At 71.9% G+C, this 115,343-nt stretch carries 90 protein-coding genes, 1 tRNA gene and 4 pseudogenes (1 of these 95 running past the window's edge); 33 read left to right on the forward strand and 62 right to left on the reverse strand.

The genetic code is table 11. The features are described 5' to 3' along the window. On the reverse strand, nucleotides 1-8,087 hold an 8,087-nt coding region (locus tag ACFZDI_RS33880; RefSeq protein ID WP_391255987.1), incomplete at its 3' end, for an amino acid adenylation domain-containing protein. A 938-nt stretch (nucleotides 8,088-9,025) separates the two neighbouring features. Here ACFZDI_RS33880 and ACFZDI_RS33885 point away from each other — a divergent pair. Continuing rightward, nucleotides 9,026-9,892, forward strand: a complete 867-nt coding sequence (locus ACFZDI_RS33885) for a transcriptional regulator (protein WP_391255990.1) — start codon at nucleotides 9,026-9,028, stop codon at nucleotides 9,890-9,892. Nucleotides 9,893-9,999: 107 nt separating this feature from the next. On the opposite strand, the gene ACFZDI_RS33890 is transcribed toward ACFZDI_RS33885, so the two are convergent. From ACFZDI_RS33890 to ACFZDI_RS33930, 9 genes are all read right to left on the reverse strand, one after another. Next, nucleotides 10,000-10,314: a hypothetical protein gene (locus ACFZDI_RS33890; protein WP_391255993.1), complete on the reverse strand. Its 315-nt coding sequence runs from the start codon at nucleotides 10,312-10,314 to the stop codon at nucleotides 10,000-10,002. A gap of 621 nt (nucleotides 10,315-10,935) precedes the next feature. Then, a complete protein-coding gene (locus ACFZDI_RS33895) occupies nucleotides 10,936-11,889 on the reverse strand; it encodes a hypothetical protein (RefSeq protein ID WP_391255996.1) in 954 nt (317 codons plus the stop codon). A 182-nt stretch (nucleotides 11,890-12,071) separates the two neighbouring features. Then, a complete protein-coding gene (locus tag ACFZDI_RS33900) occupies nucleotides 12,072-12,875 on the reverse strand; it encodes an alpha/beta fold hydrolase (protein WP_234848026.1) in 804 nt (267 codons plus the stop codon). Between the two features lie 347 nt (nucleotides 12,876-13,222). Next, a complete protein-coding gene (gene dpgD / locus ACFZDI_RS33905) occupies nucleotides 13,223-14,029 on the reverse strand; it encodes an enoyl-CoA-hydratase DpgD (RefSeq protein ID WP_391255999.1) in 807 nt (268 codons plus the stop codon). Beyond that, entirely contained in the window at nucleotides 14,026-15,381 is a 1,356-nt protein-coding gene (gene dpgC / locus ACFZDI_RS33910) for a (3,5-dihydroxyphenyl)acetyl-CoA 1,2-dioxygenase DpgC (protein WP_391256002.1), read from the reverse strand. Before dpgC ends, dpgD begins: the two co-directional genes overlap by 4 nt. Beyond that, nucleotides 15,378-16,076: an enoyl-CoA-hydratase DpgB gene (gene dpgB / locus ACFZDI_RS33915; RefSeq protein ID WP_391256005.1), complete on the reverse strand. Its 699-nt coding sequence runs from the start codon at nucleotides 16,074-16,076 to the stop codon at nucleotides 15,378-15,380. The genes dpgC and dpgB overlap by 4 nt, the downstream gene beginning before the upstream one ends. A 23-nt stretch (nucleotides 16,077-16,099) precedes the next feature. Further along, nucleotides 16,100-17,251 (reverse strand): 3,5-dihydroxyphenylacetyl-CoA synthase DpgA, encoded by a 1,152-nt coding sequence (dpgA, locus tag ACFZDI_RS33920; protein WP_391256008.1) that lies wholly within the window; start codon nucleotides 17,249-17,251, stop codon nucleotides 16,100-16,102. A gap of 102 nt (nucleotides 17,252-17,353) precedes the next feature. Continuing rightward, the gene (locus ACFZDI_RS33925; protein WP_391256011.1) at nucleotides 17,354-18,661 is read right to left on the reverse strand and encodes an aminotransferase class I/II-fold pyridoxal phosphate-dependent enzyme; all 1,308 of its coding nucleotides are present in this window, start codon (nucleotides 18,659-18,661) and stop codon (nucleotides 17,354-17,356) included. A 2-nt stretch (nucleotides 18,662-18,663) separates the two neighbouring features. Continuing rightward, nucleotides 18,664-20,247: an MBL fold metallo-hydrolase gene (locus ACFZDI_RS33930; protein WP_391256014.1), complete on the reverse strand. Its 1,584-nt coding sequence runs from the start codon at nucleotides 20,245-20,247 to the stop codon at nucleotides 18,664-18,666. A gap of 302 nt (nucleotides 20,248-20,549) precedes the next feature. Here ACFZDI_RS33930 and ACFZDI_RS33935 point away from each other — a divergent pair, with 302 nt between their 5' ends. The 5 genes from ACFZDI_RS33935 to ACFZDI_RS33955 are packed head-to-tail and all read left to right on the forward strand — an operon-like array spanning nucleotide 20,550 to nucleotide 27,206. After that, nucleotides 20,550-21,653, forward strand: coding sequence for a hypothetical protein (locus ACFZDI_RS33935; protein ID WP_391256016.1), 1,104 nt, complete (start codon nucleotides 20,550-20,552; stop codon nucleotides 21,651-21,653). Beyond that, the gene (locus ACFZDI_RS33940; protein WP_391256019.1) at nucleotides 21,650-22,378 is read left to right on the forward strand and encodes a DUF6182 family protein; all 729 of its coding nucleotides are present in this window, start codon (nucleotides 21,650-21,652) and stop codon (nucleotides 22,376-22,378) included. The genes ACFZDI_RS33935 and ACFZDI_RS33940 overlap by 4 nt, the downstream gene beginning before the upstream one ends. A 1-nt stretch (nucleotide 22,379) precedes the next feature. Next, a complete protein-coding gene (locus ACFZDI_RS33945) occupies nucleotides 22,380-24,017 on the forward strand; it encodes a GH3 auxin-responsive promoter family protein (protein ID WP_391256022.1) in 1,638 nt (545 codons plus the stop codon). Next, nucleotides 24,014-26,386 (forward strand): hypothetical protein, encoded by a 2,373-nt coding sequence (locus ACFZDI_RS33950; protein WP_391256025.1) that lies wholly within the window; start codon nucleotides 24,014-24,016, stop codon nucleotides 26,384-26,386. The genes ACFZDI_RS33945 and ACFZDI_RS33950 overlap by 4 nt, the downstream gene beginning before the upstream one ends. A 1-nt stretch (nucleotide 26,387) precedes the next feature. Next, the gene (locus ACFZDI_RS33955) at nucleotides 26,388-27,206 is read left to right on the forward strand and encodes a hypothetical protein (RefSeq protein ID WP_391256028.1); all 819 of its coding nucleotides are present in this window, start codon (nucleotides 26,388-26,390) and stop codon (nucleotides 27,204-27,206) included. Nucleotides 27,207-27,407: 201 nt separating this feature from the next. Here ACFZDI_RS33955 and ACFZDI_RS33960 read toward each other — a convergent pair whose 3' ends face one another. The 7 genes from ACFZDI_RS33960 to ACFZDI_RS33990 form a co-directional block, all read right to left on the reverse strand. Further along, on the reverse strand, nucleotides 27,408-28,097 hold the full coding sequence (locus ACFZDI_RS33960; protein ID WP_391256030.1) for an FCD domain-containing protein: 690 nt from the start codon (nucleotides 28,095-28,097) through the stop codon (nucleotides 27,408-27,410). 40 nt (nucleotides 28,098-28,137) lie between these two features. Next, a complete protein-coding gene (locus ACFZDI_RS33965) occupies nucleotides 28,138-29,139 on the reverse strand; it encodes a proline racemase family protein (protein WP_391256033.1) in 1,002 nt (333 codons plus the stop codon). Nucleotides 29,140-29,144: 5 nt separating this feature from the next. After that, nucleotides 29,145-30,035 carry a dihydrodipicolinate synthase family protein gene (locus tag ACFZDI_RS33970; RefSeq protein WP_234848039.1) on the reverse strand — a complete coding sequence of 297 codons (891 nt, stop codon included), beginning with the start codon at nucleotides 30,033-30,035 and terminating at the stop codon, nucleotides 29,145-29,147. After that, on the reverse strand, nucleotides 30,032-31,396 hold the full coding sequence (locus tag ACFZDI_RS33975; RefSeq protein WP_391256037.1) for an FAD-dependent oxidoreductase: 1,365 nt from the start codon (nucleotides 31,394-31,396) through the stop codon (nucleotides 30,032-30,034). Before ACFZDI_RS33975 ends, ACFZDI_RS33970 begins: the two co-directional genes overlap by 4 nt. Then, nucleotides 31,386-31,700: a 2Fe-2S iron-sulfur cluster-binding protein gene (locus ACFZDI_RS33980; protein WP_391256039.1), complete on the reverse strand. Its 315-nt coding sequence runs from the start codon at nucleotides 31,698-31,700 to the stop codon at nucleotides 31,386-31,388. Before ACFZDI_RS33980 ends, ACFZDI_RS33975 begins: the two co-directional genes overlap by 11 nt. Next, nucleotides 31,697-32,851 (reverse strand): FAD-dependent oxidoreductase, encoded by a 1,155-nt coding sequence (locus tag ACFZDI_RS33985; protein ID WP_391256042.1) that lies wholly within the window; start codon nucleotides 32,849-32,851, stop codon nucleotides 31,697-31,699. Before ACFZDI_RS33985 ends, ACFZDI_RS33980 begins: the two co-directional genes overlap by 4 nt. 109 nt (nucleotides 32,852-32,960) lie before the next feature. Then, on the reverse strand, nucleotides 32,961-33,620 hold the full coding sequence (locus ACFZDI_RS33990) for a hypothetical protein (protein ID WP_391256044.1): 660 nt from the start codon (nucleotides 33,618-33,620) through the stop codon (nucleotides 32,961-32,963). Nucleotides 33,621-33,858: 238 nt separating this feature from the next. On the opposite strand from ACFZDI_RS33990, the gene ACFZDI_RS33995 reads away from it, so the two are divergent. From ACFZDI_RS33995 to ACFZDI_RS34005, 3 genes are all read left to right on the forward strand, one after another. Continuing rightward, complete coding sequence (locus tag ACFZDI_RS33995; protein ID WP_234848044.1) at nucleotides 33,859-34,518, forward strand: helix-turn-helix transcriptional regulator; 660 nt, start codon at nucleotides 33,859-33,861, stop codon at nucleotides 34,516-34,518. A gap of 32 nt (nucleotides 34,519-34,550) precedes the next feature. After that, entirely contained in the window at nucleotides 34,551-35,081 is a 531-nt protein-coding gene (locus tag ACFZDI_RS34000) for a toxin-antitoxin system, toxin component (protein ID WP_234848058.1), read from the forward strand. A gap of 172 nt (nucleotides 35,082-35,253) precedes the next feature. Further along, the gene (locus tag ACFZDI_RS34005; RefSeq protein ID WP_234848045.1) at nucleotides 35,254-35,478 is read left to right on the forward strand and encodes a hypothetical protein; all 225 of its coding nucleotides are present in this window, start codon (nucleotides 35,254-35,256) and stop codon (nucleotides 35,476-35,478) included. A 38-nt stretch (nucleotides 35,479-35,516) separates the two neighbouring features. On the opposite strand, the gene ACFZDI_RS34010 is transcribed toward ACFZDI_RS34005, so the two are convergent. Together ACFZDI_RS34010 and ACFZDI_RS34015 are read right to left on the reverse strand one after the other, a co-directional pair. Continuing rightward, a complete protein-coding gene (locus tag ACFZDI_RS34010; RefSeq protein ID WP_361120580.1) occupies nucleotides 35,517-36,176 on the reverse strand; it encodes a 4'-phosphopantetheinyl transferase superfamily protein in 660 nt (219 codons plus the stop codon). Next, on the reverse strand, nucleotides 36,173-37,033 hold the full coding sequence (locus ACFZDI_RS34015; RefSeq protein WP_234848047.1) for a metallophosphoesterase: 861 nt from the start codon (nucleotides 37,031-37,033) through the stop codon (nucleotides 36,173-36,175). Before ACFZDI_RS34015 ends, ACFZDI_RS34010 begins: the two co-directional genes overlap by 4 nt. Nucleotides 37,034-37,286: 253 nt before the next feature. Between ACFZDI_RS34015 and ACFZDI_RS34020 the strand changes: the two genes are divergently transcribed. Next, nucleotides 37,287-38,468, forward strand: coding sequence for an ATP-grasp domain-containing protein (locus ACFZDI_RS34020; protein ID WP_391256050.1), 1,182 nt, complete (start codon nucleotides 37,287-37,289; stop codon nucleotides 38,466-38,468). Here ACFZDI_RS34020 and ACFZDI_RS34025 read toward each other — a convergent pair. The 4 genes and pseudogenes from ACFZDI_RS34025 to ACFZDI_RS34040 all read right to left on the reverse strand — a co-directional run. Further along, nucleotides 38,405-38,608 (reverse strand): annotated as a pseudogene (locus ACFZDI_RS34025) (cupin domain-containing protein); the annotation flags it as partial. The gene ACFZDI_RS34020 and the pseudogene ACFZDI_RS34025 overlap by 64 nt on opposite strands. Before the next feature lie 3 nt (nucleotides 38,609-38,611). Next, nucleotides 38,612-41,653 carry a glycoside hydrolase family 38 C-terminal domain-containing protein gene (locus ACFZDI_RS34030; RefSeq protein WP_391256053.1) on the reverse strand — a complete coding sequence of 1,014 codons (3,042 nt, stop codon included), beginning with the start codon at nucleotides 41,651-41,653 and terminating at the stop codon, nucleotides 38,612-38,614. A gap of 71 nt (nucleotides 41,654-41,724) precedes the next feature. After that, nucleotides 41,725-43,065 (reverse strand): 6-phospho-beta-glucosidase, encoded by a 1,341-nt coding sequence (locus ACFZDI_RS34035; RefSeq protein WP_391256055.1) that lies wholly within the window; start codon nucleotides 43,063-43,065, stop codon nucleotides 41,725-41,727. Beyond that, nucleotides 43,062-43,826, reverse strand: a complete 765-nt coding sequence (locus tag ACFZDI_RS34040) for a DeoR/GlpR family DNA-binding transcription regulator (protein WP_234848059.1) — start codon at nucleotides 43,824-43,826, stop codon at nucleotides 43,062-43,064. Before ACFZDI_RS34040 ends, ACFZDI_RS34035 begins: the two co-directional genes overlap by 4 nt. Nucleotides 43,827-43,975: 149 nt before the next feature. Between ACFZDI_RS34040 and ACFZDI_RS34045 the strand changes: the two genes are divergently transcribed. The 3 genes and pseudogenes from ACFZDI_RS34045 to ACFZDI_RS34055 all read left to right on the forward strand — a co-directional run. Then, complete coding sequence (locus ACFZDI_RS34045) at nucleotides 43,976-44,827, forward strand: PfkB family carbohydrate kinase (RefSeq protein WP_391256058.1); 852 nt, start codon at nucleotides 43,976-43,978, stop codon at nucleotides 44,825-44,827. Nucleotides 44,828-44,993: 166 nt separating this feature from the next. Then, nucleotides 44,994-45,914 carry an alkaline phosphatase family protein gene (locus ACFZDI_RS34050; protein WP_391256403.1) on the forward strand — a complete coding sequence of 307 codons (921 nt, stop codon included), beginning with the start codon at nucleotides 44,994-44,996 and terminating at the stop codon, nucleotides 45,912-45,914. A 225-nt stretch (nucleotides 45,915-46,139) separates the two neighbouring features. Then, nucleotides 46,140-46,271: pseudogene (locus ACFZDI_RS34055) on the forward strand (IclR family transcriptional regulator); the annotation flags it as partial. Between the two features lie 27 nt (nucleotides 46,272-46,298). Here the strand turns inward: ACFZDI_RS34055 and ACFZDI_RS34060 are convergent. The 4 genes from ACFZDI_RS34060 to ACFZDI_RS34075 form a co-directional block, all read right to left on the reverse strand. Beyond that, nucleotides 46,299-47,153, reverse strand: a complete 855-nt coding sequence (locus ACFZDI_RS34060) for an oxygenase MpaB family protein (protein WP_391256060.1) — start codon at nucleotides 47,151-47,153, stop codon at nucleotides 46,299-46,301. Between the two features lie 129 nt (nucleotides 47,154-47,282). Then, complete coding sequence (locus ACFZDI_RS34065; protein ID WP_391256062.1) at nucleotides 47,283-48,164, reverse strand: short-chain dehydrogenase/reductase; 882 nt, start codon at nucleotides 48,162-48,164, stop codon at nucleotides 47,283-47,285. 47 nt (nucleotides 48,165-48,211) lie between these two features. Continuing rightward, nucleotides 48,212-49,831 carry an FAD-dependent oxidoreductase gene (locus tag ACFZDI_RS34070; RefSeq protein WP_391256065.1) on the reverse strand — a complete coding sequence of 540 codons (1,620 nt, stop codon included), beginning with the start codon at nucleotides 49,829-49,831 and terminating at the stop codon, nucleotides 48,212-48,214. Further along, entirely contained in the window at nucleotides 49,824-50,333 is a 510-nt protein-coding gene (locus ACFZDI_RS34075; protein ID WP_234848055.1) for an SRPBCC family protein, read from the reverse strand. The genes ACFZDI_RS34070 and ACFZDI_RS34075 overlap by 8 nt, the downstream gene beginning before the upstream one ends. Before the next feature lie 359 nt (nucleotides 50,334-50,692). Between ACFZDI_RS34075 and ACFZDI_RS34080 the strand changes: the two genes are divergently transcribed. Then, entirely contained in the window at nucleotides 50,693-52,087 is a 1,395-nt protein-coding gene (locus tag ACFZDI_RS34080; protein WP_391256067.1) for a carbohydrate-binding protein, read from the forward strand. Between the two features lie 49 nt (nucleotides 52,088-52,136). Here ACFZDI_RS34080 and ACFZDI_RS34085 read toward each other — a convergent pair whose 3' ends face one another. Continuing rightward, nucleotides 52,137-53,018 carry a helix-turn-helix domain-containing protein gene (locus ACFZDI_RS34085; RefSeq protein ID WP_391256069.1) on the reverse strand — a complete coding sequence of 294 codons (882 nt, stop codon included), beginning with the start codon at nucleotides 53,016-53,018 and terminating at the stop codon, nucleotides 52,137-52,139. A 157-nt stretch (nucleotides 53,019-53,175) separates the two neighbouring features. Here ACFZDI_RS34085 and tkt point away from each other — a divergent pair, with 157 nt between their 5' ends. The 8 genes from tkt to ACFZDI_RS34125 are packed head-to-tail and all read left to right on the forward strand — an operon-like array spanning nucleotide 53,176 to nucleotide 63,677. Continuing rightward, entirely contained in the window at nucleotides 53,176-55,251 is a 2,076-nt protein-coding gene (gene tkt / locus ACFZDI_RS34090; protein ID WP_391256072.1) for a transketolase, read from the forward strand. Between the two features lie 19 nt (nucleotides 55,252-55,270). Next, nucleotides 55,271-56,416: a transaldolase gene (tal, locus tag ACFZDI_RS34095; protein ID WP_391256075.1), complete on the forward strand. Its 1,146-nt coding sequence runs from the start codon at nucleotides 55,271-55,273 to the stop codon at nucleotides 56,414-56,416. Next, a complete protein-coding gene (gene zwf, locus ACFZDI_RS34100; RefSeq protein WP_234847244.1) occupies nucleotides 56,413-58,086 on the forward strand; it encodes a glucose-6-phosphate dehydrogenase in 1,674 nt (557 codons plus the stop codon). The genes tal and zwf overlap by 4 nt, the downstream gene beginning before the upstream one ends. After that, nucleotides 58,083-59,018, forward strand: a complete 936-nt coding sequence (opcA, locus tag ACFZDI_RS34105) for a glucose-6-phosphate dehydrogenase assembly protein OpcA (RefSeq protein WP_234847245.1) — start codon at nucleotides 58,083-58,085, stop codon at nucleotides 59,016-59,018. The genes zwf and opcA overlap by 4 nt, the downstream gene beginning before the upstream one ends. Next, the gene (gene pgi, locus ACFZDI_RS34110; RefSeq protein ID WP_391256078.1) at nucleotides 59,011-60,675 is read left to right on the forward strand and encodes a glucose-6-phosphate isomerase; all 1,665 of its coding nucleotides are present in this window, start codon (nucleotides 59,011-59,013) and stop codon (nucleotides 60,673-60,675) included. Before opcA ends, pgi begins: the two co-directional genes overlap by 8 nt. Before the next feature lies 1 nt (nucleotide 60,676). Next, on the forward strand, nucleotides 60,677-61,561 hold the full coding sequence (gene gnd, locus ACFZDI_RS34115; RefSeq protein ID WP_234847247.1) for a phosphogluconate dehydrogenase (NAD(+)-dependent, decarboxylating): 885 nt from the start codon (nucleotides 60,677-60,679) through the stop codon (nucleotides 61,559-61,561). 3 nt (nucleotides 61,562-61,564) lie between these two features. Continuing rightward, nucleotides 61,565-62,152, forward strand: coding sequence for a histidine phosphatase family protein (locus tag ACFZDI_RS34120; RefSeq protein WP_391256082.1), 588 nt, complete (start codon nucleotides 61,565-61,567; stop codon nucleotides 62,150-62,152). A gap of 58 nt (nucleotides 62,153-62,210) precedes the next feature. Further along, complete coding sequence (locus ACFZDI_RS34125; RefSeq protein ID WP_391256085.1) at nucleotides 62,211-63,677, forward strand: membrane-associated oxidoreductase; 1,467 nt, start codon at nucleotides 62,211-62,213, stop codon at nucleotides 63,675-63,677. Nucleotides 63,678-63,859: 182 nt separating this feature from the next. Here the strand turns inward: ACFZDI_RS34125 and ACFZDI_RS34130 are convergent. Continuing rightward, a pseudogene (locus tag ACFZDI_RS34130) lies at nucleotides 63,860-64,183 on the reverse strand (shikimate dehydrogenase); the annotation flags it as partial. 142 nt (nucleotides 64,184-64,325) lie between these two features. On the opposite strand from ACFZDI_RS34130, the gene ACFZDI_RS34135 reads away from it, so the two are divergent. Further along, nucleotides 64,326-64,991 carry a TetR family transcriptional regulator gene (locus ACFZDI_RS34135; protein WP_391256089.1) on the forward strand — a complete coding sequence of 222 codons (666 nt, stop codon included), beginning with the start codon at nucleotides 64,326-64,328 and terminating at the stop codon, nucleotides 64,989-64,991. A 367-nt stretch (nucleotides 64,992-65,358) separates the two neighbouring features. Then, on the forward strand, nucleotides 65,359-66,588 hold the full coding sequence (locus ACFZDI_RS34140) for a serine hydrolase (protein WP_391256092.1): 1,230 nt from the start codon (nucleotides 65,359-65,361) through the stop codon (nucleotides 66,586-66,588). Nucleotides 66,589-66,595: 7 nt separating this feature from the next. On the opposite strand, the gene ACFZDI_RS34145 is transcribed toward ACFZDI_RS34140, so the two are convergent. The 3 genes from ACFZDI_RS34145 to ribA form a co-directional block, all read right to left on the reverse strand. Further along, nucleotides 66,596-67,753, reverse strand: a complete 1,158-nt coding sequence (locus tag ACFZDI_RS34145) for a saccharopine dehydrogenase C-terminal domain-containing protein (RefSeq protein ID WP_391256094.1) — start codon at nucleotides 67,751-67,753, stop codon at nucleotides 66,596-66,598. Then, entirely contained in the window at nucleotides 67,743-68,804 is a 1,062-nt protein-coding gene (locus ACFZDI_RS34150; protein ID WP_391256097.1) for a saccharopine dehydrogenase, read from the reverse strand. The genes ACFZDI_RS34145 and ACFZDI_RS34150 overlap by 11 nt, the downstream gene beginning before the upstream one ends. A gap of 141 nt (nucleotides 68,805-68,945) precedes the next feature. Beyond that, entirely contained in the window at nucleotides 68,946-69,605 is a 660-nt protein-coding gene (ribA, locus tag ACFZDI_RS34155) for a GTP cyclohydrolase II (protein WP_391256100.1), read from the reverse strand. A 41-nt stretch (nucleotides 69,606-69,646) separates the two neighbouring features. On the opposite strand from ribA, the gene ACFZDI_RS34160 reads away from it, so the two are divergent. Then, the gene (locus tag ACFZDI_RS34160; RefSeq protein WP_391256102.1) at nucleotides 69,647-70,375 is read left to right on the forward strand and encodes a creatininase family protein; all 729 of its coding nucleotides are present in this window, start codon (nucleotides 69,647-69,649) and stop codon (nucleotides 70,373-70,375) included. Nucleotides 70,376-70,518: 143 nt separating this feature from the next. On the opposite strand, the pseudogene ACFZDI_RS34165 reads toward ACFZDI_RS34160, so the two are convergent. The 5 genes and pseudogenes from ACFZDI_RS34165 to ACFZDI_RS34185 form a co-directional block, all read right to left on the reverse strand. Beyond that, nucleotides 70,519-71,583, reverse strand: a pseudogene (locus tag ACFZDI_RS34165) (lysylphosphatidylglycerol synthase domain-containing protein); the annotation flags it as partial. After that, nucleotides 71,580-72,704: a class I SAM-dependent methyltransferase gene (locus tag ACFZDI_RS34170; protein ID WP_234847256.1), complete on the reverse strand. Its 1,125-nt coding sequence runs from the start codon at nucleotides 72,702-72,704 to the stop codon at nucleotides 71,580-71,582. The gene ACFZDI_RS34170 and the pseudogene ACFZDI_RS34165, both read right to left, overlap by 4 nt. Continuing rightward, nucleotides 72,701-73,906, reverse strand: coding sequence for a glycosyltransferase family 4 protein (locus ACFZDI_RS34175; protein ID WP_234847257.1), 1,206 nt, complete (start codon nucleotides 73,904-73,906; stop codon nucleotides 72,701-72,703). Before ACFZDI_RS34175 ends, ACFZDI_RS34170 begins: the two co-directional genes overlap by 4 nt. After that, a complete protein-coding gene (locus tag ACFZDI_RS34180) occupies nucleotides 73,903-74,301 on the reverse strand; it encodes a 6-carboxytetrahydropterin synthase (RefSeq protein WP_030843501.1) in 399 nt (132 codons plus the stop codon). The genes ACFZDI_RS34175 and ACFZDI_RS34180 overlap by 4 nt, the downstream gene beginning before the upstream one ends. A 159-nt stretch (nucleotides 74,302-74,460) precedes the next feature. Further along, nucleotides 74,461-75,453, reverse strand: a complete 993-nt coding sequence (locus tag ACFZDI_RS34185; RefSeq protein WP_234847258.1) for a zinc-binding alcohol dehydrogenase — start codon at nucleotides 75,451-75,453, stop codon at nucleotides 74,461-74,463. Between the two features lie 108 nt (nucleotides 75,454-75,561). Here ACFZDI_RS34185 and ACFZDI_RS34190 point away from each other — a divergent pair, with 108 nt between their 5' ends. Next, nucleotides 75,562-76,332: a CDP-alcohol phosphatidyltransferase family protein gene (locus ACFZDI_RS34190; protein WP_391256107.1), complete on the forward strand. Its 771-nt coding sequence runs from the start codon at nucleotides 75,562-75,564 to the stop codon at nucleotides 76,330-76,332. Nucleotides 76,333-76,344: 12 nt separating this feature from the next. On the opposite strand, the gene ACFZDI_RS34195 is transcribed toward ACFZDI_RS34190, so the two are convergent. Continuing rightward, complete coding sequence (locus ACFZDI_RS34195; protein ID WP_234847260.1) at nucleotides 76,345-76,725, reverse strand: helix-turn-helix domain-containing protein; 381 nt, start codon at nucleotides 76,723-76,725, stop codon at nucleotides 76,345-76,347. A 128-nt stretch (nucleotides 76,726-76,853) separates the two neighbouring features. On the opposite strand from ACFZDI_RS34195, the gene ACFZDI_RS34200 reads away from it, so the two are divergent. Further along, nucleotides 76,854-77,255 carry a RidA family protein gene (locus tag ACFZDI_RS34200; RefSeq protein WP_234847261.1) on the forward strand — a complete coding sequence of 134 codons (402 nt, stop codon included), beginning with the start codon at nucleotides 76,854-76,856 and terminating at the stop codon, nucleotides 77,253-77,255. A gap of 164 nt (nucleotides 77,256-77,419) precedes the next feature. Then, complete coding sequence (locus tag ACFZDI_RS34205) at nucleotides 77,420-78,379, forward strand: ATP-binding protein (RefSeq protein ID WP_234847262.1); 960 nt, start codon at nucleotides 77,420-77,422, stop codon at nucleotides 78,377-78,379. 103 nt (nucleotides 78,380-78,482) lie between these two features. On the opposite strand, the gene ACFZDI_RS34210 is transcribed toward ACFZDI_RS34205, so the two are convergent. Continuing rightward, the gene (locus ACFZDI_RS34210; RefSeq protein WP_308287412.1) at nucleotides 78,483-79,025 is read right to left on the reverse strand and encodes a hypothetical protein; all 543 of its coding nucleotides are present in this window, start codon (nucleotides 79,023-79,025) and stop codon (nucleotides 78,483-78,485) included. A 169-nt stretch (nucleotides 79,026-79,194) separates the two neighbouring features. On the opposite strand from ACFZDI_RS34210, the gene ACFZDI_RS34215 reads away from it, so the two are divergent. Beyond that, nucleotides 79,195-79,818: an HD domain-containing protein gene (locus tag ACFZDI_RS34215; RefSeq protein ID WP_391256112.1), complete on the forward strand. Its 624-nt coding sequence runs from the start codon at nucleotides 79,195-79,197 to the stop codon at nucleotides 79,816-79,818. Between the two features lie 344 nt (nucleotides 79,819-80,162). Next, nucleotides 80,163-80,834, forward strand: coding sequence for an SMI1/KNR4 family protein (locus ACFZDI_RS34220; RefSeq protein ID WP_391256115.1), 672 nt, complete (start codon nucleotides 80,163-80,165; stop codon nucleotides 80,832-80,834). 17 nt (nucleotides 80,835-80,851) lie between these two features. Here the strand turns inward: ACFZDI_RS34220 and ACFZDI_RS34225 are convergent, their stop codons facing one another. Genes ACFZDI_RS34225 through ACFZDI_RS34240 form a run of 4 tightly spaced genes read right to left on the reverse strand, consistent with a single transcriptional unit; the run spans nucleotide 80,852 to nucleotide 85,399 of the window. After that, nucleotides 80,852-82,210, reverse strand: coding sequence for a GH1 family beta-glucosidase (locus tag ACFZDI_RS34225; RefSeq protein ID WP_391256118.1), 1,359 nt, complete (start codon nucleotides 82,208-82,210; stop codon nucleotides 80,852-80,854). 29 nt (nucleotides 82,211-82,239) lie between these two features. Beyond that, the gene (locus tag ACFZDI_RS34230) at nucleotides 82,240-83,079 is read right to left on the reverse strand and encodes a carbohydrate ABC transporter permease (RefSeq protein WP_234847283.1); all 840 of its coding nucleotides are present in this window, start codon (nucleotides 83,077-83,079) and stop codon (nucleotides 82,240-82,242) included. A gap of 8 nt (nucleotides 83,080-83,087) precedes the next feature. After that, nucleotides 83,088-84,077 (reverse strand): ABC transporter permease subunit, encoded by a 990-nt coding sequence (locus ACFZDI_RS34235; protein ID WP_391256121.1) that lies wholly within the window; start codon nucleotides 84,075-84,077, stop codon nucleotides 83,088-83,090. Nucleotides 84,078-84,082: 5 nt separating this feature from the next. Beyond that, nucleotides 84,083-85,399, reverse strand: a complete 1,317-nt coding sequence (locus ACFZDI_RS34240; protein WP_234847268.1) for a sugar ABC transporter substrate-binding protein — start codon at nucleotides 85,397-85,399, stop codon at nucleotides 84,083-84,085. Between the two features lie 240 nt (nucleotides 85,400-85,639). Between ACFZDI_RS34240 and ACFZDI_RS34245 the strand changes: the two genes are divergently transcribed. After that, a complete protein-coding gene (locus tag ACFZDI_RS34245; RefSeq protein ID WP_391256126.1) occupies nucleotides 85,640-87,442 on the forward strand; it encodes a coagulation factor 5/8 type domain-containing protein in 1,803 nt (600 codons plus the stop codon). 66 nt (nucleotides 87,443-87,508) lie between these two features. Here the strand turns inward: ACFZDI_RS34245 and fusA are convergent, their stop codons facing one another. The 6 genes from fusA to ACFZDI_RS34275 form a co-directional block, all read right to left on the reverse strand. Further along, nucleotides 87,509-89,551 (reverse strand): elongation factor G, encoded by a 2,043-nt coding sequence (gene fusA / locus ACFZDI_RS34250; RefSeq protein WP_391256129.1) that lies wholly within the window; start codon nucleotides 89,549-89,551, stop codon nucleotides 87,509-87,511. A 581-nt stretch (nucleotides 89,552-90,132) separates the two neighbouring features. Further along, nucleotides 90,133-91,047, reverse strand: a complete 915-nt coding sequence (locus tag ACFZDI_RS34255; protein ID WP_234847271.1) for a YceI family protein — start codon at nucleotides 91,045-91,047, stop codon at nucleotides 90,133-90,135. A gap of 138 nt (nucleotides 91,048-91,185) precedes the next feature. Continuing rightward, nucleotides 91,186-92,028, reverse strand: a complete 843-nt coding sequence (locus tag ACFZDI_RS34260; RefSeq protein ID WP_391256131.1) for an NAD(P)H-binding protein — start codon at nucleotides 92,026-92,028, stop codon at nucleotides 91,186-91,188. A 105-nt stretch (nucleotides 92,029-92,133) separates the two neighbouring features. Then, nucleotides 92,134-93,210: an iron-containing alcohol dehydrogenase gene (locus ACFZDI_RS34265; protein ID WP_391256134.1), complete on the reverse strand. Its 1,077-nt coding sequence runs from the start codon at nucleotides 93,208-93,210 to the stop codon at nucleotides 92,134-92,136. Then, nucleotides 93,207-94,076 carry a dioxygenase gene (locus ACFZDI_RS34270; protein ID WP_391256137.1) on the reverse strand — a complete coding sequence of 290 codons (870 nt, stop codon included), beginning with the start codon at nucleotides 94,074-94,076 and terminating at the stop codon, nucleotides 93,207-93,209. The genes ACFZDI_RS34265 and ACFZDI_RS34270 overlap by 4 nt, the downstream gene beginning before the upstream one ends. A gap of 56 nt (nucleotides 94,077-94,132) precedes the next feature. After that, entirely contained in the window at nucleotides 94,133-95,929 is a 1,797-nt protein-coding gene (locus ACFZDI_RS34275; RefSeq protein WP_391256408.1) for an FAD-dependent monooxygenase, read from the reverse strand. Nucleotides 95,930-96,122: 193 nt separating this feature from the next. On the opposite strand from ACFZDI_RS34275, the gene ACFZDI_RS34280 reads away from it, so the two are divergent. After that, nucleotides 96,123-97,847, forward strand: coding sequence for a helix-turn-helix domain-containing protein (locus ACFZDI_RS34280; protein WP_391256140.1), 1,725 nt, complete (start codon nucleotides 96,123-96,125; stop codon nucleotides 97,845-97,847). Nucleotides 97,848-97,979: 132 nt separating this feature from the next. Here ACFZDI_RS34280 and ACFZDI_RS34285 read toward each other — a convergent pair. Beyond that, nucleotides 97,980-98,064 (reverse strand) — tRNA-Leu (locus ACFZDI_RS34285). 141 nt (nucleotides 98,065-98,205) lie between these two features. Between ACFZDI_RS34285 and ACFZDI_RS34290 the strand changes: the two genes are divergently transcribed. Beyond that, nucleotides 98,206-99,537 (forward strand): DUF2254 family protein, encoded by a 1,332-nt coding sequence (locus tag ACFZDI_RS34290; RefSeq protein WP_391256143.1) that lies wholly within the window; start codon nucleotides 98,206-98,208, stop codon nucleotides 99,535-99,537. Between the two features lie 215 nt (nucleotides 99,538-99,752). Here the strand turns inward: ACFZDI_RS34290 and ACFZDI_RS34295 are convergent, their stop codons facing one another. The 12 genes from ACFZDI_RS34295 to ACFZDI_RS34350 all read right to left on the reverse strand — a co-directional run. Then, entirely contained in the window at nucleotides 99,753-100,805 is a 1,053-nt protein-coding gene (locus ACFZDI_RS34295; RefSeq protein WP_391256146.1) for a TIM barrel protein, read from the reverse strand. Nucleotides 100,806-100,887: 82 nt separating this feature from the next. Continuing rightward, the gene (locus tag ACFZDI_RS34300) at nucleotides 100,888-102,396 is read right to left on the reverse strand and encodes an alkaline phosphatase family protein (protein ID WP_391256149.1); all 1,509 of its coding nucleotides are present in this window, start codon (nucleotides 102,394-102,396) and stop codon (nucleotides 100,888-100,890) included. Continuing rightward, complete coding sequence (gene eboE, locus ACFZDI_RS34305) at nucleotides 102,393-103,562, reverse strand: metabolite traffic protein EboE (RefSeq protein ID WP_391256152.1); 1,170 nt, start codon at nucleotides 103,560-103,562, stop codon at nucleotides 102,393-102,395. The genes ACFZDI_RS34300 and eboE overlap by 4 nt, the downstream gene beginning before the upstream one ends. A 3-nt stretch (nucleotides 103,563-103,565) precedes the next feature. Continuing rightward, a complete protein-coding gene (locus ACFZDI_RS34310; RefSeq protein WP_391256155.1) occupies nucleotides 103,566-104,477 on the reverse strand; it encodes a TatD family hydrolase in 912 nt (303 codons plus the stop codon). After that, complete coding sequence (locus ACFZDI_RS34315) at nucleotides 104,477-105,223, reverse strand: EboA domain-containing protein (protein WP_391256158.1); 747 nt, start codon at nucleotides 105,221-105,223, stop codon at nucleotides 104,477-104,479. The genes ACFZDI_RS34310 and ACFZDI_RS34315 overlap by 1 nt, the downstream gene beginning before the upstream one ends. Next, nucleotides 105,220-106,200 carry a sugar phosphate isomerase/epimerase family protein gene (locus tag ACFZDI_RS34320; protein ID WP_344369776.1) on the reverse strand — a complete coding sequence of 327 codons (981 nt, stop codon included), beginning with the start codon at nucleotides 106,198-106,200 and terminating at the stop codon, nucleotides 105,220-105,222. Before ACFZDI_RS34320 ends, ACFZDI_RS34315 begins: the two co-directional genes overlap by 4 nt. Further along, nucleotides 106,197-107,201 carry an SCO3242 family prenyltransferase gene (locus ACFZDI_RS34325; protein ID WP_391256411.1) on the reverse strand — a complete coding sequence of 335 codons (1,005 nt, stop codon included), beginning with the start codon at nucleotides 107,199-107,201 and terminating at the stop codon, nucleotides 106,197-106,199. Before ACFZDI_RS34325 ends, ACFZDI_RS34320 begins: the two co-directional genes overlap by 4 nt. Nucleotides 107,202-107,251: 50 nt before the next feature. Continuing rightward, on the reverse strand, nucleotides 107,252-108,436 hold the full coding sequence (locus ACFZDI_RS34330) for an inositol-3-phosphate synthase (protein WP_391256162.1): 1,185 nt from the start codon (nucleotides 108,434-108,436) through the stop codon (nucleotides 107,252-107,254). An 83-nt stretch (nucleotides 108,437-108,519) separates the two neighbouring features. Next, nucleotides 108,520-112,242: a ThuA domain-containing protein gene (locus ACFZDI_RS34335; RefSeq protein ID WP_391256165.1), complete on the reverse strand. Its 3,723-nt coding sequence runs from the start codon at nucleotides 112,240-112,242 to the stop codon at nucleotides 108,520-108,522. A 136-nt stretch (nucleotides 112,243-112,378) separates the two neighbouring features. Beyond that, the gene (locus ACFZDI_RS34340; protein WP_391256167.1) at nucleotides 112,379-113,377 is read right to left on the reverse strand and encodes a TIM barrel protein; all 999 of its coding nucleotides are present in this window, start codon (nucleotides 113,375-113,377) and stop codon (nucleotides 112,379-112,381) included. Between the two features lie 15 nt (nucleotides 113,378-113,392). Next, a complete protein-coding gene (locus ACFZDI_RS34345) occupies nucleotides 113,393-114,604 on the reverse strand; it encodes a Gfo/Idh/MocA family oxidoreductase (RefSeq protein ID WP_391256170.1) in 1,212 nt (403 codons plus the stop codon). 55 nt (nucleotides 114,605-114,659) lie between these two features. Beyond that, on the reverse strand, nucleotides 114,660-115,343 hold the 3' portion of the coding sequence (locus tag ACFZDI_RS34350; protein WP_391256172.1) for a substrate-binding domain-containing protein. The gene runs 363 nt beyond the window's last position; the window shows 684 of its 1,047 coding nt (coding positions 364-1,047); the start codon falls outside the window, past its right edge — the gene reads right to left on this strand; it ends in the stop codon at nucleotides 114,660-114,662.

A 115,343-nucleotide genomic window follows, 5' to 3' on the forward strand; every position in this document is an offset into this window, starting at 1 on the left:
GTCACCACCGGCCGGACATCACCCAGCACAAACTCCACCCGCTCCGCCGGATACTCCGGATCCACCGGCACATACGCCGCACCCGACTTCAACACCGCCAACACCGCAACCACCAACTCCACCGACCGCGGCAACACCAACGCCACAAACCGCTCCGGCCCCGCCCCCCGCTCCACCAACCACCACGCCAGACGATTCGCCCACGCATTCAACTCCCCATACGACAACGACCGCCCCTCACACACCACCGCCACCGCACCCGGATCACGCACCACCTGCGCCTCGAACAACTCCACCACCGACACACCCTCAACCCGCGGCACCTCCCCACCCACACCAGCCCACCCCAACACCAACCCACGCTCACCCTCACCAACAAACTCCACACCCCCCACCCGCACATCAGGATCCGCAACCAAACCCTCCAGCAAACGACCGAACCAACCCACCAAACGCTCAGCCGTCCCCGCATCAAACACATCAACGGCAGCGATCAGAACACCCCGCAAACCAGCCGGAGCGCCGTCGGCGTCGAATACCTCATTGGCCACGACATCCAGGTCGAACTTGGCCGTCGCCGCCCCGGGCGACCCCCCTGCCCCCATCCGACGGGTCGGCACTCCGGAGGTCTGCAATCCGGGCAGGTCGACGATCGCCTGGGTGTTGTTCTGCACGGTCAGCATCACCTGGAACAGCGGGTGCCGGGCCAATGACCGAGCCGGCGCCAGTTCCTCCACCAGCCGCTCGAACGGCACATCCTGATGCCCGAAACCGGCCAGGCTCGTCTCCCGGACCCGCTCCAGCACCTCACCGAACGTCGGATCACCCGACAGATCCGTGCGCACCACCAGCGTGTTCACGAAGAACCCGACGAGGTCGTCAAGCGCCTCGTCCGTGCGCCCGGCGACCGCCGAACCGATCGGGATGTCGGTGCCCGCACCCACCCGCGACAACGTCACCGCAAGGGCGGCCTGCAACACCATGAACACCGTTACGCCACGCTCACGCGCCACCTCACGCAACCGCGCATGCACCCCAGCCGGCACCTCCAGCCCGACCGCATGCCCCTCATGCGAGGCGACAGCCGGACGCGACCGGTCATAGGGCAACGCCAGCTCCTCCGGGGCGCCGGCCAGGGCCTCACGCCAGAACGCCACCTGACGCGACAACACACTCTCCGGATCCTCCTCGGACCCGAGCATCTCCCGCTGCCACAACGCATAGTCGGCGTACTGCACCGGCAACGGACCCCACTCAGGCGCCCGCCCCTCACACCGCGCCGCATAAGCAGACGTCAGATCCCGCTCCAGCGGAGCAGACGACCACCCATCACTGGCGATGTGATGCACCACAAGGCTCAGCACATGATCGTCCGAACCGACCCTGAACAGGCGTGCCTGGACGGGGATCTCCGCACTCAGGTCGAAGGCATACCGCGCCGCCTCCGCCACAGCCCCGTCGAGCTCCTCCGCACGCACATCGGTGACCGTCAGTGCGAAGCCGCTTTCCTCGACCGGCAGGATCCGCTGGTACGGCTCTCCGTCGGCCACCGCGAAGACCGTCCGCAGCACCTCATGCCGTTCCAGGACGTCGCGCAGCGCGTCTTCCAACGCGTGCTGGTCCAGCGCCCCCGTCAGCCGCACGCCGATCGGGATGTTGTACGTCGCGCTCGGCCCTTCCAACTGCCCTATGAACCACAGCCGACGCTGCGCGTAGGACAACGGCACTCGCTCCGGGCGCTCCCCCGCGACCAGAGCCGGACGCGCCCCGTCCGCCTGGCCCAGCCGTGCCGCAAGCCCGGCCGGAGTTGACGCCTCGAACAGCGTCCGCAGCGCCACCTCCACACCCAGCACCGCACGCACGCGACTCACCAGCCGCGTCGCCAGCAGCGAATGTCCACCCAGGGCGAAGAAGTCGTCGTCCACACCGATCGCGGGCAGGCCCAAGACTTGGGCGAAGGCCTGGCACAGGATCTCCTCCTGCACCGACATCGCACCGCGGCCCCCGCCACTCACATACTCCGGAGTGGGCAGGGCCTTGCGGTCCAGCTTGCCGTTCACCGTCAACGGCAACGCATCCAGGACCACGACCGCCGAGGGCACCATGTACTCCGGCAACCGCTCACCGGCGAAGGCCCGCAGCTCGGACTCCGACGCCTCCCCCACCACATACGCCACCAGGCGTTTGTCTCCGGGAACGTCTTCACGGGCGACCACCGCAGCCTGCGCCACCCCCGGATGCGCGGCCAGCACGGCCTGGACCTCACCCGGCTCGATCCGGAAACCACGGATCTTCACCTGCTCATCCGCACGCCCCGCGAACACCAGCCGGCCCTCGGCCGACCACCGCACCCGGTCACCCGTCCGATACATCCGCCCACCCGCCGCACCGAACGGACAGGCCACAAACCGCTCACCCGTCAGCCCCGGGCGCCCCACATACCCCCGCGCCACCTGCGCACCCGCCACATACAACTCCCCCACCACACCCACCGGCACCGGACGCAAACCCGCATCCAGCACATACACCCGCGAATGCGCAACCGGAGCACCCATCGACACCACCGGCCCCGACCCATCCACCTCCCCCGCCGTCACCATCACCGTCGTCTCCGTCGGACCATACGTATTCACCAACGTCCGACCCGCCGACCACACCCCCGCCAACCCCACCCCGATCGGCTCCGCCCCCACCACCAGCCTCGACACACCCGCAAACGCCCCCGGATCCAACACCCCCAACAACGACGGCACCACACTCGCCGCCACCACACCCCGCCGGCGCACCAACCCCGCCAACAACGACCCATCCGACCGCTCCGCCGCCGACGCCACCACCAACGTCCCACCCGACGACAACGTCACCGCAACATCCAAAACCGACGCATCAAAACTGAACGACGCGAACTGCAACACCCCCACACCCGGCCCCGCACCCAACACCGGACCCAACGCACCCACCAAATGCGCCAACCCACCCTGCGTAACCGCCACACCCTTCGGCCGCCCCGTCGAACCCGACGTATAAATCACATACGCCAAACTCTCGGCATGCAGCGCCACCCCGGATATTCCGTCTCCCGGCAAGCCGGCCCATTCCTCGACCACAGCCCGATCGGCCAAATCGACGCCCTCCGCCCCGGCCGCCGACAATGCCCCCACCAGGCCGCCCCGGCCCACCACAAGCTCAGCCCCGCTGTCCTCCACCATGAAGTGCAAACGCTCCGCCGGGTATTCGGGGTCCAGCGGCACATAGGCAGCCCCCGCCCGCCACACACCCACAAGCGCCACCACCATCTCCACACCCCGCGGCAGACACAGACCCACCACCGACTCCGCACCCACACCCCGCGCCCTCAACAACCCCGCAAACCGATCGGCCCACGCATCCAACTCCCCATACGACAACTCCACCCCCTCACACACCACCGCCACCGCACCCGGATCAACCACCGCCCACTCCGCAATCCGCCCAGGAACCAACCCCTCCACCACACCCGCACCCGCAGAAGTCGCATTCCACGCCTCGACCACCAACGCCCGCTCATCCGCACCCAGCACATCCACCGCACCCACCCGGGTGTCCGGCGCCCCCACCACCACCTCGACCACCCGCACCAACCACTCCGCGAACCGCTCAGCCGCCCCCACCCCGAACACATCCGCAGCCACGGTCACGACACCCCGCATACCGGCGGGAGCGCCCTCGGCGTCGAACACCTCGGAAGCAGTGACGTCCAGATCGAACTTGGCCGTGACCGTTCTGACGGACTCCGCCGGCCCAGTCGGCACTCCGGAGGTCTGCAATCCGGGCAGGTCGACGACCGCCTGGGCGTTGTTCTGCACGGTCAGCATCACCTGGAACAGCGGGTGCCGGGCCAATGACCGAGCCGGCGCCAGTTCCTCCACCAGCCGCTCGAACGGCACATCCTGATGCCCGAAACCGGCCAGGCTCGTCTCCCGGACCCGCTCCAGCACCTCACCGAACGTCGGATCACCCGACAGATCCGTGCGCACCACCAGCGTGTTCACGAAGAACCCGACGAGGTCGTCAAGCGCCTCGTCCGTACGGCCCGCGACCGCCGAACCGATCGGGATGTCGGTGCCCGCACCCACCCGCGACAATGTCACCGCAAGGGCGGCCTGCAACACCATGAACACCGTCACGCCACGCTCACGCGCCACCTCACGCAACCGCGCATGCACCCCAGCCGGCACCTCCAGCCCCACCGCATACCCCTCATGCGACGCAACCGCAGGACGCAGCCGGTCATACGGCAACGCCAACTCCTCCGGCACCCCGGCCAGCGCCTCACGCCAGAACCCCACCTGACGCGACAACACACTCTCCGGATCCTCCTCGGACCCGAACACCTCCCGCTGCCACAACACGTAATCCGCATACTGCACCGGCAACGGCGCCCACCCCGGCCCCCGCCCCTCACACCGCGCCCCGTACGCCACCGACACATCCCGTGCCAACGGCCCCATCGACCAGCCGTCACCCGCGATGTGATGCACCACCAGCACCAGCACATGCTCATCCGGGCCGACCTGGAACAACCGGGCCCGGACAGGGATCTCCTCCGCGAGGTCGAAGGCGTATCGTGCCGCCTCCGCCACAGCCCCGCCGAGCTCCTCCGCGCGCACATCGGTGACGGTCAGCGCGAAGCCGCTCTCCTCGACCGGCAGGATCCGCTGATAAGGCTCCCCGTCCACCACCGCGAAGACAGTGCGCAGCACCTCATGGCGCTCCAGCACGTCCCGCAGCGCACTCCCGAGCGCATCCCGATCCAGCGCCCCGGTCAGCCGCACCGCGATCGGCATGTTGTAGAGCGCGCTCGGACCTTCGAGCTGCGTCAAGAACCACAGCCGACGCTGCGCGTAGGACAACGGCACTCGCTCCGGGCGCTCCCCCGCGACCAGAGCCGGACGCGCCCCGTCCGCTTGGCCCAGCCGTGCCGCAAGCCCCGCAGGAGTGGACGCCTCGAACAGCGTCCGCAGCGCTACCTCTACGCCGAGCACCGCACGCACGCGACTCACCAGCCGCGTCGCCAGCAGCGAGTGACCACCGAGAGCGAAGAAGTCGTCGTCCACACCGACCGCGGGCAGGCCCAAGACTTGGGCGAAGGCCTGGCACAGGATCTCTTCCTGCACCGACATCGCACCGCGCCCCCCGCCACTCACATACTCCGGAGCGGGCAGGGCCTTGCGGTCCAGCTTGCCGTTCACCGTCAACGGCAACGTCTCCAGCGTCACCACCGCCGACGGCACCATGTACTCCGGCAACCGCTCCGCCGAGAAAGCGCGCACCTGCCGGGCCAGCCCTTCGGGCACCGTGCCCTCACCGGGAACCGGAACGACATACGCCACCAGGCGTTTGTCTCCGGGAACGTCTTCACGGGCGACCACCGCAGCCTGCGCCACCCCCGGATGCGCGGCCAGCACGGCCTGGACCTCACCCGGCTCGATCCGGAAACCACGGATCTTCACCTGCTCATCCGCACGCCCCGCGAACACCAGCCGGCCCTCGGCCGACCACCGCACCCGGTCACCCGTCCGATACATCCGCCCACCCGCCGCACCGAACGGACAGGCCACAAACCGCTCACCCGTCAGCCCCGGGCGCCCCACATACCCCCGCGCCACCTGCGCACCCGCCACATACAACTCCCCCACCACACCCACCGGCACCGGACGCAGACCCTCATCCAGCACATACACCCGCGAATGAGCAACCGGAGCACCCATCGACACCACCGGCCCCGACCCATCCACCTCCCCCGCCGTCACCATCACCGTCGTCTCCGTCGGACCATACGTATTCACCAACGTCCGACCCGCCGACCACACCCCCGCCAACCCCACCCCGATCGGCTCCGCCCCCACCACCAGCCTCGACACACCCGCAAACGCCCCCGGATCCAACACCCCCAACAACGACGGCACCACACTCGCCGCCACCACACCCCGCCGGCGCACCAACCCCGCCAACAACGACCCATCCGACCGCTCCGCCGCCGACGCCACCACCAACGTCCCACCCGACGACAACGTCACCGCAACATCCAAAACCGACGCATCAAAACTGAACGACGCGAACTGCAACACCCCCACACCCGGCCCCGCACCCAAAACCGGACCCAACGCACCCACCAAATGCGCCAACCCACCCTGCGTAACCGCCACACCCTTCGGCCGCCCCGTCGAACCCGACGTATAAATCACATACGCCAAACTCTCGGCATGAAGGTCGACTTCGAGCGGGGTGGCCGGCGCAGCCGCCAGTTCACGTGCCACGTGCGTGTCGTCCAGGTTCACCATGTGCGCAGCCGAGTCGGACAGTTCGGCCGCCTTGTCGCCGCGTCCGACCACGATCCGGGCGCCGCTGTCGGCGAGCATGAACTCCAGTCGCTCCGCCGGGTATTCGGGGTCCAGCGGCACATAGGCAGCCCCCGCCCGCCACACACCCACAAGCGCCGCCACCATCTCCACACCCCGCGGCAGACACAGACCCACCACCGACTCCGCACCCACACCCCGCGCCCTCAACAACCCCGCAAACCGATCGGCCCACGCATCCAACTCCCCATACGACAACTCCACCCCCTCACACACCACCGCCACCGCACCCGGATCAACCACCGCCCACTCCGCAATCCGCCCAGGAACCAACCCCTCCACCACACCCGCACCCGCAGAAGTCGCATTCCACGCCTCGACCACCAACGCCCGCTCATCCGCACCCAGCACATCCACCGCACCCACCCGGATGTCCGGCGCCCCCACCACCACCTCGACCACCCGCACCAACCACTCCGCGAACCGCTCAGCCGCCCCCACCCCGAACACATCCGCAGCCACGGCAAGCCGGCCGGTGAGGCCGGCCGGGGTGCCGTCCGTGTCGAGGGTCTCGGTGAGCATGACGTCCAGGTCGAACTTCGTTTTCCTCGAGCCCGTCAGTGGCTGAGTCGCGAGTCCTTCGACGTCGACGCCTGGCAGGTCGACGACCGCCTGGGCGTTGTTCTGCAAGGTCAGCATCACCTGGAACAGCGGGTGCCGGGCCAGTGACCGAGCCGGCGCCAGTTCTTCCACCAGCCGCTCGAACGGCACATCCTGATGCCCGAAACCGGCCAGGCTCGTCTCCCGGACCCGCTCCAGCACCTCACCGAACGTCGGATCACCCGACAGATCCGTGCGCACCACCAGCGTGTTCACGAAGAACCCGACGAGGTCGTCCAGCGCTTCGTCCGTGCGGCCCGCGACCGCCGAACCGATCGGGATGTCCGTGCCCGCACCCACCCGCGACAACGTCACCGCCAACGCCGCCTGCAACACCATGAACACCGTCACGCCACGCTCACGCGCCACCTCACGCAACCGCGCATGCACCCCAGCCGGCACCTCCAGCCCCACCGCATACCCCTCATGCGACGCAACCGCGGGACGCAGCCGGTCATACGGCAACGCCAACTCCTCCGGCACCCCGGCCAGCGCCTCACGCCAGAACCCCACCTGACGCGACAACACACTCTCCGGATCCTCCTCGGACCCGAACACCTCCCGCTGCCACAACACGTAGTCCGCGTACTGCACCGGCAACGGCGCCCACCCCGGCGCCCGCCCCACACACCGCGCCCCGTACGCCACCGACACATCCCGTGCCAACGGCCCCATCGACCAGCCGTCACCCGCGATGTGATGCACCACCAGCACCAGCACATGCTCGTCGCGGCCCACCCCGAACAGCCACGCACGCAGCGGAACGTCGGCGCTCAGCTCGAAGACGTGGCGCACCGCGTCCGCCACCGCGGTGTCCAGTTCCTCCGGTCGCACGTCTGCGACGGTCAGCTCGAAGCCGCTCTCCTCGACCGACAGGATCCGCTGGTACGGCTCGCCATCCGTCTCCGCGAACACCGTGCGCAGCACCTCGTGGCGCTCCAGCACGTCCCGCAGTGCGCTTTCCAGGGCGTCCCGGTCCAGTCGGCCCGACAGCCGCAGGGCCATCGGGATGTTGTACGTCGCGCTCGGACCTTCCAGCTGCGTCAAGAACCACAGCCGGCGCTGCGCGTACGACAACGGGATCATCGGGATTCCTCCTGTTTACGCGTAACCGCGGCGGGGATCACGTTCCCCATTCGAAGGTGTCGCACCTGAGGGGCATGCCTTCGCAGCCTCCTCTTGAGCGGAGGCGTGTTATTCAACTGCCGGTTTCGTCAGGGGCGGCAGCTGTTTTGGTCGTCGAGCGGGTCGGTCGTCCGTCATCCCTTACAAGACGTGCCCCACGGGCGGCCGTGGACGGAGCCAGTTCACTATGGTCCAGGCCGCATGTCTGATCAATGCCGGTGATCGCTTTCGCTGACCGTTCAACTGCGCCCCGACCGCACTTGAACAGGCGTGGCCGGCGCTCGCGGAGCATTGCCCGCTTGCGGTCGGGGCGTCACCGCTTGGGATTCCGGGCTTTTCCGGGATGCGTGCGCCGGACATGAGCGCAGCGCCCGTTTTGGGGCACTAGCATCCCTTTCGCGGGTCTCATCCCCTCGCTGTTTTCACTCAGGATGCCCGCATACTCACGTCTCGTAGCGGGGGCAATGCGGAATCTTTGACTCCGAAAAAACCCGCCTGTCGTCGCGTAGATGTGAATGTAGGGTGGATGCCGAAGAGCGTCCGACAATCGTCATACGATCGCGTGTCGGCCACCGGCGGCCGTTGACGGCCGCACTGACACCGGTGCGGCTCACCCCGTTGCTCCAAGTTCTCGTAAACGTACGTGGCACGACCCGGCTCATGCACGGCACGACCCACGAACAGCAGTTCCGAGATACTGATTATTCTGGGGGTTGATCTTGACGCAATCCGGAAGTGAAAGGGCCATATCCAGACCGGAGTACGGCTCCAGGACTTCGGACAGCCGGATCACAACCGTACCCACCGCGTCGCTGCTGCCGGGCGACTCGCCTCGTGCCGAGGGCGTGAACGCCCAGCACATCGCACGGCTCGCCGAAATCGAAGGACCCTTACCCCCCGTGCTGGTGCACCGACCGACGATGCGGGTCATCGACGGAATGCACCGCTATCTGGCGGCACTCTCGAACGGCCAGAAGACTATCGAGGTCGAGTTCTTCGACGGAACCACCGAAGAGGCGTACCTGCGGGCCGTGCAGGCGAACTCGGTCCACGGGCTCCCGCTCTCCCCGGCCGAACGCAAAGCCGCGGCAGCCCGGATCATCGCCTCCCTGCCCCACATGTCGGACCGCGCGATCGCGAAGGCGGCGGGGCTGGGTGCCAAGGCCGTGGCCACCATCCGCCGCCGGATGGACGAGACGCCCCGACTGAACGCCCGTGTCGGCCAGGACGGCAAGGTCCGTCCCCTCAACAGCGCCGAGGCGCGGTACCGGGTCGCCGAGCTGCTGGCCGAGCGTCCCGACGCCTCCCTGCGGGAACTGGCGCGGCTCGCCTGCGTCTCGCCGGCCACCGTCAGCGACGTCCGAAGACGTCTCGCCTCCGGCGAACCGCCCGCCCCGGAGCGCCCGGGGGTCAGGGGCCAGGCGGACAAGGGCCCGGCCGCGAGCCGGCCAGCCGCCGCACCTCCCCAGCCGGCCGGGCGTAAGCCGCACCGCCGGATGCGTCTGGTGGCGCAGGATCCCGGAGTGGTGCTCGACAAGCTGTCACGTGACCCGTCGCTGCGTCACAGGGAGGAAGGGCGGCGGCTGCTGCGGCTGCTCCAGCAGCACGCGATCGCCACGCAGGAATGGCCCGCGCTGAGCACCTCCCTGTCGGGCCACTCCAGGGAAACGGTGGCGAGCCTCGCACGGGAGTACGCCAAGACATGGCTCGGTTTCGCGCAGGAGCTGGACGAGCGTCTCCGGGCCGGGCTGCTCGCCAGCGGGTGAAGCCGGCCGCCCGGGCGGGAGCAGGAGGCAGACGCCTGCGGACGCGGACATGCTCCGCTCGCCGCACCGATGAGGAGCCTGGACCCCGGGTGATCCGGCTGTCTCCGTCACGGTAATCGGCCCGGGACCGGCTGCGGCCGGAACAGGAACCCGCCCCATCCGGGCATGGCGTCCGTCACCGGCCGCCAGGTGCCCTCCTGCCAGCCGTGCATCGTGTACGACAGGGAGACGGTGAGGCTGCGGACGGTGTCGGCCGTGCGCCGCCGGTCGGGGCGTCGGCGCCCCCACCGCAGGAGCAGGGCGGGGCGATCGCGCAGCAGTGTCGCGAACGCCCCCAGCAGGACGTCCAGTTCGTCCTCACCGAACTGGATCCGGATGAAGTCGACCCGTGTCAGGTCCTTCCGCCGGCAGAGATCGTCCACGGTGGCCGCCCGTGGGCCACCCGGGCGTCCCGGCACCAGACGGTGCACCTGCCCGTCCGGGCCCGCGAGGTTCCTCAAGGTCGCGGTGCACCGCGCGCAGCCGGCCCCGACGTCCACGCAGACGGCGCCGGGTGCCACGAGCTGGTCCAGTCCCGGGGCCTCCGGATGGGGCACCGGGCGGTGTGGCCGACCCTGGACGACCGGGGAGGCGGGTCCCGGTGCCCCGGAGTGCCGGAGCCCTGGCAGCGCGACGACGGAACCGCGCGGGTCATCCGTTGTGGGAAGCTCGGATGCCTCGGTCGGCGGCCCGTCGGCGCCCTCGCGCCCCGGTCCTCCGTGGTCTGCCACTGCGCATCAGTCCTTCCGGGTCGTGTCACCGCGCCGGCGCCGTGACCGGGCGGCCCGTTGACGGTACGAGGCTAGGTTCCTCACCCGCCGGACCGCGTCCCCCGCGGTAACGACCCCGTGTCCTTCGCGGCGCCACGTCCTCCCGTCCGGGACCGTCGGAGGGTGTCCTCCCCTGGGTGTGTCATCCCCGGGGCGTACGCCTCGGGGCGGGGCCCTGGTGCCGGTGCCACAGAAGCGGGAGCCTGCCAGGGGCGGGTGGGTGCGGTGCGTGGCTCACCGGGCGGCCAGTCCGTGCCGGCCGACCGTCTCGTACAGGGCCTGGAGGTCCTTGCCGCCGAGAGCGCCGGGGCCGTCTCCGTGTGGCACGAGTTCGATGAGCAGGGTGTCGCCCAAGTGCGCCGAGGTACCCACGAGGTGGGCTCGCCCGTGGCCTCCTGCGGGCTGTTCAGCAGGTGCCGGTGTGCGGAACTCGACGCCCGCATGCAGGAGTTCGCGGGCCGCGCGGACGATGTCGTCCGTGCGGAAGGTGAGTCGCTGCTCCGCGCGGTGCGTGGGGGTCGGTTGCGGCGTCGTCCCGCGGCGGAGGCCGGTACCGGGCTCCGGGGCCGCGAGGGTGAGGGTCATGCCGCCCTGGAGTCCGGTGAGTTCCACGGCGCGGGGCGTCAGGTCCGCTGCGCTGTTCTCTCGCGGTCGGCGCGGGGTCAGCCCGAAGCCTTCCTCGTACAGGCGGACGCAGTCATGGAGGTCGGTCGCTCCGACACCGGTCGTCACGCCTGCGAGTCGCGCGACGGGGGCCGCGGGCATCGCGGGGGCTGGGCTCTGCGGGAGCCGCGCCCAGCGGTGGCCGCCCGGCCGGCCCGTCCGGGTGTGTCCGGCGGGCAGCAGGGTGTGGGTCATGCCGCCGGCGCCCGCGAGGATCGGGTTGCCGCGTGCGGAGCCGACGTCACGGGCGCCGGCCCGCTGCGCCCGTTCCGCTGTCGCGGTGACGTCCGTGCAGTGCAGTGCGATGTCGGCGATGCCGTCGCCGTATGCGTCGAGGAAGCACCAGGTGGCGGGTCCGGAGGTGACGACGAGGGAGGCGGTGCCCTGCCGCAGCAGCAGGGAGCTGCGGTCGGGGGCGACGGAGTCTGCGACGCAGTCGAACCCCAGGGCCGAGACGAGGTACTGGGCGGTTCGCTGCTTGTCCTTGGCGTACAACTCGACGTACGCGATGCCGTGCCCTGCCATAGGTCTTCCTTCCTGCGCGAGGTGGTCCGGAGGGCCGTGCCGCCCTCTCCGGGTGCCGACGTTCGAGGTGCGCGTCGTGACCGCGTGCGCGTCGTGGCCGCGTGCGCTGCGGTCGGGCGTACGGCGCGCGCGGTCCCGGCCCGCGGCTGTCGTGTCCGTGGGCCGTGGACGGTGCCGCGTGGTCAGTACTTGTCGAGGAACTCGATCAAGGCCGCGTTGACCTCGTCAGGGCGTTCCAGATAGCCGAGGTGACCGCAGTCCGCGATCTCCACGAGGTCACAGCCGGGGATGGCGTCGGCCACCTCGGCGACCAGGTGGGGCGGGCAGACGAGGTCGTGGCTGAAGGCGATGGCCCGGCACGGCACCGTGATGCCGCGCAGTGACGCGCGCCGGTCGCCGAGACCGTCGACGGCGGCGGCCTGGCCGGCGGAGGAGTGGCCGCCGCCGGTGAGTTCGAACAGCTCCAGCAGGGGGGTGACGGCGGTGTCGTCGTTGAGGGTCGTCGGGGAGAACATCTCGGTGACCGTCTTCACCGCGTCGTAGCCGGCCGGCAGCCGTATGCCGCTCTCCCGCAGCGCGCGGTCGGCGGCGCTCTGGGCGCGCCGGAAGGCGTCGGAGCGGGCCCGGGACGCGATCAGGATCGCGGAGCGGACCAGTTCGGGTGCGGCGAGGGCGAGTTCCTGGGCGATCATGGAGCCGAGGGACGTTCCCACGATGTGGCAGGGGCCCAGTCCCAGCTGCTCGATGAGGCCGCGGGTGTCGGCCACCATGTCGGCGAGGCGGTAGTCGCCCGCGGGGGCGTCCGACGGTGCGATGCCCCGGTTGTCGAAGGTGACGGTCTGGTAGCCGGCGCGGTTCAGTGCCGGTGTCTGGTGCATCGTCCATACCCGGCCCGACGCGGACGAGCCCATGATCAGCAGGACCGGCGTGCCGCTGCCGGAGCGCTGGTAGGAGAGCCTCACACCGTTGGTGTTCACGAATGGCATGTCGAGCCCGTTCTCGTAGGGGGCAACAGGCGCTCTCCGTGCGGTCACCACGGAGAGGTCCGGGTGGCCGCCCCGCCCTCGGCCCCCGTCGGTCCCGGCGCACGGGCCGGGTGTCGTGCTCGGTGGAGCGCGCGGGCTCCGTCACGGCTCACGATGGCATCGCACCTCGGCGGCGATCAAGCGGTGCCGAGTGGGCCGGGGCGGGGCCGGGGCGGTGTTCAACCGCTGCGCCCGCGCGGTTGAACGACGGCCCGGCCGCAGCGCTTGCGGCGCTGTGGCCGGGTCCGGCTCGAACACCCTGGGCAGGGGAGGTCCGCGGGAGCGGGTGTGCCGGTGTGGGCGTCGTGTCAGGCACCGCGCCAGACGGGAGCGCGTTTCTCGGCGAAGGCGCGCGGGCCCTCGACGGCGTCATGGCTGCGGCGTCGTTTCTCCTCCCACGGGTAGGTCGCCGTGAAGGCCTCTTCCAGCGGCAGGTGCAGGGACCGCTGCACCGCTTCCTTGAGGGCCCGGACGGAGAGCGGGGCGCTGCGCCGCAGGGCGTCCGTCCAGGTGTCCACGGCGGCGTCCAGGTCGCGCAGCGGGACGACCTCGTTGACGAGGCCGAAGCGCAGTGCCTCGGCGGCGCTCATGCGGCGTCCCGTGAGCAGGTATCCCATGGCCTGTTTGAGCGGCATCTGCCGGGCCAGGCGGAAGGCGCCGCCCGCGCCGGGGACCAGGCCGAGCGTGGCCTCGGGCAGCGCGAACACGGCGTGGTCGGCGGCGACTACGAGGTCGCAGGCCAGGGCGAGTTCGAAGCCGCCGCCGAGGGCGTAGCCGTTGACGCGGGCGATCACGGGCTTGGACAGGTCGAACCGGTCGGTCAGCCGGGGTGATCCGGGCTGGCCGCGGCTGCCGAAACTGGTGGGCGGGGTGCCCTCCCGGTCCAGCCGGGCCCGCTCGCGCAGGTCCTGGCCGACGGTGAACGCACGCTCGCCGGCGCCGGTCAGCACCGCGGCGCGGATGTCGTCGTCGGCCTCGATGTCGTCCCAGACGAGGGCGAGTTCGCGGTGCATGCGCTGGTTCATCGCGTTGAGCACCTCGGGCCGGTCGAGGGTGACCCGGGCGATCCGGTCGTCCTTCTCGTACCGTATGCCCGAGTCCCCGCCGCCGATCACGGTGTGCGCCCGGCTGCGGGTGCTGAGGCCGTGGTGAAGCGGCCGACCTTGTCGATCACGTCGGAGCTGTAGAGGCGGAGGGCCTGTTGCAGCGCGAACTCGGACATGTAGCGGCGGAAGTCGTCGGGTGACTCCTCGGACAGGTTCAGCATCCGCCGGTTGGCGAGGACCGCGCTGCCGCGCAGGCGTTCCACGCTGCGTTCCACCGCGAGGTCGAGGTCGGTGCGGTCGTGGACCTCGTCGACGAGGAACCGGGCGTCGGGTTCGGTGGCGAATATCCGCCTTCCTTCGAGGATCACCTGCCGTGCCAGGCGAGGCCCCGCGGAGCGGGTCAGCCGGAAGTTGGCGGCGCCGGGGACGATGCCCTCCTGTGCGGCGGGGAGGCTGACGTAGGCGTCGGCAGCCGCGATGACGTGGTCGAAGACGAGCAGCAGCTGGGCTCCGCCGCCGATCGCGAAGGAGTCGACGACGGCCATCCAGGGTTTTTCGGTGGTTCCCGACCGCCAGCCCGGTGCGTCGGTGCGGATGCCGCGCAGCAGCTTGTGGATGTAGCCGAGTTCGCGGCGGAGCAGGAAGTCGACGAGGGAGATGTCCCCGCTGTGCAGGGCTTTGAGGTTGATGCCCGCGCTGAAGACGCGGCGTCCGCGGTAGCGGGGGTGGGTCATCTCGCCGCCGCGCAGGAGTCCGACCTCGACGGCCGGGTCGAGCAGGGCGAGGTCGACCGCGGTCTCCATGTCGTCGACCTGGGCGTTGTCCTCGGCGTTGAGGGCGTCGTCGCGGCACATGGTCAGCCGGGCCACGGCTCCGGTGCGTTCGAGGCGGACGGATCCCAGGTCGGCGCGGCCGGTGCGGGTGAACTCGGGCAGCAGCGCGGCGGCGCGCGGGGTCGGGCGGAGCATGGCGTCGAGGAGGTGGGCGCCGGCCAGGGGTGAGCGCAGGATACGGCTGAAGAAGATGCCCTGGTCTATTTCGTGGCCCTCTTTGCGGGCCTGTGGCCGGCCGCGTTCGGTGGCGAGCTGGTCGTCGGTGGGGACGAGGCCGGGGAAGGCGGTCGCGGCGGCCCTGGCCAGTTCGTCGATGCGCAGGGGGCGGGTGCGCCGGTCGGTGAGTTCGTCGTAGACGGCGTCGATGTGCGTGTCCAGGAACACTGCGCGCAAGTCGCGGACGGTGTCGGCGGCCGTGGCGGCGAGGGTCTGCTGCCGTACGGAGCGTTCGCCGTGCGGGGGCAGGCCGTCCAGCAGGGTCTGGTGGTGCCGTGCCGCCTGTTCGAGGGCCTGTCTGGCCCGGGGCAGGGGTGCGCGGACGTCGTCCGGGTCGGTGTGCGGTGCGGTGGGTTCCGCGGTGGCGGTCATGCCTCGGCTCCTGTCGTGGCGCGGCGCAGGACGCGGTCGCAGGCCGCGAGGTGGGCTCCGAGCGCCTCTTCGAAGCTGGTGCCGGATGCTTCGTGCAGCAGTTGGCGGCGGATGGCCAGTTCGGTGCCCGAGACGGCACGTGTGCGGTCCGCGGCGAGCCGGAGGGCCTCGGGCACGTCGTCGGTCAGCTCGTCGACCAGATGCAGGGCCAGGGCGTCGGCTGCGCCGACGGGGGTGCCGTAGAGGACGGCGTGGCGGACGGGGGTCGCGTGGGGGCCGTGTCCGGCGAGCCGGTACAGGGCCATGCCCGGCCAGGTCCCGCCGCCCTCGACGGGGACGACCAGGCGCACCGTGGTGGTGGCGATGCGGTGGTCGGTGGCCAGGAGCACGTCCAGGGCGGGGCCTCCGCAGTCGCCGTCGGCGACGGCGACGGTGGGGGCGGGCAGGCGTTCCAGGCGGCGCAGGACGCGCTCCCACTTGCTGACGAGGGAGACGGTCAGGCCGTCCGGCAGGGGTCCGCTCGGGGCGCCGGAGACGTGTACGACGACGCTGGCGCGTCCGTCGAGGTCCTCGGCTGCCTCGCAGGCCGCGGTGACGGCGGCGACGGTGTGGGCGGACAGGGGCTGCTGCCCGTCGATCCGCAGGGGGATCTCCTCGGACGCGGGGGGTGCCGCGGCCGTCGGGGTGCTCTTCATCGCTTCTCTCACCTGTTCCGTGGTCACCACTGCACCAGTGCGGTCTCGATGGTCGAGCCGGGGCCCATCGTCATCAGCACGCCGTAGTCGCCGGCGTGGGCGGCTTCCTCGCGGAGCAGTCGTTCGTAGGAGAACAGGAAGGACCCGCTGGAGAGGTTGCCGTAGTCGCGCAGGACGCCGGTGGTGTGCCGTACGTCGTGGCGGGTGAGGCCGAGGTTGACGCGTACGGCGTCGATCACCTTCTTGCCGCCGGAGTGCACGAGCCAGTGGGCGATGTCGCGTCGGCGCAGTCCGGCGCCGGTGAGCAGCCGGTCCACGAGCTGCTCGGCGTTGGCGCCGACGACGTAGGGGACGAGCGGGTCGAGGTAGAAGCTGAACTTGTTCTGGTCGTCGTCCCAGTCGTAGCGCATCGCGTCGATGGCGTCGGTGATCAGGTGGCTGGCGAAGGCGAGGATGCGGGGGCCGTCCTGCGCCGGCGGGGTGCCGGCCGGGCCGTAGGCGGCGTCGGGTGGGTCGGCGGTGAGGGCGACGGCCGCTGCGCCGTCCCCGAAGAGGCTGTTGACGACGGCGGTGCGCATGCTGCCGTCGATGACGTAGGCGGCGGAGCAGGCTTCCGCGCAGAGCATCACGGCGACCTTGCCGGGGTTGGCGGTGACCCAGCCGGCGGTGGCGTTGAGGGCGTTCAGGCCTGCGTTGCAGCCCATGCCGACGACGTCGACGCGGCTGGTGCGGGGCAGGAGGCCCATGTCCTTGATGAGGTGGGCGCTGAGGCCGGGAGTGAGGAATCCGGTGGTGGTAGTGCAGCACAGGTAGTCGATGTCGGCGAGGTCGAGGCCGGTGTTCTCCAGGCAGGCGCGGATGGCCCGGGCGCCCATGTCGAGGGCGGTCCGCTTGTGCTTCGCGAGGAGTTCGCCCTGGGCCTCGGAGAGGACGGCGCCGTCGGTGTCCCGGGGCGGGAGGGTGAGGTGGCGGCGTTCGATGGCGCTGTTGAGGAAGACCGAGCGGACCTTGGGGTCGGTGATGCCGAAGAGGTCGAGGACTTCCCGCTGGGAGTACGCGTGGTCGGTGACGGCGGTACCGACCCCCATGATCCGTGGGCTGCCGAGGCCTTTGGACGGTGTGGTGACGGGGGTTTCGAGGAGGGCGGTGCCGTGGAGATCTGCGTCGGCGGTCATCGGAAGGTCCACCCCCACATGCGTGGCTTGCTGCGAATGAGACGTCGTGCTGTCGACACGGGGCTTCGCTTTCTGTGAGTGACGGGAGGGAACGGCGGTGCTTCAGCGGGCCCGGGCCGCTTCGGCCGTGATGAACCGGGCGAGCCGGGCTGTGCCTTCGGTGATGTCGGCCTGGGTCAGGTAGCTGACGGACAGGCGCAGGCTGCGCTCGCCGCCGCCTTGGGGATAGAAGTAGGACATGGGCGTCCAGATGACGCCGTGGTCCTCCGCCGAGCGCACCAGGGCGGCGTTGTCGGCGGGGAAGGGGACGTCCAGGGTGAGGAAGAATCCGCCGTCCGGCTCGTTCCAGCGAACGCCGAGTGCGCTGCGCTCGGGTTCGGGGAAGCATGCGTCGAGCCGTTTCAGGACGGCCCGCATCGCCTCCCCGTAGTACGCCGCGGTGTCGGTGTTGAGTTCGGAGGTGCGTCCGCCGGCGGCGAGGAGCATGCCCGCCACGGCGGCCTGACTCAGGGGCGAGGTGTTGACCGTGACCATGCTCTTGATCTTGACGAGTTCGTCGGCGAGGAGGCCCTGCCCGCCGTCCTCGTCCACGACGACCTGGTCGGCGACGGCGAAGCCGACCCGGGCGCCGGGGAAGAGGGTCTTGGAGTACGAGCCGAGGTGGACGACGCGCCGGTCGTGGTCGAGGGACTTCAGGGTGGGCAGTTGCCGGCCGGGGCTGACCAGCCGGTAGGGGCTGTCCTCCAGGATCAGGAAGTCCTCGCGGCGCGCCAGGTCGAGCAGGGCGTGCCGCTCCCGCAACGGCATCGTGAATCCGGAGGGGTTGGAGTGGTCGGGGACGACGTAGAAGGCGCGGGGGCGGCGGCCGCGCGCCTTCTCGGCGACGACCGCGGCCTCCAGGCCGGCGCTGCGGAAGCCGTCGGGGCCCTCCGCCACGGGGGTCGGTTCGACGCCGAGCAGCCGGGCGGCCCCGATGATGCCGACGTAGCACGGGCTGGAGACCAGCAGGGTGTCGCGCGGCCCCGCCAGCAGGGCGCGCAAGGTCAGGAAGATGGCCTCCTGGCAGCCCACGGTCACCACGACGGCCTCGGGTGGCACGTCGATGTCCTCGTCCTCGCGCAGTGACCGCGTGACCAGTTCGCGGATCTGCCCGCCGGTCGGTCCGTACTGAAAGAGCGCGTCGCGGATCTCCCCGGGTGTGGCGCCGCTCTCCTCCAGGTGGTCGAGGTAGCGGCGGATGTGCCGGAAGACCTCCTCGACGTCGAAGAAACCGTCGTACGGGCGGCCCGGTGCGAACGAGACCGCCCGGGGGTAGCGGTGGGTGATCTCGTTCAGGAAGTTCATCGTGTCGAGGACCGGGTCGCTGACGCCGGCGTGCAGTTGGGCTCTCCGGAGGGTGGCGTGTGCCATGTCTACCAGCGCCATTCCTGCTGGCCGTAGAGGTGGCCGGCCTTGATGCCGCGGTCGGTGCACCAGGTCATGAACTCCTCGATCTGCTTGATCTGGTACGTGTCGGGGGTGTACGTCGTCGCCATGACGTGGCCGAGCCAGGGCTCCTCGCCCATGGCGTACACGTACGCCTCCTTGGCGCCCAGTTCGGTCATGATCGCGGCGGCCTGCTCGGCGTTGGAGCCGGACAGCTTGCGGGAGTTGCTCATCTTCTTGGTGATCGGGATGGTGAGCAGGGCCTGGTAGAGCCAGGTGAGGGGGGCGCCGTCGCACTCCATGCCGAGGAAGGCGTAGTCGGCGGTGCCCAGTTCCTGCTTGATGTAGCGGTAGAGGGAGGGCTCGATGCCGGAGGAGTCGGCGCCGGCGAAGACGTTCTTGTCGGCGAGGCGCACCCAGTACGTGGACTTGGCGCGGATGTCGAGGTCGCAGTGCTCTCCGAGGAACGGGGTGGCGGTGACCTTGCCGCCGGGGAACTCGATCTCGTCGAAGTCGTCGACCTCGATCACCGGGAAGCCCTGGCTCTTGAGCATCAGTGCCATGTTCGGGTCGGCCAGGTTGCCGCGGGAGGACCGGGGCACGACGATCGCGCCGACGCGGCCGCGCAGTTGCAGCAGGGTCTCCAGCACGATGTGGTCCTGGTGCCCATGGGTGATCAGCACGAGGTCGATGAAGTCGGGCAGGTCGTCGAGGGTGTAGCGGTCGCCGGCCGTGCTGTCGGCGCTGATGAAGGGGTCCGTGACGATGGCCGCCTGCGGGGTCTGCATCACCAGACAGGCGTGGCCGAAGTAGCGGATGCGGCCGCCTGACTCGATGTGGCGGTCCTCGGCGAGGGAGGGCTCTTCGCTGAGCATGTGCGACAGCTGTCCCGCCTGGGTGTCGTCGAGGCCGAGGGCCTCGCGCAGGTGGCCGAGGGTGGTGGGCCGCACGCGGGTGCGGAACAGCTCGGCGAGACCCTCGTGGCGGAAGGGGATGTCGAGCTCCAGGACGTCCGGGGAGGGCAGGCGCGGGGTGCTGAGGACGAAGGGGCGCTCGATGCCGGTCTCGAAGGACAGCTGCACCGACTGCCGCGACTCCTGGTAGATGTCGCTCTTGTAGACGACCGGCTCCATGAAGCGCAGCTGCGCCTGGTTGTCGGTGTCGTAGGCGAGTTCGATCAGGCCGCCGAGCTCCGGCGGCAGCTTCGGGTACAGCGGGGTGAGGTCGAAACCGGTGGCGTTGGCGCGCAGCAGTTCCTGGCCGGCGACGATCGCGTCGGCGAAGCGCAGGATGTGCGCGCGGTCCCGCTTGATCGCGGCGAGCAGATCGCGTACCTCGTCGGCACGCTCCTCCGGGATGTTGATGAAGTAGCCGCCGCGAAGGTCGGGGTTGTTGCTGGCCGCCACGTGTACCTGGGGGGACTGCAGGTAGGACTCGAGCAGCGGTACCTGGAGGAATGCGAGGTTCATCGCCGACTGCACCGGTGCCGTGGTGTACGGCCACGCGAAGAATCTGTCGATCAGCGGTTCGACGATCACTTTCGAGCGCAGGAACAGCTGCTGATCAGCCATGGGTTTCCCATCTCTTGGAGCTTTTGAACAGGCAGGGGTGCGGCCTCAAGCTAGGCGTGACGGGGCTGGCCGATCAATGTCCAACAGATTTCACGGCGTTGTGTTCAACTGCTTCCACGCAGCAGTTGAACATGCGGAAAGCCCGCTGCAATTCGGGCAGAAAAACGCTGGCTGTTCAACCGTGTACCAGCGGCAGTTGAACACCCCAGGACCATTGTTACGGTTGTCCCATTCTTCGCCGACTCCTCCGCCGCCGCCCCGTGAATTGCCGCCGAATTCCTTATGCAGAAAGGGTCGATCACGTGGTCCTCGACGAACTGGTGGTGGCTCCGGTGACGATCACGCCGACGAAACCGCTGACGCCGACGCATGTCAAAGGCCTGCTGTGGACGGACATCCTGGTCAAGGCGAGCGCGACGGCCGGGCGGGTGCGGCTGCTGTGGAACGACCGCATGGCGACGCTGACGACCCAGTCGACGGCGTTCTGGCGGTATCTGGACCGGGTCGAGCCGGACACGGACTGGAGCCTGGAGTCGGCGGCCGCGATCGGTGAGCGTTACGTCCGCTTCCACTCCGAGGGCGGCAGGAGCGACCCCCGGGGAGTGGGCGCCTACCTGGAGCGGGTCGATGCGTCCGGGTGGATCCACCCGGCCGGCCGGCGGGTGCTGGATGCATGGCGTGCCGAGCTGGACCTGCTGGGTGTCGGCGATCTCGGCCTCGGGGAGGACCGTCCGCTGGCCGCGGCGGCGGACACGACGCTGCAAACGCTGGCGGAGCGGGGCCTGTTGGTCGACCACCGCCGCTTCGGCGGCCCCGTCCACCTGGACGGCACGCGCTGGGGCCTGCCGCTGCGGCAGCTGGTCGGGAGCGACGGGCATCCCAACTACCTGCTGCCCATCCTGCGCGAGCTGATCCCGGCGATCGGCCCGGGCCGGGTGTTCCTGCTGGTCTTCGACGACGGCCTGGCCGCCGACTATCTGCTGCTCGACCGGGTGCTGACCGCGTTCGGGGGCCGCTCGGTACGGCTCGCGTTCAGTAGGGTGCCCGTCGACGGGGCGGTGCGCTCCAGCCGGTACGGCGGCTGGCGCGGCTGCACCCTCTCCGACCTGTCGGCGGTCTCCGGTTCGGCCGACCGGGCCGCCTACCGGCTGGGGATGCGGCTGTACTTCACGGGGGTGCTGCCCCGCCGCTCCGAGCAGCCGTTCCGGATGCCGGTGCTGCGCCGGTGCGTGGGACGCGCCGCCCGGCTGCTCACCCGCACCGCGGCCGACATCGACGGGGGCGTGCCGCCGAAGACGCTTGCCCGCTCCCGTCACCCGAACGGCTTCGTCGACCCGTACCGGCTGACGACGTCACTGCTCGGCCAGCCGCCGGTGGACCCGCGGCTGCTGAGGATCTACACGTGAGCGGGTTACCGGCCGGAGCACCGGCGGGCGCGGCGGCCCTGCGGGCCGCGGCGCTGTCCCGGGTGGCGGCGGTCCGTGCGGGGCTGGGCGCCGGACCGGTTCCCAGGGGGCTGGGGGTGGCCGTGGTCGTGGCCGACCTCGACATCGCGGCGTTCGTCCGCGGCGCCGCGCAGTTCGCCGTGGGAGTCCCGGCCGACCTGCGGGAAGGCTGGTACCGGACCTTCACCAGAACGGTGTTCCTGGCGGGCCGGCCGGAGGCCGTGGCGGTCCGGCACCCGCACCGGCTCGTCACGCCGGACGGGAACCTCGCGTGGTACGGCCCGGCCGCACGCGGGGCGCTGCTGCCGCTGTCCCGGCTGCTGCGCTCGTTCAAGGGCCCCCGGCCGGTCGAGGTGCCGACCGGGCCCCTGACCGTGACGGTGCCGGGGCCGCCGTCCGGCCGCACCGCGCAGGTGTCGGTCGCGGTCGGCGGCGTCAGCACCGGCGCCTACCTCGTCCATGTGCACCATCTGATCGCGGAGGCCGTGCTGCGCGGACTGGTCGGCCCGGGCGACACCCTGCGGGTGGGCCACCGGAGGTCCCTCGACCCCGCTCAGTTCCACGACGCCCTCGACCCCGCCCGTGCCGGTGCGGTCCAGACCCGGATCGCCGGCAGCGGCTCCGACCCCGACCGACTGGCCCTGTTCGGCGTGCTGACGCCGGACCGCAGCGAAGGAGACCACTGACGTGCAGGCCGAACGGGTGCTCGCGGAGCACCGCCGGTTCCTGGAGTGCCTGGAGCGCCCCGAGGAAGTGCAACACGACCTGCTCCGGGACATGCTGGAGCGCAACGCGGACACGTCGTTCGGGCGTGAGCACGGGCTGGCCTCGGTCCGCACCCTGGACGAGCTGCGCCGGGCCGTGCCGATCCGCACCCACGAGGCGATGATGCCGTGGATCGAGCGGGCCATGGCCGGTGAGCCGAAGGTGCTGACCACCGACGACCCGGTCGTGTACTTCTCGTCCAGCGGGAGCACGGGCCGCGAGAAGCACATCCCCATCACCCGCACCTACATGCAGCGGACGTTCCTGCCCTTCTACCACGCGAGTTTCGCGCCGCTGCTGCGGGCGCTGCCACAGGCGCCGGCCTCGCCCGGTGGTGTGCTGAACCTCTGGCAGGACCCGACCTCGCCGATCACCCGCACCCCGCAGGGCCGGCCGCACATCGGCGCCAGTCAGGTCGACTACCGCAAGTTCGGTGAGGTCTCCGCCGTGGGTCTCGGCAACAACGCCGAGTGGAGCCGCATCCCCGAGGCGCTGGCCGGTGACGACCCCTGGGAGCGCAGCTACTACAAGCTGCGCCTGGCCGCCGAGCAGGACATCCGGGTGGTGATCGGCGTCAATCCCGCGATGGTGGCCGGGCTGCCGTACCAACTGCGGCGGATGTGGCCGCGGTTGGTGGACGACATCCGGGCCGGGACCCTCGGCGGGCACCGGCACTCGACGCCGAACCCGGAGCGCGCCGAGCAGATCGAGGAGTACGCGAAGACGTTCGGCACGGTCCACCCCTACCATCTGTGGCCGCACCTGGCCGCCGTGTTCGTGTGGAACAGCGGCCTCGCCCGGTCCTATCTCCCCCGGGTGCGGGAGACGTACGGGCCGGGGGTGCGGCTGTTCCCGGCGCCGATCGCGTCCTGCGAGGGGCCGGCGGCCGTTCCCGTCGACGGGCACCCCCACGGGGCGCCGCTGTATCTGCCGGGCTGTGTCTACGAGTTCGCGCCCGCCGAGCGGCCGGTCACCGCCGGCAGTGAGACGCTGTCGGCCACTGAGGTGGAGGAGGGACGCGACTACCACCTGGTGCTCAGCCACGTCGGCGGGCTGTACCGGTGTGCCGTCACGGACGTGGTGACGGTGGTCGGGCGGGTGGGCCGTACCCCGCGCATCGAGTACGCCGGGCGGGACGTCGCCCGGTCCGCGGCCGGGGAGCGGCTGACGGAGGCCGTCGCGCTGCGCGCCCTGCGGGCCGCCTGTGACGACACCGGCGCGGAGCTGCGCAACGCGACGTTCCGCCTGCGCCCCGAGGACGAGGGGACCGGCCCCCGCTACCAGACTGCCGTCGCCTTCGCGGGGCCACCGGTTCCCGAACTGGGCGCCGCGCTCGACCGGCGGCTGTCGCGGGAGTGTCCCGGCTACGCCCCCGGCCGAGAGTCCGGAGCGATCGGTCCGGTCGAGGTGATCACCGTGCACCCGGACGCGTTCCTGCGGGAGTGGGAGCGCGCCGCACGCTCCGGGCAGCGACCGCCGCGCATCAAGGACCGTGTCTTCCTGCCCGACGAGGAGAGATGGGCGAGGATCGTCGCCACCGCGCAGGAGGTGGCGGCGTGACGCGGGAGCGGGCAGCGGGGCCGGGGGCGGCCGACGTGGTCCCGGGCCGGGGCCAGTACACCGAGGACGCCCGCAGACAGCGGCTTCAGTGGCTGCGCGGGCACAGCGGCGCCGCGCTCACGTCGCTGGAGCGGACCGGCCTGGACGCGTACAACCTGGTCGGCAACGTGGAGAACTTCATCGGTTCGGTCGAGGTGCCGGTGGGTCTGGCGGGGCCGCTGCTGTTCGTCGGGGACGCGGCGCGCGGGGAGGTGGTGGCCCCGCTGGCGACCACCGAGGGCGCCCTGGTCGCGTCGGCGTCCCGGGGTGCCCGGGCCGTGACCGCGTCCGGCGGGGTGTCGACGAGGGTGCTGTCGCAGCGGATGACGCGGGCGCCCGTGCTCGAGTGCGCCGACATCGCCGCCGCCCACCGCCTCACCGAGTGGTTACGGGAGCGGCGGCCCGCGCTGGAGGCTCAGGTCGGGCTGGTGTCCCGGCACACCCGTCTGGTGGACGTCGAGCCGCACCAGATCGGCCGGTACCTGCACGTGCGGTTCGTCTTCGAGACCGCCGACGCGGCCGGGCAGAACATGACGACGGCGGCGACCTGGCAGATCTGTCGCTGGCTGACCGACACGCTCGCCGCCGAGGACGGGCTGAGGCCCAGGAACCTGCTGCTGGAGGGCAATCTCAGCGGCGACAAGAAGGCGACCGTCGGCTCCATGCTGGCCGGCCGCGGCACCCGGGTGACCGCCGAGTGCCGCCTGAGCCGCGCCACCATGGCCTCGGTGCTGAAGACCACGCCCGAAGCCATGGTCAAGAACCACGTCTCCACGGTTCTCGGCGCCCAGCAGATCGGCATGCCGGGGCACGGTGTCAACGCGGCGAACATCGTCGCGGCCCTGTTCGTCGCCACGGGCCAGGACGTGGCCTGCGTCCACGAGTCGGGGGTGTCGATCTTCTCCATGGAGCAGGACGGTGACGACCTGGTCGCCACGATCCTGCTGCCCAACCTCGTCGTGGGCACGGTCGGCGGGGGCACCGGGCTGCCGCACCAGCGTGAACTGCTGACCCTGCTCGGCTGCGCGGGTGAGGGCGGCGGCCGCCGGTTCGCCGAGATCGTCGCCGGGTTCGCGCTGGCCCTGGACCTGTCGACCATGGCGGCGCTGGTCAGCGGCCAGTTCGCCCAGGCGCACCAGCGGCTGGGGCGGGCCCGGCGGGTGGACTGGCTGCGGGAAGGCGATCTCGACGCGGCCCTGTTGCAGCCGATGCTTTCGCGCGGGCTGGACGACCCCGGCCTGCACGTCACGCGGGTGGAGCCGTCGCCGCCCCTGCGCGGGGACGGGATCGCCGGGGAACTCGGAGCGCTCGCCGAACGGCGCAGACTGAGCGGGCTGCACCCGCTGCGGGTCGAGTGGGCCTCCGGCGACGGGACCCCCACCGCGGCCGACCTCGTCGCCAAGGTCAAACCCCGGGGCGAGGAGATCGTCGCCGGGATCGCGATGGTGCTGTCCCTGTGCGGCCCGGAACCGGCCGCGGCGTGGGAGCGCTGGAGCCCGGTCACCGGGTTCGACGACGCGCACCGGCGTGAACTCGCGGTGTACCGGCGGACGGAGAGCGCGCTGACGGGGCTGCTCCCGCGCTGCTACGGGGTGCTGGAGGACGACGAGCGGGAGGCGTACGTCGTCCTCATGGAGCGGGTGTCCGACGACGGCGGGCCGTGGACGCGTGACCGGATCGACGGAGTGCTGCGCGGCGTCGGACGGGTCCACGGCCACTGGCTCGGCCGGGACGAGGAACTGCTCGCCGAGGGCTGGCTGCAGCGGGTGCCGGAGCCGGCGGACCTGGCCAAGGCGCACGAGCTGTGGGGGGCGCTGGTCCGGCACGCCGCGCAGGAGCAGCCGGACCTGCTGGGCCCCGCCCGGGCGGATGTGCTCACGGGGCTGGTGGAGGATGCCGGGCAGTGGGCGCCCGCCGTGCACGCCCTGCCCCGGACGCTGGTGCACAACGACCTCAATCCCCGCAACATCGCGGTGCGGGGAACACGTGTCGTCGTGTACGACTGGGAACTCGCCACGGTCGACGTGCCGCAGCGCGACGTCGTGGAGCTGCTCGCGTCCACCCTCGGTCCCGACGCCACGGCGGACGACGTCGAGCACGCCCTCGCGGTGCACGCGGACGCCGTGGCCGCGGTGTCGCCTCAGGCGGCGGCGCTGGTGGCCGGATGCGACTGGCGCCGTGGCTACCGGCTGGCGCTGCGCACGTTCATGACGACCCGGCTGGCGCTGTACCTGGCCGGGCACAGCCAGCGCGAGTTCGGCTTCCTGCCGCGCCTCGTGCAGACCTCGTTCCGGCTGTGGCAGCTCGAAGAGGCCCGGGGGGAGGACTGAGGTGCGGGCCGCTGTCGTGGGGATCGACGGCACGGGCAAGACCACGGTGCTGCGCCGGATGCGCGAGCGGGGCGACGTCGCGGTCGTGCACGCCACCCGGGCCCACGACGACCCGCACAGTCCGTACGCCGCGCTGTCCAGGGCACTGGCCGGGGCATCGGCCGCGGCGGACGCCCTGGGCCGGGTACAGCTGAAGCTGGCCGTGCTGTACCTGCAGCTGTGCCTGTACGGCCCCACGGAGCGGCGCGCCTTACGCCAGGGCCGGATCCTCGTCTCCGACCGGCATCCGCTGATCGACCCGCTGGCGTACCTGCCGATGTTCGTCCGGGCCGACCGTGAGGACGCTCCCGACGCCGACGTCGAGGCCTTCTGGCGCGGGCAGGAGCCCCGGGCCGCCGGGGCGGTACGCGACTGGCTCGTGGCTCGTACCGGACGTGCCGACCCGAGGCCGCTGGGCACGGGTCTCCTGCGCCGGGCGACGGGTCCGCCGCAGGACGTCCTCGACCACTTCAGCCGGTCCTGCGGTGTGTCGCTGCCCCACGCGGTGGTGCTGCTCGACCTGCCCGTCGAAGACGCCCTGGCACGCACCCGGGACCGGCGCGGCGGGGGCGAACTGCACGAGACGGCGGACCTGCTGTCGCTGGTACGGCAGCACTACGAGACCGCTCTGGCCTGGCTGGCGCGCGCCCGGCCGGAGGTCGCCGTCCACCGTGTCGACTGCCGTGGCCGCACCGCGGCGGAGGTGACCGAGGCGGTCCGCGAGGCGGTGGGCTCCACCGCGGTACGCATCCGGACGCGCGGAAACGACGACCGGTGCTGAAGGGGGCCCGGCGGACCGGTCGGCCTGGCGGATCGCGGGTGTTGCGCGAGAGCGCAGGGCGGGGCGGTTCGGCCCATGTGCACGAACACGTGGGCGAGGGTGCTGACGGACGACGAGCGCGCGGCGGGCGACACCATGATGATCTGTGTGTCCCGCTGTCGCGGGAAGCGGCTCGTGCTGGATCTGTGAGGTCCCGTTCCGTCAGTCCTCCCGGTCCGTTCGGGGCGCGGCCCACAGGCCGCGGACGTGTCCGAGGTGCCGGGTCATCACGGCGCGGACGGCCTTCTCGTCGCGGGCGAGCAGGGCGTCCAGGACCTCCAGGTGCTCCTCCGCCGACGCCTCCAGCCTTCCCTGCTCGACCAGTGCCGTCAGGCCGTAGAGGCGGGAGCGGCGTCGGAGGTCGCGGACGACGTCGACGAGGTGGCCGTTGCCGGCGAGGGCCAGCAGGCCGAGGTGGAAGCGCAGGTCGGCCTCGACGTAGGCGATGAGGTCCCCGGCGGCGGCGGAGGTGACGATCTCCCGGGCGACCGGGCGGAGCGCCTCCAGGGCCACGGGGTCGGCGGTGCGGGCCAGTTCGGCCGTGGTGGGGATCTCGATCAGCGCCCGGATGTGGGTGTACTCGTCGAGCTGTTGCTCGGAGACGGCCGTGACCCGGAAGCCCTTGTTGGGCACGGTGTCGACCAGGCCCTCCTTGGCCAGGTCGAGCATGGCCTCGCGCACGGGTGTGGCGGAGACGCCGAAGCGGGCGGCGAGCCCGGGGGCCGAGTAGACCTCGCCGGGCCGCAGTTCACCGGCGATCAGCGCGGCCCGCAGCGCGTCCGCGACCCGCTCCCGGTGGCTGGGCTTCCTGCTGCCCAGCACGGGCAGGGCGGGGGTGTGCTGCGGGGCCATGGCGGTTCGGGTTTCCTCTCGTGGTCTGCTCGGGTGCGCTCTACAGGACGAAGCCCGCGGGGAACGGGTCCTCGGGGTCCAGCAGGTACTGGGCGGTGCCGGTGATCCAGGCGCGGCCCGTGAAGCTGGGCAGCACGGCCGGGCGGTCGGCGACCTCGGTGGTGCCGAGCAGCCGGCCGGTGAAGCGGGTGCCGATGAAGGACTCGTTCACGAACTCGGTGTGCAGCGGGAGTTCGCCGCGCGCATGCAACTGTGCCATGCGGGCGCTGGTGCCGGTGCCGCAGGGCGAGCGGTCGAACCAGCCGGGGTGGATGGCCATGGCGTGCCGGGAGTGGCGGGCCGTCGAGCCGGGGGCGGCCAGGTAGACGTGGTGGAGCCCGTGGATGGACGCGTCCTCCGGGTGCACGGGCGGGTCCTCTGCGTTGACGGCGGACATGAGGGACAGGCCCGCGGCGAGGATCTCGTCCTTGCGGGACCGGTCGAAGGGCAGACCGAACCGCTCCAGCGGCAGGATGGCGTAGAAGTTGCCGCCGAACGCGAGGTCGTACGTCACCGTCCGGCCGTCGGTGAGGGTGGCCTTGCGGTCGAGGCCGACGGCGAAGGAGGGCACGTTCCGGAGGGTGACCGCCTGTGCGGCCCCGTCCTTCACCGCGACCTCGGCGACGACCGGGCCGGCCGGGGTGTCGAGCCGGATTGTGGTGACCGGCTCGACGACGTCGACCATGCCGGTCTCGACCAGGACGGTCGCCACGCCGATGGTGCCGTGCCCGCACATGGGCAGGTAGCCGGAGACCTCGATGTAGAGGACGCCCCAGTCGCAGTCGGGCCGGGTCGGCGGCTGGAGGATCGCGCCGCTCATCGCGGAGTGTCCGCGTGGCTCGTTCATCAGCAACTGCTTGATGTCGTCGCGGTGTTCGCGGAACCACAGCCGCCGTTCGTTCATGGTGGCGCCCGGGACGGTGCCGACGCCGCCGGTGATGACGCGGGTCGGCATGCCCTCGGTGTGCGAGTCGACGGCGTGCAGGACGAGTCTGCTGCGCATGGTCCTCAGCTCAATCCGGCCGCGAGGGCCTTCTCGGTGGCGGCTCGGACGGCCGCCTCCTGCTCGGGCGGCAGCGGCACCCGCGGCGGGCGGCAGGGGCCGCCGTGGCGGCCGACGAGGTCCATGGACAGCTTGATGGCCTGGACGAACTCCACGCGGGAGTCCCAGCGCAGCAGCGGGTGCAGCTGCCGGTACAGGGGCAGCGCGGTGTCCAGGTCGCCGCCGACCGCGGCGCGGTACAGCTCGACGCAGGCGCGGGGCAGCGCGTTCGGGTAGCCCGCGACCCAGCCCTTGGCTCCGGCGACGGCCAGCTCCAGCAGGACGTCGTCCGCGCCGATCAGCAGGTCCAGTTCGGGGGCGAGTTCGGCGATCCGGTAGGCCCGGCGGACGTCGCCGGAGAACTCCTTCACCCCGTGGATGTGTCCTTCGCCGTGCAGCCGGGCGAGGAGTTCGGGGACGAGGTCGACCTTGGTGTCGATCGGGTTGTTGTAGGCGACGACCGGCAGGCCCGACCGGGCTACCTCGGCGTAGTGGGCGACGACGGAACGCTCGTCGGCGCGGTAGGCGTTCGGGGGCAGCAGCATCACCGCGCGGCAGCCGGCCTCCGCGGCCTGCTCGGCCCAGCGCCGCGCCTCGGCCGACCCGTAGGCGGCTACGCCGGGCATCACGCGCTCCCCGCCGATCGCGGCGACGGCCGTCTCGACGACCCGGGCCCGTTCCTCGGGCGTGAGCACCTGGTACTCGCCGAGGGAGCCGTTCGGTACGACGCCGTCGCAGCCGTTCGCGACCAGCCAGGCGCAGTGCTCGGCGTACCGGTCGTGGTTCACCGAGAGGTCGTCGTTCAGTGGGAGCGCGGTGGCGACGAGGACGCCGCGCCAGGGGCGGGGTGCGGTCATGACGGTCCCTCCTGGGGGTGTTGCCGGGCGAGGACGCCGAGCGGCACGGGGCGGGCGAACGGGCGCTTGCCCGGGGCGGGCGGGCAGCCGGCGAGACCGGCGACCGCGGTGCCGCACATCCGGCCCTGGCACCAGCCCATCCCGGCGCGGGTGAGCAGCTTCACGGTGCGTTCGTCGCCCGCGCCGAGGTCCAGGGCCTCGCGCACGGCCCCGGCGGTGACCTCCTCGCAGCGGCAGACCACGGTGTCGTCGGTGATCTGCTCGGGCCAGTGCGCGGGCGGCGCGTAGGCGGAGTCGAGGGCGGCGGCGGACCGTCTGAGCTTCGCCCGGGCCTTCAGGGCGGCGGGCGCCGGGCCGGGGGCGGTACCGCGCAGGTGGGCGGCGGCGGAACAGCCGGCGATGTGTCCCTCGACGAGGGCGAGGTCGGCGCCGCCGACACCGGTGGCCTCGCCGGCCGCCCACACGCCGGGCACGTCCGTGCGCTGCTCGGGGTCGACGGCCACGGTGAGCCCGTCCAGGCGGCAGCCGAGGCTCTCGGCGAGGTCGGTGTGCGGGAGCATGCCGTGTCCGACGGCGAGGGCGTCGCAGTCCAGGTGCCGCTCGGTGCCGGGCCGGACCCGGCCCTCGGCGTCGAGGGAGGCGACCGTGACGCCGGTCAGCCGGTCGTCGCCGTGGGCACGGACGACGGTGTGGCGGGTGAGGACCGGGACGCGGTGGCGCAGCAGCCGGGCGGCGTATCCGGCGCCCTCCGGGAGCTTGCCGGCCAGGGCCCGGCCGTGGCGGGCGAGACGGCCCGGGCCGGCCGACTCGACGAGCGCGGCGACCTCGACGCCGGCGGCCGCGAGCCCGGTCGCCACGGGCAGCAGCAGCGGCCCGGTCCCGGCCACGACCGCTCGCCGCCCCGGCACGGCCAGCCCGCCCTTGAGCATGGCCTGGGCGCCGCCGGCCGTGACGACGCCGGGGAGGGTCCAGCCGGGGAACGGCAGCACCTTCTCGTAGCCGCCGGTGGCCAGGAGCACGGCGCGGGCGCGCACCTCGACGGGCTGGTCCTGCTCCGGGCCGAGCAGCGCGTGCACGGTGAAGCCGTCCGGAGTGCGCTCCGCACTCCAGACGTGGTGGTCCGTCAGCACGTGTACGGCATGTGCGGCCAGTCCGTCCCGCAGCCGCTTCCAGATCCGCCACCGGTGGTGCAGCGCCTCGGGCCGCGCGGCGCCCAGTCCGGCGGCGGGCTGCCGGTAGAACTGACCGCCGGGCTGTGCGGCGGCGTCGACGAGCGTGACGCGCACGCCGCGCGCGCAGGCGGCGAGGGCGGCGGCGAGCCCGGCCGGTCCGGCGCCGACCACGGCGAGGTCAGTCCGCATGGCACACCTCCTCCTGGCCCGTCCCGTCCTGCGTGGCGATCACGTCCCCGGGCCGCACCGGCACCAGGCAGGCCCGCCGGTTGGGGAGGCCGTTGACGGTCACCAGGCAGTCGAAGCAGACGCCGATCCCGCAGAACACCCCGCGCGGACGGCCCTGTGACCGGGTGGAGCGCCAGGAGGTGACGCCCGCCGCCCACAGCGCGGCGGCGACCGTCTGCCCGGGCAGCGCCTCGACGGGCCGCCCGTCGAACGTGACCGTGAAGGCGGGGCCGGGCCTGGCCCCCGCGAGCTCCAGCGGATTCACTCGGCCTCCTCGGTGAAACGGTCGGGCCGGAAGGGGACGAGGTCCAGATCGGGCGTCCGGCCGCTCAGCACCTGTGCGAGGAGATGCCCGGTGCCGGTGGCCAGACCGATACCCGCGCCCTCGTGCCCGCAGGCGTGGAACAGCCCGGGCGCCCTCGGATCCGGCCCGATCGCGGGCAGATGGTCCGGCAGATACGGCCGGAAGCCGGCGTACGTCCGCAGGGCCCGGACTCCGGCGAGGAAGGGGAAGAGCCCGGTCGCCCCGGCTGCGAGTGCGCGCAGCGCGGGGAGGGACAGCGACCGGTCGAAGCCGACGCGTTCGCGGCTGGCGCCGATGAGGACCGGTCCGGCCGGGGTGCCCTCAACCACCGGTGAGGTATGCAGCGCCGCCGAGTCGCTGGCGACGTCGGCCACGTAGTCGGCGGCGTACACCTTGTGCCGGATGCGGGGCGGCAGGGGTTCGGTGACCAGGACGAAGCCCCGCCGGGGCAGGACCGGCAGGGACACCCCGGCGCGGGCCGCGACCTCGCGGCCCCAGGTGCCGGCCGCGTTGACGACCGCGGGCGCGTGCAGGACGCCCCGGTCGGTCCGCACCCCGCGCACCGCACCGTCCGGTCCGCGCAGGACCCCGGTCACCTCCCGCCCGGTGAGGACCCGGGCCTTCGAGGCGCGCAGCAGGTGCGCCGCCGCGAGGGCGGGCATCACCTGCGCGTCCTGCGGGTAGTGCATGCCGCCCGCGAGGCCGGGGGCCAGATACGGCTCCAGGTCGGTGAGTGCGTCGGGCGGCACCGGGACGGCCTCCACCCCCGCCGCGCGTTGCTCCGCGGCGAGTTTCTCCAGCCCGGCCAGGGCCCGGTCGGTGCCGGCGACGACGACACCGCCCTTGGCCTCGTACTCGACGGCCCGGCCCAGCCCCTCACGGGCCAGGGCGGCCCACAGCCGGGAGGACAGCAGGGCGAGTTCGAGCTCGGGTCCGGGTTCCTTGTCGGAGACGAGGAGGTTCCCCTCCCCCGCTCCGGTCGTGCCGCCGGCCACCGGGCCCCGGTCCACCACGACGGTGTCCAGGCCCGCCCGGCCCGCGTACAGGGCGGTGGCGGCGCCGACCACTCCGGCCCCGACCACCACGACATCGCAGGTCAGCGACTCGCTCACACCAGTACTATGTCACACACCACAGGGCGGGGAAAAGGGTGCCGACCAAGTGGGCTGGCCACCTGGTCGAGCAAGGGTGCCGACACGCCGGGGGGTCACCCGGTGACGGTCAGTCGGCCGTGGGGACGACCCTCAGGTGGGAGGCGGTACGGCGGGTGCGGCGCTCGCGGTACGTGGAGCGGCGGGCCTCGCGCAGAACGAACGTGACCCGGGCGCAGCCCAGTTCCTCGAGCGCCCTGGACGTCTCTACGACGATCCGGCACTCGGTGGCGCCCCGGTGCGGATCCGGATGCACGAGGGGCCGGACGGCTCCGTCCTGCTCGACGGCGCCCTCCCCGACCGCGCGGATCCAGTGCGGCAGGCCGTGCCGGTAGGCGGCCTCCATGATCGGGTCCTGGGCTATGTCGCGGCGGATGGCCTGCAGACCGTGGTCGGCGCCGTGGCCGTCCACGGTCCGCGCGAAGTGCGCGAGCATCGGCAGGCACCAGCTCGCCTCGTGGTCGCCGAGCACCGTGGGCGCGTCGGGATGGAAGAGGACGAACCTGAGGAAGTTGTCATCCGGCATCGCGGTCGGATGCGGGCCGACCTCACGGAAAAGTGACCGGAAGGCGCCGTTGGCCAGCACCACGTCCCAGCAGTGGTCGACCACGAGCGAGGGGAAGGAGAAACCCTCCAGGAGCTCGGCGTAGTCCTCCAGGTAGGCCTGGGCCTCGGGAGTCTCGGGGACGGGCCGCGGTGCCGGCCGCTGCCCTCCTGCCTGATATGCCATCGGGAGGTCACCCCTCTTGCCTGTGCGGCCTTGACGCGGCGCCCCGATCCTGCTGCTCCGAGCTGAGGTGTGTCAACTATCGTGGCATTCCGTGGCTGTTGACGGCTGAAATTGGCCACAGTTGTGGCGAGACCTGGATGTGAGTTCGAAGCACCGGCTACGCTCCGGGAAGTTAACGCCGGGGTAGGTCACGGCATCCACGTGTGAGAAGCCTGTGAGATACGTAGGAGATCTGTCGGTGACGGGTGGCTTCGTCGAAGGTCCGGGCGTCACGCCTACGGCCGTGCTGCCGGCGGTCGTCTCCCGGGTCGGCGCGCTCGCCGACCGGCTCGGCGTGCCGCACGCCGAGGTCTTCGACGTCGGCAGGCTGTCCGTCGCCTCCGGAGTCCCGGACCCCGTCATCAAGGCCCTGCTCAGTGGCCGTCCTGCGGGTGAGCCCGACGTCCAGGCCCGGTTCCTGCAGCGGCTGGACCTGCTGCGCCGGACCCGGCTCAAGCCCAACGGCCGCAAGTACACCCAGCAGGAGATCGCCGACGGCGCCGGGATGTCCCGCCAGCAGGCCGGCGCCCTCATCAACGGCGACCGGCGGCCGACCATGGAGCACTGCGACGCCCTCCAGCGGTTCTTCCGGGTGCACGCCGGTTTCCTGACCGCCGAGGACCCCGAGGCACTCGTGAGCGCCCTCCAGCACACCGAGCAGGAGCTGCTGCAGAAGCTCGCCGACCGTGAGCGGCAGGCGGCCGCGGCGGCGGACGACCCGCTGGAACGGCTGCTGCAGGACCACGGCGTGCGCGGCATCGCCTGGCGTGCCGCGCAACTGCCCACCGACCAGCACCGCGACAAGGTCGCGGAGTGGCTGGACATGCTCCTGGAGAGCGTCAAGCGGCCCGAGTCGTGACCGTGGGGAGAACTGTGGGCATCGGTAGGGAAATGCGCCGCCTGTGCGGCGAGCTGGTCGCGGAGCTGACCCTCCCCGCGCCGGCCCGGCCCGACGAGCTGTACGCCGCCCTGTGCGACGGCATGAGCAGACGCCGCGGCCGCCCCGTCCGCTTCCGCACCGCCGCGTTCCCGCCCGGGACGGCCAGCGGGCTGTGGCTGGACATGGCCGAGCAGGACCTCGTGGTCATCGAGGAACGCACCGCCCCCGAGCACCAGTTGGTGATCCTGGGCCATGAGCTGTGGCACATGAAGGCGGGGCACTGCTCCCACCACGTCGAGGGCGCTGCCGTGGCGGCCCGGCTCCTCGACGACGGGGCCGATCTCCAGGCGACCGTGCTGAAGGTCGCCGCCCGTACCCGTTTCGACCTCGACGACGAGAAGGAGGCCGAGAGCTTCGGCCTGCTGCTCGCCAGCAAGTGCCGTGCATGGCTCGCCGGTTCGTCGTCGCGGGGGCCGGTGCAGCGGGACCATCTGGCGGGGCGGATCGAGGCGTCTCTGGGGTATCGCGGACCGCAGGGCTGAGGGGCCCCCGGCGCGGTGACGTGCTGCGTCCTGCGCCGAGCGGGCGAACCGGAAGGCAGCGGGACCGGATTGTCAGTGGTGGGCGGCAAGCTGGAGGTGCGCCACCGCTGTGCGGAGGCGTACGCGCCGCGAGGCGCGGGACCGACGACGCCGACACGGGGAGAGCCGATCGATGCCCACCGCCGTTCTGACCGATCGTGAACGCACCGCCGTCCAGGCCTATCTGCGGCTGCTGCACACCGTCCGGGCCGCCTTCGACCGGGAGGGCGGACCGCCGCTCGTCCCGCCGGCGGTGCTCGCCGAGGCGGAGCAGGCCCTGGAGCGCGCAGGCCTGACCGGCAACGAGGAGGAGTTCTTCCGCCTCCTGGAGCAGTGGTGCCCGGAGCCGGGCAGCTGAACGGGGCCCGCCCCGGGGGCGGGTCCCGCGCGGCGGGTTCAGGCGTGCGGTACCGCGATCGCCGTCGCGATCAGGCCCCGCCCCGCCGTCCAGCGGCCGTCGAAGTGGTCCAGGCGGCGGGTGCCCACCCGGGGTCCGGGGACGAGCAGGTCCGCGCGGAAGGTGCCGTCGGGGGTGAGCTCGATGTCGGCCTCCATGAAGTCCAGCCACTTCCCGGTGAGGGGGAACCACGCCTTGTAGACGGACTCCTTCGCGCTGAACAGCAGGCGGTCCCAGTGGATGTCGGGGTGTCCGGCCGCGAGCCGCCGCAGTCGGTCGGCCTCGGCCGGCAGGGACACCGACGGCAGGACGCCTTCGGGCAGCGGTCCGTGGACCTCGGCGTCGATGCCGAGGGACGCCAGGTCGGTGGCGCGGACCAGCGCGGCGGCGCAGTAGCCGTCGCAGTGGGTCATGCTGCCGGCCAGCCCGGCTGGCCAACCGGGGGCACCGCGCTCCCCGGGCAGGATCGGCTGCGGCGGCACACCGAGCTTCTCCATGGCCCTGCGGGCGCAGGAGCGCACGACGGCGAACTCCCTGCGCCGCTTGGCGACCGCCCGTGTCAGGAGCGCCTCCTCCTCGGGGTACAGCGGGGTGTCCGCCTCCGCGTTGCCGTACGTCTCGACGGTGACCACCGTCTGCGGCAGCAGCTCCTCGATCACCGCTCCTCGCCCTCCTCCGGCAGGATGCGCCGCAGCCGCCCCGGCGGCTGGGACCGTTTGCTCCACTCACGCGGATAGCCCACCGACACCTCCTCGAAGCGCACGCCGTCGTGGAAGGTGGTACGGGGGATGTGCAGATGGCCGTAGACCATGGCGGGCACGCGGAACCTGCGGTGCCAGTCGGCGGTCAGGTCCGTGCCGCACCACATGGCGAACTCGGGGTGCCACAGCACGTCCATCGGATGCCGGTGCAGCGGGTAGTGGTTGACCGGGATCACCGGCAGGTCGCCGGGCAGGCCGGCGAGTCTGCGTTCGGTCTCGGCGACCCGTGCCCGGCACCAGGCCTCCCGGCTCGGGTAGGGGTCGGGGTGCAGCAGGTACTCGTCGGTGCACACGATCCCGGTGCCCTGCGCGTACTCCAGGCCCTGTTCCTTGGTGGTGCAGCCGGCCGGCAGGAACGAGTAGTCGTACAACAGGAACAGCGGGGCGACGACCACCGGGCCGCCGGGGCCCTCCCAGACGGGGTAGGGGTCCTCGGGTGTCGTCACACCGAGGTCGCGGCACATCTCGACGAGGTGGGTGTAGCGGGCGACACCGCGCAGGGGGACGGCGTCGCTCGGACGGGTCCACAGCTCGTGGTTTCCGGGCACCCAGACGACCTTGCGGAAACGGCCCGCGAGCGTCTTCAGGGCCCAGCGGATGTCCGCCACGGTCTCGGCGACGTCCCCGGCCACCAGCAGCCAGTCGTCGTCCGTGCCGGGCCGCATGCCCTCGACCAGGGCGCGGTTCTCCGGGTAACCGATGTGCAGATCGCTGATGGCCAGCAGTTGTGCGGCGCCACCGGCCGTCGATGTCACCTCTCGCCCCCTCCGTCCATGCGGACGCCACCAAGAGATCACATCCGTGTGACCGGGACAAGGGCGGCCCGGGGGCGGCGGGCGGAGAATTCCTTCACACGCGCGTTGCACGAGGGAGCTCACCGAAGCCGTATGATCTGGCCCAACACCACCGCTACGAACGTCCCTTTCAGGGGCGGTTTGGTGTCCCTCCCTTCTCCTGCCCGGGCACGGGCTGCTCAGCCCTGCCCGCGAACCGTGAAAGGCGGCCTGCATGGTCTCTCGCGTACGCGTCTGGCTCAACCGCACGTACGCGGAGAACGTGTTCTTCATGGATCAGCTGCGGAGGAATCCCAGCGACCGGGCGGTCGAGATCCATGCCACGCACGGCGACCCCGACTCGCCGGTGCTGGCCGCCGCCGACACCGCCGAGCTGGAGCCCGAGAACCTCTCCCCCGCCGGGTACGTCGAGTACGCGCTGGACCAGTGCGCGCGGCGGGGCATCGACGTGTTCGTGCCCCGGCTGCACCAGTCGGCGGTCGTGGCGCACCGCGCCGAGTTCGAGGCGGCCGGCACGGCGGTTCTGGCGCCGCCGCCCGAGGCCGTGGCCGTCTTCCACGACAAGGTGATCGCCTACGAGGCGGTCCAGGCGATCGGTGTGCCGGTGCCGCCGTGGTACCGGGTCCGCTCGGAGGAGGAACTGGTCGCCGCGGTGGAGGAGCTGGAGGCGGGCGGGCACAAGGCGTGCTTCAAGCCGGCGTCCGGGGCCGGCGGGGTGGGCTTCCGCGTGATCACGCGTACGCCCTTCTCCCTGATGCATCTGAGCGGTTTCCCGAGCCCGTACGTGCCGCTCGATCTGGTGCTGGAGGCGCTGCGGCGGGACGGGGAGCCGGTGGACTGGCTGGTGATGCCGCGCCTGGAGCAGCCCGAGGTGTCGGTGGACTGCCTGACCGGCCCGGACAACCGGGTCCGGCTGGCGGTGGGCCGCACCAAGAACGGCCGCCGCCGCGGCTTCACGCTGCACGAGCAGTGGCTGGAGCCGGCCCGGCGGATCGCGGAGGGTTTCGGTCTGCACTACCTGTCCAACATCCAGTTCCGGATGTTCGGCGACCGGGCGGTGCTGATGGACGTCAACACCCGCCCGGCCGGCGGCCTGCACCAGCTGTCCCAGTGCGGTGTCAATGCGCCGTGGGCGGCTGTGCAGTTGGCCCTCGGCGAGGACCCGGGCGATATGGAGCCGCCGTTCCTGGGCCAGGACTACACGGTGGTGTCGGGGCCGCGCCCGCTGCGGCCGGTGTCGCTGCCCCAGCAGCGGCCTGAGGTGGCCGAGCCGCTGCCGGCGGTGCCCTCGCCCGCTGCACCCGAGCAGGCCGGCGCCGTCGGGTCGGCGGTTCAGGCGGCGCCGCTCCCGGGCCTGGCCGCGAGCGCCTCGCGCCGCACCGGGCTGTCGACGTAGTGGTGGTCGAAGCGTTCCGAGGAGTCCTTGATCTCCTGCGGGTCGGCCTCGCCGCGCATCACCCGGCCCGGTAGCCGCAGACAGTGGAGGCGTCCCGCACCCGGGGTGAAGACGAACAGCACGTCGGCTGTCACCCCCGGCGGTCAGCCCCTTCGCAGGCGCAGGGTGAGGATCTGGAAGGGGCGCAGCGCGACGGCGACGGCCCCGTCGGTGATCTCCGCGTCCTCCAGCGGGCGTTCCAGCAGGTCGGTGATCCGGGCGCCGGCGAGCGGGAACCCGGTGCGCAGGGTGCCGGTGGCGCGGCCGCCGCGGGACTCGTAGAGCCGTACGACGACATCGCCGGAGGCGTCGTCGGCGAGCTTGACCGCTTCCACGGTGATGCCCTCGCCCTCGGTGGAGACGACCGGTTCGGGGGCACCGGCCGCGTCGGCCACCCGCAGCGGCAGGTTGAGGGCGTAGCCCTCGGCGACGGCGTCCTCGATGGTCGCGCCAGGCAGCAGGGCGTAGGTGAAGCGGTGGCGGCCCTGGTCGGCCTCCGGGTCCGGGATGCGCGGGGCGCGGACCAGGGACAGGCGGACGGTGGTCGTGGTGCCGCCGTCCTCCCGGACCGTGCGGGAGACGTCGTGCCCGTACGTCGAGTCGTTGATGACGGCGACACCGTAGCCGGGTTCGCCGAGGTGCACCCAGCGGTGGCCGGAGACCTCGAAGCGGGCCGCCTCCCAGCTGGTGTTGGTGTGGGTGGGGCGCTGGATGTGGCCGAACTGGATCTCGGCGCAGGAGTGCGGGGCGCGGATGTCGACCGGGAAGGCCGCCTTGAGGATCTTCTCGGTCTCGTGCCAGTCGATGTCCGTCTCGAAGTCGATGCGGGGGCTGCCGGCGCGGACGGTGATCGTCTGGATGATCGTGGAGCCCTTGCCGAAGGACCGTTCGACGCGGATGGCGCCGATCAGCGGGTCCTGCTCGACGACGGTGACGGACGAGGCGTCCAGGAGGTCGGTGTAGCGGTTCTTGTAGTGCTTGTCGATGTCCCAGGCGTCCCAGTAGTTGGGCAGGTCGGTGTGCAGGCGGAGCAGGTTGCCCGGCTCGGCGAGGACCTCGCGGCCGGTGCGCAGGTCGCGGACGGAGGACAGCGTGCCGTCCTCGGCGACCTCCACCCGGACCAGTCCGTTGTCGAGGAGCCGGCCGTCCACGGTCACCGGCTGCGGGGGCGCGGTGTCGGCCAGGGGCGCGGAGCCGCTCGCCGGCACCTGCACGTACACCGGTGTGCCGTCGGCGGTGCGGACCACTTCGGCACGGTCGTAGGGGCCGGTGTTGAAAACGCGGGTCCCGCCGGTGCCCAGTGCGGCGAGCGCCTCCGCGGTCAGCGCGTGCAGCTCCCGGGCGACGCGGGCGTACTCGGCCTCGGCCTCGCGGTGCACCCAGGCGATGGAGGAGCCGGGCAGGATGTCGTGGAACTGGTGCAGCAGCACCGTCTTCCACAGCCGGTCCAGCTTCTCGTGCGGATAGGTGTAGCCGGGGGCGTGCAGGGCGGCCGTGGTCGCCCAGAGTTCGGCCTCGCGCAGGAGGTGCTCGGAGCGGCGGTTGCCCTGCTTGGTGCGGGCCTGGGAGGTGTAGGTGGCGCGGTGCAGCTCCAGGTAGAGCTCGCCGACCCACACGGGGGCGTCCGGGTACTCCTCGCGGGCCTTGGCGAAGAACTCGTCGGGGTGTTCGACGACGACCTTCGGGGAGCCCTCCAGGTTCGCCAGCCGGCGGGCGCGTTCCATGATCTCGCGGGTGGGGCCGCCACCGCCGTCGCCCCAGCCGAAGGGCGCGAGGGAGCGGGAGGCGCCGCCCTTCTCCTGGTAGTTGCGGACCGCGCGGGACATCTCCTCGCCGCTGAAGCGGGCGTTGTAGGTGTCGACGGGCGGGAAGTGCGTGAAGATGCGGGTGCCGTCGATGCCTTCCCACCAGAAGGTGTGGTGGGGGAACCTGTTGGTCTGGTTCCAGGAGATCTTCTGGGTGAGGAACCACTCGTTGCCGGCGAGCTTGGCGATCTGCGGGTAGGCCGCGTTGTAGCCGAAGGAGTCCGGCAGCCACACGCCCTTGGTCTCGATGCCGAAGTGCTCGATGAAGAACCGCTTGCCGTGGACGAACTGGCGGGCGACGGCCTCGCCGCCGGGCAGGTTGCCGTCCGACTCGACCCACATGCCGCCGACCGGCGCCCACTGGCCGTTCTTGACCGACTCCTGGATGCGGGCCCAGACCTTGGGGTGGTTGTCGCGCACCCACTCGTACTGCTGGGCCTGGGAGCAGGCGAAGATGAAGTCGTCGTACTCGTCGGCGAGCGAGGTGACGTTGGAGAAGGTGCGGGACGTCTTGCGCTTGGTCTCGCGGATCGGCCAGAGCCAGGCGGAGTCGATGTGGGCGTGGCCGACGCCGGAGATCGTGTGCGCGCTGGCGTGCGCGGGCTTGGACAGTGCCGGCTTCAGCGCCTCGCGGACGGCCGGGGCGGAACCGGAGACGTCGTCCAGGTCGAGCAGGTCCATCGCCCGGTCCAGGGCGTGCGCGATCTCGTGCCGGCGCGGGTCGTGCTCGCCGAGCTCCAGCATCAGCTCGCGCAGCACCTGCACGTCGAGGTCGAGGTGCCACACCTCCTCGTCGAGGATCGCGATGCCGGCGCTGCGGAAGGTGTAGAGGGGCTTGTCTCCCGCGGTCAGCTTGTCGCCGAGCGGGGTGACCCTGGAGAAGTTGTCCGCCAGGATGTCCGGGTTGGAGGCGGCTTCGACCAGGTAGTCGACCGTCTCGCCGCCCCGGGCGGGGTTGGCGATCGCCACGTACTGGTTGAGCGGGTTGACGGCCTTCAGGGGGGTGCCGTCGGTGCGGTGGACCAGGGCCTCGGCCTGGTTGCCGGGCCAGCCGCCGACGAAGCCGAGGTCGATGACGGCCTCGACGCGGCGGCCCGCCCATTCCTCGGGGACCCTTCCGCGCATGCGGAACCAGGTGGTGCCCCAGGGCGGACCCCACGGGGTGCCCATCGTGAAGGGCTCGTAGGAGGCGGCGGCGGCCTCCTCGAACGGGACCGGCTCCCCCGGGGCCTGCCAGGCCGCCACCTCGAAGGGGACGGTGGCGGCGTAGACCGCGGTCTTGATGCGCTGGTCGTGAAGGCGCTGCACGCGCTCCTCGATGCGGCGGCTTTCGTCGTGCATGGGATGTCTCCAGGAAGCGGGAAGAGCGAGCAGACGGGAAGCGGTGGGGGAAAGCGCTTACCGAGTAGCGTTCACCTAAGGTACGCCAACCCGGGATGGACCTCGGTGTAGCCCTCGACCAGCCTGCGGGCCACGTTGACGGAGTCGACGAGCGGATGCAGCGCGAAGGCCTTCACGGCGGTGGCGCGGGAGCCGGAGTCGGCCGCGGCCAGCACCTCGCGCTCGACGGCCTTGACCGCGCAGACCAGGCCGGTGGCGTGGTCGGGCAGCGGGTCGACGGCGACGGGGTGGGCGCCGTTGGCGTCGACCAGGCAGGGGACCTCGATGACGGCCTCCGCGTCCAGGACGGACAGCGTGCGCCGGTTGCGCACGTTGAGGATCAGGGTGGTGCGCTCGTCCCGGGCGATGGCCCGCATCAGGGCGAGGGCCACCTTCTCGTAGCCGCCGGACAGGTCGTCCTCGTCGCGTTCCCCGGCGCCCGCGCTCTCGCGGTTCTCGGCCATGTACGTGGCCTCGCGCTCGGCGCGGGTGCGGTCCCAGACGGCGAGGGCGGGGGCGTCCGGGTCGCGCATCTCGGCGTAGAAGCGGGCCTGCTGGTCGCGCAGGAAGGCGCCGCGGGTCTTCTCGGCCTGCTGGTAGGCGCGGACGGCCTCGCGGTTGAAGTAGTAGTAGTGCAGGTATTCGTTGGGGATCGCGCCCAGGGAGCGCAGCCAGTCGGCGCCGAAGAGCTTGCCCTCCTCGAACGAGCCGAGCAGGTCGGGGTCGGCGAGCAGGCGCGGGAGCTCGTCCCGGCCGGCGACGCGCAGGCCGCGCACCCAGCCGAGGTGGTTGAGCCCGACGTAGTCGATCCACGCCTCCGCCGGGTTCTTCACGCCGAGCACCCGGGCGATGCGGCGGCCGAGGCCGACCGGGGAGTCGCAGATGCCGATGACACGGTCGCCGAGGTGGCGGGACATGGCCTCGGTGACCAGACCGGCGGGGTTGGTGAAGTTGATGACCCAGGCGTCGGGCGCGAGCCGGGCGACCCGTCGCGCGATGTCGAGGGCGACCGGGGCCGTGCGCAGGCCGTAGGCGATGCCGCCCGCGCCCACCGTCTCCTGGCCGAGCACGCCTTCGGCCAGGGCGACGCGTTCGTCGTTCGCGCGTCCCTCCAGGCCGCCGACGCGGATCGCGGAGAACACGAAGTCGGCACCGCGCAGGGCGTCGTCGAGGTCGGTGGTGGCGCTCACCCCGGGGGCGTCGGGGACGCCGGCCGCCTGTTCGGCGAGGACGCGTGTCACCGCCGACAGCCGTCCGGCGTCCGGATCGTGCAGGACGACATGGGTCACCCGGCCCTCGGCGTGGTCCTGGAGGAGCGCTCCGTACACCAGGGGTACGCGGAATCCTCCGCCGCCCAGAATCGTCAGTCTCACGCTTGCACCTTTCCCGCCACGACGACCTCGACGCCCGCCTCCTGGAAGGAAGCCTGTGTCGCCGCGTCGACCGGCGCGTTCGTCACCACCGCGTCCAGGTCCTCGGGACCGCAGACCTTCGCCATCCCGTGCCCGGGGAACTTCGCCGCGTCGGCGAGCAGCACCACCTTCTCGCCGGCCTTGATCATGGCCCGCTTGACCGGCACCTCCACGACGGTCGTGTCCATGACCTGTCCGCCGGGCCGCACCCCGCTGGTGCCGAGGAAGAGCCAGTCGGCGTGCAGCTGGCGCAGGTTGTCCTCGGTGAGGAAACCGACCAGGGAGCGGTACTCGCGGCGGACCATGCCGCCGAGCAGGACCAGTTCGATGCCCTCGTCGTCGGCGAGCTCCTCGTAGACCACCAGGTTGCTGGTGATCACGGTGAGCCGCCGTCCGTGCAGCTGCCGGGCCAGGCGGTAGGCCGTGGTCCCGATGTCGAGCAGCACCGACTGGCCGTCCCTGATCATCGCGGCGGCGCGTTCGGCTATGGCGTCCTTCTCGGACACGCGCACCTCGGCGACCTCGGCGAAGGGCTGGTCGCCCTCCTCCACGACGGCGCCGCCGTGCACCCGCGTGAGCAGTCCGTCCTCTTCGAGTTTCACCAGGTCACGCCTGATGGTGGCGGGGCTCACGCCCAGCTGCTCCGAAAGGTCGGTCACGGCTGCGGGGCCACCGGCCCGCAGGGCCCGAAGGATGAGTTGGTGTCGTCGTTCAGCCAGCACGGCGTGCACATTACTCGTCATCTCCAATCATCGCCATGCTTATTTCTGCTCGGGTATTGACCAATCTCGCGAAGCAGCGCACGATTTCGGTCACCGAAATGAAGAGTTCTGACGATCTCCGTCGAAGCAGCGAGTGAGAGGACACATCCGTGGACGACGACCGGCCCGATGTGCTGCTGACCGGGCTGCTCTTCTACGACCTCGTCCTCACCGGGCTCGGCAGGCCGCCCGCCCCGGGCGAGGAGATCTGGACCCGGGGCATGGGCTGCGGCCCGGGCGGCATCGCGAACCTCGCGGTCGCCGCGTCCCGCTTCGGCCTGCGCACCAGCCCGGCCACGGTGTTCGGAGACGACTTCTACGGCGAGCACTGCCGGGATCTCCTGAGCGACCAGGAACACGTCGACCTCTCGCTCTCCCGGACGGCGGACGGCTGGCCCACGCCGGTCACGGTCTCCGTCGCCTGCGGTCACGACCGGGCCCTGCTCACCCACGGCCAGCAGCCCCCTTACACGCAGGACGTACTGATGGGCGGCCCGCCCGACGCGCGGACCGCCCTGGTGCACCTCGAGGCCGAGCCGCGCGAGTGGCTCGCGAAGGCCGCCGCCAACGGCACCCGGACCTACGCCGACGTCGGCTGGGATCCCACCCAGGAGTGGCCGACGGCCCTGCTGGAGCAACTGGCCCTGTGCCACGCGTTCCCCCCGAACGAGACCGAGGCGATGGCCTACACCCGCACCGACAGCGCGATGGCCGCGCTCGGCACCCTGTCCGAGCTGGTGCCGGTCGCCGTGGTGACCCGCGGCGGGGACGGCGCCCTCGCCGTCGACCAGATCACCGGCGAGTACGCCGAGGTCCCGGCCCTGGACACCGAGGTCCTGGACGCGACGGGTGCCGGAGACGTCTTCGGCGCGAGCTTCCTCGCGGCGTCCCTCGGCGGCTGGCCGCTGGCGGAGCGCGCCGTACTCGACGGAGGGAGCGGTACAGGGCAGTTGACGCCCTGAAGGGCCGCGCCCTTCAGGGGCGCGGGGAACTGCGCGACCAGCCACAGCGGGCGCGCGGTCAGAATCCGGCGGCCGGTCCCGAGCTCTTCTGGCAGCCATTCAAGAGAGGCACCCTGTGACGGACGTCAACACCGAGGCCCGACGCCCCAAGGTCCTCGTCATCGGCATGGACGGCCTGCGCTACGACCGCCTGACCCGCTCGCCCGCCAATGCCCCGGTACTGCACGCCCTGATGGCGGCGGGTGCCGTCGGCACGAGCCTGCTGCCCTACGGCCGGCCCGACGGCGAGCCGTCGAGCACCGCGGCCTTCACCGACTCCGGCCCCGGCTGGTCGAGCATCCTCACCGGGGTGTGGCCCGACCGCCACGGGGTCACCGGCAACGATTTCAAAGGCGCCGACTACACCCGCTACCCCGACTTCCTGACCCGTGCCGCCCGCACCCGGCCCGGTCTGCGCACGGCCGTCGCGGTGTCCTGGCCGGCCCTGGTCCGCCGCGGCACCCTGGGCCGGACCATCGGCCGACGGGTGCGCCACAACGGCGAGTTCCGGGGCTACGAGAGGGCGGACCGCCGCGTCGCCCGCACCGCCCTGCGCTGGCTCACCCGGGGCGACCCGGACGCCCTGTTCGTGTACTTCGGCGCCACCGACGAGGCCGGCCACGCCACCGGGCCCCTCTCCCCCGCCTACGACCGGGCCCTTCTCGCACAGGACGCCCACCTCGGGCGGCTGCTGGCGGCGATCGACGCGCGGCGATCGGATCCGGGGCGCGCCGGGGAGCGGTGGACCGTGCTGGTCACCACGGACCACGGTCACCTCGACTCCGGTGGCCACGGCGGCGACTCGCGTGCCGAGCGGGAGGTCTTCGTCGTCCTCGCCGAGCGCGGAGCCCACGGATGCCCAGGAGGCACCCCGCTCGACACCCCCCGCCAACTCTCAGGCACCCCGCTCGACAACCCCCTCCTCATCGACATCGCCCCCACCGTCCTGGACCGTCTCGGCATCCCCGTCGACCCCGCATGGGGCCTGCAGGGCCGTGTCCTGCCCGGGCCCCCCGGACCCAGCGCACCGACTTCGGAATGGTCATGACCGACGCACCGCTCGATCCCCTGATCGCCCTCCGCCCCTGGGAAGCCCCCCACGAGGTCACCTCGGATCACCGCCGAGGCGGCGACTCCGGCCTGGCGCCCCGATCCGCCGCTTCACGCTCGCGGTGATGCCGGACAGGCAGTACCTGTTCGACGGGCCGAGCATCGACAAGGCGCCCGTCGAGGCCGCGCTGCACCATCTGCTGGAGCACGGCCGGGAGAAGAACATCGTGCCCACGGCGGCGTGACCGCCGCCGTGTGGATCGTGGTGCCCCACGCCGACGCCCGGGTGCCGGTCCTGGGCCCGGCGGTGCGGGTGGCGGCGCGCGGGATCTCGCGGGCGCTGGGGTGGCGGCCCTGAGCGGATGCGCCGCGTGGCGGAGCGTCAGATCTGTTCCCGGGCCGGTGTCATGGCCCAGCGGATGGTCCGGGTCAGGGCCCGGCCGGTGGGGCGCACGGCGAGGTCCTCGACGACCGGTACCCGGGGGAGCCACAGCAGGCCGCGCGCCCAGGGCGGGAGCAGGGTGACGGCGTTCGCGGCCAGCCCGCCGTAGAAGGGCCGGACGGCCAGGGGCAGCGGAGGGCGGAGCAGCAGGAAGCGGGCGGCCGCCCGGGCCTCGGGCGTGGCCCGCAGTTCGGGCCGGTACGCGGCCAGGCGCTCGGCCAGTTCGCCGCGGTCGCGGGGCGGGTCGACCACCCCCAGCGCCTCGGCGACGCGCGCGGTGTCGGCGACGTAGGCGTCGTAGCCGGCGGCGTCCAGGGGCCGGGCCCCGTAGCGTTCGTGGGCGCGCAGGAAGCTGTCCGTCTCGGCGGCGTGCACCCAGCCGAGCAGGTGAGGGTCGCCCGCGTGGTACGGCACGCCGTCGCCCGTGGTGCCGCGGATCCGCTCGTGGATGCCGCGCACGTGGTCGACCGCCTGCTGCGCGTCGGCGGCCGTGCCGTACGTCGTCACGGCCAGGAAGGTGCTGGTGCGCTGCAGCCGGCCCCACGGGTCGCCGCGAAAGCCGGAGTGGCCGGCGACCGCCGCCATCGCCAGGGGGTGCAGGGACTGCAGGAGCAGGGCGGTCAGCCCGCCGATGAACATCGAGGCGTCGCCGTGGACCGTGCGGATGGGCCGGTCCGGCCCGAACCACCGGGGCCCGGGCGTGTGGTGGATGCGGGCCCGGGTCGCGGGCCCGCCGGGCCCGGCGACCCGGCGGAACAGGGCCTGGCCCAGCTGTTCACGCACTCCGGTCAGCACGGTCGGCCTCCCTTCTCCTGCTGCCCAGTGTCCGGCATGGCAGTGCCGACCGGGGGGCGTGCCCGCCCGGGCCGCGCCGTCCCGGACCACCGGGCGCGGCCGGGCCCCCGCCTTGCCGTGCCGCCGGAGTCAGGAGGCTTGGCCCGATGCCGCGCGGTCGGCCTGGCCGCCGGCGCCGAGGGGGCCGGTGTAGCGGACCGGGCCCTCGGCCTCCAGGCGGGGCAGGGCGCGGCGCGCCACGCGCAGGACCACCGGGGGCATGGCGGGGCGTATCGGCTGGGACAGCCGCAACCAGGCCGGGGCGTAGACCGCCGTACGCCGCCGTTCCATGCCTCTGACCAGGCGGGCGGCGACGACCTCCACCGGGTACACGCGGCGGGCCGGCGCAGGCATGTGCAGGCGCAGCTCGCGCAGGACCGCGTACCGGTCGGCGTCGCGGATCATGTCGGTGTCCGTCCAGTTGAGGTAGGCGATACCGACCCCGACCCCGCGGTGCGCCACCTCCGCCCGCAGGGAGTGCGCGAAGGCCTCGGCCCCTGCCTTGGAGGCGCAGTAGGCGCTCATCAAGGGTGCGGCGCCGATCGAGGCCAGGGAGGCGACCTGGAGGAAGTAGCCCGCGGTGTCGAGCAGGTCCGGCAGGAACGCCCGGGCTGTCCGGGCGCTGCCGGTGAGGTTGACGTCGATCACGCGGCTCCAGGCGTCCGGGTCCGAGGCGAGCAGCGAGCCGCCCTCGGCGATCCCGGCGTTGGCCACCACGGCCGACGGGCGGCCGAGACCGTCCCGCACGGCTTGCGCCGCGGCTTCCAGCGCCGACAGGTCGGTGACGTCGGCCTCCAGGGCGAGGGCCGGGCTCGGCAGTGAGGCGGCCACCGTCTCCAGGGCGGCCTTCTCGTGGCCGACGAGCGCCACCCGGGCGCCGCGCCGGGCGACTTCGCGGGCCAGGGCCGCGCCCACGCCGCGGGCGGCTCCGGTGACGACGATCGTGCGCTCGGCGAGCGGGCTGCTGCGCATGGGCTGCCCTTCCTTCCGGCGTCGGTCCCGTCCCCCGCGGGCCGGGATCAGCGCCTGGCTCCGGTGCGGTCGCGGTGGGCGAGGAGCCGCTGGGCCCGGGCCAGGCCGGGGGGCCGGTTGCGGCGCAGGGCGGCCCGGGCGGCGTTGGCCCCGGGCGCTCCGTGCACTCCGCCGCCCGGATGGGCTCCGGAGGAGGCGAGGTACAGGCCCCGTACCGGGGTCTCCGGGCGGCCGGTGCCGGGCAAGGGCCGGAAGACGAGCTGCTGGTGTATGGCGGTGGTGCCGCCGTTGATGGCGCCGCCCGCGAGATTGCCGTCGAGCGCCTCCAGCGTCGGGGGCGCCAGGATGCGGCGGCTGCGGATCAGCGAACGGAAGCCGGGCGCGAAGCGTTCCACCTGGCGTTCCATGCGGTCGGCCATGAGCTCCTGGTCCTTGGTGCCCCAGCGGCCGGTGATGCCCTCGTCGGCGGCGTCGGCGCGGATCTCGTGGGGGATGTGGGTGTAGGCCCACGCCGATTCGGTGCCCAGGGGCGAACGAGTGGTGTCGGAGGTGGTCATCTGGCCGAAGATCAGGAACGGCCGGTCGGGGACCTCCCGCATGGCGATCTGCGCGGCGAAGCGGGTGAGCTCGTCCATGCCGTCGGCGAGGTGCACGGTTCCGGCCCGCGACGCCTGCTCGGCCTGCCAGGGCACCGGGCCGTCGAGTGCCCAGTCGACCTTGAACGTGGCGAAGTCCCACTGGAAGCGCCGCAGGTCGTCGAGGACCTGCGCGGGCAGGTGCTGCGGGTCGAGGAGCTCGCCGTACAGGGCGGGCGCGGACACGTCCGCCAGCACCGCCCGGCGGGCCCGGACCGCGTCACCGGTGGCCGTGCGGACACCGACGGCCCGGCCGCCCCGGACGACGACGTGCTCCACACGTTGCCCGCAGCGCACCCGGCCGCCCCGGGACTCCAGGCGGTGCACCAGGGCCGAGGTCAGCGCGCCGGAGCCGCCGGCCGGGACGGGGAAGCCGTAGGTCTGGCCCAGCATGGCCATCAGCCAGCCGAAGCCGCCGCTGCCCGTCGACTCGGGGGCGAGGTCGGCGTGCAGGGCGTTGCCCGCCAGCAGCAGGCGCCCGCCCTGGCCGCGGAACTCCTCCTCGCCCAGGCGGCGCACCGGCAGCATCAGGGAGCGGGCCATGCGCAGTCCGCCCGCGGCCCGCAGCCGCAGCGCCAGCCGCGCCGAGGCCCGGACGGGCGGGAACGGGGTGAACAGGGCGTCCAGGAGGTCGGGGCGCAGGCTCTGCCACACCTCGTGCAGTCGCCGCCAGGCGGCTCCGTCGCCCGCCTCGAAGGTGTCCAGGGACGCGGCGGTGGTGTCGACGTTGCGGTCCAGGAGGGCGCAGCTGCCGTCGGTGAGGGGGTGGGCCAGCACGCTGGGCGCGTGGCTCCAGCGCAGCCCGTGCTCCTCGGGGTGCAGCGCGGCCAGGACGGGCGATGCCGCGGCGAGGGGGTAGAAGGAGCTGAAGAGGTCGTTGACGAACGCGGGGTCGACCCCCCGGTCGTGGCGCACGGCGCCGCCCGGTTCGGGCTGCTCCTCCAGCACTTCCACGCTCCACCCGGCGTCCGCGAGGACGTTGGCGGCGACCAGGCCGTTGGGGCCCGCGCCGATCACCACCGCGTCAGGCATCGCGGGCTCCGCCGGTGTCGGGTCCGACGGTCACCTGGCCCAGCGGGCGGCGGGCACCGCCCGGGATCCGTGCCTCGTCCTCGCAGAGCCTGGCCAGGCGGGCCAGCATGGCGCGGTGGCGCAGCTGGATCAGCGCCTCGAATCCGATGTTGTGCAGCCGGCCGCCGGCGCCCCGCAGGGGGTGCTCGTCCACGATCACCAGGCAGTGCTCGCCCCAGGGCCGCAGCTCGATGGCGATGCGGGCCGTGCCGAGGGGACCTGCATGGGCCTCCAGCTCCAGCCGGGTGCCTTCCTCGCAAGAGCGGACGGTGGTCTCGTTGGTGAGCCGCACCGGGCCGAGCCGGACTTCGTAGCGGATCGCCGCGTCCTTGCGGGGCCAGTGCCCGCGTACCGGGTGGGACTCGGAGGTGCCCACCACCCACTCCGCGTAGCGGTGGCCGTCGGCCAGGACGTCCCACACGGCGCCCGGGCCGACCCGGATCAGGTGATGGCGTACGGCCACGGATGCCTCCTGCTGCCTCGACCGGTAGTCGTCGCCACCCCGAGTGCCCCGGAACCCCTTGTTCAACAGCGCCGAGCCCGGCGGGACCGGGCCGGGCTCGGCGCGGAGCCCAGCCGGACCGGGCCGGACCCCGGCGGGCAGTCCGGCGGGAGGCCGTCGCCGGGGCGTGCAGAAGACCGGCGAAGGCCGCCGCGTCGAGGTGCAGAGCGGCCGGGGGGCCGTCCCGTTCAAGGAGTGCACTCATGCTCCGCCCCGCACCAATCCCGGCTTTACCTCTTGACGCCCCGGACCGCGGGGAGCACATTGACCGCACTTTGAGAGCGCTCTCATCCTTCTCCCCGCACGAGAGGCATCCCCACATGAGCGACACCACCGGCACCTCCCCCGCACGGCGTCCGCTGCGGCGGGCGTTCATCGCCGTGGTCAGCACCCTCGGGCTCGCGGCAGCCGCCTCCGCGATCGCCACCCCCGCCGCCAACGCCTCCGCACCCCCGCCCCCCGCGGGCTGGACGCAGCTCTTCGTGGACGACTTCAGCGGCGCCGCCGGCTCCGGCGTCAACACCTCCGACTGGAGGTACGCGACCGGCAAGGGCTACCCGGGCGGCCCCGCCAACTGGGGCACCGGCGAGATCGAGACGATGACGAACAGCACGGACAACGTCTCACTCGACGGCAACGGCAACCTCCGCATCACGCCGCGGCGGGACGCCGCCGGCAACTGGACCTCCGGCCGGATCGAGACCAACCGCACCGACTTCCAGCCCCCGGCGGGAGGCACACTGCGCGTCGAGTCGCGTATCCAGGTGCCGAACGTCACCGGGGCCGCCGCCAAGGGCTACTGGCCGGCGTTCTGGATGCTGGGCGGCCCCTACCGCGGCAACCACTGGAACTGGCCGGCGGTCGGCGAGCTGGACATCATGGAGAACACCCAGGGCATGAACACGGTGTTCGCCACGATGCACTGCGGCACCTCACCCGGCGGTCCCTGCAACGAGACCAGCGGCATCGGCGGCTCGACCACCTGTCAGGGCACGTCCTGCCAAGCAGGCTTCCACACCTACCGGTTGGAGTGGGATCGCTCCACGAGCGTCGAGGAGATCCGTTTCTACCTCGACGGCGTCAACTACCACACGGTGCGCGCCGACCGGGTCGACGCGACGACCTGGAAGAACGCCACCGACCACGGTTTCTTCGTCATCCTGAACGTCGCGATGGGCGGCGGCTTCCCCGACGCGTTCGGCGGCGGCCCGGACGCAGGGACGCAGCCGGGTCACGCGATGGTCGTCGACTTCGTACAGGTCCTGTCGTCCGGGGGCGGCACCACGCCTCCCCCGACCGGCGGCCGCGACGCCTACGGGACCATCCAGGCCGAGTCCTACGACGGCCAGTCCGGTGTGATCACCGAGACGACGGCCGACTCCGGCGGCGGACAGAACGTCGGCGCGCTCGCCGGCGGGGACTGGCTGCACTTCAAGGGCGTGAACTTCGGCTCGACCGCGGCGCGCCAGTTCAGTGCCCGGGTCGCCGGCGGAGCGGCGGGCGGCGTCAGCGGGCTGGTCGAGGTGCGGCTGGACAGCCGCAGCAACGCGCCCGTCGGCAGCTTCGCGGTGGGCAACACCGGGGGCTGGCAGTCGTGGCGGACCGTCCCGGCGAACATCAGCGCCGTGACGGGCACCCACGACGTGTATCTGACCTTCACCAGCGGTCAGCCGGCCGACTTCGTGAACGTCAACTGGTTCACCTTCGGGCACTGACGGCATGTGAGAAGGGGCTCCACGCATGCGTGGAGCCCCTTCGCCCTGTTCAGCGCAACTCCGCGCGGAAGGCCGCCGGGGTTTGCTCCGTGTGCTGGTGGAAGAACTTGGAGAAGTTCGCGGCGTCGGGGAAGCCGACCGCCACGCCGATCCGGCCGATGGGCAGTTCGGTGTGGGCGAGGAGCCGTTTGGCCTCCAGGATCACGCGCTTGTCGATGAAGGACTTGGGGGTCTCACCCGTCGCGGCCCGCACCGCACGCACCAGGGTCCGGCGGGAGTAACCGAGCGCGTCGGCGTAGGCGCTGACACTGTGGTTGGTGGCGAAGTCCTGCTCCACGGCGTCCCGGAAGAGGGTGAACGTGGAATCGGACTGCTGCCGCGGAGTCTTCGCCGAACTCGCCGCGAGGTGGGCGAGGCGCAGCAGGAACGCCGTCAGCGTGTGGCGCAGGACGGCGGCGTGCAGGCCCGGCGGGAGCGTGGCCGTGTCCTCGTACTCGCGCCGCAGCTGCGCCAACGCGGCTTCCAGGGCGGCGAGTTGCGCCGGACCGGGGTGCAGCAGGGGCGGCAGGTCGTAGCGGTAGAGGCCGGTGGCCTCCACGGTCGAACGGGGCAGGAAGCCGGGTTGCATGGTCAGCACGGTTCCGCGGTACTCGCTGGTGCGCGAGAAGCGGTGGACCTGTCCCGGGCGGATCCACAGCAGGTCCCCGGCGGTGGCCTCGTGCTCGGTGAAGTCGACCATGTGCCGGACCGGGCCCGCCCCGAAGAGCAGGACGGTGTGGAAGTCGATGCGGTGCACGCGCTCCAGCGGCACGCCGGACGGCCAGGTGTCGCCCATGGGCGCGATCTGCATGCCGACGCCGCCGACGCTGAGCTCGACCGGGAAGGGGAAGGTATCGATCCCGTCGCCGTCTTGAAGGGTTCTGTCCGCCATGTCCGCCTCGTACCGCACCGTTCGCGTGTCCTGCTGCCCGTGGGTGTCCCACTTTCACCACAGGCTGGCACACGCCGACCTTCCGCCATAAAAGTCAGACTTTTAATTTTGAACGCGCCAGACCAGCAACATCGCCCCCATCGAGGACTTCTTGAAGATGAGCACGCAGACAGCGGACCGCTTCGTCTGGACCGAACTCGACCGGCGTGCCGTCGACACCGCCCGTCTGCTGGCGGCCGACGCCGTCCAGCTGGTGGGCAACGGCCACCCCGGTACCGCGATGAGTCTGGCGCCGGCCGCCTACACGATCTTTCAGAAGGTGATGAAGCACGATCCCGCCGATCCCGAGTGGGCCGGCCGTGACCGCTTCGTCCTCTCCCCCGGCCACACCTCGCTGACCCTGTACACGCAGCTCCACCTCGCGGGCTACGAGCTGGAACTGGAGGACCTGAAGGCGTTCCGCACCCACGGCTCCAAGACGCCCGGCCACCCCGAGTACGGGCACACCGCGGGCGTGGAGACCACCACGGGCCCGCTCGGCCAGGGCGTGGCGAACGCGGTCGGCATGGCGATGGCCGCCCGGTACGAGCGCGGCCTGTTCGACCCGGACGGCCCCGAGGGAGACTCCCCCTTCGACCACACGATCTGGGCGATCGTCTCCGACGGCGACCTCCAGGAGGGCGTCTCCGCCGAGGCCTCCTCGCTCGCCGGCCACCAGAGGCTCGGCAACCTGGTCTTCCTCTACGACGACAACCACATCTCCATCGAGGGCGACACCGCCACCGCCTTCTCCGAGGACGTGCTGAAGCGTTACCAGGCCTACGGCTGTCACGTGCAGCGGATCGAGCCGCGGGAGGACGGCGACGTCGACGTGCACGCGCTGTACGCGGCGCTGAGGGCGGCTCAGGCCGAGACGGAGCGCCCGTCGATCATCGCGATGCGCACGATCATCGCCTGGCCCGCCCCGAACGCGCGCAACACCGAGGCCTCCCACGGCTCGGCGCTCGGCGAGGACGAGGTCGCCGCAACCAAGCGCCTCCTCGGCTTCGACCCGCAGGAGAGCTTCGCGGTCGCCGACGAGGTGCTGGCCCACACCCGCCGGGCTCTGGACCGGGGCGCGGAGGAGCACACCGCCTGGGACAAGCGGATCGCCGCCTGGCGGTCCGAGAACCCGGAGCGCGCCGCCACGTTCGACCGCGTCAGCAAGGGCGAGCTGCCCGAGGGCTGGCAGGACGCCCTGCCGGTGTTCGAGCCGGGCCGGGCGGTCGCCACCCGCGCCGCCTCCGGCAAGGTCCTCCAGGCGCTGGGCCCGGTCGTGCCCGAGCTGTGGGGCGGTTCGGCAGACCTCGCCGGCTCGAACAACACCACCATCGACAAAACCAGCTCGTTCCTCCCGAAGGGCAACCCGCTGCCCGAGGCCGACCCCTACGGCCGCACCGTGCACTTCGGCATCCGTGAGTTCTCCATGGCCGCGGAGATGAACGGCGTCGCCCTGCACGGCAACACCCGGATCTACGGGGGCACCTTCCTGGTCTTCTCCGACTACATGCGCAACGCCGTGCGGATGTCGGCCCTGATGCAGCTGCCCGTGACGTACGTGTGGACGCACGACTCGATCGGCCTGGGCGAGGACGGCCCGACCCACCAGCCGGTGGAGCATCTGGCGGCGCTGCGGGCCATCCCCGGCCTGAACGTCGTACGCCCGGCCGACGCCAACGAGACCGCGGTCGTCTGGGCCGAGATCCTCAAACGGCACAGCACCGCCCCGGCCCCGCACGGCCTCGCGCTCACCCGCCAGGGCGTGCCCGCCTACGAGCCGGACCCCGACGCGGCGCGCGGCGGTTACGTCCGGTTCGAGGCGGAGGGCGGCACGCCCCAGGTGATCCTGATCGCCACTGGCTCCGAGGTGCACGTCGCCGCCGGGGCGCGCGAGATCCTCCAGGCCGCCGGCGTGCCCACCCGCGTCGTGTCGATGCCGTCCGTGGAGTGGTTCGAGGAACAGCCCCGCTCCTACCGCGAGAGTGTCCTGTCGCCGTCCGTGACGGCCCGGGTCGCCGTCGAGGCCGGAATCGGCCTGACCTGGCACCGGTTCGTCGGAGACGCGGGACGCATCGTCTCCCTGGAGCACTTCGGCGCCTCCGCCGACGCGAAGACCCTGTTCGCCGAGTACGGCTTCACCCCCGAGAACGTCGTCGCCGCCGCGCGGGAATCCCTCACCGCCGCCCGCGGCTGATCCGACCGCCCGAAAGAAGATGATCACTGTGACCGAAGCGACCGCGCACGCGGGAGCACTCAAGCGCCTGTCCGGCCAGGGCGTGTCGATCTGGCTCGACGACCTGTCGCGCCGGCGCATCGAGTCCGGCAACCTGGCCGAGCTCGTCGCTACGAGGAACGTCGTCGGCGTCACCACCAACCCGTCCATCTTCCAGGCCGCCATCGGCTCCGGCGCTGGCTACGAGGAACAGCTCACCGACCTGGCGGTGCGCGGGGTGACCGCGGACGAGGCCGTACGGATGATGACGACCGCCGACGTCCGGGCCGCCGCCGACGTGCTGCGCCCGGTGTACGAGGCCACCGGCGGCCGGGACGGCCGGGTGTCCGTCGAGGTCGACCCGCGGCTGGCCCATGACACGCGGGCCACCGTGGCCGAGGCCCGGCAGCTGGCCTGGCTGGTGGACCGCCCCAACGTGATGATCAAGATTCCGGCGACGCGGGCGGGCCTGCCGGCGATCATGGAAGTGATCGGGGCGGGTATCAGTGTCAATGTGACGCTGATCTTCTCGCTGGTGCGGTACCGCGAGGTGATGGACGCCTATCTCGCCGGCCTGGAGAGGGCGCAGGCGGCCGGCCTCGACCTGGCGTCGATTCACTCGGTCGCGTCGTTCTTCGTCTCCCGGGTGGACGCCGAGATCGACAAGCGGCTGACGCTGCTGGGCACGCCTCGGGCCCTCGCCCTGAAGGGCCGGGCCGCCCTGGCCAACGCCCGACTGGCTTACGAGGCGTACGAGCAGGTCTTCGCCGGACCGCGCTGGCAGGCGCTGGGCGGGGCCCGCGCGAACCGGCAGCGCCCCCTTTGGGCCTCCACCGGTGTGAAGGACCCGGCCTACAAGGACACCCTGTACGTGGAGGAGCTGGTCGCCCCCGGCACGGTGAACACCCTGCCGGAGGCCACGCTGAACGCCGTCGCCGACCACGGTGACGTCGTGGGCGACACCGTCACCGGCGGTTACGCCCAGGCACGCGCGGACCTGGCGGCCGTCGAACGGCTCGGCATTGCATACGACGAGGTGGTGCGGCAACTGGAGGACGAGGGCGTGGCCACGTTCGGGGTGGCCTGGCAGGAGCTGCTGGACGCGGTCACCAAGTCCTTGAACAGCAAGGGAGTTGACGCGGAATGAGCGAGGGCATCGAGGGCATCCCCCAGACGGCCGAACAGGAGACGAAGGGGACCAAGGAGGAGAAGGAGGCCCTGGCCGCGCAGGAGGCGGCCGGGGTGGAGCAGACCGGGGTGAGCGGTCACGCCCCCCGTACGGAGCACATCGACACCTACTTCGAGAACCCCCTGCGCGATCCGCGCGACCGCCGTCTGCCCAGGATCGCGGGGCCCTCCGGGCTCGTCATCTTCGGCGTCACCGGCGACCTGTCCCGCAAGAAGCTGATGCCCGCCGTGTACGACCTGGCCAACCGCGGTCTGCTGCCGCCGGGCTTCTCCCTGGTGGGTTTCGCCCGCCGGGACTGGGAGGACCAGGACTTCGCGCAGGTCGTGCACGACGCGGTCCGCGAGCACGCCCGGACCCCGTTCCGGGAGGAGGTCTGGCAGCAACTCGCCGAGGGTATGCGGTTCATCCCGGGCGATTTCGACGACGACACGGCGTTCAAGCAACTGCGCTCCGCCGTGGAGGAGCTGGACGCCTCCCGGGGCACCAGCGGCAACTACGCCTTCTACCTGTCGGTACCGCCGAAGTTCTTCCCGAAGGTCGTCCAGCAGCTGAAGAAGCACAAGCTGGCGACCGCCCCCGAGGGTTCCTGGCGCCGGGCGGTCATCGAGAAGCCGTTCGGCCACGACCTGAAGTCGGCCGAGGAGCTCAACCGCATCGTGCACGAGGTGTTCGATCCGGAGCAGGTCTTCCGTATTGACCACTACCTGGGCAAGGAGACCGTCCAGAACCTCCTGGCCCTGCGTTTCGCCAACCAGATGTTCGAGCCGGTCTGGAACCGGTCGTACGTCGACCATGTGCAGATCACCATGGCCGAGGACATCGGCATCGGCGGCCGGGCCGGCTACTACGACGGCATCGGCGCCGCCCGCGACGTCATCCAGAACCACCTGCTGCAGCTGATGGCGCTCACCGCGATGGAGGAACCGGCCGCCTTCGACGCCGCCTCGCTGCTCACGGAGAAGCTGAAGGTCCTCAAGGCGGTGCGGCTGCCGCAGGAACTGGGGCAGGGCACCGTGCGCGGCCAGTACGCGGCGGGCTGGCAGGGCGGCACGAAGGTGCGCGGCTATCTGGAGGAGGACGGCATCGACCCGTCCTCCACGACCGACACCTACGCCGCGGTCCGGCTCCAAGTGGACAACCGCCGCTGGGCGGGCGTCCCGTTCTACCTGCGCACCGGCAAGCGGCTCGGCCGCCGGGTGACGGAGATCGCGGTGGTCTTCCAGCGGGCCCCGCACTCCCCCTTCGACTCCACCGCGACCGAGGAGCTGGGCTCCAACGCGATCGTCATCCGCGTCCAGCCGGACGAGGGCATGACGGTCCGCTTCGGTTCCAAGGTGCCGGGTACGTCGATGGAGATCCGGGACGTCACCATGGACTTCGCCTACGGCGAGTCGTTCACCGAGTCGAGCCCGGAGGCGTACGAACGGCTGATCCTCGACGTCCTCCTGGGCGACGCCAACCTGTTCCCCCGTCACCAGGAAGTGGAAGAGTCCTGGAAGATCCTCGACCCGATCGAGCAGTACTGGGCCACGCACGGCCGGCCCGCGCAGTACGCCTCGGGCAGCTGGGGACCCGAGGAAGCCGACGAGATGCTCGCACGAGACGGACGGAGCTGGCGCAGGCCATGAAGATCGACCTGACCGACACCACGGCAAGCAAGATCAACAAGGCGCTGGTGCAGGGTCGCCGCGCCATCGGCACACCCGCCGTGGGCATGGTCCTGACGATGGTGATCGTCACGGACGAGGAGAACGCCTACGACGCGATCAAGGCGGCCGAGGAGGCCTCGCACGAGCACCCCTCGCGCACCCTGGTCGTCATCAAGCGGCACGCCCGCACCCCGCGCGACCGCCAGTCCTCGCGGCTGGACGCCGAGGTCCGGGTGGGCGCCGACGCGGGTACCGGCGAGACGGTGATCCTGCGGACCTACGGCGAGGTGTCCGAGCACGCCGACTCGGTGGTGCTGCCGCTGCTGCTGCCCGACGCCCCGGTGGTGGTGTGGTGGCCGGTGGACGCCCCCGAGGTCCCCTCCAAGGATCCGCTCGGGGCGCTGGCCCAGCGGCGGATCACCGACCTGTACGCCGTCGAGAACCCGCTGGAGACGCTGCAGACGCGGGTCCGCTCCTACGCCCCCGGTGACACCGACCTCGCCTGGACCCGGCTCACGCCCTGGCGTTCGATGCTGGCGGCCGCGCTGGACCAGGCCCGGGCGCGGGTCGTCTCGGCGGCGGTGGAGGCCGAGGCCGAGAACCCGGCCGCGGAGCTGCTGGCCCGCTGGCTCGAGGCGCGGCTGCACGTCCGGGTGGACCGTGTCGTGACGGCCGGGCCGGTCGTGACGGCCGTGCGCCTGGGCACCGCGAACGGGGAGATCGTCATCGACCGGCCCGAGGGGCCGCTGGCCACGCTGACCCTGCCGGGCCAGCCGCCGCGCACCCTCGCGCTGAAGGTCCGTGCGACCTCCGAACTGATCGCCGAGGAGCTGCGGCGCCTCGACGCGGACGAGATGTACGCCATCGCCCTGAACGGCGAGGCGACCGAGGAGACCCCTGCCCATGTCTGACTCCCCCTCCCCCTCCCCCGCGCTCACCCGGCGCCCCGAGTGGACCGCCCTGGAGGACCACCGCGCGGACGCCATGTCGCAGCCGGACCTGCGTGAGCTGTTCGCCGCGGACCCGGGACGCGCCGAGCGCTACGTCGTGCACATGGGCGACCTGCGCATCGACTACTCCAAGCACCTGGTCACCGACGAGACGCTGGCCCTGCTCCAGGAGCTGGCCGCGGCGACCGGCGTGTTCGAGCTGCGCGACGCCATGTTCGCCGGCGAGAAGATCAACGTCACCGAGAACCGGGCCGTGCTGCACACCGCCCTGCGCGCGCCGCGGGACGCCGTCGTCGAGGTCGACGGGCAGAACGTCGTCCCGGCCGTGCACGCGGTGCTCGACAAGATGGCCGCCTTCGCCGACCGGGTGCGCTCCGGGGAGTGGACCGGCCACACCGGCAGGCGCATCCGCAACGTCGTCAACATCGGCATCGGCGGCTCGGACCTCGGCCCCGCGATGGCCTACGAGGCACTGCGCCCGTTCAGCAACCGGGATCTGACGTTCCGCTTCGTGTCGAACGTGGACGGTTCGGACCTGCACGAGGCCACCCGCGACCTGGACCCGGCGGAGACGCTGTTCATCGTCGCGTCCAAGACCTTCACCACGATCGAGACGATCACCAACGCGACCTCGGCGCGGTCCTGGCTGCTGAGAGGTCTCGGGGGCGACGAGAAGGCGGTTGCCCAGCACTTCGTCGCGCTGTCGACCAACGCGGAGAAGGTCGCCGAGTTCGGCATCGACGTCGACAACATGTTCGAGTTCTGGGACTGGGTCGGCGGCCGCTACTCCTACGACTCCGCGATCGGCCTGTCCCTGATGATCGCGATCGGCCCGGACCGCTTCCGGGAGATGCTCGACGGCTTCCGCATCGTCGACGAGCACTTCCGCAACGCCCCCGCCGAGTCCAACGCCCCGCTGCTGCTGGGCCTGCTGGGCATCTGGTACGGCAACTTCCACGACGCCCAGTCGCACGCCGTCCTGCCCTACAGCCACTACCTGTCGAAGTTCACCGCCTACCTCCAGCAGCTCGACATGGAGTCCAACGGCAAGTCGGTGGACCGCGAGGGCGACCCGGTGGAGTGGCAGACGGGCCCGGTGGTGTGGGGCACACCCGGCACCAACGGGCAGCACGCCTACTACCAGTTGATCCACCAGGGCACCAAGCTCATCCCCGCCGACCTGATCGGCTTCGCCCGGCCCGTCGCGGAGCTGAGCGACGAACTGAAGGCGCAGCACGACCTGCTGATGGCCAACCTGTTCGCGCAGGGGCAGGCGCTCGCCTTCGGCAAGACCGCCGAGGAGGTGCGGGCCGAGGGCGTGCCCGAGGAGCAGGTGCCGCACCGCACCTTCCGGGGCAACCACCCCACCACGACGATCCTGGCCACCGAACTGACCCCGTCGGTCCTCGGCCAGCTGATCGCCCTCTACGAGCACAAGGTGTTCGTACAGGGCGCCGTCTGGAACATCGACTCCTTCGACCAGTGGGGCGTCGAACTCGGCAAGGTGCTCGCCAAGCGCGTCGAGCCCGCCCTGACCGAGGGCGCGGACGTCCCCGGTCTCGACCCGTCCACGGCCGCGCTGGTGGCCGCCTACCGCAAACTTCGGGAAGTGAACTGACATGCAGATCGGTCTTGTGGGTCTCGGCAAGATGGGCGGCAACATGCGCGAGCGCCTGCGCAACGCCGGCCACACCGTCATCGGCTACGACACCAACCCCGAGAAGTCCGACGTCGCCAGCCTGGCCGACCTCGTCAACGAGCTGGAGGCGCCGCGCACGGTCTGGGTCATGGTCCCGGCCGGCGCCCCCACCCAGCACGTCATCGATCGTCTGGGGGACCTCCTCAAGCCGTACGACACGGTGGTCGACGGCGGCAACTCGCGCTGGACGGACGACGAGAAGCACGCCGAGGAGCTGGGCAAGCGCGGCATCGGCTTCGTCGACGCGGGCGTCTCCGGCGGCGTGTGGGGCCTGAAGAACGGCTACGCCCTGATGGTCGGCGGCGAGAAGGAGACCGTCGACCGGCTGCTGCCGATCTTCGAGGCACTCAAGCCGGAGGGCCCGTACGGCTACGTCCACGCGGGCAAGGTCGGCGCCGGGCACTTCGCGAAGATGGTCCACAACGGCATCGAGTACGCCATGATGCAGGCCTACGCCGAGGGCTGGGAGCTGCTGGAGGCCGTGGACTCGGTGGACAACGTCCGCGAGGTGTTCCGCTCCTGGCAGCAGGGCACCGTCATCCGCTCCTGGCTGCTCGACCTGGCCGTGGACGCCCTGGACGAGGACGAGCACCTGCACGAGCTGCGGGGCTACGCCCAGGACTCGGGTGAGGGACGATGGACCGTGGAGGCGGCCATCGACAACTCGGTGCCGCTGCCCGCGATCACCGCCTCCCTGTTCGCCCGGTTCGCCTCCCGGCAGGACGACTCGCCGCAGATGAAGATGATCGCGGCGCTGCGCAACCAGTTCGGCGGCCACGCCGTCGAATCCGCGAAGAAGGCGTAGCACGTGGGTGATCTGCTGCTGGTCCGCCACGGCGAGACGGAGTGGAGCCGGAGCGGACAGCACACCAGCTTCACCGACCTGCCCCTCACCCGGCGTGGTGAGGAGCAGGCCACGTCGCTCGGCCCGCTCCTCGCGGACCGCTCCTTCTCCCTGGTTCTCACCAGCCCGCTCGCCCGCGCGGTGCACACCGCCGAACTCGCGGGTCTGACGGGGACCGTGCGGGACGCGGACCTGCACGAGTGGTACTACGGCGCCTACGAGGGCGTCACCACCGAGGAGATCCACCGCACCCGTCCCGACTGGGACCTGTGGACCGACGGGGGCCCGCCCGGCCGCGACGGCGAGCCGGGCGAGTCGCCCGAGGAGGTCGGCGAGCGGGCCGACCGGGTGCTGGCCCGGGCGGCGCGTGCGCTGCCCGGGGGCGACGTGCTGCTGGTGGCGCACGGCCACTTCCTGCGCGTGCTGACGGCCCGCCGTCTGGGTCTGTCCCCGGCGGAGGGACGGCTGTTCCGGCTGGAGACCGGGACGGTCTGCCGGCTGTCGACCGAGCACGGCCGGCCCGTGATCGCGGAGTGGAACACCCGGGCCTAACGAGCCCCGGCCGGAGGCGAGTTGACACCTCCGGCCGGGCACGTCAGAGTCCCCGCTGATGGAGATCGACACCATGACGCCCGCCGAGGAGCGGGTGTGGCGCGCCTTCGCCCGCGGGGAGGACGTGGACTTCCGCGGGCCGGCGGACGAGGACCCGGCCCAGGGCGCGGACTGGGGCCCCGAACGGACCGTGCGGGCGGCCGTGGTGCGAGCCCTGCTGCTGAGCGCCCCGCAGGAGGACGGGGAGACCGCCGCCCTCCGGCTGGCCGGGGCGCGGATCACCGGGGTGCTGAATCTCCAGTACGGCGACATCGACCACGCCGTGCGCCTCAGCGACTGCTTCTTCGAGAGCGTGCCCGTGCTGTACGCGGCGCGGCTGCGCCAGCTGAACCTGCGCCGCTCGGTGCTGCCCGGTCTCGACGCCGCCACCCTGCGCGTGGACGGCGTGCTGCGCTTGTCGGAGTGCCGGTTCGACCTGCCCGTACGGCTCGGCGGGGCACAGATCTCCGGCGCGCTGTTCCTGGACGGGGCCGACATCGGCGAACCCCCCGCCGGGCAGCCGGCACTCCAGCTCAACCATGTGACCGTCGGGGACGGCCTGTCGGCGCCAGGTCTGCGCACCCGCGGCGAGGTGCGGCTCACGGGCGCGTCGGTGGGCGGCACGATCGATCTCAACGAGGCGCGGCTGCGGGCCGGCGCCGGTCAGGTCGCCCTCGACGCGGAGACGCTCACGGTCGAGGGCGACGCCCTGCTGCGCGAAGCGGACGTGCTGGGCTGGATCGGGCTGCGGGGCGCGCGGATCGCCGGCCGGCTCGACCTGTCGCACGCGCGGCTGGCGAACCCGGGTGACGCGGCGCTGCGCGCCAGCAGCTGCACCATCGGCGAGCTCTGGCTGCGCAAGGGCCCCCGCATGGTGGGCACCCTCAATCTGCGCCGCGCCCACATGGACGTGCTGTTCCTGGAGCCCGAGGTGGTCCCCGACGAGGTCCTGCTCAACAGTCTCGTCTACACCTCCCTCACCCCGCACGAACCCGCCGAGCGGCGGCTGGCGATGCTGGAGCGGGACGGCGAGGGCTATGTCCCGCACGCCTACGAGCAGTTGACCGCCGCCTACCGCACGATCGGCGACGACCACGCCGCCCGCCTCGTCCAGCTCGCCAAGCAGCGCCGCCGGCGCGCCACCCTGCCCTGGTACGGCCGGCTGTGGGGTCATGTGCAGGACGCCACCGTCGGCTACGGCTTCCGCCCCCTGCGGGCCGCCGGCTGGCTGGTGTCGCTGCTCGCGGTCGGCTCCCTCGCCTACGCGCTGCACCATCCCGCGCCGCTGAAGCCCGACGAGGCACCGCAGTTCAACCCCGTCTTCTACACCCTCGACCTGCTGCTGCCGGTGATCTCCTTCGGCCAGGAGGCCGCGTTCGCCCCCACCGGCGGCTACCAGTGGCTGTCCTACGCCCTGGTGCTCACCGGCTGGATCCTCGCCACCACCGTCCTCACCGGCATCACCCGAACGGTCAGCCGCCAGTGAGCGCGCGGTCCGTGCACTGCGCGGCCAGCCGCACCGGGGCGTCTGAAGATCTTCTCGCCGGGGATGCCGTCGAGGGCCTCGGGGCCGGAGCCGCGCGGGAGGATGTGGAAGCTGTCCAGGCAGATGCCGAGCGCCGGTTGCCCGGCGGCCTCGACGATGCGCCAGGCGTGGTCGTAGGTGCAGTTGTGGCCGACCGCACGGCCGTCCTCGGACACGACCGTGTTCACCGCGCCCAGCCCCTCGGCCTGCGGGGCGAGCGCGTCCGGGTGCTCGATGACGAGCTGCTTGCAGGGGTGCGTGATGTCGAGTCCGTCGTAGCCCAGGTCCCGGGCGGCCCGCAGCGGATCGCCCACCGCCTCGGGCGGCAGGCCGAGGGTGTCGATGGCGATCCGCCGGTACACCAGGCGCAGGCCCTGGCGGTCGGCCTCCCGCTCGTGCAGCGCCGGACTGAGTGACGGGCCGATGCCCGAACCGATCAGTCCGACGAAAAGGGACTCCTTGGGCACGCGCGCCTCCCGGGCGGCTCACTGATGTACGAACCAGTACGTTAGCTGTATCAGCCGAGGGCGGGCCCGGGAAGACCCGGCGGGTGACCGGGCCCCGCCTTCTAGAATCACCGGCACCGGCCCCTCCGCCCGAAGGAACCTGATGACCAGCGTCGAAGAACCGGCACGATCCGGCGAGCGCATCCGTGACGCCGCCCGCACCCGGGCCGAGATCCTCGACGTCGCCACCCAGGAGTTCGCCCGGGCCGGCTACGACGGCGCCCGGGTCGACGAGATCGCCGCCCGCACCCGCACCACGAAGCGGATGATCTACTACTACTTCGGCGGCAAGGAGCAGTTGTTCACCTCGGTGCTGGAGCGCGCGTACGGCGTGATCCGGGAGGCCGAGCAGCAGCTCGACCTCGACCACCTGGACCCGGTGGCGGCCATCCGGCGGCTGGCCGAGCTGACCCTCGACCACCACGAGCAGCACCCCGACTTCATCCGCCTGGTCAGCATCGAGAACATCCACGAGGCGCAGCACATCGCCGCCTCCGAGAAGCTCGGGAAGATCGGTTCCCCGGCCCTGGACGTGATCCGCCGGATCCTGGCTTCGGGCCGGGAGTCGGGCCTGTTCACGGCCGACGTCGACGCCGTCGACCTGCACGCGATGATCTCCTCCTTCTGTTTCTTCCGGGTCGCCAACCGGCACACCTTCGGGGCCCTGTTCGGCCGCGACCTGCTCGACGAGGCGCAGCGGGCGCACTACCGCGCGATGCTGGGCGACATGGTGATCGCGTACCTGACGGCGGAGCGCACTCCCCGCTGAACACCCGGCGCGGGACCCCTCGACACCGGCTTCACGCGGGCGCAGCATCTCTGCCCCTCCCCTACTAACTATCCAGTAGGTTAATTAGCCGCGTTCCGGCACGTCCCTCTGCTCGTTTGTCGCCCCGCTCCCCCTTGGCGTGGAGCCCCCCAAGGAGCCGCCGTGTCCGTCCCCGCCATGCCCGAGGGGTCCGCAGCCCCGCCCGGTCAGCTCAGGAAACCCGCGACCGCCGCCTGGATCGGCAGTGCCCTGGGGCCCCGCTCACGGGTTCCCCCGCGATCACGAACCGTTCCCCACCATGGGGTCTGAGGCGGTCCGTGCGGGGTATGCCGGATCTCACCTCGACCAGTGCGACGGGAGAAGAGCCATGGCACAGCTGCGACAGGAAGTCGATCCGGGTGAGGCCGGGCTGGATCCGCAGGTGCTGAGCCGGCTGGACCGGACCTTCGTCCGGCTGGTCGACGAGGGGCGTCTGCCGGGCTTCCTCGTGTCCGTCGCCCGGTCCGGGCGCGTCGCCCACCTCACGACACACGGCCTGCGCGACATCGCGGCCGGGCTGCCGGTCGAGCCCGACACGCTGTGGCGGGTCTACTCCATGACGAAGCCGGTCACCGCGGTCGCCGCGCTGCTGCTGGTACAGGAGGGCCGGCTGTCACTGGACGACCCGGTCGCCGACCACCTGCCGGCCTTCGCCGACCCGCGGGTCTACGTCGACGGCTCCGGGGCCGACGTGGAGACCCGCCCGGCCGACGGCCCGATACTCGTCCGGCACCTGATGACCCACACCTCGGGTCTGACCTTCGGCTTTTACCACACCCACCCCGTCGACGCCCTCTACCGCGCGGCCGGTCTGGAGTCGTCGGTGCCGCCCGGCGCGGACCTGGCCGAGACCATCGACGTGTACGCGAGCCTGCCGCTGCAGTTCGAGCCGGGCACCGAGTGGAACTACTCGGTCGCCAGCAACGTCCTGGGCCGGATCATCGAGGTCGTCTCCGGGCAGCCGCTCGACGTGTTCTGCGCCGAGCGGATCTTCGGGCCGCTCGGCATGACGGACGCGGGCTTCCACGTCACGGACGCCCAGGCGCCCCGGCTCTCCGAGATGTACGGGGAGAAGGAGGGCGGCGGCATCGAGCCGATCGCGGGGCTGCCGCTGCGCGGCCGGCCGCGGTTCCTGTCGGGCAGCGGCGGCCTGGTGTGCTCGGCCCACGACTACCACCGCTTCATGGAGCTGCTGCGCCGCCGGGGCGAGCTCGACGGCGTGCGGCTGCTCGCCCCGGAGACGGTGGACCTGATGACCCGCAACCACCTGCCCGGCGGCGCCGACCTGCGGGCCTTCGGCAGCCGCCCCGCCCACGACGAGCCCGGCAACGAGGGAGTCGGCTTCGGCCTCAACTGCTCCGTCGTCATCGATCCGTCCCGCACCCAGGTCCCCTCCGGGCTCGGCGCCTTCGGCTGGAGCGGGGTGGCCACGACGACGTTCTGGGTCGATCCGGGCCGCGACCTGACGGTGCAGTTCATGACCCAGGTACGGCCCAGGACGTCCCACACGGTCTTCAAGGACCTCAAGCGGCTGGTCCACGAGGCCCTGACGCACTGAATTTCCGCTACCGGTCCACGCGCAGGGTGAACTCCACCCCCTCCTGGGCGAGTTCACGCAGCCACTGCTCGGACCGGGCGGCCGTCTCCGCCGCGCGGTTCAGGCCGGGCGGCAGCGAGCCGTCCAGGATGTGACGGACCCCGAGGGCGAGGGTCCGTGAGACGCACCGGGCCATCGCGCTCTCCTCGGCGTCGCCCACCAGGTCGAGGAGGTAACCGCCCCGCCACGACGGCCCCGACTCGGCGCGCACGTCCAGCGACACGGCCAGGACGACCCGGTCGCGGTCGTCGTCCGTGGTGGGGTAGGCGGCGGCCAGCTCTCGGGCCAGGGCGGCGATCCGGGTGTCGTCGCCGGTCTTCAGCTCCTCGAAGACGCCGTCCCAGGCGCGCAGCCAGCCCTCCAGACGCAGGGTGCCCCGCACGAACGTCCGCGGTGTCCAGGCGTCCGGCACCCGGTACTGGGCGACGAACGGGACACTGTCCCGGTTGGGGTAGACCTCGAAGGTCTCCCCGTCGACGACATGCCGCCGGGTCGCCTCCCAGGGCCGCTCGGCGACCGTCTCCGCACCGTCCCGCAGGTAACGGGCCGGGGAACGCAGGGCGTTGAGGACACCGGAGGGCGCCCAGCTGAAGCGGTACGTGAAGTCGTTCGGCACGGCAGGGACACCGCCGCAGTACGACGTGAAGGTGTACGACGCGGGCGTCCCGTCGCCGATGGACTCCCGGGCCCGGGCGACCAGGGCGTGCGCGAACAGGTGGTCGATGCCGGGGTCGAGACCGGCCTCGGTGAGGACGACCAGCCCCGCTTTCCCGGCGGCGGACACGTGCTCCAGCACCGCCTCCGACACATAGCTGGAGCACGCGAAGTGCGCCCCCTGACGCACGCACTCGGCGAGCAGCGGGGCGTGCTCCGGCGCGGGCAGCATCGACACGACGACGTCGCCCGGGGCGAGTTCGGCGGCGAGCGCGGACCGCGTGTACGCCCGGGGCTCAGCCCGTCCGGAGAGCCCCAGACCGCCGAGGGCCTCGGCGGCACGGCTCTCGGTGCGGTGCCAGAGCCGTACGCGCTCGGCGGTGTCGCACAGCGCGGCGAGACCGCTGCCTGTGGACAGGCCGGCGCCGATCCAGTGGACGGTGCCGCTCGCCGGTGCCGGTTCAGTGGTCACGGGACTCCCCCGCGTCGACGCCGTGGGCGCGGGACGCCGCACGGAACCGGTCCAGGCAGCGACCCCAGGGGCCGGAGACGCCGAAGTCGCGCAGGTGGGGCAGCAGCGCGGCCGAGAAGTCGGTGCTGGACTTCAGCGGCAGCAGGGAGGGCAGGTTGTCGATGGCGATCAGGTCCAGCGGGGGTTCGTCGCGCAGCCGCCGCACCGGCTCGTCCCAGGAGGTGGTGTCGTCGTACACCGGCAGGACGTTGAGCGGGGAGCCGACGTCGCAGGTCACGTCGCACAGGGTGCGCAGCCGGCGGTCGGGGCTGTCGAGGTCCTGCTCGCGCAGGAAGGGCGGGACGGGGCTGGTGGCGAGCACCGCGTTGACCATCACGTCGTGCCGCAGCAGGGCGGTGCGGTCGAGGTCGCGCGTCTCGGCGAGGTCCCAGCAGGTCGGGTCGGCGCCGGCGGTGGCGAAGGCGGCGCGGGCGCCGCGGCCGCTGCGGCCCAGGGCGCCGACGACGAGGCCGGTGAACTCAACGTCGTCGGCGGCGGGCTTCAGCGTCTCGTCCAGGTCTTCCTTGGTGGTGGGGGTCAGGGGCGCCCGAAGCCGGCCGCGGTGCCGGAGCACGGCGAGGGCGGCTCCCAGGTAACCGGCCCAGAAACCGAAGGCGGCCAGGCGCCGCCCCGTGTCGTCGACCAGGTACTCCAGGTCGAACAGCGCCCCGCCGCCGGCGGCGAAGCGGCCCAGCAGGTCCGCCGCTCCCGGCTGGCCCTTGTAGGCGTGGCCGAAGAAGACGTGCCGGTGCGTCAGCTCGGCCGGCTCGTCGGGCAGTTCCTTCAGCCCGAGCACGACGGCGTCCCGCGGTGCCGTCACCCAGGAGCCCGCGGGTGCGATCCGGCAGCCGGCCGCCTCGTACTCCTCGATCGGGAAGACCCGCTGGGGGGACTCCTCGACGGTCAGTTCCACTCCGTCCCCGACGAGCCGCCGGGCGTCGTCGGGGACGATCGGAGTGCGTCGCTCGGTCGTTCGGGCCTCGTGGCGCAGCCACAGATGGAGCTCGGTCATACCAGGTGGGCCTCCGGCGTGAGGCGTCGGCCGCTGGGGCCGACGCTCAAGGGGCGGACGTCCACGAAGCGTACGGCCCGTCTCCGGGTCGCGCACCGATGCGCCCGGGTCACGTCGGGGAGCCGGAGCCGGACGGGGTGATCAGGAGGAGCTGACCACCGCGTCCAGGTGGGGCAGGTGGTGGTCGAGGCGTTCCCGCTTGGTGCGCAGATAGGTGATGTTGTTCTCGCACGGCGGGATCAGCAGCGGCACCTGCTCGGCGACCGTGATGCCGTGGTCCACCAGGGCCTCGCGCTTGCGCGGGTTGTTGGACATCAGGCGCACCGACCGCACGCCGAGGTCCTCCAGGATCCGGGCGGCGACACCGTAGTCGCGGGCGTCGACGGGCAGGCCGAGGGCGAGGTTCGCCTCGACGGTGTCCAGGCCCTCCGCCTGCAGGGCCATCGCGCGCAGCTTGCCGAGCAGGCCGATGCCACGGCCTTCATGCCCTCTGAGGTAGACCACGACGCCCGCGCCCTCGGAGACGACCGCGCGCAGGGCGGCGTCGAGCTGGTCGCCGCACTCGCAGTGCTGGGAGCCGAAGGCGTCACCCGTCAGGCACTCCGAGTGCAGCCGGATGAGGACGTCGTCCGGGCCGATCTCGCCGTAGACCAGCGCGACCTGTTCGTCGCCGCGGTCGTGGTCCATGTAGCCGATCGCCTGGAATTTCCCGTACACGGTGGGCAAGGGGGCATTCACGACGCGTTCCACGCCGGTCCGCTGCGGTGCCTTCTTGCCGAGTACGCCAATGTTGTCTGTCATGATTCTCGAGTTCCTAAGCAGAGACGAAAGGCCGTGACGATATGAGTGATCTGGTGCCGGCGGACACCACGGAAGACGTACGGACGCGGGGCGCCGGTGTCTCACGGCAGGTCGCGGTGCTTCCCGTGGGGAGCTTCGAGCAGCACGGTCCGTACCTCCCGCTGGCGACCGACACCCTCGTCGCCTGTGCCGTCGCGCGGGAGATAGCCGGCGCGTACCCGGTGCACCTCCTTCCTCCGGTGACGATCTCGTGCTCGCACGAGCACGCGGCCTGGCCGGGCACCGTCAGCATCTCCTCGGTGACCCTTCATGCGGTGGTACGGGACATTGCGGCTTCGCTGCGCCGGTCCGGCGTCGACGCCCTGGTGGTGGTCAACGGACACGGCGGCAACTACGTGCTGGGCAACGTGGTTCAGGAGTCCTCCGCGCGCGGCGAGCGGATGGCGCTCTTCCCGGCCGCCGAGGACTGGGAGGCGGCGCTTGAGCGGGCGGGTGTGGAAACCTCGCTGCTCACCGACATGCATGCGGGGGAAATCGAGACCTCCATCCTTCTGCACGCTCATCCGGAAATGCTCCGCCCCGGATATGAGACTTCCGATTTCGTCGCTGACGACCGGCGTCATCTGCTCACCCTCGGCATGTCCGGCTATACCGATTCCGGTGTCATCGGCCGTCCTTCACTGGGTTCGGCGGAAAAGGGGAAGGAACTGCTGGCGAGCCTCGCGGATTCCTTCGGTGCGTATTTCTCGATGCTGACCTCCGACGCGTAGTCACCCTGCGGCGCCGGGGACCCGGGTGTCGTCCGGGTCCCGGCGCGCAGGCCCGCGTACCAGCGGGCGACGAGCACGATCAGGCCGGGCAGGCTGGCGACGAGGCTGAGCACGCCGTAGACGACCGCGACGGCGAGCCCCCGGCCGGCGCCCAGGCCGGCGGCGCCGAACGCCCAGGCGGTGACGCCCTCCCGGGGGCCCCAGCCGCCGACGTTCAGCGGCAGGCCCATCGCCAGCAGGGCGAGGACGGCGAGGGGCAGCAGGACGGCCACGGAGGCGGCGGTCCCGGCGACCCGGGCGGCGAGTACGAACATCGCGACGTAACCTGCCAGCACCACCACGGAGGAGACAACCGCTCCGGGCCCGTTCCGTCGCGACAGCAACCCTTCGCGGGCCTCGGCGAGGAACGCGCGCAGCTTGCGGCTCCGGCGGGAGGGTGCCGAACGGTTCATGCGCAGGGCGAGGACGACGGCGAGGGCGCCCAGGGCCGCCAGGGCCGCGGGCGCCGCGATGTGCCGGGCCTCGGCCAGCACCGGGGACGGCATGGTCAGCAGGACGACGGCGCCGGCGGCGAACAACACGATCTGGCCGGCCGTCCGTTCGAGGACGACGGCCTTCACGCCCCGCCGTAGGTCCCCCTCGCTCTGCCCGTGCCGCACGGCCCGGTGCACGTCGCCGAGGACGCCGCCGGGCAGGGCCGCGTTCAGGAACAGCGCGCGGTAGTAGTCGGCGACAGCCGCGCCGAAGGGCAGGCGGATCCTGAGCCCCCGGGCCACGAGCGCCCACCGCCAGGCGCTGAACACGGTGGTGACGAGTCCGATGCCGAGCGCGAGCAGCAGCGACACCGCGTCGATCCGCCGCAGGCCGTCCAGGAAGACGCCGGTTCCCAGTCGCCAGAACAGCACGCCCAGGATGACGATTCCGGCGCACGTGCCGAGGTGCGTGCGGACCTTCGGGGAGCCGAGACGGGCCAGGGCCGTCCGGACACGGTGCGGCGGGGCTTGGGTCGTCCGGGTGGGGCCGGACGGAGTCGAGGCGGCGGGCGCGCTGCTGTCGCGCACGGCCGGGCGCGGCACGGCCACGCCCGCCCGGGCCGTGTCCGCCGGGCCGGAGGGCGCGGGCACACGGGTGCCGCCGGCGGTCGCGGGCGGCCCCGACTGCTCCGTGAGCGTGGTGTGCGGGCGCGTTCCCGTCGCCTGGGGGCTCATGACGCTCCGCCCGCCGGGCGGGACAGGGCCAGCAGGTCGACGTGGTGGACGGTGACGCGCAGCTCGCCCGCGGCACAGGCCGCCAGCCGGTTGGTGAGGTAGACGTCGGCCTCGGCCCGCAGTTCGGGGCGCTCCTCGACGGCGGCACCGACCCAGCCGCGCAGCCACTGCTCGGTGAGTGCGGCCTGCTCGGGTCCGAGCCGCCAGGGGCTCGGGTGCAGCCGTACGGTCGCGCCGTGCTCGGAGAACGCCTCGGCCGCCACGGTGACCGCGTCGGGTCCGAGCAGACCGTCGCGGCGCTGGTGGTCGTTGAACGCCTGGGCGATCTCCGCGTCCAGCGGGTGGGACGGCGTCAGTTCCACGCGCCCGGCGACGGACAGCGTCAGCAGGGCGGGGCAGCCGGCTCCGGTGCACGCGGCGGCGAGCGTGTCGATCTCCTCGCGCGTGAGGACGTCCAGCAGGGCGGACGCCGTCACCAGGGACGCCCCCTGCAGGGCGTCCGGGGTGAGGCGGGCGACGTCGCCGCGTCGCGTCTCCACGGTGACCCGGGTGCCGTCGGCGGCCGAGCGCGGGGACGAGACGGCGGCGAAGTGCAGCAAGTAGGGGTCGCGGTCGTGCAGGATCCAGTGCTGGGCGCCGTCCAGGCGGGGCGCGAGCCAGCGGCCCATCGAGCCGGTGCCGCAGCCCAGGTCGTGGATGACGACGCCCGACTTGCCCGGCAGGTTGGCGAGCCGGATACGCAGCGGGTCGAGCAGGTCGTGCGCCCGTGCGGAGGCGTCGGCCGGCTCCCGCAGCTCCAGCCATTCCGGCGCGTACCGGGGCGGGTCCTCCGGGTTGGCCTCACGCAGCTTGACGGTCGGCCGCGTGCCGGGCCTGCCGCTGGGTCCGGCGCCGGGGATCACGGCGTCCGGGGCGTACCCCGGGACGAACTCCACACTGGAGCCCAGGCCCGCGGTTCCCGCGTTCCCACCGGCCACCGCGCTCGCGATGCCCGCCGCGGCGTTCTGCCCCGGGCCGGGCTTCCCGCCCGGCGCCACGCCGTCCGTCACGCTCGTGACCTCCCTCGGCCCGGGCTGTGCCGGGATCGCCCCGCTCTGCTGGGTCGTGGTCGGGTTCGTCATGCGGCCCTCCGGGGTTCGGTGGGGAGCCGGCGCAGTACCGCCGCCAGGCTCTGTGCGGTCGTCGCCCAGCCGTCGAGGGCGGCACGGCGGCTGCGGGCGGCGGCCTTCAGGCGGCGTCGTACGTCCGCCTCGCCGAACCAGCCGCGCAGTTCGACGGCGATCGCGGCGGGGTTCTCCGGCGGGACGAGGATGCCGGGCATCCCGCCGTCGGGTGCGCGGCCGACCGCCTCGGGCAGCCCGCCCACGTCCGTGGCCAGCACCGGGATGCCCCGGGCCAGGGCCTCGGTCACCGCCATGCCGTACGTCTCGGCGTAGGAGGTGAGGACCATCAGGTCGGCGGTGGCGTAGGCGGCGTCGAGCGCTGGGCCGGACTTGGGGCCGGCCAGCTCCAGCCGGTCCTGAAGGCCGTGCTCCGCAATGAGGGACCGCAGGTGGTCGACGTACTCCGGCTCCTGGGTGAGGGAGCCGACGCACACGCAGCTCCACGGCAGGTCGCTCACCGCGGCCAGTGCCTCCACCAGCCGGTGCTGGCCCTTGCGCGGGGTCACGGCGGCCACGCACAGCAGGCGCGACACCCCGTCGGTGCCGGGCGCGAGCGGCGCGATGTCGGCGCCGGGGGCGGCGACGTGGACCCGCTCGGGGGGAAGGCCGTGGTGGGAGACCAGGCGGCGGACGGCCCAGTCGCTGGTGGCGATCACCGCGGGCACCGCCCGCAGCACGGTCCGCTCCTTGGCGTCCAGTTCGGCGGCGACCCCCGCGTCCAGGCCCGTCTCGTCGCCGAGCGGGAGGTGGACGAGGACGGCCATGCGCAGGCGTTCCACCTCGGGGCCCACGATCTCCGGTACGCCGCAGGCCACCAGTCCGTCGAGGAGTACGACGGAGCCGTCGGGCAACGCGGCCAGGGTGCGGGCCAGTTCCGTACGGGCGCCGGCCCCCGGCCGCGGCCAGTCACCGGACACGGCGTGCTTGGTCACCTGCCAGCCGAAGCCGGGCAGATCCAGGCACACGCGCCGGTCGTAGGCGTTGCCGCCGCTGGGTGCCGTCGGGTCGTCGATGCCGCCCGGTAGTACGAAGTGCACGGTGCGCAGGGACATGGGGATGATCTCGGCGTTCTTCAGGGAAGCGTGCTGCACGGGAACATAATTCAGCCGTGCCGGTGCCGGACCCCTGTGCTCGGGCCGTTCGACGGTCGTGTCGGTCACAGCGCACGCTCGTAACTCGCCCAGGCGATGTGCGACTCGTGCAGGGTGACGGTGAGGCCCGCGATGCCCTTGGCGCCCTCGCCCAGCGCCCCCTTGTGGATGCGCTCGGCGAGCCGGTCGGCGATGACCTTGGCGAGGAACTCCGTGGAGGTGTTGACTCCGGCGAAGTCGGGCTCGTTGTCGAGATTGCGGTAGTTCAGCTCGCTGACGACCGCGCCCAGTTCCTGGGTGGCGAGCCCGATGTCGACGACGATGTTGTCCTCGTCCAGCTGTTCGCGCCGGAACGTGGCGTCCACGAGGAACGTGGCCCCGTGCAGGCGCTGCGCCGGTCCGAAGACGTCGCCACGGAAGCTGTGGGCGATCATGATGTGATCGCGGACGGTGATGCTGAACAACGGACGACCCTCCAGGTGCGGCGCGTCTGCTCCCCCGCTCTCGGTGCCGGGGATGCCGAGTAGTACGGCCCGTTGTCTTCCCTTGTTCAGCCTGTCGTACGTCTTTTCTCAGGTCAGGCGCTCTTGTCGTGGCCGACTCGTACCGGATGGAACGAATCGTCAGCCGATGCGTCCATCGTTCTCGTCGTAACGGACGCGGTGGCACAGCGCGGGAACCTCGCCGGACGCCAGCCGCGGCAGCACGTCCGGCAGGTCCTCGAAGGGGGATTCGCCGGTGATCAGGGCGTCGAGCGCGGGGTCGGCGAGCAGGTCGAGGGCGACGGCGAGCCGGTCGGCGTAGGTGCGGTTCGGGCGGGCCGGGGAGACGGTGCCGACCTGGCTGCTGCGGATGACGAGCCTGCGGGAGTGGAAGGCCTCACCGAGCGGGAGGCTGACCTGCCGGTCGCCGTACCAGCTGAGTTCGAGGACGGTTCCCTCGGCGGTGAGGAGTTCCAGGGACCGGGCGAGGCCCGCTTCCGTGGCGCTGGCGTGCACGACCAGGTCGCGTTCCCCGTCGGCGTCCTCGGGGGTGGCGAAACCGACACCGAGCGCCTCGGCGATCTTCGCGCGGGACGGGTCGGCGTCGACCAGCTGGACGCGCACCCCGGGGAACCGGGCGAGGAGGGCCGCCACCGAGCAGCCGACCATGCCGCCGCCGACCACGGCGATCCGGTCGCCGACCAGGGGAGCCGCGTCCCACAGGGCGTTGACGGCGGTCTCCACGGTCCCCGCGAGCACGGCTCGTTCGGCGGGGACGGTGTCCGGGACCGGGGTGACCGCCGAGGCCGGGACGACGTACCGCGTCTGGTGCGGGTAGAGGCAGAACACCGTGCGGCCGGCGAGCTCTTCGGGCCCCTCCTCCACCACGCCGACGTTGAGGTAGCCGTACTTCACCGGGCCAGGGAAGTCGCCCTCCTGGAAGGGCGCGCGCATGGCCGTGTGCTGGCTGACGGGGACACCGCCGCGGAAGACGAGCGTCTCGGTGCCGCGGCTGACGCCGGAGAACAGCGTGCGGACCAGCACCTCTCCCTCGCCGGGCGCCGGCAGGGCGACGTCCCGGATCGCACCTCGCCCAGGCGAGTCGATCCAGAACGCGCGTCCGGTGTGCTTCATCGAAGTCCTCCTGAACGATCGGGAAGCTGAGTGCGTACCGAGGGGTGCACAGGCCGCGCACAACGTAGCGGCGATGATCGACTCTGTCACACGGCCGGAGGGTGTTCGGTGGCCCTGAACAACACTTACGACGCGAGGCTCGTACAGCAGGAGACCGCCCTGGGGGCGGGCGTGCAGGTCCTGCTGCTGGCCCTGATCGGCACGGCGATCGGGATGGGGCCGGCGGGCTGGCTGAGCGGCCTCGCGTTCGCGATCGCCACCTGGGCGGTGCTCTCCCGGGCCCTGCACCGCTCCCGGCTGCGCTCGTTCGGCGCGGCCAACCGGGTCACCTTGGGGCGGGCCACCCTCGTCGGCGGGGTCACGGCCCTGGTCGCCGACTCCTTCCAGAGCTCACCGCCGGTGTCGCTGTTCGTCGGCCTGACGGCGGTGGCGCTGATCCTCGACGGCGTCGACGGCAAGGTCGCCCGCCGCACCGGCACGTCGACCCCGCTGGGCGCGCGCTTCGACATGGAGGTCGACGCCTTTCTGATCCTGGTGCTCAGCGTGTACGTGTCGATGCAACTGGGCCCGTGGGTGCTGCTGATCGGCGGCATGCGCTACGTCTTCGTCGCCGCAGCCAAGGTGTGGCCCTGGCTGACCGCCGCACTCCCGCCGAGCACCGCCCGCAAGACCGTCGCCGCGCTCCAGGGCGTGCTGCTGCTCCTGGCGGGCGCCGATCTGCTGCCGTACGCGGCCAACTTCGCGGTCGCGGCCCTGGCGCTGGGCCTGCTGGTCTGGTCGTTCGGCCGGGACGTGCTGTGGCTGTACCGGACGCACCGGACCTCGCGGGCAGAGGAGCCGGCGACCGTCCCCCAGGTGCGGGAACTGATCGCGGGCTGACACCCAGCCCGGTCAGGGGCCGAAACGCCCTCGGGCCGCCTCGATGTGCCCGAGGTATTGATGGGTCCAGCCACAGATCGCGTCGACCGTGGCGCGCAGCGCACGGCCCGGCTCGGTGAGCGTGTACTCGACCTTGGGCGGCACGGTGGGGTGCACCTTCCGGTCGACCAGGCCGTTGCGCTCCAGCATCCGCAGGTTCTGCGTGAGCATCTTGTGGCTGACGCCCTCGACCTCGTCGCGCAACTCGCTGAAGCGCAGGGTGCGTTCCCCGAGCGCCTCGATGATCAGCAGGGCCCACTTGTTCGCCACGTCGGAGAAGATCTCCCGGGCCAGGGAGTCCGCCCGGCGCAGGTCCGCGTTCTCGGGCAGGTCTCTGATCTGCTTGGTCACCATCTGGTTCCCCAGTCACCGAAAAGTGCGTTCTTCCAGGTCGGCGGTCACTCTCCTACGGTTTCCGAGTAACCGCAAGAGAGCGCGGGCCCGTTGCCCGCGGTCCGTGCCCGACGGAAGGAACTCACGCCATGACCACGCTCGACGTCTACGACCACGGCATCCCGGCCGAGGGCCACTTCGGCTACGCCCAGGCGATCAGGTCCGGTGACCTGGTCCACGTCTCCGGGCAGCTCTCGTTCGACGAGGCGGGCGCCTTCCACCCCGAGGACGACCTCGCCGCCCAGCTCGAGGGGACCTACCTCAACCTCGACAAGGTCCTGGCCCACTACGGCGCCACCCGCAACCAGATCGTCTCCCAGACGCTGTACGCGGTGGACCTCGTGCGGAACGCCGAGGTGATCGCGAAGGGCAACCGGGCGTACTTCGGCACCCACCGTCCGGTCAGCACGGCCCTCGGCGTCACCGAACTGACCTTCCCCGGACAGCTCGTCGAGATCAGCTGCGTGATCGACATGGGACTGCCCGGCTGAACCCTCCGGTCAGCGACGCATACCGGCACCCACGAGGGCCCGCTCGCAGGGGTCGAGCAGCACCCGCCCCGGACCCCCCGATCGGCTCAAGCGATTTGACAGGGACGACGAGGCTTCCCTAAACCTAGCCACATGACATCCATTTTCAAAAAGAGGGGGTCGTCGTGAGGATCGCGTTCGTCGGCAAGGGCGGCAGCGGCAAGACCACGCTCTCCGCGCTCTTCTCCCGCCACCTGGCACGCTCCGGCGCCCCGGTCCTGGCCGTCGACGGCGACATCAACCAGCATCTGGCCGAGGCGCTGGGCGGCGAGGAGGAGTCCGCCCCTCCGCTGGGCGCTCATCTGCCCGAGATCAAGGACTACCTACGGGGGGACAACCCTCGTATCCCCTCCCCCGAGGCGATGATCAAGACGACCCCGCCGGGCCGCGGATCCCGCCTCCTGCGTCCGCTGGGCGACGACGAACTGCACGCACGGCACGTCGGCCGGGCGGGCGGCGTCCCCTTCATGGCGACGGGCGAGTTCGACGAGTCCGACCTGGGCGTGGCCTGCTACCACTCCAAGCTGGGTGCGGTGGAGCTGTACCTCGGGCATTTGCTGGACGGTCCCGGCGAGTACGTGGTGGTCGACATGACGGCCGGAGCCGATGCCTTCGCCTCAGGCCTGTTCGCCCGTTTCGACCTCACTTTCCTGGTGGCGGAGCCCACCCGCAAGGGTGTCTCGGTGTACCGCCAGTACCGCGACCACGCGGAACAGTTCGGCATCCGGATCGCCGTCGTCGGCAACAAGGTGACCGGCGAGGACGACCTGCTCTTCCTCAAGGAGCAGGTGGGCGACGACCTGTTGACCCACCTGGTCCACTCCCCCTGGATCCGCGCGGCGGAACAGGGCCGGGCCGGCTCCGGCCCCGAGGCACTGGCGTCGCTGGAACCGCACAACCGCCACGCCCTCGAGGTGATGCGCGAGGCGGTCGACGCCGAAGTCCGCGACTGGGAACGCCTCCACCGCCACGCGGTCGAGTTCCACCTGCGCAACGTCCACGCCTGGGCGGACGCGCGTACAGGCGAGGACCTCGCGGCGCAGGTGGACCCTGAGTTCGTGCCGGGGCCGGCCGCCCGCTCCTGAGGCGCGGGGCGCTCTCCGCGTCCGCCGCAGTCCGGGCATCACCGCCCCGGGTCGAGCAGCCGCCCGGGACCGAACCACCGGGACCGGCCGCGGCCTCCGTCGGCTACTCGATACCGGTGGCGTCGAGTAGCCGGACCACGTCCTTGCGCCCGTACCCGAGCAGTCGGGCGCGGTCGGCGGCCATGAGCACCAGGTGCGCGGCGATCTTCGCGGCGTATCCGTTCTTGCTGTCCGCGTCGAACCATTCCTGGGGCTTGTCGACACCCAGGCTGTTCATCACCAGGCCGTGCTCTCGGCGGACCTCCGCGACGGTGCCGGCGACGGCGTCCAGGAGCGTCTTCCCCGGCCGCTCGCATTCCAGGGCGAACCACCCCTGGTCGACCGGCATGCACCCCTCCGGCGGACGCTCCCGCAGCCCCGCGTACCTCTCGTCCTCGAAGCCGGAGGCCCGGAACTCGTCGTGCACCAAGGAGAACCGGTGGAACCCGGGCCGGACCGGCGGGGGTGGAGGTGTGTACTCCCATCCGGCGTCCTCGTACAACTGCCGTTTCACCTCCTCTTCGTCGGCGTGCGTCACGGTGAAGCCGTTGGCTTCGTTGCGCCCCGTCGTCGTGCCATCGGCATTGCGGTGGAAGTGCAGGCCCATCATGTGCTCCCGTCGTCGTGCTGAGAATGGACGGCAAGTCCCGTCACCAGCTCGAACGGCCCGCGGGCCGGGCAGGTGCCCGTTCCGCGGGGCACCATCCGATCGTGTGAAAAGGACCGCCACGGGAACTCCCCGGCCCGGCCGGGCGAGCGGTTGTTACGCTCCCCGAGTGAGAATTCCGGACCCCGCAGAGATCCGGGCGCTGCACGAGAAGTACGCGCCCACCGCCGAGGCGTTCGCCCTCGTCCACAGGCACTGCGAGATCGTCTGGGGAATCGCCGAGCAGCTCCTTGCCGCGCCCCGCCTCGCCCATCTCGACGCCGAACTGGTCCGCGCCGGCTGTCTCCTCCACGACATCGGTGTCTACCGCCTCTACGGGGAGGACGGACGGCTGGACCACCGGAACTACATCCGGCACGGTCTGCTCGGCCACGAGATCCTCGAAGCGGAGGGCTTCCCCGAACCCCTGAGCCGCTTCTGCTCCCACCACACCGGGGTGGGACTCACCCGCCACGACATCGTCAGCCAGGCACTGCCCCTCCCTCCCGGCGACTATGTGGCGGTGACGGAGGAGGAGAGGCTGGTGATGTACGCGGACAAGTTCCACAGCAAGTCCCGGCCGACGGCGTTCCTCTCCCCCGACGAATTCGCCGCCCGCATCCTCCGCTTCGGCACGGACAAGGTGACGGCGTTCGAGGCACTGCGCGCGGAGTTCGGCGACCCCTCTCTGGACGGGTCTGTGCCGTGCGGCAGCCCGGCCGCAGACGTGAGGACAACTCACGTCCAGGCATAGACGTCGAAGGTCGGCCCCGGATCGTTCTTCGCTCCCGGCCACGACGAAGTGGCGGAAGCCGCACTGCTCGGGGCCGAGTACGGTTCCTCCGTCGCCCAGCTGCTGCACGGCCACGGATACGGGCCGGGACACTCGGTGAGTGCGCGTGCCGTTTTCGCGGGCGTGTGGCAGAAGTGCTCCACGTGCGACTACGTCGGCGCACCGGGCAGTATCGCCCATCACACTCGGAGCGACGACCCGCCGGACGCTCCCGGACCATGCGCAGTTGGACTTCATGGCTTTGGGCTGCTGCACAAGTTCGAGAGGTCTTCGGACAAAGGCATGTGACCCATACAGTCGCTGGTATGACGGACGATCAGCAGCAGGAGCGGGCCGTGGCGGGCGCCTGGGCGAGGATCGAGAAGTGGCTGGAGCAGCACGCTCCGCGCTCCTACCGGATGCTTTCTCCGCCCGCCCCGGAGGCCGACATCCGTGGGGTCGAGCAAGAACTCGACCTCACCGTTCCGTCGGACCTCAAGGCTTTCTACCGCCTCCGCAACGGCACGGGTCATCCCGGTGACTTCGGCTGGACGCCCGGACCCGAGACCGGACTCCCCCTACAAGGACAGGAGACGGCCTGGCTATTGCCGAGGAAGCATGGGATTCCTCCCGTGCAGCATCTGCCGTACTGGGACGAAGGCCCTCACACGATCGGTATGCCGAGCGACCCCATGGTGCGATACCTGGCGTTCGCCGCCACCGACCGCAGCGGTCTGTACGGGCTGTTCACGGACTGCATGCCAGGACCGGGTTACGGACGGATCGGCACCTTCGAAGAGGCCGGCATTCCCCAGCTGGGCGTGTGGCCGTCGTTTGCCGACTACCTCATCGAAGTCGCCGACGCCCTGTACGAGAACCGCGGTGTGGAGTACCCGGACGGACATCAGGACAACAAGGTGCCCGGTCTCGTCGATCAGACCCTGGTGTGGGACGGTCCGGCACATCCGAGGGACCCGGACTGGACGCGCTTCGCATAGCACCGGCGCCCGCATTCTCAAGCCGCCTCGCGTGCCCGCCCCCGGTGCTCCCGCACGACCTCCGCGTACCGATACCCCGCCCCCTTGATCGTCCGCCGCTGCGTCTCGTAATCCACGTGAACGAGACCGAACCGCTTCTCATACCCGTACGCCCACTCGAAGTTGTCCAGCAGGGACCAGGCGAAGTAGCCGGCCAGGGGGGCTCCCTTGCGGGCGGCCGAGGCGCAGGCGGCGAGGTGGCTCAGCAGGTATTCCTGCCGTTCGGGGTCGTCGACCGTGCCGTCGGGGCGGACGACGTCGGGGTAGGCCGAGCCGTTCTCCGTGACGTACAGCCGACGGGCCCCGTAGTCGTCGGTGAGCCTCAGCAGCAGCGACTCGATGCCGCTCGCGTCGACCTCCCAGTCCATGCCGGTGCGCGGCACGCCGTCACGGCGTACGGCCCGGGCGTACGGTGCCGGGCCCGCGGGGTCGTCGGCGACGGTCTGCGGGAAGTAGTAGTTGAGGCCCAGCCAGTCCAGCGGGGCGGCGATGGCCGCCGAGTCACCGGGGCGTTCCGGGAGGTCGACGCCGTAGAGCTCGCGCATGTCCGCCGGGAAGCCCCTGCCGTGCACCGGCTCGAGCCACCAGCGGTTGGTGTGGCCGTCCATGCGGCGGGCCGCGGCCCGGTCCTCCGGTGTGTCGGTGGCGGGATGGATCGTCGAGAGGTTGTTGACGATGCCGATCTGCGCCCCGGGGGCCGCCGCACGGACGGCCCGGCTCGCCAGTCCGTGGCCGAGCAGCAAGTGATAGGAGGCACGGACGGCGGCCGTGAGATCCGTCAGGCCGGGCGCCATCTTGCCTTCGAGATGGCCGATCCACGCCGAGCACAGGGGCTCGTTGAGCGTGGCCCAGTGGGTGACGCGGTCGCCGAGGCGCTCGGCGACGACCGAGGCGTACCGCGCGAACGCGTGCGCCGTGTCGCGCTCCGGCCAGCCGCCCCGGTCCTGGAGCGCCTGCGGCAGGTCCCAGTGGTACAGGGTCACGGACGGGGTGATGCCCGCCTCCAGCAGGCCGTCGATCAACTCGTCGTAGAAGGCCAGGCCCTTGGCGTTCACGGGGCCGTCGCCGCCGGGGACGACCCTCGGCCAGGCGATCGAGAGACGGTAGGCGTTCACGCCGAGCCGGCGCATCAGGGCGATGTCCTCGCGCCAGCGGTGGTAGTGGTCGCAGGCGACATCGCCGTGGTCGCCCCCGGCGGTCCTGCCGGGGGTGTGCGAGAACGTGTCCCAGATCGAGGGCGAGCGGCCGTCCTCCGCCACGGCTCCCTCGATCTGGTACGCCGAGGTGGCCGTGCCCCACAGGAAGTCGTGCGGGAGTGCGGCGAGGTCGATGGTCACGTAAGTCCCTTCGGGAACGGGCGAGTCGGTCACTTGACGGCTCCCGCCGTCAGGCCGGCCACGAGATAGCGCTGGAGCAGCAGGAAACCCGCGACCACGGGCACGCTGACGACCAGCGAGGCGGCCATGATCTGGTTCCAGTACACGTCGTTGAGGGTCGAGTAGCCCTGGAGGCCGACGGCGAGGGTGCGGGTGGTGTCGTTGGTCATCACCGAGGCGAACAGGACCTCGCCCCAGGCCGTCATGAAGGCGTACACCGCCACCGCGATGATGCCGGGCACGGCCGCCGGCACGACCACCCGGAACAGCGCGCCGAGCGGGCCGCAGCCGTCGACCAGCGCCGCCTCGTCCAGGTCGCGCGGCACCGAGTCGAAGTAGCCGATCAGCATCCAGATCGAGAACGGCAGGGAGAACGTGAGGTACGTGAGGATCAGGCCGCCGCGCGAGCCGAACAGGGCGATGCCGGTCGCGTTGCCGATGTTGACGTAAATCAGGAACAGCGGCAGCAGGAAAAGGATGCCGGGGAACATCTGCGTGGACAGGACGGTGAGGGTGAAGACGCGTTTGCCGCGGAAGTCGTAGCGGCTGACGGCGTAGGCGGAGAAGACCGCGATGACCACCGAGCAGACCGTGGCCGCGCCCGCCACCACCAGGGAGTTGACGAAGTAGCGCGCCAGCGGGACCGTCGACCAGATGTCGATGTACGGGCGGATCGTCAGCTCGGTCGGCAGCCACCGGAACGTGCCCGTGACGTCCGCCAGCGGCTTCAGCGAGCTGGAGACCATGACGTAGACGGGCACGAGCACGAAGCCCGTCAGCAGGGTGAGGAAGATGCGCCGGGACCACTGGAAGGACCGCGGCGGGGCCAGGGGTGTCCTCATGGGGCGGCCCTCCGTCCGCGCGAGGTGAGCCTGAGGTAGCCGCCCGTGACCAGCAGCAGGAACAGCAGGAGCAGAACGGACATCGCGGAGCCGGTGCCGAAGTTCCAGGTGACGAACGATGCCTGGTAGATGTGCACCGAGACGAGGTCGGCTGCCTCCGGCGCGGTCCTGCCGAACAGGACGAACGGCGTGTTGAAGTCGTTGAACGTCCACAGGAACAGGACGAGGACCAGGACCTGGTTGACCGGGCGCAGGGACGGCAGCGTGATGCGGCGGATCTGCTGCCAGACGCCGGCTCCGTCCAGGGCGGCCGCCTCGTACAGCTCACGCGGGATGTTCTGCAGGCCCGCCATGACGATGAGGAAGGCGAACGGCCAGCCCTTCCACACGGACACCGTCAGCAGCGCGATGAAGCTGTTGTCGCCGATGAGCCAGAACGACCGCTTGTCGGTGAGGCCGAGCTGGTCGTGCAGGACGTGGTTCACCAGGCCGTTGTCGTGCTGGAACATGAAGACCCAGGTGATGACGGCCGCGTAGACCGGAAGGGCGTACGGGACGAGGAACAGCGCCCTGAGCAGGCCGCGGCCCCGGAAGGTGTCCTGCATGAAGACCGCGGCGGCCGTGCCGATCAGCCAGCACAGGCCCACCGACAGCAGGGTGAAGGCGACGGTCACGAGGAAGGAGTGCAGCAGCGCCTCGCCGACGGGGGCGTCGAAGTCCACCGACACCTTGTAGTTGGCGAGGGCGGACCAGGGGGCGGCGCCCCAGTCGCGGATGTAGAACTGGGTGAGCTCCTTGAAGCTCATGACGATACCGATCACCATCGGCACCAGGTGGACGAGGAGTTCGAGGAGCAGGGCGGGCAGGAGCAGCAGGTAGGGCAGGCCCACGCGGTGGATCCGCCCGGTGCGGTGGCGGGCGCCGCGCGCCGATCCGGACGGGCTCTTGCCGACCGGCGGTGTGCCGGCTTCAACCGTGGTGGTCATGTCGTTCACGCCGTCGGCATCTGCTGCTGGGCCTTCTCCAGGGCCGCCTTGACCGAGCCGGTGGTGACCGGGCGTCCGGCGGCCGCGTCGGCGAAGAGGCCCTTGATGGCGGTGCCGACGGCCGTCTCGAACTGGGACTCGTCGGCGACCTGGGGCAGTGCGGCGGCGCTCTTGGCGAGGGTGTCCTTCAGGACGGCGTTGGCGGCGGAGCCGAAGGCGCTGTCGGTCTGCGCGGTCTTCACCGGCGGTATGGAGCTGTAGGCCTTGTTGAGGATCTTCTGCTCGTCGTCGCTGGTCATGAACTTCACGAACTTCGTGGCGCCGTCGAGGTTGTCGGTGTTCTTGAAGACGGCCAGGTTGATGCCGGCGACCATCGAGTTGACCTGCTTGCCGGTGCCGGGGGTGCCGGACTGGACGGGGACAGGCGCGATGCCGTAGTCGTCCTCGCTCATGCCCTGGGAGGTGAGGTTGGCGGAGGCGGACTGCCACAGCAGCATCGCGGTCTTGCCCTTGGCGAAGTCGCTGACCGACTGGTTCTGCGCGTACTCGGCGTTGCCGGGCGCGATGACCTTGTCCTCGGCCATCAGGTCGACGTACTGCTTGACGGCGCTGACCACACCGTCGTTCGTGAAGTCGGCCTTGCCTGCGGGGGTGAAGAAGTCCGCGCCGTGCTGCTTGGCGAAGACGAACGCGTGGTGGATGTTCTCCGAGGGGTTGGAACCTTCCGCGCCCAGGCCCCACTTGCCGTCCTTGGAGAGTTTCCTGCCGGCGGCGACCAGTTCGTCCCAGGTGGCCGGCGGCTCGGCGATGCCGGCGTCGGCGAACATCTTCTTGTTGTAGTAGAGCGCGTACGACATCGAGTACAGGGGCACCGCCGCGGGGTCCTTGCCCTCTGCGCCCGTGGATCCGAGGGCCGAGTCGACGAAGCGGTCCCGGCCGCCGATCCTGTCGAAGTTCTTCGCGTCCCAGGGCAGCAGGGCGCCGGTGGCCTGGAGCGAAGCGCTCCAGGTGTTGCCGATGTTCAGCACGTCCGGGCCCTGGCCGGAGGTGGTGGCGGTGAGGATCCGGTTGAGCAGGTCGGACCAGGGGACGACCTCCAGCTTCACCTTGATGCCGGTCTGCTTCTCGAACTTGGCGAGTTCGGGCTGGAGGACCTTCTTGTCGATCTCGATGCCGGCGCCCTGGTTGGACGCCCAGTACGTGAGCGTCTTGGGCGAGTCGTTCGACCCGCCGCCCGTGGCGGAGCCGCCTCCGCAGGCCGTGGCCGCGAGGACGAGTGACAGTGTGACGGCGCCTGCGGCCGCGGCTCGGATGCTGCGCATGGCTGCTCCTGGCCCTTCCGGGAGTACGGGACCACGGCCCCCCGGCACGAGGGGGCCGTCATGGCTTAATTTAGGACGTGAGTTAATCCCTGGAAGGCAGTCCCGTCAAGGGTTTGGACACACTCTCGGAACTCTCGCGGCACCCCTTGACGCATCTGTTCCACGGATGAACCATTCAGCGGCGAGAGAGCGCTCCCCGCACCCCACTCCGTTCACTTCATGAACCAGGAGAGCCGCCCCATGCACCCTGACTCCCCGTCACCACGCCCCGCCGCGCCCGGCCGCCGGACCGTCCTCGGCGCCGCCGCGGCCGCCACCGCGCTCGCGGCGCTGCCCGGCACGGCCGCAGCCGCCCCGGACCTGCGCGGGAAGCCCGTACGCAGGAAGCCGCGCGCCCTGCCCGGCGGTGGCGATCTCGGCCCGAACGTGCTGGTCTTCGACCCCTCCACGCCGGGCATCCAGGCCAGACTGGACGAGGTCTTCCGGCGGCAGGAATCGGCCCAGTTCGGCACCGGCCGCTACCAGTTGCTGTTCAAGCCGGGCACCTACCACGGGCTCAACGCGCAGATCGGCTTCTACACCTCGATCTCCGGTCTCGGCCTCTCCCCCGACGACACCACCATCAACGGCGACATCACCGTCGACGCCGGCTGGTTCGGCGGCAACGCCACGCAGAACTTCTGGCGTTCCGCGGAGAACCTCGCGGTCGTGCCCGTGAACGGCACCAACCGCTGGGCGGTCTCGCAGGCGGCCCCCTTCCGCCGGATGCACGTCCGAGGCAACCTCAACCTCGCCCCGAGCGGCTACGGCTGGTCCAGCGGCGGCTACATCGCCGACAGCCGGATCGACGGCCAGGTGCAGCCGTACTCCCAGCAGCAGTGGTACACCCGGGACAGCGCGATCGGCGGCTGGCTCAACGGCGTCTGGAACATGGTGTTCTCCGGCGTCGAGGGCGCTCCCGCCCAGGGCTTCCCGAACCCGCCGTACACCACCCTGGCCACGACACCGGTTTCCCGCGAGAAGCCGTTCCTGTACCTCAGCGGCAGTGAGTACCGGGTCTTCCTGCCCGAGAAGCGGACCGACGCCCGCGGCGTCACCTGGGGCAACGGCACGCCTCGGGGCACCTCACTGCCGCTGTCGCGCTTCTACGTCGCCCGGCCCGGCGTCCCGGCGGCCACCCTCAACCAGGCCCTGGCCGAGGGACTCCACCTGCTGCTCACGCCGGGGATCTACCACCTCGACCAGCCGGTGCGGGTCGACCGGGCCGGGACGGTGGTGCTGGGCCTGGGATACGCCACCCTCATCCCCGACAACGGCGTCACGGCGCTCAAGGTCGCCGACGTCGACGGCGTACGCCTCGCCGGGTTCCTCGTCGACGCCGGGCCGGTCAACTCCGCGACCCTGCTGGAGATCGGCCCGCGCGGCGCCTCCCGCGACCACTCCGCCAACCCGACCACCGTCCAGGACGTCTTCGTCCGCATCGGCGGGGCGGGCCCGGGCAAGGCCACGACCAGCATGGTCGTCAACAGCCGCCACACCATCGTCGACCACACCTGGGTCTGGCGCGCCGACCACGGCGACGGCGTGGGCTGGGAGACCAACCGTGCCGACTACGGCGTGGTCGTCAACGGGCACGACGTGCTGGCGACCGGGCTGTTCGTGGAGCACTTCAACAAGTACGACGTGCAGTGGTTCGGCGAGCGCGGGCGCACGATCTTCTACCAGAACGAGAAGGCGTACGACGCCCCGAACCAGGCCGCGATCCAGAACGGCCCGGTCAAGGGCTACGCCGCCTACCGGGTCGGAGACGCGGTGACCACCCACGAGGGCTGGGGCCTGGGCAGCTACTGCTACTACAACGTCGACCCGAGCATCGTGCAGCACCACGGCTTCGCGGCGCCGAACCGTCCCGGGGTGCGCTTCCACGACCTCCTCGTGGTCTCGCTCGGCGGCAACGGGCAGTACGAGCGCGTCATCAACGACACGGGGTCGCCGACGTCGGGGACGTCCACGGTGCCGTCGACGGTGGTGTCGTACCCGTAGGCCGCAGGTCAGGGGCCGACCCCTCCCCTCCCCCGGATCGGGGAAGGGCAGGGGCCGGTTCTGTACCTACCGCGCCGGTGTCGCGACCGGTGCCGGCGCGTAGCCGGTGGGACGGGCCGTGAAGGTGCCGCGGCCCTGGGTCCGGCTGCGCAACCGGGTCGCGTAGCCGAACAGTTCGGCCAGCGGCACGGTGGCGCTGACGACCGCCGCACCCGCCCGGGTGACCGAGCCGGTCACCCGCCCGCGCCGGGCGGCGAGGTCACCGAGCACACCGCCGACCGCCTCCTCGGGCACGGTGACCGTGACCTCGACGACCGGCTCCAGCAGGACCATGGCGCAGGCGCGCAGGGCCTCGCGGAGACCGAGGCGGCCGGCCGTGCGGAACGCCGTGTCCGAGGAGTCCTTCACATGGGTCGCCCCGTCGGTCAGCGTGACGCGCAGCCCCGTCACCGGATGCCCGCCCAGCGGGCCCTCGGCAAGGGCGTCCCGGCAACCCGCCTCGACCGCCCGGACGTACTCCTGCGGCACCCGCCCGCCGACGACGGTCGAGCGGAACTCGAACGCTCCCTCCTCGTACGGCTCCACGTCCAGGACGACGTGGGCGAACTGCCCGGCGCCACCGTCCTGTTTGACGTGCCGGAACACCAGGCCGGACACGCCCCGGCCGACCGTCTCGCGGTGACTGACCTGCGGGCAGCCGACGTTGACCTCCAGTCCCAGCTCGCGCCGGAGCTTCTCCACCGCCACCTCCAGGTGCAGTTCGCCCATGCCGGACAGCACCGTCTGCCCGGTCTCCGGGTCGGTCCGCACGACCAGCGAGGGGTCCTCCTCGGTCAGCCGTGCCAGCCCCGACGCCAGCCGGTCGGTGTCACCGGCCCGGCGGGACTCGACCGCGGCCGACACCACCGGCTCGGCCACGCCGGGCGGTTCGAGGACGAGCGGGGCGTGCTGCGCGCACAGGGTCGAGCCGGCGCGGGCGGACTTCAGCCCGACCACGGCGACGATGTCCCCGGCGACCGCCCGGTCCAGCGGGGCGTGCCGGTCGGCCTGGACCCGCAGGATCCGCCCGATCCGCTCGGTGCGCCGCGCACGCGCGTCCCACAGGGTGTCTCCCTTCTCGATCGTGCCCGAGTACAGGCGCAGACAGGTCAGCCGACCCGTCGAGGTGGCGTGTACCTTGAACGCGAGGGCGGCCACCGGTGCCGCCGGGTCGGCGGCCCGTTCCTGTTCCTCTCCCTCGTGCGTGCCGGTGACCGGGGGCACGTCGAGCGGCGAGGGCAGATAGGCCACGACGGCGTCCAGCAGTGGTTCGACACCGCGGTTGCGGTACGCGGATCCGCACAGCACGACCACGCCGTCGCCGTCCCGGGTCACCTGACGCAACGCCGAGACGAGGGTCCGCTCGCCCAGCGCGCCCGTGTCGCAGAACTCCTCCAGCGCGCCCGGGTGCAGTTCCGCCACGGCCTCCTCCAGCGCCCGGCGGCGCGCGAGGGCCTCGCCCCGAAGCTCCTCGGGCACCTCCACGTCCTCGACGGTGCCGTCATCGGCCCACAGCAGGGCACGCATGCGCACCAGGTCGACGACGCCGCTGAAGGTGTCCTCCGCTCCGATCGGCAGCTGCACGACCAGGGGCGCCGGATGCAGCCGCGTCCGGATCGACGCCACGGCCGCGTCGAGGTCGGCCCCGGGGCGGTCCATCTTGTTGACGAACGCGATCCGCGGCACGCCGTACCGGTCGGCCTGCCGCCACACGGACTCGCTCTGCGGCTCCACGCCGGCCACCGCGTCGAACACGGCCACCGCCCCGTCGAGCACCCGCAGGGCACGCTCCACCTCGTCGGCGAAGTCGACGTGCCCCGGGGTGTCGATGAGGTTGATGCGGTGACCGTCCCAGTCGCAGCTGACCGCCGCGGCGAAGATGGTGATGCCGCGGTCGCGTTCCTGCGGGTCGAAGTCGGTGACGGTGGTGCCGTCGTGGACCTCGCCGCGCTTGTGGGTGGTGCCGGTGGCGAACAGGATCCGTTCGGTGACGGTGGTCTTGCCGGCGTCGACGTGGGCGAGGATGCCGAGGTTGCGGACGACGGCGAGCGGGTTGAGGTGGGTGCGCACGGCCCGGGGCCTTTCGATGCGATGAGAAAGGGGCAGCGCGATTCCAGGCCGAACAGGCGGGGGCACCGGGACCTGACGTCGCGTCAAGGTCGCGGGTGGTCGCCGGGCGTTCGTCCCGGTCAGCCGGTGCCGCCGCGCAGCGGACACCGGGGCGACGAAGACACGAGGATCACCTCGTGCTGCGGCAGGGAGACGGCGACAGCGGTGTGGTCACGCATGGCCGTCTCCCTTCGTTCGTCACCTCGGCGCACCGCCGGGATCGTGGGCGGCGCGGGTATGGGGGTGAGTGTAGGGAGGCCGGTGGGACGGGGCCAGCGAATATCGGCGGTGTGCGTCGGCCGCGCGGGCCGGTCGCGGTTTCGTCGCATCCCGGCCGCCGCCGACCCGGCGCGTGTGGCCGGCCGCACCAGCCGGGTCTCACCGCGTCTCGCTGATGCCGGAGCACCTCGGGCGCATCGTCCGGTCAGCGCTCTGGTCGCCGCGCCGGTGACTGCGGATTCTGGGCTATGGGGGCTGTGGATGAAGGGCTGCGCCGACGCGGAGCATGGCCCGGGCCTCTTCGAAAGGCCCAGGCCGGACCACTACTCCGGCGGGGTGGGCGTGTCGTGGGTGCGGTACATCGCCTGCACGTCGAGCTCCAGTTGGACCGTCGGGCCGACGACGGCGATGCCCCGGGCCAGCATGGAACGCCAGTTTAGGGTGTAGTCCTCGCGGTGCAGCTCCGCCGTCGCCAGGGCGGCGCAGCGCAACTCCTGGCCGTAGCCGCCGTTCACCGTGCCGAGGTACGTCGTGTCCAGGGCCACCGAGCGGCTGACGCCGTGCATGGTGAGGGAGCCCTGCAGCGTCCACTTGGTGCCGCCGCGGTAGGCGAAGCGCGTGCTCGTGAAGTCGATGTACGGGAAGTGCTCGACGTCGAGGAAGTCGGCGGACCGCAGGTGGTTGTCGCGGGTGGTGTTGCCGGTGGTGATGCTGGACGCGTCGATACGGACGTGTACCCGGGAGTCGGCCATGTCCGGGGCCACCTGGATGCCGCCCTGGAACCGTTCGAAGCGGCCGTGCACATGGGCCATGCCGACGTGCTTGGCGATGAACCGGATCGCCGTGTGCGGCGGGTCGAAGAGCCAGGTGCCGGGCGTCGGCAACTGGAGCGCCTCGGCGGGCTGCAGCCAGACGCGTTCGGTGGCCGTGGAGGCCCCGGGGCCCGTCTCGATCGTCTCGCGGTGCGGCCGCAGTCCCTCCGCCGAGATGATCAGGCTGTAGCGGCCGGGCGGCAGCGCCGCGAGAAAGTAGCCGTAGGGGTCGGTCGTGCCGCGGGTGGCGACGCGGTGAGTGTCCAGGGCGGTGACGGTGACGTCCGCGGCGGCCAGGGGCGAGCCCATCGGGTCGACGACCTCGCGGGCCACGGCGCCCGCGCCGGCGGGGAGCGGAAGGGCGAGATCCGCCGCCTCGGCGGAGGGACTTTTGAGCCACCGGCGCCGGAGCAGTGCGAGGGCCATGGTGGTCACCTTTCTTCGGGTGTGCGGCCGTACGAGCGGCGGTTCAGCGCACGCCGACGGCCGCACCTTGCTGCGGTCACACCCCCTTGTCGATCTTGACGCGCCGGGCTGGGGCGCGGGTGTCTCAATACGAGACAGTCAGGACCGTCCCTCGAAGAGCTCCGCGTGCTCGGCGGCCCACCCGGCGAAGGTCCGCGCCGGGCGGACCGTGATCTTCTCGACGGTGCCCGAGACCGTGCGGCCCTCCTCCGGCGTGTTCCCGTACACCATGAGCAGGAAGCCGATGACGTCCTCCGGCAGGCCCGCCGCCCGCCACTGTGCGACGGCCTCCTCCTCGGTGAGCTCGACCAGGGTGATCTCCCGGCCGACGGCCGCGGCGATCATCCTCACCTTGTCGGCGACGGTGAGCACTTCGGGCCCGGTGATCACGTACTCCTGGCCGCCGTGCCCCTCCCGCGTGAGCGCGACCGCGGCGACGGCGCCGATGTCGCCCTCGTGGACCATGGCACTCAGCCGGTCGACGAACGGCTCCCGCACCTCGCCGTTGGTCACGATCCCGTCCGCCCATTCCAGGGCGTTGGCCATGAACTCGACCGGCATGAGCACCGTCCAGTCCACACCGTCGGCGGCGCGCACCGCGTCCTCCAGCGGGGTGGGGCCCCCGCCGTGCAGCACGGTGACCCGGCGGACACCGGCGGAGCGCGCGATCTCCAGGATCCGCGGGCCGGTCTCCAGCGGGCTGGAGGCGGCGCCCCCGAAGGTGATCAGGTGGAGACCGGTAACGCCCGCCAGGGCCGGGGCCAGGCCGTCGGGTTCGGTCAGGTCGCCCTCGACGACCTCGACACCGGCCGGGAAGGAGGCCTTCGCTGCGTCCCGCGTCAGGGCACGCACCTCGTGACCCCGGTCGAGCAGTTCGGCGACGACCTGACGGCCGACGGTTCCGGTGGCGCCGGTGACAAGGATCTTCTGCGTCTGCGTCATGCCTCGACCCTAGGAAGGCTTGAGGTCACCTTCTGTCCGCAAGACGCAGGCGGTGGGGCGCCGGTCTGTTGGAACCGCTGACAGGCCCCGTACGGCCGGCGGCGCCTATGCCGTGGTCGGCGGGCCGCCCTCGTACGCCGCGAGCAGTACGGCCCGGACCCCCTCGGCCGTCACCTCGCGCGGGTTGGCGTACGGCTCGCCCGCCGCCCGTGTCGCCGCCGGGGTGAGGTCGGCCTGTACGAAGCCGAGTTGGGCGAGGGAGCGCGGTGCGCCGAGGCGGCCTGCCAGGTCCCACAGCGCGCGGGGCACGTCGTCGGTGCCGAGAGCGCGGCGCAGGACGGCCAACGCCTGCGGCGCGGCGGGGGCGTTGTGGGCGAGGGCGTAGGGCAGGACGACGGTGTGGGTCTCGGCGTGGGGCAGGCCGTACGTGCCGCCGAGGACGTGGCACAGCTTGTGGTGCAGCCCCATCGTCGTCGCGCCGAGGCACGCGCCGCACAGCCACGCCGCGTACAGGGCCCGGCTGCGCGCGTCGAGGTCCGCCGGGTCGGTGGCCAGCCGGGGCAGGGCCCCGGTCATCGCCCGGACGCCCTCCTCGGCCATGACCGAGACCAGCGGTGAGACGTCCGGTGCGTACAGCGCCTCGACGGCGTGCGCGAGTGCGTTGATGCCGCTGGTGACGGTCAGCGGTACGGGCAGGGAGAGGGTGAGCCGCGGGTCGTAGACGACGGCGCGGGGCTGGACGACGGGGTCGCGGCCGGTGCGTTTCGTGCCGTGCTCGGTCAGGCCCCACACCGGGGTCATCTCGGAGCCCGAGTAGGTGGACGGTACGGCGATCAGCGGCAGTCCGGTGCGCAGGGCGATCGCCTTGCCGAGCCCGATCGCGGAGCCGCCGCCGACCGCGACACAGCCGTCGGCGCCCGCCGCCCGGGCGGCCGCGACGGCCCGGTGGGCGTCCTCCACGGGCACGTGCATCCGTGCCTCGGCGTGCAGCCCGGCGCAGCTGTCGCCGAGCGCGTCCGCGACCGCCCGCGCAACGGGCTCGCCCCGGCTGCCGGACACCAGGAGCAGCCGCCGCAGGCCCAGGCGCGCCGCCTCTCCCGGGGTCGCGGTGACGGCCGCCCCGGGCCGGAAGACGACCCGCACGGGCCGGGTCTCGTACGTGAACTGCTCCTGGAAGGTCATGCGGTCCGCTCCAGTACGAGGTCGAAGCGGGCGCGCCGGAAGGGGTTGTCCACGCCGAACTCCCGGGCCAGCGCCGGGTCGTCCGTTTCCGTGAAGTCCTCGACGAGGCTCTGCTTCACGGCGAACACCGCGTCGGAGTCGAGGTAGTCACCGCCGGCCACGAAGATGTGCGTGGTGACGGGTCGGTGGCCTTCGGCCGCGGCGATGAAGTGGATGTGTGCGGGACGGTAGGGGTGGCGTCCGGTCGCGCGCAGCAGCCCGCCCACGGGGCCGTCGGTGGGGATCGGGTACGCCGCCGGGACGCAGGTCCGGAACCAGAAGCGGCCCTCGGCGTCGGTCGTGAACAGTCCGCGTCCGTTGCCGGCGGGCTGGACACCGGGCTGCTGGACGTCGTAGTAGCCCTTGTCGTCGGCCTGCCACACGTCGACGGCGGCGCCGGGCAGCGGCGTGCCGTCCGCGGACCGGACCCGGCCGCTGACCACGCACCTCTCACCGCCGCCCACCAGGTCGATGTCGTCCCCGAGTGCGCGCACCGGCGACTCGGTCAGGTGGAAGGGGCCCAGCACGGTCGATTCGGTGGCCCCTGCCGCGCGGTCGCCGTTCAAGGTCTCGACCAGCATGGACAGGCCCAGGACGTCCGACAGCAGGATGAACTCCTGCCGGGTGTCGGTGCAGGTTCGGCCGGTGGCCGTCAGGAAGGCGATGGCGTGCTCCCACTCCTCCTGGGTGAGACGGGTCTCGCGCGCGAAGTCGTGCAGATGGCGGACGAGGCCAGTGAGCAGTTCACGCAGCCGCGGGTCCGCGGTCCCGCGCAGGCTGGCGAGGGCCTGCTCGGTGACGTCGGCCCTGGTCGCATCGGTGGTCATTCCGGCTCCTCGTCGTCGACGTCCGCTCGTTCCATCATGGCGCGCGCCCGCCCGGATCAGGCGTGCCCGAGGATCCGCCGCAGAGCGTCGGCGAGCAGTTCCCCGGCGTCCGGGGCGGCGAAGGCGTGGCGGAAGGCGACGAAGCCGTCCGGACGGACGAGGAGGGCGCCGGCGTCGGGGATCTCGCGCAGGCGTGCCCAGTCGCCGTAGGGGTCCTCGTACTCCTGGCCGGGGCCGATGACCACGGTGGCGACCGGGATGTCCTGGGCCGAGGCCGCCCGCACCCAGTTCTCTCCCCCGATGCCGGTCAGCAGGGTGAAGCGGCCCCGGCCGACGGTGTCGAGGGTGGACAGCGTGCGGGTGCCGCGGGTGATCCAGGCGTGCGGGAGCCTTGCACCCGGCCGGGTGGTCGGCTGGTGGTGCAGTTCGGGGTCCCGGGTGAAACCGGGGTCGGGTGTGCCGTCCGGGACGATCGCGGCTGAGCCCTCCGCGGGGTAGCGCTGGTTCAGGTCGACGCCGTGCGCGTTGAACTCGTAGACCTTGAAGGCGATCGCCTCACGCAGCCTGGCCCGCTGCTTCTCGGCCGCTTCGGTGGCGTCCTTGCGGGCGGCGATGTTGGCCCACAGTTGGTCGGGGGTCTGCGGGGAGAGACCGTCGAGGGCCTCGAAGACGGGCGCGGTCTCGCGGATGGACCGGTTGGCCCGGGTGACGACCTGCCGCCCGATCGGGGCGCGCTCGGCGGTGTAGCTGTCGAGCAGCCGGGGGTGGGCGGTGCCGTCGAGGACCAGCTTGAGCTTCCAGGCAAGGTTGTAGGCGTCCTGGATCGAGGTGTTGGAGCCGAGGCCGTTGGACGGCGGATGCCGGTGCACGGCGTCTCCGGCGCAGAAGACCCGGCCGTTGGCGTAGGTCTGCGCGTACATCTCGTTGACGGTCCACGCCGAGGACGACTTCCCGGTCACGGGGACGTCGTCGTCACCGATGAGCCGCCGGATGACCGACTCGGCGTACTCGGTGGTCAGATCAGGGGCGCCGGCGTCCACGTCGTAGCCCCAGACGATGAGCCACTCGTTCCAGGGGCGCACGCAGCGCACCAGACCCGCGCCGATGCCGCCGACCGTCGCGCCCGGGGCGAGGACCCAGTAGAGGGTGGAGGGACGGTGGGCGGTGTACGCGCTCAGGTCCGCCTCGAAGACGATGTTGACGCTGCCGGCCACGCCCATCCGACCGCTCATCGGCAGCCCGGCGTCCGCGGCGACCCTGGACCGTCCGCCGTCGGCGCCGATCAGGTACTTGGCTCGGATCTCGTAGGTGTCCCCGCGCAGCCGGTCGCGGACGGTGGCGGTCACCCCGTCGGCGTCCTGGGTGTGGGAGAGGTACTCGTTCTCGAAGCGGAGCCGGGTGCCGCGGGCGACGGCGGCGTCGACGAGGACCGGTTCCATGAGGTGCTGCGGCATGTCGCACATGCGGGTGGGGCTGGCGAGTTCGTGTGCGGCCTGCACGAGCGGATCGTTGCCCCAGGAGCGCACCCGGCCCAGTTCCTCGCCCGCCAGGCTGGTGCAGAACGTGGTGTTGCCCATGAGGTGCTGCGGGGTCGCCCGCGCGACGACCTCCTGCTCCACGCCGAGGTCACGCAGGACCTCCATGGTGCGCTGGTTGGTGATGTGCGCGCGGGGTGTGTCGGCGAGGTGCGCATAGCGGGTCACCACGATGTTGGGGACGCCGTAGGTGCTCAGGGCCAGCGCGGCCGAGGCACCGGCCGGGCCGCTGCCCACGATCAGGACGTCGGCCTCGACGACGGTGGCCACGGGGCACTCCTGTGAAGGGGGTCGGGCGGCGGGATGCGGAACCTGCATGATCATGCGGTGCTCCGGGCGGGCGCGGGTGTCTCATTACGAGACACCCGGGTGCCGACGAAGTGCGGTGACAGAAAAGGCAGTTGTTCTGTGATGGACCCGCGGTTGTTCGGGGGCGGGACCGTGCGATTACTCGGGGACGGGACCCGACGTTGTTTCTCGTTCAACTGAACCCGCTACGGTGGGGCGTGCCGTGACCACCACAGACCCCTCCCCCACAGCCACCGCCCGGCCCTCGCTGCGCCTGGCTCGCGAGCGCTTCCTGTCGGGGCGTCCGCTGCCACCGGGCGTGCCGGAGGAGGTCGTCGCGGCGTGGCGGCGGGCGCGGTTCTTCGGCGTGCCGCACGACTTGGCGCAGCCTCCGGCGCCTCCCTCACTCCCCCGGGAGTCGACGCTGCTCGACGCCGCCCGGCCGGTGCTCGACCGGATCGTCCCCGCGCTGGACGGGGGCGGGATGCGGCTCGTCCTGACCGACGAGCGGCTGCGCGTGGTGTGGACGGCGGGCGACGTACCGGGGCTCGGCACCTGGACGGTCCTGTCGGAGCAGGTGGTCGGCAACAACGGCGCGGCTCTCGCCGTGCGCACCCGTGCCCGGGCCGAGGTGCACGGCACCGAGCACTTCCTCGACCGGTGGCAGGACATCTGCGCCGTCGGCGTCCCGGTGTTCGGACCGGAGGGCGGTCAGGTGCTGGGCACCCTGACGGCCGTGACACGGCTGTGCGCCGCCGGGCCGCCGCATCCTCAGGCGGCGTTCACCGAGGCGGCGGTCACGGCGGTCGAGACGGAGCTGCGGGCACGGGCCGGACGGGCCGAGCGGGTACTGCTGGATGCCTTCGTACGGGCGACGAGCGGGCCGGACCGGGCCGTGGCCGCACTCGACGGCCGCAACCGGCTGGTCAGTGAGGCCGCCCAGCGGTTGCTCACACCCGAGGTGCTCGGGGCGCTGGAGCACGAGGCGGCCGGCGCCCGGGACACGAACCTTCCGGACATCGGGGATCACACCGAGCTGCCGGAGGGAGCCGGGTGCACGGCCCACGTCACGCCGGTACGTCTGGACGGCAGGACGATCGGGATCCTGGCCGCGCTGGAGCCGCTCGACGACCCGGCACCCCCGGTGGCGTCCTCACCTCCGGCCGTCACCCTGACCGGCTCCTCGGTCCCCTGGCGGCACACCGTAGGTCAGGCCGTGCGACTGGCCCGCTCCCCGGAGCCCCTGCTGCTCACCGGTGAGCGCGGCACAGGAAAGGCCGCGTTGGCACGGGAACTGTGCGGGCCCGGCTCCCCCCAGGTCGTCGACGCGGCCCGGGACCCCGGCCTCGACCAGGTCCCGCCCGTCCGGCGGCCCGGGCGCCCGCTCCTGCTCCGGCACGCCGAGCGCCTCGCGCAACCCGGCGTGGCCGCGCTCAACTCCCTGCTCGACCAGCACCCGGACATCCCACTGCTGATCACCTACACACCCGGCGCGCCGGCGGGTCCCTGCCTCCAGCGTCTGCTGGACAAACTGTCCGCCCGCACGGTGCCCCTGCCACCACTGCGGGAGCGCGCCGAGGACATACGGGAACTCCTGCCGGCCCTCACCCCCCGCCCGGCACCCGGGCAGCCGCCACTGACCTGGACCCTCGACGCCCTGCGCGCGCTGGAGGCGTACCCGTGGCCCGGCAACGTCACCGAGCTGGCCCATGTCGTCCGGTCCCTCGCGGAGCAGCGGCGGAGGTCCGGGCCGGTCCGCCGGGCGGAGCTGCCGGACGCCGTCCGGGAGGGGCCGGCCGCGCGCCCGCTCAGCCCGATGGAGCACGCCGAGCGCACCGCGATCCTGGAGGCACTGCGCCGCCACGGCGGCAACAAGGCCCGCACGGCGACCGCGCTGGGGATCGGCCGGGCGACGCTGTACCGCAAGCTGCGGGAGTACCGGCGCTGATCGCTGGTGCTGACCCCTGGGCGATACCGGGCTGATCCGCGGAAGGGAGATTCCTGGTGCCGGTTCCTGATGAGGACGATGCACAACAGCTCGGGCGGGTCGAGATGATCTCGACCCGCCCGAGCTGATCTGTGTCCGAGGGGGGACTTGAACCCCCACGCCCGATAAAGGGCACTAGCACCTCAAGCTAGCGCGTCTGCCATTCCGCCACCCGGACCAGGTGTCTGCCGCCTTGCAGGGGTCTTCCCCGCGGCGACATGGACAACAATACCAAGCTTTCGGAGTGCCCTTCACCTGCGTTTCCCTGCGCCGGGCGGGGGTCCGGGACCTCACGCTCCGATACCTCTAGGGTCACACCATGAGTGACTGGATGGTGACGCAGAGCCCCTCCGTGAGGCGTCGGCCGCGTGCGCTGTCGCCGCTCAGGGAGCATCTGCGCGACACGTTCTGGTTCGCCCCCACCGCGGCGATGCTGGCCGTCTTCGTGGTCTGGGTGGGGGCGGAGGCGCTCGACACGGCGCTCGTCGACGCGCTCCGGGAGGACCGGGACTACGAGACGCTCGACGAGCTGCTGCGGTTCGCGGAGGACGCCAAGGCCGTGGTGACCGCGGTGGGCTCGGCGATGATGACCTTCATCGGTGTGGTCTTCAGCATCTCCCTGGTGGCCGTGCAGATGGCCACCGGGCAGTTCACCCCGCGCGTGGTGCGGCTCTTCGTCCGGAGCCGGATCACCAAGGCGACCTTCGCGGTCTTCCTGGCGACCTTCGTGCTGACGCTGCTGGTCCTGACGAGCTTCGACAGTGTGGACGACCCCCGGGCCGCCACGTCGGTGCCCCTGGTGCAGTCGGTCCTCACCCTCTGCATGGTCGCCTTGAGCCTGTTGCTCTTCGTGCTGTACGTGAACGCCACCCTGCGGCTGATGCGGATCAGCCATGTGATCGCGCGGATCGCCTCGGAGTCGTTCCGGGTGGTCGCCTCCATGCCCGTGCCGGTGGCCGGGCAGGGCGCCCCCGACCTGGGCACCGAGACCGCGTGGGTGCCGCACGAGGGCCGGGCGGGGGTGCTGCGGGACGTGCACATCGCGCGGCTGGTGCGGGTGGCTCGCAAACACGGGGTGGTGCTGCGGCTGATCCCGCGGATCGGGGACTTCGTGGTGCCCGGGATGCCCGTGCTCGCGGTGCACGGCGGCCCGGTCCCGCCGCGCCGGGCGTTGCGCTACGCGATCTCGGTGGGCGTGGAGCGGACCTATCACCAGGACCTGGGTTTCGGGCTGCGGCAGTTGTCCGACATCGCGCTGCGCGGGCTGTCCCCCGCGGTCAACGACCCGACGACCGCCGTCCAGGCACTCGACCGCGTCATCCAGTTCCTGGCCGCACTCAGCCGGCGCCCGCTCGACGCTGCCCTGCACCGGGACCGGGCAGGAGCGGTGCGCCTGGTGCAGCCCGAGCCCGGCTGGACCGAGTTGGTGGATCTGGGGCTCACCGAGACACGGGGGTGTGCCGTCGGGAACCCGCAGGTCTCCCGGCGCATGCTGGCCGGCCTCGACGACCTGCTCCTGCTCGCTCCGCCCGAACGCCGCGAGCCACTGCTGCGCCATCGTGACCTGCTCCGGCAGGCGGTCACCCTGGCCGCCCAGAGCGCGCCGGACCGGGAGTTCGCGCTGCGCCCGGACCGGCAGGGCATCGGCTGAGCCATGCCCCGCCGCAGGGGGCACGTCCGACGTCGGAGCGCGTGGCGCGCCCTTGCCTCAGGGCAGGAGCTGGTGCCCGGGGAAGTTCCCCGGCAGCCGTTCTCCTGCCGGTCCCCGCGTCACCACGCGTACGAGCAGGTCACCGCCGACGAACGCGCCGCGCCAGGACCGCCCCTCCCCGGCCGGGGAGGGGCCACCTCATGTCCGTACACCGGTCAGCACTTCTCCCTCAGGGAGTGCAGGTGCGCGCTGGAGCGGCGCGCGAAGGTGAACGACTCGGCCGGGTTGTCGTGTTCGGCCTGCCAGTGGTGGGCCATGCGGTGACCGCGCAGCCGGGTCACGGCCGAGATGAAGCGCTGGTAGTCGATGTCGCCGTCGCCGACATCGGTCATGCGGTAGCCGTACGGGTTCGACGGGTCGCTCTCGCCGTCCTTCACGTGGAAGAGCGGATAGCGGTCGGGCCGCCGCAGGACGTAGTTCAGCGGCTCGAACGGAGCGGGAGTGCCGTCCGGCCGCTTGGAGAAGCGGAACTGGCCGACGTACGCCCAGTAGATGTCCATCTCCAGGAAGACCAGGTCCGGGTCGGTCTCCTTGAGCAGTACGTCGTAGAGGCGGACCTCGGGACGGTCGGTGGCGAAGGAGAACTCCTCGGAGTGGTTGTGCTGGTAGAACTTCATGCCGCGTGCCCTGGCCGCCGCGCCGTAGGTGTTGAAGTCCTCGGCGGCACGCTTCCAGGCGTCCACGGTCGAGCCGTAGCGGAACGGGCCGGAGGCGGTGCCGATGTGCTTGAGGCCGAGGGCCTGGGCGTCGTCGAGGACCTTGGTGAGGTTCTGGGCGAAGGTGTAGGCGTTCGGGTCGTCGGAGTAGTAGCCGACGTGGCTGCCGATCGGGTTCAGGCCGTGGCTGCGGGCGAGCCGCTTGAGCTGGGCGAGCGTGATGGGGCCGGCCGAGCCCTGGGTGTAGCCGGCGAACTCGACCTCGTCGTAGCCGTACCGCTCCAGTTCGGCGAAGACGGGGCCGAAGCCGAGGGTGGAGACCTTGTCGCGCAGGCTGTACAGCTGGATGCCGAGGCGGCCGGGCGGCAGGACGGGGCGGCCGCGGCCCTTCGCACCGGAGGCGGTGGCGGGGGTCCTCGTCGCGGGGGCTGCGGTCGCGGGGACAGCGGCGCCGAGCAGGGCGGCGGCGGTGGCACCGGCGGCGACGCCGAGCATGCCCCGTCTGCTGAGGCGGTGGCCGAGCTCGGGGTCGGGCTGGGAGAAGCGGCTCATGCGGGGAACTCCTCGTGATCGCGGGGCGTTGTCGGTGGTGAGTGCTTCACTTGTGACCAGTTGGACACTGAGGGTGATGACATCAGGTGAGACCGGCGAGTCGGAGCAGCAGTGATTTCACATCGGTGGCCGCGACGCGGTCGCCGACAGCACGGGGGGTGGAGCAGATGAGGAGCGGACCGTCGTCGTCGCTCGCGGGGAGGCGGCCGTGGCTGCCGCGAAGAGGTGAGGGGTCCAGGGGCACGACCGCCATGCGGTAGCGCATGCCGAGTTTCTTGCGCGCCAGTGCGGCGGCCGCCTTGACCTTGACGTACGGGTCGAGGGGATCCATGAAAAGTTCGACCGGGTCGTAGCCGGGTTTGCGGTGGATCTCGACGAGCTGCGCGAAGTCGGGCGCTCGGGCGTCGTCGAGCCAGTAGTAGTACGTGAACCAGGCGTCGGGTTCCGCCACGGCGACCAGTTCGCCGGCGCGCGGATGGTCGAGGTGATGGTCCTTCTTGCCTTCGTCGTCGAGGAGTTGGGCGATACCGGGCAGGCCATCGAGTGCCGCCCGGGTGGCGTCGAGGTCTTCGGGGCGGCGCACGTAGACGTGGGCGATCTGGTGGTCGGCGACGGCGAAGGCACGGGAGGCCATCGGGTCGAGGTACTCCATGCCGTCCTGCGTGTGCACCTCCAGCAGGCCGGCGCGGCGCAGGGCCCGGTTGATGTCGACGTGCCGGTTCACGCGGGTGATGCCGTACTCGGACAGGGCTACGACGGTGCGGCCCTGCGCGCGGGCGTCGTCCAGCAGCGGGGCCATGGCGGTGTCCAGGTCGGCGGCCGCCTTCAGTGAGCGCGGGTCGTCGGGGCCGAAACGCTGCAGGTCGTAGTCGAGGTGAGGGAGGTAGCAGAGCGTCAGGTCGGGATGCCGGGTGGCCATGATGTGGCGGGTCGCGTCGATGATCCACCGGCTGGAGACGAGGTCGGCTCCGGGGCCCCAGAAGTGGAAGAGGGGGAACGTACCCAGTTTCTCGGTCAGTTCGTCGTGGAGCGCGGCCGGCCGGGTGTAGCAGTCGGGTTCCTTGCGGCCGTCGGCGTAGTAGACGGGGCGGGGGGTGACGGTGAAGTCGGTGTCGGCACCCATGGCGTACCACCAGCAGATGTTGGCCACGGTGTAGCCGGGGTGGGCGCGGCGGGCGGCGTCCCAGAGTTTGTCCCCGGCGACGAGCCTGTTGTGCTGGCGCCACAGCAGGACGTCGCCGAGCTCGCGGAAGTACCAGCCGTTGCCGACGATGCCGTGCTCGGAGGGCATGGCGCCGGTGAGGAAGGTGGACTGGGCGGCGCAGGTGACGGCGGGCAGGACGGTGCCCAGCGGGGCGCGGCAGCCGGACTGGCCGAGCGCCTTGAGGTGGGGCATGTGGTCGAGGAGACGGGGGGTGAGGCCGACGACGTCCAGCACGAGGAGCGGTGTGGGGCGGTCGGTGGTGGCAGGAAGCGGGGCCGCCGGGTCGGTGGTGGCCGGAAGCGGGGCTGTCTGGTCGGTGGCGTCCGGCCGAGGGACCGCCGGGTCGGTGGTGGCAGGGTCCGGGGGCTCGTGGGGGCCGGTGCTCATGGCAGCTCCTTCAGGCCGAGGTCCGTGAGCAGGTCGCGGGCGAGGGTGAGTTCGGCGGCGATGCCGTCGGCGAGCTGGGAGCGGCCCTTGGGGCGCAGCTCGGGTGGGAGGGCCTGCCAGGTGTAGGTCTCGACTTCCAGGTGGCGGGTGAGCGGGGCCGGGCCGCCGACGAGCCGGGTCAGTGCGGAGGAGAGGACCGGGAGGGTGGAGGTGAGAGGTGCGGCGGGGGCCGCATGCAGGGGGACGTGGAAGTGGGCGCGCCAGGGCGCGGCGTCCGGCAGGGCGTGTCCGGCGAGGGCCTCGTCGAGGTCGTCGGTGGCACGCAGCCCTGCGGCGGTCGCGGTGCGGGTCTGGTGCAGGAAGCGGGGTTCGGCGAAGGCGGCGAGCGCTTCGCGTACCTCGGGGAGATGGGGGTGCTCGGCGTGCAGGGCGGCGGAGAGCTGGGATTTGACGACGGGGACGCGGGCCGCGGTGAGCGCGTCCAGGGCGGTGTGCGGGTCTTCGAAGGAGGTGGCGAGATGGCAGGTGTCGAGGCACAGGCCGATGCGGTCGTGGCCGATCGCGGTGAGCGGGGCGATGGCGTCGTGGGTGGTCTCGACGACGCAGCCGGGTTCCGGTTCCAGCCCGACGCGGATGGAGCGGCCGGTGAGTTCCTCGAGGGCGTCGAGGCGTTCGGCGAGGGTGCGCAGCGCCATGCGGACGGTGTCCGCGCGCGCGTCGTCGTACGCGGTGCGCCAGGCGAGGGGCAAGGTGGAGATGGTCCCGTCGGTGACGTCGTCCGGGAGGAGGCCGGCCAGGACGCGGGCCAGGGCGATGGTGTGGTCGAGGCGTTCCGGGTCGGCCCAGTCCGGCTTGTAGACGCGGTACTTGACCTCCTCGGCGCCGAAGCCCTCATAGGGGAAGCCGTTGAGGGTGACGACCTCAAGGCCACGGCGGTCGAGTTCGTTGCGCAGCCTGCGCAAGGCGGAGGGGTCGGTGACGAGTGCCTGGGCGGCGTCCTTGGCGAGCCACAGCCCGATGCCCAGCCGGTCGCGGCCCAGGCGTCGGCGGACGGGCTCGCAGTGGTCGCGGAGCTGGGCGAGGACGCCGTCGAGGGTTTCGGCCGGGTGGACGTTGGTGCAGTAGGCGAGGTGGACGGTGGAGCCGTCGGGGTGGCGGAAGCGCATGGCTCACGCCTCCGCGGCGGGGACGCGGACCGGTGTGCTCGGGTCGGTGACCGGCTCGTGCGGATCCTTCGGGGCGCCGCGGAGGACGGAGTTGCCCTCGTGGGTGGCCTCCGTGCCGGCGACGTCGAGGTTCAGCCGGCCGCTGAGCCCATAGAAGGCGACGGGGTTGCGCCACAGCACTTGGTCGACGTCGTCCTCGTCGAAGCCCTCGGCCAGCATGAGGTCACCGACCTTGCGGGTCTTCAGGGGGTCGCTCTTGCCCCAGTCGGCGGCGGAGTTCACGAGGATCCGCTCGGTCCCGTAGGCGCGCAGGAGGGCGACCATGCGCTCCTCGTCCATCTTGGTGTCCGGATAGACGGAGAAGCCCAGCCAGCAGCCGCTGTCCCTGGCCTCCTTGACGGTGGTCTCGTTGAGGTGATCGACCAGGACCCGGTCCGGGGCCAGTGCGGACTCGTGGACGACGTCGAGGGTGCGGCGCAGCCCGGCGAGCTTGTCGCGGTGCGGGGTGTGCACGAGGGCGGGCAGGCCGTGCTCGGCGGCGAGCTGGAGCTGCGCGGCGAGGGCGGTGTCCTCCGCCGGGGTCATGGAGTCGTAGCCGATCTCTCCGACCGCCACGACGTTGTCCTTGACGAGGTACCGCGGCAGTTCGTCGAGGACGGGCAGGCAGCGCGGGTCGTTGGCCTCTTTGGGGTTGAGGGCGATCGTGCAGTGATGGGCGATGCCGTACTGGGCGGCGCGGAAGGGCTCCCAGCCGAGGAGGGAGTCGAAGTAGTCACGGAAGGAGGCGGGCGAGGTGCGCGGCTGGCCGAGCCAGAAGGACGGCTCCACGAGGGCGCGCACACCGGCGGCGTACATGGCCTCGTAGTCGTCGGTGGTGCGGGACGACATGTGGATGTGGGGGTCGAAGATGCGCATCAGGACTCCTTGCCGTGGGGGTGGTCCGTGCCGGGGGTGTGGTGCACGGACTCGGTCAGGTCCAGGACGCGGTACAGGTCCTCGGGGACGGTGCGGCCGGCGGCGGTGCGTTCGGCGGCGTAGTCGCCCAGCATGCGGGCGAGTTCGCCGTCGCCGGCGGCGCGCCGGGGAAGGTCTGCCACGTGGTCTACGGGCACGCCGGTGAACAGGCACTTCAGCACGGCGTGGCGCCAGGCGTGGGGGTTGAGGTGCCGGGCGGCGTAGGGCCCGACGGCGGCGGCGAGGAGCCGGGTGTCGTTGGTGCGCAGGGCGTCCTCGACCAGCGGCAGGGCGTCCGGGCCGGGCACGAGGTGGGGCAGGGCGTGCAGGACGGCTCGGCGTTCGTCGGCGGTGCCCTGGAAGTACACCCGGGTGAGGGCGTCGGTGCCGGCGCGGGCCGCGTCCAGGATGAGGACGCGTGCGGTGTCGGCGTAGGCGGGGCCGCAGCGCCGGGCGGCTTCGGCGAGGCGCAGCTCCCAGACGGAGATGGGCCCGTGGAGGCCGGGGTGGGTGGCCGCCTCGTCGAGGGCGTGGTCGAGCCAGATGCGGGCGGGCGGGTCGAGGTGGCTGGTGAGGTGTCGGCGGAGGTCGTGGAGTGAGGGGGTGAGGGTGATGGCGGGGGTGGTCCGGCCGGTGTGGGGTCTGCTGCTGGGGGCGTCCTGGGTTCTCTCGGTGCGTGCCGCCGGGGTGGCGCGGGGGTGGGTCATCTGCTGCTCCCTTCGGGGGTGGTGGAGGGAGCGCCGTGGGGTGGCGCGGTCTGCTGGAGCGCCGGAGCGGGGGCAGGGGCGGCGGTGGCCGCGGTCCGCTCGGCTTGGCGGAGGAAGGGCAGGGAGTGTGCGGCGAAGTGCGGGCCGGCGTGGGAGTGGCGGGGCAGTTCGACGACGGTCAGTCCCCGGTAACCGGTGGCGGCGAGGGCCGCCAGGACCGGCGGGAAGTCGATCTCTCCGTCTCCGAAGGGGAGGTGCTCGTGGACGCCGCGCCGCATGTCCTCGATCTGGACGTGCCGCAGCCAGGGGGCGGCGGCCCGCACGCAGTCGGCCGGTGAGAGGGGTTCGAGGCACTGGCAGTGGCCGATGTCCAGAGTGAGGCCGAGGGCTTCGGGGTCGCCGAGGGCGCCGCGCAGGTGGTGGAAGTCGCTCAGGGTGGCCAGGAGGTGGCCCGGCTCGGGTTCGACGGCGAGCGGGACGCCCGCGGAGGCGGCGGCGTCCAGGACGGGGGTGAGGGCCTCGCTGAGGCGTTTCCACGCGCTGTCCGTGTCGGTGCCCTGCGGGACGGTTCCGCTGAAGCAGTGGACGGCGTGCGCGCCCAGGTCGGCGGCGACCCGGACGGCCCGCAGGAGGAGGTCGGTGCGGCGGGCGCGGTCCGCCGGGTCCGGGTCCAGCAGGGACGGGCCGTGCTTGCGGCACGGGTCGAGCACGTAGCGGGCGCCGGTCTCGACGGTGACGCCCAGCCCGAGTGTGTCCAGCCGGTGCGCGACCCGGCGGGTGCGGGCGGCGAGGTCGGGGGCGAGCGGGTCGAGGTGCATATGGTCGAGGGTCAGTCCGACGCCGTCGTAGCCGAGGTCGGCGAGGAGGGCGAGGGCGTCGTCGAGCCTGTGGTCGGCGAGGCCGTTGGTGCCGTAGCCGAAGCGGAGGGAGGGGACGGCGCCGGCGCGGTTCCCGGGGGTGTCGGCTTCGGGGCTCATGTGACGCTCACCTTCTTCGCGAAGCGGGCTCCGAGGGGGGCGAGGGCCGTGATGAGGAGGGCGGTAGCGGTGCCCCGGGAGCGGGCGGTGAGGGTGGCCTGGAGGGGGATGGTGGCGCGGATGCCGGCGCCGACGGCGCGTTGGGTGAGCGGAGGCGAGGGGTTCAGAGTGGCGTACACATAGGGGCGGGCGGTCGTCGTGGCGTAGGCGACGCCGAGGGCGGTGGTGAGCAGAGCCGCGGACTCGGGGTCTGGCCATCCGCCCGCTCGGGGCCCGGTCGGGGGGTGGGCGGCTGCCTTCCGACGGCCGTCGGTCGGGGGGCCGGGGCGACGCGTCACCACTCGGGTGAGCAGCGCGGTCGTGGCGAGGGCCGCCAGCGGAGGCAGGGGCGAGCCGCCCTGTGCCTCCTGGCGGGAGACGGTGGTGACGGCCAGGGTGTGGGTGCCGAGGAGGGCGGCGGAGGGCAGGGCCTCCCGGGTCCGGCCGGTGGTGGCCGCGCCTCCCAGGAGCAGGTCCAGGCTTCGGGCCGTGCCCATGGCCAGGGGTCCGGCGGGCGTGCGTTTCAGGCCGAGGTCGTACGCCCAGACGGTCGCGGCCAGGGGTGCGGCGACAGCGAGGGCGGGGCGGCCGGCGCGGGCGGCCAGGGCCAGTCCGGCTCCGGTGAGGGCTCCGGCCGCCGTGAGGGCGGCGGCGGGGCGGATGCGGCCGGAGGGCAGGGGGCGGTGCGGGCGTTCGACGGCGTCGACGTCGCGGTCGGCCCAGTCGTTGAGGGCCATGCCGGCCTCGTACAGACAGAGGGAGGAGGCGATGGCGAGCAGGGTTCGGGGGGTGGGACGTGCGCCGGCTGCGGCCGCACCGGCCAGGGCGTCCCCGGGGACGGTGAACAGGGCGGGGAGGCGCAGAAGTTCGGTCCAGGCGCGAGTGCGGGCGCGGGCGCGGTGCCGGGCGGAGCCGCCGGTGCGTGGGTGGGGGGCGGCGGTTGCGGCGGCGGTGTCTCCCAGGGTGGCTCGGGGAGTTTCGTCGGGGTGGCCGTCAGGGCGCTCGCGCAGCGTCACAGGGCTCCTCCTGTCTCCTCGGTGTCCCTCACCGGCGGTGTGCCGTCGCCCACTCCGTCGGGCCGCCCCAGGCTGCGCCCGAACCGGAGCAGTTCCTCGTACTGCTCGGACAGGCCCGACGGGCCGTTCCCCACCGGGTCCTTGAAGTAGAAGCCGAGCGCTCCGAGCGGGCCGGACAGCCCTGTCTCGTGGGCGCGGGCGGTCAGCCGGGCCAGGTCCAGCACCAGGGGCGCGGCCAGGGCCGAGTCGCAGCCCTGCCAGGTGGTCTGGAGGATCATGCGGGTGCCGAGGAAGCCGTCGAAGGCGATGTGGTCCCAGGCGGTCTTCCAGTCGCCGAGGGCGGGCACGTCGTCGATGTGGACCTGGCCCTCGGGGACGGCGCCGAGGGTGTCGGCGAGGACGCGTTCCTTGCCGGCGTTCTTCGCCGCCGCGGCGGCCGGGTCGGCGAGGGCGGCGCCGTCGCCGCCGCCGAGCAGGTTCGTGCCCGACCAGGCCCGGACTCTCAGCGCCCGCTGGGCGAACATCGGGCCGAGGACGGCCCGCAGGAGCGTCTGTCCGGTCTTGCCGTCCCGCCCGGCGTGGGGCAGGCCGCTGCGCTCGGCCTCGCGGGCGGCGACCGGGTGGTGCATGCCCTCGGAGGGGGTGAAGTTGACGTAGGGGCAGCCCGCGCGCAGGGCGGCGAGCGCGTAGAGGGTGCTGGCCGGCAGCGGGGTGCCGGGTCCGCGGGAGGCGGGTTCGGTGGAGGCGACGTTCACGACCACGGCCCGCTCCAGCTCGTGGCGGTGCAGGAAGTCGCGCAGGTCGCCGGTGAAGGCCGTGATCAGTTCGGCCTCGCTCCGGGTGTCCCCGGGGGTGGGGCCGCCGGGCCTGATCTCCCGGTCGGCGGCAGCGAGTTCGGCGGTGACGGCGGTGGCCACGCCGGGTGGGAGGACACCGCCGGCGGTGAGGGTCTCGGCGCGTTTGGGCAGCGGGCAGTCGTGGGTGTCGTGGCCGCCGAAGACGAGGTCGGACAGTGCGGGCAGGCCGCTGTCGGTGAACGCGGGTGTCTCGGTGACCATGCCGGTGGGCGGGTGCAGTCCGGCGGCGACGGCGGCGCACCCCGTGACGACGGTGGTGGCGACGGAGCCGCGGGCTCCGATCAGCCACACCCCCACACGTGGTCGGGAGAGGGACGCGGACATGGGCAGCCTCCTGATCGTGCGCGAGCCACGCGGGGACGGGGGGGACGGCGGGCGGGGGTCCGGCGTCCCCCGCCCGCCGTCGTTCACTGGCCCTGGACGGGCAGTTCCTTCAGCTGGATGTTGCGGAAGGAGACCTGGTCGCCGGCGCCGTGGTTCTGCAGGCCGATGTAGCCGTCGGTCAGGCTCCGCTCGGGGTCCTTGTTGGTGAAGTCGTTGATCTTCACTCCGTTGAGGAACACCTGGAGGCGTTCGCCCTGGACCTTGATCTCGTAGGAGTTCCACTGGCCGGGCGGCCGCAGGACCTGGTCACGGGCCTTGATGTTCGCCGACTTGAACGAGTAGACGGAGCCCGTGGTGCGGTCGGGCGCGTCCGTGGCGTCGATCTGGATCTCGTAGCCCTTGTTCACCGCGGACCAGGGGTCGTCGGAGGCGGGGAAGCCCACGAAGATCCCGGAGTTGTCGTCGCCCCGCATCTTCCAGTCGAGCTTGAGGGAGTACGACTTCAGCTCCTTGGCCTGGTACCAGAGCAGGCCCATGCCGCCCTCGGTCTCCAGGGTGCCGTCCTTGACGTTGAACTGTCCGGGTCCGGCCTGCTTCCAGCCGTCCAGGGTCTGGCCGTTGAAGATCTTCCGGTAGTCCTTGCCGGGCTTGCAGTCCGCCTTGACCTGGCCGGTGGCGTACTGGAGGCCGCCGAGCAGGTGGGCGCGGAAGGCCTCGTCGGCGTAGGACTCCTTGGTGTGGCCGCCGCCGGTGTAGAAGGACCGGCCGCCGCCGTAGCTCTGGCACCAGGCGATCGGGTGGTCGCCCTTCATGGTGCCGCCCTGGTAGGTGGTCTCGTCCAGGGTGGCGAGGACCTTGGCCTTCTCCCGCGGGTTGGTGCGGTAGTTGTACCACTCGTCGGTGCGCTCCCAGGCGTCGCCGAGGTGCGCGGTCGACGGGTGGTCATGGTCCTCGACGCGGACGGTGGCCTTCTGGATGGCCGGGTGGGACTGGAAGTAGGCGCCGACGAGGCCGCCGTAGAACTCCCAGTCGTACTCGGTGTCTGCGGCGGCGTGGACGCCCAGGTAGCCGCCGCCGTTCTTCACGTAGTTCTCGAACGCCTGCTGCTGCTCGGCGTTCAGCACGTCGCCGGTGGTGGAGAGGAAGGCCACGGCGTCGTACTTGGCGAGGTTGGCCGTGGTGAACTGCCGTGCCTCCTCGGTGGCGTCGACGGTGATGCCGGCCGGACTGCCGAGTTCCTTCAGGGCGGTGATGCCCGCCGGGATGGAGTCGTGCCGGAAGCCGGCGGTCCTGGAGAAGACCAGGACCTTCTTGCCGCCCTTGAACGGCTCCGTGGAGAACTCGAAGTCGTCCACGTCGTACAGCGCGCCTTCGCCGCCCTTGAAGACCAGGTAGATGTCGGTGGTCTTCTTCGGCAGTGACCGCAGCGGCACGTCGACGTTCTGGAACGTCTCCCAGCCGCCGGTGGGCGGGATGTACGCCGAGCCGTGCAGGGGCCCGTCGGGCGAGCCGGTGCGCAGTTCGACGAAGCCGCCCGCGCCGCCGGAGGAGGCCCGTACGGTCATCTTCTTCTGCCCGTCGAACCGGTAGGGGCTGAAGGAGATCCAGTCGCCGTCGTTGATGTCGCCGACGGTCTTGCCGCCGTTGGCGCCGGTCTTGGTGATGACGGAGACGCCCGACTGGGTGGTGAAGTGCTCGCCCTGGCGGTGCAGCGGCTGGAGCACGGTGCGGGCGGTGCCGGTCAGGGACTCCTGGCCGTTCGCTCCACCGTCGGTGTAACTGGCGCCGACGACGCCGTAGATGTTGGCGTTGGGGTCGTGGCCGCCGTCGCCGGGGGGCGGTGTCAGGGTGCCCTCGCAGCCCATCTCGCTGGTCAGTTCGTGGGCGTGGGAGTCGTGGCCGAGGCTGTAGGTGACCTTGACCTTGGAACAGTCGACGGTCTCCTCGGGGTCGGTGACCTTCACCCTGAACGGGACGGGCTTGCCGAAAGCGGCCATGCTGCCGTTGCCCGGGGTTTCGATCGTCACCTTCGGCTCGGTGTTGCCGACGACGATCCGGACGCTGGCGTTGCCGGTGTTGCCCTCGGGGTCCTTGGCGGTGAAGGTGGCGCTGTAGGTGCCGACCTTCTTGTACGTGTGGGTGGGGGTGAGGCCCTCGCCCCTGGTGCCGTCGCCGAAGTCCCAGCCGTAGGTGAGGTTCGTGGAGTCGGCGTCCTTGGCGGAGGCGGTGAACTTCACCTTGAGGCCGGCCGCGCCGGATGTCCTGTCGGCGCTCACCTCGGCGATCGGGGAGAAGCCGTCCTCGGCGTTCTCGATGCGGTACAGCGCGGAGTCCTTGTCGCCCTGGAACCAGGAGAGGCCGTAGTCGAGGACGTAGAGGGCGCCGTCGGGGCCGAACTCCATGTCCATGATCTGGGTGCCGGTCCACGGGAAGTCGTTGATCTTCGCGACGGAACCGTCCGCGTTCTGCTCGATCCGCTTGATCCAGCGGCGCCCGAACTCGCCGGCGAAGAAGTCCCCGTCGTAGGCCTCGGGGAACTTCACGCTGGAGTTCAGCCCGGGGTCGTAGCGGTACACCGGCCCGCCCATCGGGGACTCGGAGCCGCTGCCGAACTCGGGCACGGAACCGCCGTCGTACGGGATCCAGGCGGCCTGCGCGGGCGGCAGGTCGGTGAGGCCCGTGTTGTGCGGCGAGGTGTTCTTCGGTGCGTCGCAGTCGAACGTCTCGCCGGACTCCTTGGTGGCGAAGTCGTAGTCGACGTAGGGGTCGTTGTCGCCGGTGCAGAAGGGCCAGCCGAAGTTGGCGGCCTTGGTGACCTTGGCGAACTCGACCTGTCCGCCCGGGCCGCGCTTGGGGTCGGCGGCGCCGGCGTCGGGGCCGTAGTCGCCCACGTAGACGGTGCCGGTCTTGTCGTCGACGCTCATGCGGAACGGGTTGCGGAAGCCCATCGCGTAGATCTCGGGGCGGGTCCTCTCGGTGCCCGGGGCGAAGAGGTTGCCCTCCGGGACGGTGTAGGAGCCGTCCTCGGCGACCTTGATGCGCAGGATCTTGCCGCGCAGGTCGTTGGTGTTGCCGGCGCTGCGGCGGGCGTCGAAGGCCGGGTTGCGGTTCGGCCGGTCGTCGATCGGGGTGTAGCCGTCGGAGGCGAAGGGGTTGGTGTCGTCGCCGGTCGACAGGTAGAGGTTGCCGTCCGCGTCGAAGTCGATGTCGCCACCGACGTGGCAGCAGGTGCCCCGGGAGGCCGCGACGTCCAGGACCTTCTTCTCGCTGGACAGGTTCAGCGTGCCGTTGGGGTTGAGGACGAAACGCGAGAGGCGGTTGACGCCGTCGAACTTCTTGAAGTCGTCGGCGGTGCCGGTCTCCGGGGCGTCGCCCGCGGGGGTGTCCAGCGGCGGGGCGTAATACAGGTAGATCGCCCGGTTGTTCTTGAAGTCCGGGTCGATGCCGACGCCCTGGAGACCTTCCTCGTCGTGGCTGTACACGTCGAGCTTGCCGGCGACCTTGGTGACGCCGCCCTGGTCGGTCAGGCGCAGTGTGCCGTCGCGTGAGGTGTGCAGGACGCTGCGGTCCGGGAGGACGGCGAGCGACATGGGCTCACCCGTCTCGGGTTCGCCCTTGGCGAGCGGCACCTGCTGGAACTGGCCCTCGGCGGCCGCCGGTTCGTCGTGTTCCGGGTGCCCGGGGTGGGCGCCGGCGACGGTGGCGGGGGTTCCGACGGCGAGAAGCAGGCCGGTGAACAGGGCTACGGTGCTGCGAAGTCCGGTACGCCTGGGGGTGCGGGTGCTGCTGGGTCTGGTTCTGTGCACGAAGTCCCTCCGGGAACGGGGTGGGCCGTACGGGGTGGGTGCGAAGCGTGCGTGCGGGCGCCGGGGTGCGCCGTCACCCCGGAGGTGTGCTGTGCCTTGAGCGCGTCAAGGCAGGTCAGTGTGGTGAACTTGTGGTTCAGCTGTTGAACGCGGCGTCGAAGGACGCGCTGGGCGGTTCGAAGTCGAAGGCCTTGAGCCGGGTCAGGGCCTCGGGCGCCCCCTGGAGCCGGTCCATGCCGGCGTCCTCCCACTCGACGGAGACCGGACCCGTGTAGTCGATGGAGCGCAGCATGCGGAAGACGTCCTCCCAGGGGACGTCGCCGTGCCCGGCGGAGACGAAGTCCCAGCCGCGCCGCGGGTCGCCCCAGGGCAGGTGGGAGCCGAGCCGGCCGTTGCGTCCGTCGAGGCGCTTGCGGGCCTCCTTGCAGTCGACGTGGTAGATCCGGTCGCGGAAGTCCCAGAGGAAGCCGACCGGGTCGAGGTCCTGCCACACGAAGTGCGACGGGTCGAAGTTGAGGCCGAAGGCGGGGCGCCGGCCGACGGCTTCCAGGGCCCGCTGCGTGGTCCAGTAGTCGTAGGCGATCTCGCTGGGGTGGACCTCGTGTGCGAACCGCACACCTTCGGCGTCGAAGACGTCCAGGATCGGGTTCCAGCGGTCGGCGAAGTCCTGGTAGCCGCGTTCGATCATCACCTCGGGGGCGGGCGGGAACATGGCGACCAGGTGCCAGATGGCGGAGCCGGTGAACCCGATGACGGTGTTCACGCCGAAGGCGGCCGCGGCCCGGGCGGTGTCCTTCATGCGCTCGGCGGCCCGCTGCCGGACACCCTCAGGGTCTCCGTCGCCCCACACCTCGCCCGGCACGATGGCCTGGTGGCGTTCGTCGATGATGGCGTCGCAAACGGCCTGGCCGACCAGGTGGTTGGAGATGGCCCAGCACTTCAGACCGTACTTGTCGAGCAGGGCCCGGCGGCCGTCCAGATACGTCGGGTCGGTGAGTGCCTTGTCGACTTCGAAGTGGTCGCCCCAGCAGGCGAGTTCGAGGCCGTCGTAGCCGAAGTCGCGGGCGAGGCGGCAGACCTCCTCCAGGGGCAGGTCCGCCCACTGGCCGGTGAAGAGCGTGAAGGTGCGGGGCATCGGTACAGGCCCTCCTCAGACCGCGATCGGCGTGTAGACGGAGTTCTTCTCGGCACTCTCCTCGACCGCCGCGAGCACGCGCTGCACCTGCAGCCCGTCGGCGAAGGAGGGTTCGGGGCGGCGTCCCTCGGCGATGGCGTGGACGAGGTCGCGGGCCTGGTGGACGAAGGTGTGCTCGTAGCCGAGGCCGTGGCCGGGCGGCCACCAGGCCTCCAGGTAGGGGTGGTCGGGTTCGGTGACGAGGATCCGGCGGAACCCGGCCTCCGCGCCCGGCTCGGTGGCGTCGTGGAAGGACAGCTCGTTGAGCCGCTCCAGGTCGAAGGCGAGCGATCCGCGCTCCCCGTTGAGTTCGATGCGCAGGGCGTTCTTGCGGCCGGTGGCGTAGCGGGTGGCCTCGAAGGAGGCGAGGGCGCCGGAGGGGAAGCGGGCGGTGAAGAGGGCGGCGTCATCGACGGTGACCTGCCCGGTGCCCGCGGAGGTGACGGCCGACAGACCGCTCGTGGCACCGGTGGGCAGGGGCCTCTCCCGTACGAAGGTCTCGGTCAGCGCGGAGACACCGGCCAGCGGCTCCCCCACCAGGTGCTGCGCGAGGTCGACGATGTGGGCGCCCAGGTCGCCGAGCGAGCCGGAGCCGGCCTGCTCCCTGCGCAGCCGCCAGGTCAGCGGGAACGTGGGGTCGACCAGCCAGTCCTGGAGGTACGTCACGCGCACGTGCCGCAGCGTGCCCAGCCGGCCCTCGGCGACCATGCGGCGGGCCTGGGCGGTGGCGGGCACCCGGCGGTAGTTGAAGCCGACCATCGCCACCTGGCCGCGTGCGTGGGCCTCCTCGGCCGCCAGCGCCATCGAGGTGGCCTCCTCGACGGTGTTGGCCAGCGGCTTCTCGCACAGGACGTGCTTGCCCGCGGCCAGGGCGGCCAGGGCGATCTCGGCGTGGCTGTCGCCGGGGGTGCAGATGTCGACGAGGTCGACGTCGTCCCGTTCGACGAGGGCCCGCCAGTCGGTCTCCGTGGACTCCCAGCCGTGCCGGTCGGCCGCGGCCCGGACGGCGGCGGTGTCCCGGCCGCAGATCACGGCCTGCCTGGGGTTCAGCGGCAGGTCGAAGACGCGGCCCGCGGTGCGCCAGCCCTGGGAGTGGGCGGCGCCCATGAAGGCGTAGCCCACCATCCCCACGCGCAGGGGTGGCTTGCCTTTCTCGGTCCCTTCCGACTGCTGCTGCGGCTGTCCCATACGGGTGTCCTCCTCGTCCTGGTCGGGGTGGCGCACGTGGGGGGTGCGGGGTGGCTCACTTGAAGCCGGTGGACATGTACTGGTCGACGTTGGTCTTGTCGACGACGGCCGAGTAGAGGGTGAGCGACGAGGGGATCTCGAACTCGGCGAGGCCCCCGATGCCCTTGCTCTGGCCGAGGGCGCGGGCCAGGTCGACCGCGGAGGCCGCCATGGTCGGCGGGTACAGCACGGTCGCCTTGAGGACGCCGTCGTCCTGCTTGATGGCCTGGAACGCGGAGAGCGCGCCGGCGCCGCCGACCATCAGGAAGTCGTCCCGCCCGGCCTGCTCGATGGCGCGCAGGGCGCCCACGCCCTGGTCGTCGTCGTGGTTCCACAGCGCGTCGAACGTCGACTGGGCCTGGAGCAGCTGTGCCATCTTGGCCTGGCCGGACTCGACGGTGAACTCGGCGGCCTGCCGGGCGACCTTCTTGATGTTGGGGTAGTTCTTCAGGGCGTCGTCGAAGCCCTGGGTGCGCTGCTTGGTGAGCTCCAGGTTGTCCAGGCCGGCCAGTTCGATGACACGGGCGCCTGACTTGCCCTTGAGCTTCTCGCCGATGTAGTGCCCGGCGTTGAGGCCCATGCCGTAGTTGTCGCCGCCGATCCAGCAGCGGTAGGCCTGCGGGGAGTTGAAGATGCGGTCGAGGTTGACGACCGGGATACCGGCGCGCATCGCCTTCAGGCCGACCTGGGTGAGGGCCTT

It is taken from the genome of Streptomyces sp. NPDC007907 (assembly GCF_042959365.1).
GTDB classification, from domain to species: domain Bacteria; phylum Actinomycetota; class Actinomycetes; order Streptomycetales; family Streptomycetaceae; genus Streptomyces; species Streptomyces indiaensis.

Bases quoted from the DNA above. Each gene is read 5' to 3' on its own strand.
- ACFZDI_RS33895 (WP_391255996.1), bottom strand. From the start codon at position 11,889: ATGGCAGGGCACGGCATCGCGTACGTCGAGTTGTACGCCAAGGACAAG.
- ACFZDI_RS33900 (WP_234848026.1), bottom strand. From the start codon at position 12,875: ATGCCATTCGTGAACACCAACGGTGTGAGGCTCTCCTACCAGCGCTCC.
- dpgC (WP_391256002.1), bottom strand. From the start codon at position 15,381: ATGACCGCCACCGCGGAACCCACCGCACCGCACACCGACCCGGACGAC.
- dpgB (WP_391256005.1), bottom strand. From the start codon at position 16,076: ATGAAGAGCACCCCGACGGCCGCGGCACCCCCCGCGTCCGAGGAGATC.
- dpgA (WP_391256008.1), bottom strand. From the start codon at position 17,251: ATGACCGCCGACGCAGATCTCCACGGCACCGCCCTCCTCGAAACCCCC.
- ACFZDI_RS33925 (WP_391256011.1), bottom strand. From the start codon at position 18,661: ATGGCACACGCCACCCTCCGGAGAGCCCAACTGCACGCCGGCGTCAGC.
- ACFZDI_RS33930 (WP_391256014.1), bottom strand. From the start codon at position 20,247: ATGGCTGATCAGCAGCTGTTCCTGCGCTCGAAAGTGATCGTCGAACCG.
- ACFZDI_RS33960 (WP_391256030.1), bottom strand. From the start codon at position 28,097: ATGGCCCCGCAGCACACCCCCGCCCTGCCCGTGCTGGGCAGCAGGAAG.
- ACFZDI_RS33965 (WP_391256033.1), bottom strand. From the start codon at position 29,139: ATGCGCAGCAGACTCGTCCTGCACGCCGTCGACTCGCACACCGAGGGC.
- ACFZDI_RS33970 (WP_234848039.1), bottom strand. From the start codon at position 30,035: ATGACCGCACCCCGCCCCTGGCGCGGCGTCCTCGTCGCCACCGCGCTC.
- ACFZDI_RS33975 (WP_391256037.1), bottom strand. From the start codon at position 31,396: ATGCGGACTGACCTCGCCGTGGTCGGCGCCGGACCGGCCGGGCTCGCC.
- ACFZDI_RS33990 (WP_391256044.1), bottom strand. From the start codon at position 33,620: ATGGCATATCAGGCAGGAGGGCAGCGGCCGGCACCGCGGCCCGTCCCC.
- ACFZDI_RS34000 (WP_234848058.1), top strand. From the start codon at position 34,551: ATGCGCCGCCTGTGCGGCGAGCTGGTCGCGGAGCTGACCCTCCCCGCG.
- ACFZDI_RS34005 (WP_234848045.1), top strand. From the start codon at position 35,254: ATGCCCACCGCCGTTCTGACCGATCGTGAACGCACCGCCGTCCAGGCC.
- ACFZDI_RS34020 (WP_391256050.1), top strand. From the start codon at position 37,287: ATGGTCTCTCGCGTACGCGTCTGGCTCAACCGCACGTACGCGGAGAAC.
- ACFZDI_RS34030 (WP_391256053.1), bottom strand. From the start codon at position 41,653: ATGCACGACGAAAGCCGCCGCATCGAGGAGCGCGTGCAGCGCCTTCAC.
- ACFZDI_RS34050 (WP_391256403.1), top strand. From the start codon at position 44,994: ATGGACGGCCTGCGCTACGACCGCCTGACCCGCTCGCCCGCCAATGCC.
- ACFZDI_RS34065 (WP_391256062.1), bottom strand. From the start codon at position 48,164: ATGCGCAGCAGCCCGCTCGCCGAGCGCACGATCGTCGTCACCGGAGCC.
- ACFZDI_RS34070 (WP_391256065.1), bottom strand. From the start codon at position 49,831: ATGCCTGACGCGGTGGTGATCGGCGCGGGCCCCAACGGCCTGGTCGCC.
- ACFZDI_RS34080 (WP_391256067.1), top strand. From the start codon at position 50,693: ATGAGCGACACCACCGGCACCTCCCCCGCACGGCGTCCGCTGCGGCGG.
- ACFZDI_RS34085 (WP_391256069.1), bottom strand. From the start codon at position 53,018: ATGGCGGACAGAACCCTTCAAGACGGCGACGGGATCGATACCTTCCCC.
- tkt (WP_391256072.1), top strand. From the start codon at position 53,176: ATGAGCACGCAGACAGCGGACCGCTTCGTCTGGACCGAACTCGACCGG.
- tal (WP_391256075.1), top strand. From the start codon at position 55,271: ATGATCACTGTGACCGAAGCGACCGCGCACGCGGGAGCACTCAAGCGC.
- zwf (WP_234847244.1), top strand. From the start codon at position 56,413: ATGAGCGAGGGCATCGAGGGCATCCCCCAGACGGCCGAACAGGAGACG.
- opcA (WP_234847245.1), top strand. From the start codon at position 58,083: ATGAAGATCGACCTGACCGACACCACGGCAAGCAAGATCAACAAGGCG.
- pgi (WP_391256078.1), top strand. From the start codon at position 59,011: ATGTCTGACTCCCCCTCCCCCTCCCCCGCGCTCACCCGGCGCCCCGAG.
- gnd (WP_234847247.1), top strand. From the start codon at position 60,677: ATGCAGATCGGTCTTGTGGGTCTCGGCAAGATGGGCGGCAACATGCGC.
- ACFZDI_RS34125 (WP_391256085.1), top strand. From the start codon at position 62,211: ATGGAGATCGACACCATGACGCCCGCCGAGGAGCGGGTGTGGCGCGCC.
- ACFZDI_RS34135 (WP_391256089.1), top strand. From the start codon at position 64,326: ATGACCAGCGTCGAAGAACCGGCACGATCCGGCGAGCGCATCCGTGAC.
- ACFZDI_RS34140 (WP_391256092.1), top strand. From the start codon at position 65,359: ATGGCACAGCTGCGACAGGAAGTCGATCCGGGTGAGGCCGGGCTGGAT.
- ACFZDI_RS34150 (WP_391256097.1), bottom strand. From the start codon at position 68,804: ATGACCGAGCTCCATCTGTGGCTGCGCCACGAGGCCCGAACGACCGAG.
- ribA (WP_391256100.1), bottom strand. From the start codon at position 69,605: ATGACAGACAACATTGGCGTACTCGGCAAGAAGGCACCGCAGCGGACC.
- ACFZDI_RS34160 (WP_391256102.1), top strand. From the start codon at position 69,647: ATGAGTGATCTGGTGCCGGCGGACACCACGGAAGACGTACGGACGCGG.
- ACFZDI_RS34170 (WP_234847256.1), bottom strand. From the start codon at position 72,704: ATGACGAACCCGACCACGACCCAGCAGAGCGGGGCGATCCCGGCACAG.
- ACFZDI_RS34185 (WP_234847258.1), bottom strand. From the start codon at position 75,453: ATGAAGCACACCGGACGCGCGTTCTGGATCGACTCGCCTGGGCGAGGT.
- ACFZDI_RS34195 (WP_234847260.1), bottom strand. From the start codon at position 76,725: ATGGTGACCAAGCAGATCAGAGACCTGCCCGAGAACGCGGACCTGCGC.
- ACFZDI_RS34200 (WP_234847261.1), top strand. From the start codon at position 76,854: ATGACCACGCTCGACGTCTACGACCACGGCATCCCGGCCGAGGGCCAC.
- ACFZDI_RS34210 (WP_308287412.1), bottom strand. From the start codon at position 79,025: ATGGGCCTGCACTTCCACCGCAATGCCGATGGCACGACGACGGGGCGC.
- ACFZDI_RS34220 (WP_391256115.1), top strand. From the start codon at position 80,163: ATGACGGACGATCAGCAGCAGGAGCGGGCCGTGGCGGGCGCCTGGGCG.
- ACFZDI_RS34235 (WP_391256121.1), bottom strand. From the start codon at position 84,077: ATGACCACCACGGTTGAAGCCGGCACACCGCCGGTCGGCAAGAGCCCG.
- ACFZDI_RS34240 (WP_234847268.1), bottom strand. From the start codon at position 85,399: ATGCGCAGCATCCGAGCCGCGGCCGCAGGCGCCGTCACACTGTCACTC.
- ACFZDI_RS34245 (WP_391256126.1), top strand. From the start codon at position 85,640: ATGCACCCTGACTCCCCGTCACCACGCCCCGCCGCGCCCGGCCGCCGG.
- ACFZDI_RS34255 (WP_234847271.1), bottom strand. From the start codon at position 91,047: ATGGCCCTCGCACTGCTCCGGCGCCGGTGGCTCAAAAGTCCCTCCGCC.
- ACFZDI_RS34260 (WP_391256131.1), bottom strand. From the start codon at position 92,028: ATGACGCAGACGCAGAAGATCCTTGTCACCGGCGCCACCGGAACCGTC.
- ACFZDI_RS34265 (WP_391256134.1), bottom strand. From the start codon at position 93,210: ATGACCTTCCAGGAGCAGTTCACGTACGAGACCCGGCCCGTGCGGGTC.
- ACFZDI_RS34270 (WP_391256137.1), bottom strand. From the start codon at position 94,076: ATGACCACCGATGCGACCAGGGCCGACGTCACCGAGCAGGCCCTCGCC.
- ACFZDI_RS34275 (WP_391256408.1), bottom strand. From the start codon at position 95,929: ATGCAGGTTCCGCATCCCGCCGCCCGACCCCCTTCACAGGAGTGCCCC.
- ACFZDI_RS34290 (WP_391256143.1), top strand. From the start codon at position 98,206: ATGAGTGACTGGATGGTGACGCAGAGCCCCTCCGTGAGGCGTCGGCCG.
- ACFZDI_RS34295 (WP_391256146.1), bottom strand. From the start codon at position 100,805: ATGAGCCGCTTCTCCCAGCCCGACCCCGAGCTCGGCCACCGCCTCAGC.
- ACFZDI_RS34300 (WP_391256149.1), bottom strand. From the start codon at position 102,396: ATGAGCACCGGCCCCCACGAGCCCCCGGACCCTGCCACCACCGACCCG.
- eboE (WP_391256152.1), bottom strand. From the start codon at position 103,562: ATGCGCTTCCGCCACCCCGACGGCTCCACCGTCCACCTCGCCTACTGC.
- ACFZDI_RS34310 (WP_391256155.1), bottom strand. From the start codon at position 104,477: ATGCGCATCTTCGACCCCCACATCCACATGTCGTCCCGCACCACCGAC.
- ACFZDI_RS34315 (WP_391256158.1), bottom strand. From the start codon at position 105,223: ATGACCCACCCCCGCGCCACCCCGGCGGCACGCACCGAGAGAACCCAG.
- ACFZDI_RS34320 (WP_344369776.1), bottom strand. From the start codon at position 106,200: ATGAGCCCCGAAGCCGACACCCCCGGGAACCGCGCCGGCGCCGTCCCC.
- ACFZDI_RS34330 (WP_391256162.1), bottom strand. From the start codon at position 108,436: ATGTCCGCGTCCCTCTCCCGACCACGTGTGGGGGTGTGGCTGATCGGA.
- ACFZDI_RS34340 (WP_391256167.1), bottom strand. From the start codon at position 113,377: ATGCCCCGCACCTTCACGCTCTTCACCGGCCAGTGGGCGGACCTGCCC.
- ACFZDI_RS34345 (WP_391256170.1), bottom strand. From the start codon at position 114,604: ATGGGACAGCCGCAGCAGCAGTCGGAAGGGACCGAGAAAGGCAAGCCA.